Annotated in this window: 92 protein-coding genes, 1 tRNA gene and 4 pseudogenes (1 of these 97 only partly in view); 43 read left to right on the forward strand and 54 right to left on the reverse strand. The window is 73.2% G+C overall.

The features are described from left to right. Positions 1-378: 378 nt before the first annotated feature. Both ACEZDE_RS19520 and ptsP read left to right on the forward strand, forming a co-directional pair. Entirely contained in the window at positions 379-828 is a 450-nt protein-coding gene (locus ACEZDE_RS19520) for a PTS sugar transporter subunit IIA (protein ID WP_380537601.1), read from the forward strand. Between the two features lie 95 nt (positions 829-923). Beyond that, complete coding sequence (ptsP, locus tag ACEZDE_RS19525; protein WP_380537602.1) at positions 924-2,594, forward strand: phosphoenolpyruvate--protein phosphotransferase; 1,671 nt, start codon at positions 924-926, stop codon at positions 2,592-2,594. 109 nt (positions 2,595-2,703) lie between these two features. On the opposite strand, the gene ACEZDE_RS19530 is transcribed toward ptsP, so the two are convergent. The 5 genes from ACEZDE_RS19530 to ACEZDE_RS19550 form a co-directional block, all read right to left on the reverse strand. Next, positions 2,704-4,689: an acetoacetate--CoA ligase gene (locus tag ACEZDE_RS19530; RefSeq protein ID WP_380537603.1), complete on the reverse strand. Its 1,986-nt coding sequence runs from the start codon at positions 4,687-4,689 to the stop codon at positions 2,704-2,706. A gap of 72 nt (positions 4,690-4,761) precedes the next feature. After that, on the reverse strand, positions 4,762-6,105 hold the full coding sequence (locus ACEZDE_RS19535) for an adenylosuccinate synthetase (protein WP_380537604.1): 1,344 nt from the start codon (positions 6,103-6,105) through the stop codon (positions 4,762-4,764). Next, positions 6,102-7,118, reverse strand: coding sequence for a hypothetical protein (locus ACEZDE_RS19540; protein WP_380537605.1), 1,017 nt, complete (start codon positions 7,116-7,118; stop codon positions 6,102-6,104). The genes ACEZDE_RS19535 and ACEZDE_RS19540 overlap by 4 nt, the downstream gene beginning before the upstream one ends. Before the next feature lie 27 nt (positions 7,119-7,145). Beyond that, complete coding sequence (locus ACEZDE_RS19545; protein ID WP_380537606.1) at positions 7,146-8,270, reverse strand: molecular chaperone DnaJ; 1,125 nt, start codon at positions 8,268-8,270, stop codon at positions 7,146-7,148. Further along, positions 8,267-9,121: an NUDIX hydrolase gene (locus tag ACEZDE_RS19550; protein WP_380537607.1), complete on the reverse strand. Its 855-nt coding sequence runs from the start codon at positions 9,119-9,121 to the stop codon at positions 8,267-8,269. The genes ACEZDE_RS19545 and ACEZDE_RS19550 overlap by 4 nt, the downstream gene beginning before the upstream one ends. A 180-nt stretch (positions 9,122-9,301) precedes the next feature. Between ACEZDE_RS19550 and mmuM the strand changes: the two genes are divergently transcribed. Both mmuM and ACEZDE_RS19560 read left to right on the forward strand, forming a co-directional pair. Continuing rightward, entirely contained in the window at positions 9,302-10,240 is a 939-nt protein-coding gene (gene mmuM / locus ACEZDE_RS19555) for a homocysteine S-methyltransferase (RefSeq protein WP_380537608.1), read from the forward strand. Positions 10,241-10,355: 115 nt separating this feature from the next. Further along, entirely contained in the window at positions 10,356-10,589 is a 234-nt protein-coding gene (locus tag ACEZDE_RS19560; protein ID WP_380537609.1) for a hypothetical protein, read from the forward strand. Here ACEZDE_RS19560 and ACEZDE_RS19565 read toward each other — a convergent pair. The 5 genes from ACEZDE_RS19565 to ACEZDE_RS19585 all read right to left on the reverse strand — a co-directional run bounded on the left by ACEZDE_RS19565 (position 10,586) and on the right by ACEZDE_RS19585 (position 19,201). Then, on the reverse strand, positions 10,586-11,278 hold the full coding sequence (locus ACEZDE_RS19565) for a class F sortase (RefSeq protein WP_380537610.1): 693 nt from the start codon (positions 11,276-11,278) through the stop codon (positions 10,586-10,588). The genes ACEZDE_RS19560 and ACEZDE_RS19565 overlap by 4 nt on opposite strands. A 108-nt stretch (positions 11,279-11,386) precedes the next feature. Next, a complete protein-coding gene (locus tag ACEZDE_RS19570) occupies positions 11,387-11,824 on the reverse strand; it encodes a hypothetical protein (protein WP_380537611.1) in 438 nt (145 codons plus the stop codon). A 242-nt stretch (positions 11,825-12,066) separates the two neighbouring features. Next, complete coding sequence (locus tag ACEZDE_RS19575) at positions 12,067-16,785, reverse strand: hypothetical protein (protein WP_380537612.1); 4,719 nt, start codon at positions 16,783-16,785, stop codon at positions 12,067-12,069. Between the two features lie 6 nt (positions 16,786-16,791). Further along, the gene (locus ACEZDE_RS19580) at positions 16,792-17,661 is read right to left on the reverse strand and encodes a hypothetical protein (protein WP_380537613.1); all 870 of its coding nucleotides are present in this window, start codon (positions 17,659-17,661) and stop codon (positions 16,792-16,794) included. A 43-nt stretch (positions 17,662-17,704) separates the two neighbouring features. Next, the gene (locus tag ACEZDE_RS19585) at positions 17,705-19,201 is read right to left on the reverse strand and encodes a hypothetical protein (protein WP_380537614.1); all 1,497 of its coding nucleotides are present in this window, start codon (positions 19,199-19,201) and stop codon (positions 17,705-17,707) included. Positions 19,202-19,304: 103 nt separating this feature from the next. On the opposite strand from ACEZDE_RS19585, the gene ACEZDE_RS19590 reads away from it, so the two are divergent. The 4 genes and pseudogenes from ACEZDE_RS19590 to ACEZDE_RS19605 all read left to right on the forward strand — a co-directional run bounded on the left by ACEZDE_RS19590 (position 19,305) and on the right by ACEZDE_RS19605 (position 23,035). Then, positions 19,305-20,075 (forward strand): LamB/YcsF family protein, encoded by a 771-nt coding sequence (locus ACEZDE_RS19590; protein WP_380537615.1) that lies wholly within the window; start codon positions 19,305-19,307, stop codon positions 20,073-20,075. Beyond that, positions 20,072-20,698, forward strand: a pseudogene (locus tag ACEZDE_RS19595) (5-oxoprolinase subunit B family protein); the annotation flags it as partial. The gene ACEZDE_RS19590 and the pseudogene ACEZDE_RS19595, both read left to right, overlap by 4 nt. A gap of 279 nt (positions 20,699-20,977) precedes the next feature. Then, a complete protein-coding gene (locus ACEZDE_RS19600; RefSeq protein WP_380537745.1) occupies positions 20,978-21,859 on the forward strand; it encodes a 5-oxoprolinase subunit C family protein in 882 nt (293 codons plus the stop codon). A gap of 87 nt (positions 21,860-21,946) precedes the next feature. Next, the gene (locus ACEZDE_RS19605; RefSeq protein ID WP_380537616.1) at positions 21,947-23,035 is read left to right on the forward strand and encodes a WD40/YVTN/BNR-like repeat-containing protein; all 1,089 of its coding nucleotides are present in this window, start codon (positions 21,947-21,949) and stop codon (positions 23,033-23,035) included. A 7-nt stretch (positions 23,036-23,042) separates the two neighbouring features. On the opposite strand, the gene ACEZDE_RS19610 is transcribed toward ACEZDE_RS19605, so the two are convergent. The 5 genes from ACEZDE_RS19610 to ACEZDE_RS19630 form a co-directional block, all read right to left on the reverse strand. Then, entirely contained in the window at positions 23,043-23,903 is an 861-nt protein-coding gene (locus ACEZDE_RS19610) for an SGNH/GDSL hydrolase family protein (protein ID WP_380537617.1), read from the reverse strand. Continuing rightward, positions 23,900-25,153 carry a glycosyltransferase gene (locus ACEZDE_RS19615; RefSeq protein WP_380537618.1) on the reverse strand — a complete coding sequence of 418 codons (1,254 nt, stop codon included), beginning with the start codon at positions 25,151-25,153 and terminating at the stop codon, positions 23,900-23,902. The genes ACEZDE_RS19610 and ACEZDE_RS19615 overlap by 4 nt, the downstream gene beginning before the upstream one ends. Continuing rightward, the gene (locus ACEZDE_RS19620; RefSeq protein ID WP_380537619.1) at positions 25,150-26,319 is read right to left on the reverse strand and encodes a glycosyltransferase family 4 protein; all 1,170 of its coding nucleotides are present in this window, start codon (positions 26,317-26,319) and stop codon (positions 25,150-25,152) included. The genes ACEZDE_RS19615 and ACEZDE_RS19620 overlap by 4 nt, the downstream gene beginning before the upstream one ends. 136 nt (positions 26,320-26,455) lie before the next feature. Next, complete coding sequence (locus ACEZDE_RS19625; RefSeq protein WP_380537620.1) at positions 26,456-27,862, reverse strand: HEAT repeat domain-containing protein; 1,407 nt, start codon at positions 27,860-27,862, stop codon at positions 26,456-26,458. Between the two features lie 198 nt (positions 27,863-28,060). Continuing rightward, positions 28,061-29,551: a DNA-binding protein NsdB gene (locus tag ACEZDE_RS19630; protein WP_380537621.1), complete on the reverse strand. Its 1,491-nt coding sequence runs from the start codon at positions 29,549-29,551 to the stop codon at positions 28,061-28,063. A gap of 439 nt (positions 29,552-29,990) precedes the next feature. Between ACEZDE_RS19630 and ACEZDE_RS19635 the strand changes: the two genes are divergently transcribed. Beyond that, the gene (locus ACEZDE_RS19635; RefSeq protein ID WP_380537622.1) at positions 29,991-31,124 is read left to right on the forward strand and encodes an aminoglycoside phosphotransferase family protein; all 1,134 of its coding nucleotides are present in this window, start codon (positions 29,991-29,993) and stop codon (positions 31,122-31,124) included. A 45-nt stretch (positions 31,125-31,169) separates the two neighbouring features. On the opposite strand, the gene ACEZDE_RS19640 is transcribed toward ACEZDE_RS19635, so the two are convergent. From ACEZDE_RS19640 to ACEZDE_RS19670, 7 genes and pseudogenes are all read right to left on the reverse strand, one after another. Continuing rightward, positions 31,170-32,330 (reverse strand): acyl-CoA dehydrogenase family protein, encoded by a 1,161-nt coding sequence (locus ACEZDE_RS19640; RefSeq protein WP_380537623.1) that lies wholly within the window; start codon positions 32,328-32,330, stop codon positions 31,170-31,172. A 79-nt stretch (positions 32,331-32,409) separates the two neighbouring features. Further along, entirely contained in the window at positions 32,410-32,904 is a 495-nt protein-coding gene (locus tag ACEZDE_RS19645; protein ID WP_380537624.1) for a hypothetical protein, read from the reverse strand. 555 nt (positions 32,905-33,459) lie between these two features. Beyond that, a complete protein-coding gene (locus ACEZDE_RS19650; protein WP_380537747.1) occupies positions 33,460-33,684 on the reverse strand; it encodes a DUF397 domain-containing protein in 225 nt (74 codons plus the stop codon). 163 nt (positions 33,685-33,847) lie between these two features. After that, positions 33,848-35,026 (reverse strand): thiolase domain-containing protein, encoded by a 1,179-nt coding sequence (locus tag ACEZDE_RS19655; protein WP_380537625.1) that lies wholly within the window; start codon positions 35,024-35,026, stop codon positions 33,848-33,850. Beyond that, positions 35,023-36,093 (reverse strand): thiolase domain-containing protein, encoded by a 1,071-nt coding sequence (locus ACEZDE_RS19660; RefSeq protein WP_380537626.1) that lies wholly within the window; start codon positions 36,091-36,093, stop codon positions 35,023-35,025. The genes ACEZDE_RS19655 and ACEZDE_RS19660 overlap by 4 nt, the downstream gene beginning before the upstream one ends. A gap of 2 nt (positions 36,094-36,095) precedes the next feature. Then, a pseudogene (locus tag ACEZDE_RS19665) lies at positions 36,096-37,105 on the reverse strand (Zn-ribbon domain-containing OB-fold protein). Between the two features lie 31 nt (positions 37,106-37,136). After that, positions 37,137-38,003 carry a crotonase/enoyl-CoA hydratase family protein gene (locus ACEZDE_RS19670; protein WP_380537627.1) on the reverse strand — a complete coding sequence of 289 codons (867 nt, stop codon included), beginning with the start codon at positions 38,001-38,003 and terminating at the stop codon, positions 37,137-37,139. A 128-nt stretch (positions 38,004-38,131) separates the two neighbouring features. Between ACEZDE_RS19670 and ACEZDE_RS19675 the strand changes: the two genes are divergently transcribed. Then, positions 38,132-39,763 carry an acyl-CoA synthetase gene (locus ACEZDE_RS19675; RefSeq protein ID WP_380537628.1) on the forward strand — a complete coding sequence of 544 codons (1,632 nt, stop codon included), beginning with the start codon at positions 38,132-38,134 and terminating at the stop codon, positions 39,761-39,763. Positions 39,764-39,969: 206 nt separating this feature from the next. Here ACEZDE_RS19675 and ACEZDE_RS19680 read toward each other — a convergent pair whose 3' ends face one another. The 5 genes from ACEZDE_RS19680 to ACEZDE_RS19700 all read right to left on the reverse strand — a co-directional run bounded on the left by ACEZDE_RS19680 (position 39,970) and on the right by ACEZDE_RS19700 (position 45,564). Continuing rightward, positions 39,970-41,097: a DUF2332 domain-containing protein gene (locus ACEZDE_RS19680; protein ID WP_380537629.1), complete on the reverse strand. Its 1,128-nt coding sequence runs from the start codon at positions 41,095-41,097 to the stop codon at positions 39,970-39,972. Positions 41,098-41,184: 87 nt separating this feature from the next. Beyond that, positions 41,185-41,691 carry a DUF3592 domain-containing protein gene (locus ACEZDE_RS19685; RefSeq protein WP_380537630.1) on the reverse strand — a complete coding sequence of 169 codons (507 nt, stop codon included), beginning with the start codon at positions 41,689-41,691 and terminating at the stop codon, positions 41,185-41,187. 94 nt (positions 41,692-41,785) lie between these two features. Next, complete coding sequence (locus ACEZDE_RS19690) at positions 41,786-43,372, reverse strand: acyl-CoA synthetase (protein WP_380537631.1); 1,587 nt, start codon at positions 43,370-43,372, stop codon at positions 41,786-41,788. Further along, complete coding sequence (locus ACEZDE_RS19695) at positions 43,369-44,481, reverse strand: NAD(P)H-dependent flavin oxidoreductase (protein WP_380537632.1); 1,113 nt, start codon at positions 44,479-44,481, stop codon at positions 43,369-43,371. Before ACEZDE_RS19695 ends, ACEZDE_RS19690 begins: the two co-directional genes overlap by 4 nt. Positions 44,482-44,535: 54 nt before the next feature. Continuing rightward, positions 44,536-45,564 (reverse strand): serine/threonine-protein kinase, encoded by a 1,029-nt coding sequence (locus ACEZDE_RS19700; protein WP_380537633.1) that lies wholly within the window; start codon positions 45,562-45,564, stop codon positions 44,536-44,538. Between the two features lie 207 nt (positions 45,565-45,771). Here ACEZDE_RS19700 and ACEZDE_RS19705 point away from each other — a divergent pair, with 207 nt between their 5' ends. Beyond that, positions 45,772-47,133: an acyltransferase family protein gene (locus tag ACEZDE_RS19705; protein ID WP_380537634.1), complete on the forward strand. Its 1,362-nt coding sequence runs from the start codon at positions 45,772-45,774 to the stop codon at positions 47,131-47,133. An 18-nt stretch (positions 47,134-47,151) separates the two neighbouring features. Here the strand turns inward: ACEZDE_RS19705 and ACEZDE_RS19710 are convergent. The 3 genes and pseudogenes from ACEZDE_RS19710 to ACEZDE_RS19720 all read right to left on the reverse strand — a co-directional run. Next, positions 47,152-47,511 (reverse strand): annotated as a pseudogene (locus ACEZDE_RS19710) (polysaccharide deacetylase family protein); the annotation flags it as partial. Positions 47,512-47,619: 108 nt separating this feature from the next. After that, entirely contained in the window at positions 47,620-49,029 is a 1,410-nt protein-coding gene (locus ACEZDE_RS19715) for an endo-1,4-beta-xylanase (protein ID WP_380537749.1), read from the reverse strand. 215 nt (positions 49,030-49,244) lie between these two features. Beyond that, a complete protein-coding gene (locus ACEZDE_RS19720; protein WP_380537751.1) occupies positions 49,245-50,297 on the reverse strand; it encodes a LacI family DNA-binding transcriptional regulator in 1,053 nt (350 codons plus the stop codon). Between the two features lie 305 nt (positions 50,298-50,602). On the opposite strand from ACEZDE_RS19720, the gene ACEZDE_RS19725 reads away from it, so the two are divergent. The 8 genes from ACEZDE_RS19725 to ACEZDE_RS19760 all read left to right on the forward strand — a co-directional run bounded on the left by ACEZDE_RS19725 (position 50,603) and on the right by ACEZDE_RS19760 (position 60,905). Further along, positions 50,603-51,853, forward strand: coding sequence for an ABC transporter substrate-binding protein (locus tag ACEZDE_RS19725; protein ID WP_380537635.1), 1,251 nt, complete (start codon positions 50,603-50,605; stop codon positions 51,851-51,853). Between the two features lie 14 nt (positions 51,854-51,867). Continuing rightward, a complete protein-coding gene (locus tag ACEZDE_RS19730) occupies positions 51,868-52,806 on the forward strand; it encodes a carbohydrate ABC transporter permease (RefSeq protein ID WP_380537636.1) in 939 nt (312 codons plus the stop codon). Next, complete coding sequence (locus ACEZDE_RS19735; RefSeq protein WP_380537637.1) at positions 52,806-53,624, forward strand: carbohydrate ABC transporter permease; 819 nt, start codon at positions 52,806-52,808, stop codon at positions 53,622-53,624. The genes ACEZDE_RS19730 and ACEZDE_RS19735 overlap by 1 nt, the downstream gene beginning before the upstream one ends. 8 nt (positions 53,625-53,632) lie before the next feature. Further along, complete coding sequence (locus ACEZDE_RS19740) at positions 53,633-56,104, forward strand: beta-xylosidase/alpha-l-arabinosidase (protein WP_380537638.1); 2,472 nt, start codon at positions 53,633-53,635, stop codon at positions 56,102-56,104. Between the two features lie 76 nt (positions 56,105-56,180). After that, the gene (locus tag ACEZDE_RS19745; protein WP_380537639.1) at positions 56,181-56,945 is read left to right on the forward strand and encodes an IclR family transcriptional regulator; all 765 of its coding nucleotides are present in this window, start codon (positions 56,181-56,183) and stop codon (positions 56,943-56,945) included. 129 nt (positions 56,946-57,074) lie between these two features. Beyond that, positions 57,075-58,598, forward strand: a complete 1,524-nt coding sequence (gene glpK, locus ACEZDE_RS19750) for a glycerol kinase GlpK (RefSeq protein ID WP_380537640.1) — start codon at positions 57,075-57,077, stop codon at positions 58,596-58,598. A gap of 89 nt (positions 58,599-58,687) precedes the next feature. Further along, positions 58,688-60,271, forward strand: a complete 1,584-nt coding sequence (locus ACEZDE_RS19755) for a glycerol-3-phosphate dehydrogenase/oxidase (protein WP_380537641.1) — start codon at positions 58,688-58,690, stop codon at positions 60,269-60,271. A gap of 160 nt (positions 60,272-60,431) precedes the next feature. Beyond that, complete coding sequence (locus ACEZDE_RS19760; RefSeq protein WP_380537642.1) at positions 60,432-60,905, forward strand: hypothetical protein; 474 nt, start codon at positions 60,432-60,434, stop codon at positions 60,903-60,905. 21 nt (positions 60,906-60,926) lie between these two features. Here ACEZDE_RS19760 and ACEZDE_RS19765 read toward each other — a convergent pair whose 3' ends face one another. Further along, positions 60,927-62,105 (reverse strand): acyl-CoA dehydrogenase family protein, encoded by a 1,179-nt coding sequence (locus ACEZDE_RS19765; RefSeq protein WP_380537643.1) that lies wholly within the window; start codon positions 62,103-62,105, stop codon positions 60,927-60,929. 233 nt (positions 62,106-62,338) lie between these two features. Between ACEZDE_RS19765 and ACEZDE_RS19770 the strand changes: the two genes are divergently transcribed. Next, positions 62,339-62,857 carry a PTS-dependent dihydroxyacetone kinase phosphotransferase subunit DhaM gene (locus ACEZDE_RS19770; protein WP_380537644.1) on the forward strand — a complete coding sequence of 173 codons (519 nt, stop codon included), beginning with the start codon at positions 62,339-62,341 and terminating at the stop codon, positions 62,855-62,857. Positions 62,858-62,897: 40 nt separating this feature from the next. On the opposite strand, the gene ACEZDE_RS19775 is transcribed toward ACEZDE_RS19770, so the two are convergent. Beyond that, entirely contained in the window at positions 62,898-63,494 is a 597-nt protein-coding gene (locus ACEZDE_RS19775; RefSeq protein ID WP_380537645.1) for an NUDIX hydrolase, read from the reverse strand. Positions 63,495-63,853: 359 nt separating this feature from the next. Between ACEZDE_RS19775 and ACEZDE_RS19780 the strand changes: the two genes are divergently transcribed. Further along, positions 63,854-65,218: an O-antigen ligase family protein gene (locus ACEZDE_RS19780; protein ID WP_380537646.1), complete on the forward strand. Its 1,365-nt coding sequence runs from the start codon at positions 63,854-63,856 to the stop codon at positions 65,216-65,218. A 77-nt stretch (positions 65,219-65,295) separates the two neighbouring features. Here ACEZDE_RS19780 and ACEZDE_RS19785 read toward each other — a convergent pair whose 3' ends face one another. Beyond that, on the reverse strand, positions 65,296-65,889 hold the full coding sequence (locus ACEZDE_RS19785) for a nucleosidase (RefSeq protein ID WP_380537647.1): 594 nt from the start codon (positions 65,887-65,889) through the stop codon (positions 65,296-65,298). A 137-nt stretch (positions 65,890-66,026) separates the two neighbouring features. Between ACEZDE_RS19785 and ACEZDE_RS19790 the strand changes: the two genes are divergently transcribed. Beyond that, positions 66,027-66,701 (forward strand): O-methyltransferase, encoded by a 675-nt coding sequence (locus tag ACEZDE_RS19790; RefSeq protein WP_380537648.1) that lies wholly within the window; start codon positions 66,027-66,029, stop codon positions 66,699-66,701. A 77-nt stretch (positions 66,702-66,778) separates the two neighbouring features. Here ACEZDE_RS19790 and ACEZDE_RS19795 read toward each other — a convergent pair whose 3' ends face one another. Then, positions 66,779-67,690 carry a spermidine synthase gene (locus ACEZDE_RS19795; protein WP_380537649.1) on the reverse strand — a complete coding sequence of 304 codons (912 nt, stop codon included), beginning with the start codon at positions 67,688-67,690 and terminating at the stop codon, positions 66,779-66,781. 164 nt (positions 67,691-67,854) lie between these two features. Here ACEZDE_RS19795 and ACEZDE_RS19800 point away from each other — a divergent pair, with 164 nt between their 5' ends. Continuing rightward, a complete protein-coding gene (locus tag ACEZDE_RS19800) occupies positions 67,855-68,802 on the forward strand; it encodes a polysaccharide deacetylase family protein (RefSeq protein WP_380537650.1) in 948 nt (315 codons plus the stop codon). 33 nt (positions 68,803-68,835) lie between these two features. Here the strand turns inward: ACEZDE_RS19800 and ACEZDE_RS19805 are convergent, their stop codons facing one another. Next, the gene (locus ACEZDE_RS19805) at positions 68,836-69,615 is read right to left on the reverse strand and encodes a glutamate racemase (protein ID WP_380537651.1); all 780 of its coding nucleotides are present in this window, start codon (positions 69,613-69,615) and stop codon (positions 68,836-68,838) included. Between the two features lie 67 nt (positions 69,616-69,682). Between ACEZDE_RS19805 and ACEZDE_RS19810 the strand changes: the two genes are divergently transcribed. Continuing rightward, positions 69,683-70,870 (forward strand): glycosyltransferase, encoded by a 1,188-nt coding sequence (locus ACEZDE_RS19810; RefSeq protein WP_380537652.1) that lies wholly within the window; start codon positions 69,683-69,685, stop codon positions 70,868-70,870. Between the two features lie 16 nt (positions 70,871-70,886). Here ACEZDE_RS19810 and mshC read toward each other — a convergent pair whose 3' ends face one another. The 6 genes from mshC to ACEZDE_RS19840 form a co-directional block, all read right to left on the reverse strand. Then, the gene (gene mshC, locus ACEZDE_RS19815; protein ID WP_380537653.1) at positions 70,887-72,113 is read right to left on the reverse strand and encodes a cysteine--1-D-myo-inosityl 2-amino-2-deoxy-alpha-D-glucopyranoside ligase; all 1,227 of its coding nucleotides are present in this window, start codon (positions 72,111-72,113) and stop codon (positions 70,887-70,889) included. Positions 72,114-72,192: 79 nt separating this feature from the next. After that, positions 72,193-72,966, reverse strand: a complete 774-nt coding sequence (locus ACEZDE_RS19820; protein WP_380537654.1) for a hypothetical protein — start codon at positions 72,964-72,966, stop codon at positions 72,193-72,195. Positions 72,967-73,129: 163 nt separating this feature from the next. Then, positions 73,130-73,969 carry an SCO1664 family protein gene (locus ACEZDE_RS19825; RefSeq protein ID WP_380537753.1) on the reverse strand — a complete coding sequence of 280 codons (840 nt, stop codon included), beginning with the start codon at positions 73,967-73,969 and terminating at the stop codon, positions 73,130-73,132. A 104-nt stretch (positions 73,970-74,073) separates the two neighbouring features. Then, entirely contained in the window at positions 74,074-74,646 is a 573-nt protein-coding gene (locus tag ACEZDE_RS19830; protein ID WP_380537655.1) for a DUF3090 domain-containing protein, read from the reverse strand. A gap of 51 nt (positions 74,647-74,697) precedes the next feature. Beyond that, complete coding sequence (locus tag ACEZDE_RS19835) at positions 74,698-75,420, reverse strand: histidine phosphatase family protein (RefSeq protein ID WP_380537656.1); 723 nt, start codon at positions 75,418-75,420, stop codon at positions 74,698-74,700. 87 nt (positions 75,421-75,507) lie between these two features. Then, on the reverse strand, positions 75,508-76,476 hold the full coding sequence (locus tag ACEZDE_RS19840) for a GlxA family transcriptional regulator (RefSeq protein WP_449341709.1): 969 nt from the start codon (positions 76,474-76,476) through the stop codon (positions 75,508-75,510). 111 nt (positions 76,477-76,587) lie between these two features. On the opposite strand from ACEZDE_RS19840, the gene ACEZDE_RS19845 reads away from it, so the two are divergent. Both ACEZDE_RS19845 and ACEZDE_RS19850 read left to right on the forward strand, forming a co-directional pair. Beyond that, positions 76,588-77,274 (forward strand): DJ-1/PfpI family protein, encoded by a 687-nt coding sequence (locus tag ACEZDE_RS19845; protein WP_380537658.1) that lies wholly within the window; start codon positions 76,588-76,590, stop codon positions 77,272-77,274. Between the two features lie 654 nt (positions 77,275-77,928). Next, the gene (locus ACEZDE_RS19850; protein ID WP_380537659.1) at positions 77,929-79,137 is read left to right on the forward strand and encodes a helix-turn-helix domain-containing protein; all 1,209 of its coding nucleotides are present in this window, start codon (positions 77,929-77,931) and stop codon (positions 79,135-79,137) included. A gap of 175 nt (positions 79,138-79,312) precedes the next feature. Here ACEZDE_RS19850 and ACEZDE_RS19855 read toward each other — a convergent pair whose 3' ends face one another. Continuing rightward, the gene (locus ACEZDE_RS19855; protein WP_380537660.1) at positions 79,313-80,380 is read right to left on the reverse strand and encodes an LLM class F420-dependent oxidoreductase; all 1,068 of its coding nucleotides are present in this window, start codon (positions 80,378-80,380) and stop codon (positions 79,313-79,315) included. Positions 80,381-80,505: 125 nt separating this feature from the next. Between ACEZDE_RS19855 and ACEZDE_RS19860 the strand changes: the two genes are divergently transcribed. Both ACEZDE_RS19860 and ACEZDE_RS19865 read left to right on the forward strand, forming a co-directional pair. Next, on the forward strand, positions 80,506-81,486 hold the full coding sequence (locus ACEZDE_RS19860; protein ID WP_380537661.1) for an aldo/keto reductase: 981 nt from the start codon (positions 80,506-80,508) through the stop codon (positions 81,484-81,486). Between the two features lie 116 nt (positions 81,487-81,602). After that, positions 81,603-83,843 (forward strand): helix-hairpin-helix domain-containing protein, encoded by a 2,241-nt coding sequence (locus ACEZDE_RS19865; RefSeq protein ID WP_380537662.1) that lies wholly within the window; start codon positions 81,603-81,605, stop codon positions 83,841-83,843. A gap of 19 nt (positions 83,844-83,862) precedes the next feature. On the opposite strand, the gene ACEZDE_RS19870 is transcribed toward ACEZDE_RS19865, so the two are convergent. Beyond that, on the reverse strand, positions 83,863-84,483 hold the full coding sequence (locus ACEZDE_RS19870; protein ID WP_380537663.1) for a hypothetical protein: 621 nt from the start codon (positions 84,481-84,483) through the stop codon (positions 83,863-83,865). Between the two features lie 254 nt (positions 84,484-84,737). Here ACEZDE_RS19870 and ACEZDE_RS19875 point away from each other — a divergent pair, with 254 nt between their 5' ends. Beyond that, positions 84,738-84,947, forward strand: a complete 210-nt coding sequence (locus tag ACEZDE_RS19875; RefSeq protein ID WP_380537755.1) for a DUF5703 family protein — start codon at positions 84,738-84,740, stop codon at positions 84,945-84,947. Between the two features lie 87 nt (positions 84,948-85,034). Here the strand turns inward: ACEZDE_RS19875 and ACEZDE_RS19880 are convergent, their stop codons facing one another. The 3 genes from ACEZDE_RS19880 to ACEZDE_RS19890 all read right to left on the reverse strand — a co-directional run bounded on the left by ACEZDE_RS19880 (position 85,035) and on the right by ACEZDE_RS19890 (position 87,951). Then, positions 85,035-85,772 carry a chaplin gene (locus ACEZDE_RS19880; protein ID WP_380537664.1) on the reverse strand — a complete coding sequence of 246 codons (738 nt, stop codon included), beginning with the start codon at positions 85,770-85,772 and terminating at the stop codon, positions 85,035-85,037. A gap of 283 nt (positions 85,773-86,055) precedes the next feature. After that, positions 86,056-86,295: a chaplin gene (locus ACEZDE_RS19885; RefSeq protein ID WP_380537665.1), complete on the reverse strand. Its 240-nt coding sequence runs from the start codon at positions 86,293-86,295 to the stop codon at positions 86,056-86,058. A gap of 303 nt (positions 86,296-86,598) precedes the next feature. Then, positions 86,599-87,951, reverse strand: coding sequence for a M20/M25/M40 family metallo-hydrolase (locus tag ACEZDE_RS19890; RefSeq protein WP_380537666.1), 1,353 nt, complete (start codon positions 87,949-87,951; stop codon positions 86,599-86,601). A gap of 217 nt (positions 87,952-88,168) precedes the next feature. Here ACEZDE_RS19890 and ACEZDE_RS19895 point away from each other — a divergent pair. Continuing rightward, positions 88,169-88,254: transfer RNA gene (locus tag ACEZDE_RS19895), tRNA-Leu, on the forward strand. An 80-nt stretch (positions 88,255-88,334) separates the two neighbouring features. Here the strand turns inward: ACEZDE_RS19895 and ACEZDE_RS19900 are convergent. The 6 genes from ACEZDE_RS19900 to ACEZDE_RS19925 all read right to left on the reverse strand — a co-directional run bounded on the left by ACEZDE_RS19900 (position 88,335) and on the right by ACEZDE_RS19925 (position 94,539). Then, complete coding sequence (locus ACEZDE_RS19900) at positions 88,335-88,841, reverse strand: YbaK/EbsC family protein (RefSeq protein WP_380537667.1); 507 nt, start codon at positions 88,839-88,841, stop codon at positions 88,335-88,337. Positions 88,842-88,852: 11 nt separating this feature from the next. After that, entirely contained in the window at positions 88,853-89,662 is an 810-nt protein-coding gene (locus ACEZDE_RS19905) for a 2OG-Fe(II)-dependent halogenase WelO5 family protein (RefSeq protein ID WP_380537668.1), read from the reverse strand. After that, positions 89,649-90,431, reverse strand: coding sequence for a hypothetical protein (locus ACEZDE_RS19910; RefSeq protein ID WP_380537669.1), 783 nt, complete (start codon positions 90,429-90,431; stop codon positions 89,649-89,651). Before ACEZDE_RS19910 ends, ACEZDE_RS19905 begins: the two co-directional genes overlap by 14 nt. 6 nt (positions 90,432-90,437) lie before the next feature. Further along, positions 90,438-91,706, reverse strand: a complete 1,269-nt coding sequence (locus ACEZDE_RS19915) for an ATP-grasp domain-containing protein (protein ID WP_380537670.1) — start codon at positions 91,704-91,706, stop codon at positions 90,438-90,440. Positions 91,707-91,720: 14 nt separating this feature from the next. Further along, positions 91,721-93,244 carry a PqqD family protein gene (locus tag ACEZDE_RS19920; protein WP_380537671.1) on the reverse strand — a complete coding sequence of 508 codons (1,524 nt, stop codon included), beginning with the start codon at positions 93,242-93,244 and terminating at the stop codon, positions 91,721-91,723. A 356-nt stretch (positions 93,245-93,600) separates the two neighbouring features. After that, the gene (locus ACEZDE_RS19925) at positions 93,601-94,539 is read right to left on the reverse strand and encodes a LysR family transcriptional regulator (RefSeq protein ID WP_380537672.1); all 939 of its coding nucleotides are present in this window, start codon (positions 94,537-94,539) and stop codon (positions 93,601-93,603) included. Positions 94,540-94,643: 104 nt separating this feature from the next. Here ACEZDE_RS19925 and ACEZDE_RS19930 point away from each other — a divergent pair, with 104 nt between their 5' ends. The 10 genes from ACEZDE_RS19930 to ACEZDE_RS19975 all read left to right on the forward strand — a co-directional run bounded on the left by ACEZDE_RS19930 (position 94,644) and on the right by ACEZDE_RS19975 (position 106,434). Further along, positions 94,644-95,579 carry an EamA family transporter gene (locus ACEZDE_RS19930; protein WP_380537673.1) on the forward strand — a complete coding sequence of 312 codons (936 nt, stop codon included), beginning with the start codon at positions 94,644-94,646 and terminating at the stop codon, positions 95,577-95,579. Between the two features lie 325 nt (positions 95,580-95,904). Beyond that, positions 95,905-96,456 carry a LysE family transporter gene (locus tag ACEZDE_RS19935; protein ID WP_380537674.1) on the forward strand — a complete coding sequence of 184 codons (552 nt, stop codon included), beginning with the start codon at positions 95,905-95,907 and terminating at the stop codon, positions 96,454-96,456. 1 nt (position 96,457) lies between these two features. Continuing rightward, entirely contained in the window at positions 96,458-98,347 is a 1,890-nt protein-coding gene (locus ACEZDE_RS19940) for a non-ribosomal peptide synthetase (RefSeq protein ID WP_380537675.1), read from the forward strand. Then, positions 98,334-101,336, forward strand: a complete 3,003-nt coding sequence (locus ACEZDE_RS19945) for a beta-ketoacyl synthase N-terminal-like domain-containing protein (protein ID WP_380537676.1) — start codon at positions 98,334-98,336, stop codon at positions 101,334-101,336. Before ACEZDE_RS19940 ends, ACEZDE_RS19945 begins: the two co-directional genes overlap by 14 nt. Further along, positions 101,329-102,483: a MupA/Atu3671 family FMN-dependent luciferase-like monooxygenase gene (locus ACEZDE_RS19950; RefSeq protein ID WP_380537677.1), complete on the forward strand. Its 1,155-nt coding sequence runs from the start codon at positions 101,329-101,331 to the stop codon at positions 102,481-102,483. The genes ACEZDE_RS19945 and ACEZDE_RS19950 overlap by 8 nt, the downstream gene beginning before the upstream one ends. After that, positions 102,480-103,043: a gamma carbonic anhydrase family protein gene (locus ACEZDE_RS19955; protein WP_380537678.1), complete on the forward strand. Its 564-nt coding sequence runs from the start codon at positions 102,480-102,482 to the stop codon at positions 103,041-103,043. Before ACEZDE_RS19950 ends, ACEZDE_RS19955 begins: the two co-directional genes overlap by 4 nt. Continuing rightward, positions 103,043-103,831 (forward strand): thioesterase II family protein, encoded by a 789-nt coding sequence (locus ACEZDE_RS19960; protein WP_380537679.1) that lies wholly within the window; start codon positions 103,043-103,045, stop codon positions 103,829-103,831. The genes ACEZDE_RS19955 and ACEZDE_RS19960 overlap by 1 nt, the downstream gene beginning before the upstream one ends. After that, positions 103,812-104,606, forward strand: coding sequence for a substrate-binding periplasmic protein (locus tag ACEZDE_RS19965; RefSeq protein ID WP_380537680.1), 795 nt, complete (start codon positions 103,812-103,814; stop codon positions 104,604-104,606). The genes ACEZDE_RS19960 and ACEZDE_RS19965 overlap by 20 nt, the downstream gene beginning before the upstream one ends. A gap of 29 nt (positions 104,607-104,635) precedes the next feature. Further along, on the forward strand, positions 104,636-105,112 hold the full coding sequence (locus ACEZDE_RS19970; protein ID WP_380537681.1) for a flavin reductase family protein: 477 nt from the start codon (positions 104,636-104,638) through the stop codon (positions 105,110-105,112). A 29-nt stretch (positions 105,113-105,141) separates the two neighbouring features. Then, complete coding sequence (locus tag ACEZDE_RS19975; protein WP_380537682.1) at positions 105,142-106,434, forward strand: homoserine dehydrogenase; 1,293 nt, start codon at positions 105,142-105,144, stop codon at positions 106,432-106,434. 257 nt (positions 106,435-106,691) lie between these two features. Here ACEZDE_RS19975 and ACEZDE_RS19980 read toward each other — a convergent pair. Beyond that, positions 106,692-106,775: pseudogene (locus tag ACEZDE_RS19980) on the reverse strand (inositol monophosphatase family protein); the annotation flags it as partial. A gap of 122 nt (positions 106,776-106,897) precedes the next feature. Here ACEZDE_RS19980 and ACEZDE_RS19985 point away from each other — a divergent pair. After that, on the forward strand, positions 106,898-108,511 hold the full coding sequence (locus tag ACEZDE_RS19985; RefSeq protein WP_380537683.1) for a purple acid phosphatase family protein: 1,614 nt from the start codon (positions 106,898-106,900) through the stop codon (positions 108,509-108,511). An 84-nt stretch (positions 108,512-108,595) separates the two neighbouring features. Here the strand turns inward: ACEZDE_RS19985 and ACEZDE_RS19990 are convergent, their stop codons facing one another. Beyond that, positions 108,596-108,976, reverse strand: coding sequence for a DUF7878 domain-containing protein (locus ACEZDE_RS19990; RefSeq protein WP_380537684.1), 381 nt, complete (start codon positions 108,974-108,976; stop codon positions 108,596-108,598). Positions 108,977-109,920: 944 nt separating this feature from the next. Between ACEZDE_RS19990 and ACEZDE_RS19995 the strand changes: the two genes are divergently transcribed. Beyond that, positions 109,921-113,568, forward strand: coding sequence for a CDP-glycerol glycerophosphotransferase family protein (locus ACEZDE_RS19995; protein ID WP_380537685.1), 3,648 nt, complete (start codon positions 109,921-109,923; stop codon positions 113,566-113,568). Beyond that, positions 113,565-114,030: the beginning of a DUF2079 domain-containing protein gene (locus tag ACEZDE_RS20000; RefSeq protein WP_380537686.1), read on the forward strand. It continues 1,142 nt past the right edge of the window; only the first 466 of its 1,608 coding nucleotides appear in the window; its start codon is at positions 113,565-113,567; its stop codon lies off the right edge, out of view. The genes ACEZDE_RS19995 and ACEZDE_RS20000 overlap by 4 nt, the downstream gene beginning before the upstream one ends.

The raw sequence follows: 114,030 nt of genomic DNA on the forward strand, positions 1-114,030 counted from the left end.
GCTATGTAAAACAGTTACTGCCAAATGAAACATTTGGCGTTGACTTTTGGCACGCTGTTGAGTTCTCAAGGAACGGACGCTTCCTTCAGGACCGTTACCGGCTACCCTCCGGGCGCTTCGTTCATCTGCCGTTTCGCGGGCAGAACCAAACCGTAGCGCAATTTTTTTGCGATTCCGAATTGGGTTCCCGCCGACGTCCCGAGGCCGTGTTCGTCCCCGTGGGCAGATCGCCAACGTTACATGGACGTGCTTGACGGGGCAAATCGCCCCTGTCGGGTGCGCCGTAGAGTGTCCCTGCTTGGGTAGATTTAGGCTGATCCTGCACCCTGACCTGCCCGCACCTCGGCAGCGCTGCCGCACGCAACGGAGGCTTTGAGTATGACGACAGTGACATCCCCCCTCGCCGGACGCGCCGTCGGACTCTCCGGGGTGCCGGACCCGGTGTTCGCCGGTGCGATGGTCGGGCCCGGGACGGCGATCGACCCGGTGCGCGAGCCAGGGAACGCGGTGGCGCCCGTCGACGGGGTCGTCGTCTCCATGCACCCGCACGCCTTCGTCGTCATCGACGACGAAGGGCACGGAGTACTGACCCACCTCGGCATTGACACGGTTCAGCTCAACGGCGAGGGGTTCGAGCTGCTGGTGAACAAGGGCGACACGGTGAAGCGCGGACAGCCGGTCATCCACTGGGACCCGGCGGCGGTGGAGGCAGCCGGCAAGTCGCCGATCTCCCCGGTCGTGGCGCTGGAGGCGACGCCCGAGCAGCTCAGGGCAGTGGCCGAGTCCGGCACCCTCGCGGCCGGGGACGAGCTGTTCGTCTGGGAGTAGCCCACCGGCACCGATCAGGCAGACAGGCACAGCACGGGAATCGACGCGGCTCGGCACGGCTCGGCGCGGCACGGGAATGAGCGGAGAACGGTGAGATGACAGAGACGCTGCACGGCGTGGGTGTGAGCCACGGGGTCGCGATCGGCCAGGTCCGGCACATGGGCACGGCGGTGCTGGAGCCCCCGGCCCAGCAGGCGCCGACCACCGAGGCCCCGCGCGAGCAGGCGCGGGCCCGGCAGGCGGTCGAGGCGGTGGCCGCGGACCTGCAAGCGCGCGGCAATCTGGCCGGCGGCGAGGCCCAGGCCGTGCTGGAGGCGCAGTCGCTGATGGCGCTCGACCCGGAGCTGATGGCGGACGTCGAACGCCGCATCGCCGTCGGCAGCCGGGCCGAGCGCGCCGTCTACGACGCCTTCGCCTCCTACCGGGCGCTGCTCGCCAACGCGGGCGACTACCTGGCCGGACGGGTCGCGGACCTGGACGACGTGCGGAACCGGATCGTGGCACGGCTGATGGGCGTGCCGATGCCCGGGGTTCCGGACAGCGACGAGCCGTACGTCCTGTTCGCGCGGGATCTGGCGCCCGCCGACACCGCGCTGCTGGACCCGACGCTGGTGCTGGGCTTCGTCACCGAGGAGGGCGGGCCGACCAGCCACAGCGCGATCCTGGCGCGGGCGCTGGGGGTGCCCGCCGTGGTGGCGCTGCCGGGCGCCACCGAGATGGCGGAGGGGGTCGTGGTCGCGGTGGACGGGAGCACCGGGGTGATCCTGGTCGACCCGTCCGCCGAGAAGCAGGACGAGCTGCGCCGGGTCGCGGCCGAGCGGAAGGCGGCGCTGGCGGCGTCGACCGGCCCCGGGCAGACCTCGGACGGGCATCGGGTGCCGCTGCTGGCCAATGTCGGCGGTCCTGCGGACGTGCCGGCGGCGGTGGAGGCAGGCGCCGAGGGGGTGGGGCTGTTCCGGACCGAGTTCCTCTTCCTGGACGACTCGACCAAGGCGCCCTCCGAGGAGGCGCAGGTCACCGCGTACCGGAAGGTGCTGGAGGCGTTCCCGGAGGGGCGGGTGGTGGTCCGGGTGCTGGACGCCGGCGCGGACAAGCCGCTGGACTTCCTGACGCCGGGTGACGAGCCCAACCCGGCCCTGGGCGTCCGCGGACTGCGCAGTCTGCTGGAGCACCCCGACGTGCTGCAGACCCAACTGCGGTCGCTGGCGAAGGCGGCGGAGGGGCTGCCGGTCCATCTTGAGGTGATGGCGCCGATGGTGGCGGACCGGGTGGACGCCAAGGCGTTCGCCGACGCCTGCCGGGAGGCCGGGCTGAACGCCAAGTTCGGGGCGATGGTGGAGATTCCGTCGGCCGCGCTGCGGGCGCGGTCGATCCTGCAGGAGGTCGAGTTCCTCTCGCTGGGCACCAACGACCTGTCCCAGTACGCCTTTGCGGCCGACCGCCAGGTGGGTTCGCTGGCCCGGTTGCAGGACGGGTGGCAGCCTGCCCTGCTCGACCTGATCGCGATGGCGGCGGAGGCCGCGCAGACGGCGGGCCGCAGTTGCGGCGTCTGCGGGGAGGCGGCGGCCGACCCGGTGCTGGCCTGTGTGCTGACCGGGCTCGGGGTGACCAGTCTCTCCATGGGCGCCAGCGCGATCCCTTACGTCCGGGCGACGTTGGCCACGTACACGCTGGCGCAGTGTCGGCGCGCGGCGGCGGCGGCGCGGGCGGCGGACACCGCGGAGGAGGCGCGGGCCGCCGCGCACCAGGTGCTGTCCGGGGAGTAGCCGGGACGTCGCGGACGCGGGACGGGACGCCCGCCGTTGCCGACTGGCCGCCGCGGGCGGGGCCTCCCGCTGTTGCGGCAGGCGGCCCGCCCGCGGGGCTGCGGTTTCCTCAGTCGCGGGCTCGGGTGCGGGCGAGGGCGAGGAAGGGCTCCAGTGCGGACGGGTCGTCCAGGGAGCCGGGGTTGACTGCCTTGTCCGGCGGGGTGCCGGAGAGGATGCGCTTGATCGGGACCTCAAGTCGCTTGCCGGTCAGGGTGTGCGGCAGCGACGGGACGGTGATGACCTCGTCCGGGACGTGCCGCGGCGAGAGCTGCTCGCGCAGCGCCGTCCGGATCGCGGTGCGCAGGTCGTCGTCCAGCGCCGCGCCCTCGGCGAGAACCACGAAGAGTGGCATCCAGTAGCCGCCGTCGGGCAGTTCGAGGCCGATCACCAGCGATTCGCGGATCTGCGGCAGCCGTTCGACCACCTCGTAGATGTCGGCCGAGCCCATCCGGACGCCCTGGCGGTTCAGTGTGGAGTCGGAGCGGCCGTGGATGACCACGGTGCCGCGTGGGGTGACCGTGATCCAGTCGCCGTGCCGCCAGACGCCGGGGTAGGTGTCGAAGTAGCTGGCGTGCAGCCGGGCGCCGTCCGGGTCGTTCCAGAAATACAGCGGCATGGACGGGATCGGCCCGGTGCAGACGAGTTCGCCGACCTCGCCGGTCAGCGGCTTGCCGTCGACGTCCCAGGACTCGACGGCCGCGCCGAGGCTGGGGGCCTGGATCTCGCCCAGGTAGACCGGCAGGGTCGGCACGCCGCCGACGAAGCAGCTGCACAGGTCGGTGCCGCCGCTGACGCTGGCCAGCCAGATGTCCGGGCTGACCTGGTCGTAGACCCAGCGGAAGCCGTCCGGCGGGAGCGGCGAGCCGGTGGTGCCGATGGCGCGCAGCCGGGAGAGGTCCAGGTCGCGGGCGGGGTGGACGTCGGCTTTGGCGCAGGCGGTGATGTAGGCGGCGGAGGTGCCGTAGACGGTGACCTCGGCGCGTTCGGCGATGCGCCACTGGGCGGCAGTGTCTGGGTAGCCGGGGCTGCCGTCGTAGGTGACGATGCTCGCGCCGACCAGCAGCCCGGCCAGCAGGAAGTTCCACATCATCCAGCCGGTGGAGGTGTACCAGAAGAAGCGGTCCTCCGGGCCCAGGTCGAGGTGCAGGCCGGCCTGCTTCAGGTGCTCGACGACGATGCCGCCGTGGCCCTGGACGATGGCCTTGGGCAGGCCGGTGGTGCCGGAGGAGTAGAGCACCCAGAGCGGGTGGTCGAACGGCAGCTGGTCGAAGACTGGTTGCTGAGGGTGTGTCAGCAACGTTTCCCAGGGCGTGGTTCCGGCTGGGGCCGGGGTGCCGAGCAGGGGGATGTGCACGACGTGGCGCAGCGAGGGGAGTTCGCGGCGCAGCTCGGCGACGACCTCGCCGCGGTCGTGCACCTTGCCGCCGTAGCGGTAGCCGTCGACGGCGAACAGGACGACGGGTTCCAGCTGTTGGAAGCGGTCGAGCACGCTGCGGGCGCCGAAGTCGGGGGCGCAGGAAGTCCACACCGCGCCGACGGCGGCGGTGGCCAGCAGGGCGACGGCGGCCTGCGGGATGTTGGGGACGTAGGCGCCGACCCGGTCCCCCGGGCGGACTCCGAGGCGGCGCAGTTCGGCGGCCAACGAGCCGACCTGCTCCCGGAGTTGCGACCAGGTGAGGACGGCCGGCGCGGGGTCGGTCTCGTCCAGGTGCAGGATCGCCGGGGTGTCGGCGCGGGCCGGGTCCTCGCCGTGCCGGAGCGCGTGCTCGGCGTAGTTGAGCCTGGCGCCGGGGAACCAGACCGCGCCGGGCATCGAGGCGTCGGCGAGGGCCGCGGTCGGAGCAGAGGAGAAGCGGACGTCGAACCACTGGGTGACGGCGGTCCAGAAGCGGTCCAGGTCGTCGACCGACCAGCGGTGCAGTGCGGCGTAGTCGCCGGTGGGCGCGCCGTGGTGCTCGGCGGCCCAGGCCTGGAAGCGGGCGAGGCCGCTGGCGGACGCGCGGGCCGGGTCGGGCTCCCACAGCGGGGTGGCGGACGGGTCTGCGCTGCTCATGGGGGCCTCCGGCGGTGCGGCTTCGTTGCCAGAGAGGAATCTTTCATGTGAACGGTCGTTAAGCAACGGTGGTCAGGCCGACACCGCCGGGGCTCGGGCGAGCAGGTGTTTGTCGGTGGAGCGGGGTCCGTGGGAGGTCAGCAGGACCGGGGTGTCGAGGGCTTGCTCGACCGCCTCGGTCCAGGCCTGCCCGCTGTGGCCGGGGGTGCGGGTGCGGCCGGGGCGGGCCCGGAGCAGCCTGGCGGTGAGCGCGGCCTGCCGGGCCAGGTCGCCGGGCCGGGCGGGCGGGAGAGTGGCGGTCTCGTCCCCGTCGAGGTCGTAGGTCTCGCAGAGCGAGAGGTACCGGAAGCGGGCCGGGGCGTCCAGGTGGGTGAGGGCGAGGGCGTCGGCCCCGCCACAGGCGGCGAGGGCGTAGCGGTGCGCGACGGCGTCGAAGTGGCCGAGCCGGAACGGGCCCTGCCAGCGGCCCCGGGCGTTGTGCGGCTCGGGGAAGGTCGAGGCAAGGGTCGGGTCCTCGGTGACCAGCGGGCCGGGGCCGTGGCGGACGGTGTAGCTGCGGAGCACGCCGAGGCGCAGCGCCGGGGCGTCCGGTGTCCCGGAGCCGACGGCATCGGCTTCGGCATCGGCTTCGGCGAGCAGGGTCTCGGCGTTGGCGAAGGTGGTGGTGGACCAGGTGGTGTAGGGGTGGAAGCCGTGCCATTCGTCCAGCAGGACGCCCTGGGCGCCCTCGAAGACGGCGGAGCCGGTGCGCAGCAGCCGGGGCAGGTGGCTGTCGTCGGTGCGGGTGACGCAGTCGGCGAAGGCCAGGAAGGCGGCGGCGCAGTCGGCCGGGGGCGGTCCCAGCGGCGCGGGCAGGCCCAGGTCGGCGCTGAGCCGGTCGCGCAGCAGGGTGAGTTTGGCCCGCAGCCGGGTCGGGCTGTCGCAGTCGCCCGCGGTGGGGGCGTCATCGGGGTGGGCCAGCGCGTATGCCGCCGTCTCGCCCACGCCGATGCCGCAGGAGCCGTGCCGGGCCCGGCCCCTGGCGGCCTCGCGGAGCCGGTTGGCGGCGGCGTGGTACGGGGTGGTGAGCGCAGCCCGGCGGTCGACGGTGAGCCGGGCGAAGGGGTCGGCGACGCCGAGGGCGCGCAGGTGCGCGGCCTCGGTGGCCAGGGCGAGCGGGTCGACCAGCATGAACCGGGAGAGGTGGGTGCGGACGCCGGGCACCAGGCTGCCCGAGCCGAACTGGGCGAAGGTGTGGTGCCTGCCGTCCGGGGCGACCACGTTGTGCGCGGCCTGCGCGCCGCCGTTGAAGCGGACCACGGTGCGTGCGTCGGTGCTGCGGCAGAGGTGGTCGACGATGCCGCCCTTGCCGGCGTCGCCGAAGCCGAGGTCGACCACGATGGTGTGGCGGCGGGTGGGAGCGGCGGTCCTGGTCACAGCCGGGTCGTCCCGGTTCCGGGGGCTCTGGTTCCGGGGGCTCCGGCGGAGGGTGCCTCGCCGAGCAGGGAGCTGCCGGCCGCGGCGACCGGGGTGTGTCGGCGGGCGACGGCGGCCAGCGCCTTGCCGACCGTTCCGACCGAGTCGGAGCCGATGTCGGCGAGGTCGTCCAGTCCTTCCTGGAGGTCGATGGCCTCCTCGCCGAGGCCGACGGTGAGGGCGATGGTCTCGCAGACCGCGTCCAGGTCGTCCAGCTCCAGCACGTTCTGGCCGAGCAGCTTGCGCCAGGGGTCGAGCACTTTGGTGTTGCCGGAGTAGGCGGTGCCCGCCGGGAGGAGGTAGTAGACGTCGAACTTCTGCTGGAGTTCCGGCAGCAGCCGGGTCAGCGGGATGTCCTCGGTCAGCGGGTCGCCGATGACGTTGCGCACCTCGCGGGCCTTGACCTTGCCGTACGGGAGTTCGTCGCCGATCAGGAAGAGGTAGCCGCGGCGACCGCGCTTCTCGTGGCAGTCCAGCGAGGTGTGCCGGGCCATGGCGTACATGGCCAGCTCGTAGGACTCGGTCATCTGACCGCCTCCGCCGCCCTCCAGGAAGATGTTGCCGAGGTCGTCGTCCATCCGGTTGTCGGACTCGAACTGGCCTATCTGGAGCGGCACCCGGTCGCAGGTGGCGTCGCCGACCGCGCCGAAGAGGATCTGCGGGTCGCGGGTGTAGCCCTTGCGCAGCAGCAGCCCGAACAGCTCCGGCAGCTTGGTCTGCAGGGTGCGCGGCACGGACTGCATGGAGCCGGTGACGTCGAACAGGACGGCGATGGCCAGCGAGTCCGGGTGCTCGTCCGAGTCGCGGCTCTCACGGACCGTCAGATCCTTGGGGTCGAGCGAGGGGTGGGCCTTCCAGTCGCTCCTGGCGCCGCGGCGGGCGCGGGCGCTGTAGTCGAAGGGGTCGGCGCCGGTGGCCGCGCGGTAGCTCGCGGCGGCGGCGTAGACGTTGGTGGACCAGGAACCGCTGCCCATGGAGGGCCTCCTCGTGCGTCGGGTGGTTCAGTTCGGGGGGATCGCTCGGTTCGGGAGGTGGAGTGGGCGGAAGGTGCGGGGGCCGTAGCGGCGGTCGAGCAGGTCGTCGAGCTCGGCCAGCAGCTTCCAGGCGTCGTGCGGGCGGCGGCGCTGGTCCGGCAGGGTGCTGCCGACGACGAAGGCACGGAGCGCCAAAGGCGCCTGATTGCCCATCAGTTCGGCCATGCAGAGGCTGGCCAGGTGGATATCGGTGGCCTCGGTGGCGGGTTCGCGGGCGAGGACCTCGGGCGGGTAGCGGTCACGGTGGCGCTCGACCAGGGCCGGGAGCGGGGCGTACGCCCCGGTGACCGAGTAGCACCAGTCGACCAGGACCACCCCGTGCAGTTCCGGGTGGATCATCACGTGCTCGGGCAGCACCGCGCCGTGCCGGACGCCGGCCCGGTGGGCGTAGCCGAGGGCGACCAGCAGTCGGCGCCAGATCCAGGCGGCGTCGCGGGCGTCCACCCCCTCGGGCCGGGCCGCGGCCAGGTCGGTGAGCGGGCGGAAACCGTCGAGCCGCTGGACCGCGTTGACCTGGCGCACCGCGTGCGGCGCCGGGTCGGCCGGGTCGGTGTAGCGGAAGGTCTCGACCAGGGTCGGGGCGTAGGCGTGGAAGCGCGGGTCGCCGTGCCGGGCGAGCCGGTTCAGCGCGGTCGCCTCACGGGCGATCAGGTCGTTGTCGGCGGGCGACCGCGGGACCTTGAGCAGCACGTCCAGCTCGGTGTACGGGTCGCGGTGGGGCGCGGCGCGGGCCCGGCGGAGGAGCGCGAGGTCGCCGGTCGCGTGCAGGTCGGCGGTGGTGTAGCGGTGGTGCGGGGTGGTCACCGTGTTCGCGGGCGGGGCGGTGCTTCCGGCGCGGGCGGCGTTCAGGGCGTTGAGCGCGGCGCTGGCGGCGGTGGCTTCGGCGGCGCGTCCGGGCGGGGCGGTGTCCGGGTGCAGTAACCGGATCAGGCGCCGGTAGCGGCGGGCGGCGGCGAGCGGGTCCGTGCCGAGCAGGTCGGCCGCGGTGGCGGCGGACCCGACGGCGGCGAGCGCCTCGTCGAAGGTGCGCGGGCGGGGCGGGGCGGCGGACCGGGGCGGATCGGACTGCTCCGGGGTTCGGGTGCGCGTCAACGTATCTCCTCCTCGCGATCGGGACGCAGCAGCGCCGGGTGCAGCAGGCGGGCGTCGCCGCGGTGGTAGAGGCGGGCGCGGGGGCCGCCACGGGAGCCGCCGTGCGCGGTGGTGCGGCCGGTGCCCTCCACGAAGCCGGGCACCGAGAGCACTTTGCGGTGGAAGTTGCCGGGGTGCAGCTTCTCGCCCCAGATCTCCTCGTACACGGCGCGGAGGTCGGAGATGGTGAACTCGCCACCGAGGAACGCGGTGGCGAGCGGGGTGTACTCGATCTTGGCGCGGGCCCGGTCGAGGGCGGCGGCGAGGATCGCGGCGTGGTCGAAGGCGAGGCCGCCGGGCCGAACCGGGTGGTGGGTGTGGCCGCCGGGCCCTCCCCTGTGGGGTCCGACGGCCAGGTCGAGTGAGGACACCGGGACCCACGCGGCGGCTGCCGCGTCGGTGCCGGGCCTGGGGGCGGGCAGGTCCGGGGCGAAGGCCAGGTAGGCGACCGAGATCACGTGCATCCGCGGGTCGCGCTGCGGGGAGCCGTAGGAGCCGAGCTGCTCCAGGTGGACCCGCCGCAGCGCGGCGGTGTCCACCCCGGTCTCCTCGGCCAGCTCGCGGGCCGCGGCCTGGTCCAGGTCCTCCTGCCCGGCCCGGACGAAGCCGCCGGGCAGCGCCCAGCAACCCCGGTACGGCGGCGCGGCCCGTTCCACCAGCAGGACGTGCAGCTCGTCCTGACGCAGGGTGAGCGCGACCACGTCCACGGTGACGGCGACCGGGGCGAAGGCCCGGGGGTCGTAGGCGGCGAGCCACGCCTGCTCGTCCAGCTGCTCCTGGTTCGACTCCGGGCGGGGGCTCTGCGTCGGCATCGGGGGCTCCGGGCGGTCGGTTGTGCAGTCGAGGAAGTTGTTCTCAGATAGAGTGTTTCTCTATCTGAGAACAACGTAGCGCAGGCCGGTCCCGGCCGCCAGGGAGTTTCCGGATCGGGCCCAGGTCGGACGTAGGGTTGCCGGATGCACGCCCGTACGTCCGCACCGGAGGCACCACTCATGACCAGCGCCGTCCCCGCCCCGTCGTCCGCCGCCGTCCCGCTGGCCGAGGCGCTCGCCGCGGGCGTGCTGGTGCTGGACGGCGGGATGTCGAACCAGCTGGAGGCCGCCGGGCACGACCTCTCCGACGCGCTGTGGTCGGCCCGGCTGCTCGCCGACGCGCCCGAGGCGGTGGCCGCGGTGCACCGGGCGTACTACGCGGCCGGCGCGCAGGTCGCGATCACCGCGAGCTACCAGGCCAGCTTCGAGGGCTACGCGAAGGTCGGCATCGGACCGCAGGAGGCGGAGCAACTGCTGCGGCGCAGCGTGGAACTGGCCCGGACGGCGGCGCGGGAGACCGCCGGGGGCAGCGCGCGGCGGTGGGTGGCGGCGTCGGTCGGCCCGTATGGCGCGGTGCTCGCCGACGGGTCGGAGTACCGCGGCCGGTACGGGCTGAGCGTGGCCGAGTTGGAGCGGTTCCACCGCCCGCGGCTGGAGGCGCTGGCCTCGGCCGGACCCGACGTGCTGGCACTGGAGACGGTCCCGGACACGGACGAGGCCGAGGCCCTGCTGCGCGCGGTGGACGGGCTCGGGGTGCCGGTCTGGCTGTCGTACAGCGTCGCGGGTGGGCGCACCAGGGCCGGGCAGTCGCTGGAGCAGGCGTTCGGGTTGGTCGCGGGGCTCGACCAGGTGCTGGCGGTCGGCGTGAACTGCTGCGCGCCGGAAGAGGCCGCCGAGGCGGTGGAACTGACGGCCGCGGTGACCGGGAAGCCGGTGGTGGTCTACCCCAACAGCGGCGAGGGCTGGGACCCGGAGGCCCGGAGCTGGGCCGGCCCGGCGACCTTCGCCCCGGAGCGGGTCGGCGAGTGGACCCGGGCCGGGGCCCGCCTGGTCGGCGGCTGCTGCCGGGTCGGCGCGGAACAGATCGCCGAACTGGCGCTGACCCTCGGGGCCCGCTGACCCGATCGACGCCGCGGAGGCGTGACCGGGACCGGAACGGGCAGGTTCTCATCGGCAGGGTTCTCCGGGAGCGGGGAACGCGGCGGACGGGCCGGGGGCGATGGTGGCGGGTCGGGTGTCGGACAGGTCGCGCAGGGCGCGGGCGCGCTGCCTGGTGGGGTTCGGACTGACCGTCAACGCGCTGGTGTTCACGATCGTGGGGTCGGCGGCGCACGCCGGCTTCACTCCGCTGGCCCTCGCCGTCACCGGGGTCGGGATCTTCACCACCACCTGGTTCCTGCTGGACGCGGCCATCGCCCACCAGCAGGACGTGCAGCGGCGGCGGACCACGCAGCGGCCCTGGTCCTAGAGCTTGCGGGCCGCCGTCAGGTGGGCGTAGACGACGACGTTGCCCAGGTACTCGTGGCGCGCCTTGTCGAAGCCGGCGCCGCAGGTGATCAGGCGCAACTCGGGCTGGGTGGTGCCGCCGTAGACCTTGCGGCTGGGGAACTCGCTGGCGCTGTAGGCCACGACCTCGTCGATGCTGAAGACGGCGGTGGTGTGGTCGGCGCGGTCGACGTCCACGGTCATGCCCTTCTTGAGGGCGCCGAGGTTGTAGAAGACCGCCGGGCCGGCCTGGGTGTCGACGTGGCCCGCGATGACCGCGGTGCCGGCCGCGCCGGGCGCGGTGCCGTTCCGGTACCAGCCGGCCAGGTTGCGGTTGCTCTCGGTCGGCGCGGCGAGGTGGCCGTTGGACTGCAGGGCCAGGGCCGTCAGCGGGGCGTTGACACCGATGGCGGTGATCCGGACCCGGGTGGGGGTCGCCGGGGCCATGGCGGGCACCTTCGGGGGCGCGCTGGTCGCCGCCACTTCGCCGACCGCGGGTGCGGCCTCGACCGAGGTGAAGCCCTCGGCGGCGCTGGGTTGGGGCGGCGGCGTCGGCGCGTCCATGCCGTGCTGGATGAGCAGCCCGCCGGTGCACAGGCCCAGGCAGGCCAGGGCCCAGGGCAGCCTTTTCCGCAGCGACTTGACCGGCTGGGGGTCGGCGCAGTGTGTCATGGTGCACTTTCCTGTTCGGGCGGGGTCCGGCGGTGACGGTGTGCGGCGGTTGCCGCCCGTGATCGGTCTCGGGCGGCCACCGCCGTCAGGGGGTGTGCAACAGGCCGGTCAGGCCTGGTTCGCACCGTTGCGGCGACGCAGCGCGAACGCGCCGACGCCGACCGCGGCGATCAGCGCGGCACCCAGGGTGATGTCCTGGGCGCCGTTGCCCGTGCTGGTGCTGCCCGAACCGGTGGACATGGTGCCGACCGGGGAGCCGGTGGCCCGGCAGACCCGGACCGAGTCGGAGGTGGCCAGGTTCGCCGCGTTCTGCAGGTTGGAGAGGTTGGTCTGCTCCGCCGTGCCCGGGTGGCCGCCGGCCTTGATCTGCTTGTTGTAGTCCGCCAGCGCCGCGTCGTAGGCCGCCTCGGCCTTGTTGGCAGCCGCGACCGACGCGGAGCAGGCCGCGCTGGTGGTGGTGGGCGTGGCGGCGTGGGCGGCGGGCACGGTCAGCGCGAGGGTCGCACCCAGAACGGCGGTGCCCAGAGCGGTGGTGATCGGACGCATCGAGTCTTCCTCCAGCCGGCCCGGGAGGGGTGCCTGTTGCACCGCCAGGAGCTCCGGGCTCGTGTGCCCCAGACAAGCCCGGCTCGTACCGTCCCGCACGTCGAGCGCGCCGGTCCGGACCCGCCGCAACCCCCTTCCCGCATCTGCCAGGCAGCGCAAAGCAGCAGGTCAGCGAGCTGACACCGGCTCAAGCAATGCGGTGTCAGGTACCGACCCCAATGGAGTGACGGACCGTCCGGAGGTCAGCCCATAGCCTCGGCCGGGCGGCGGAACATCCGGGTCGCGGTCACCGCGCCCTGGATGTCGGCGTCGTCCGGGTCGGGCACCGGCAGGCCGGGGCGCAGGTGCTCCTCGACCGAGATGTACTTGAGCCCGGCCCGCAGGTCGGCGTCGTTCCGCAGCCGGATGATCAGCGGGAACTCGGCCAGCGCGTTGGCGTCCAGCAGGCCGGTGGTGTAGATCAGTTGGACCCCGAGCGCGGAGGCGACGGCGCGCTGCAGCTCGATCAGGTACGTGGCGTTGGCGCGGCCGATCGGGTTGTCCAGGAACAGCGTGCCCGCGTGCGCCAACCGGGCCTGGCCACGGTCGTTGGCGCGCAGCGCGGCCATGGTGCAGTACAGCGCGATGGCGGCGGTCAGCAGTTGGCCGCCGGAGAAGACGTCGGACATCTGGCTGACCGACACCCGTTCGGCGCGCAGCACCGCGTCCGGTTTGAGGATCTCCACCGAGACCCCCTTGGGCTCCACCGCCGCGTGCACCCCGCGCAGCAGCAGCGACATGCCGTCGCGGCGGCCCCAGTCGCTGGCACCGGCCGCGGCGCCGGGGCGGCGGACGGCGGCGCGGGTGGCCTCGTCGATGACCGTGCCGAGGCGCTCGGTGAGCACCGAGTGGTCCGGGTCCTCGAAGCGGATCCGGAGGAACTCCTGCCCGGACCACTCCCCCAGGCCCTCGGGCAGCCGGGAGAGGCGCTGGGCCGCGCGCAGCGTCGCCAGCGAGCTCTCGACCAGGCCGCGGAGCCGGTCCACGATGCTGTCGCGGTTGCGTTCCAGCTGCTCCAACTCGTCGCTGAGGACCCGCAGTCGGGGGGCGAAGGCGACCGCCCAGGCCGCCGCGTGGTCCGGCAGCGCGGACGCGGGCAGCTCGCGGATCTGCTGCCGGGCCGGGGTGCGGACGGCCTCGTAGCGGGTGGAGTTGGCGTGCCGGACCAGGGCGTCCGAGGTGTCCCGGACGGCGAGGTCGGCGGCGCCGAGGTCGGCGCCCGCTGCGCGCAGGGTGCGCCGGGTCTCGGCCGCGGCCTGACGGGCCTCCGCCAGGCTGCCGGGGTAGGGGGCCGGGGCCTCCTCCTCGCCCTCGGCGACCGCGCCCGGCTCGCGCAGGCCGTCGCGGAGCTGGGCCGCCGTCTCGTCGAACTCGGCGGCGGCGTGCTGGGTGCCCTCCAGGGAGCGTTGCAGCTCGCCGTGGACGGACCGGCTGGCGGCCAGCAGGTCGGTGTGCCGGGCGAGTTCGGCGGTGGCGGCGCGCAGCAGGGACTGGGCCTGCCCGGTGTCGGCCGGGACCAGCTCCGCGGGCAGCTCGGTGTGGGCGTCACCGGTGGCCGGGGCGCTGCGCTCGGCCTCGCCGCGGAGCCGGCCCAGGTGCTCGCTGGCCGTCGAGGCGCGGCCCTCGATGGTCTGCACCAGATCCTCGGCGCGCGCGGCGGCGGCCTGGCGGGCCGGGCCGTCCGAGCCGTCGGGGCTGGTCAGCAGCTCCTCGGCGCGGGTGCGGACCTTGTTGGTGAGCCGGTCGAGCTCGGTCCTGGCGGCGGACTCGTCGCCCTCGGCGCGGGCCTGCTCGGCGCGCAGGTCGGCGCCGACCCCGACCTGTTCGTAGAGCTGGGAGGCGGCCCGGTGCGCCTCGCGCAGCGCGGCGAGCGAGGCCGGGCGGCCGTCCTGGCCCGTGCCGGGACCGGCCGGATCGCCCGGCCCGGCGAGGTCGTCCGGATCGTCCGGGTCGCCCTCGGAGCCGGGCAGTTCGGCCCGCTCGGCGCGCAGCGCCCGGACCGTGCGGCGGGCGTCGTCGGCGGCGCGCTGGGCCGCCCGGCGGTCCTGCTCGGCGGCGAGGGCCCGTTCGGTGCACTGCTGCTGGCCCTGCTCGGCCTCGGCGGTCTCCTCGGTCAGCTCGCGGAGCCGTCCGGTCCAGGTGGCGCGCTCACGCAGCCGGAAGGCGAGACCGGCCAGGGCGTCCGCGCGGCGGCGGGCCTGCTGGGCGGCCTCGCCGCGCTCGTCCCGCAGCCGGGAGGCGTCGCTGTGCTCGGCTTCGGCCTCCAGCTGCTCCGCGCGGGCGGCGGCCAGCTCGGTGGTGGCCAGCTCCAGCGCCGTCCCGGCGGCCTCGGCCTCGGCCGCGAGCGCGGCCAGCATGCCTTCCGGGCAGCGGGTCCGCCAGGACGCCAGCCGCCCGGCGGCCAGCCGGTCCGCGCCGAGCCGGGCGGCCAGGGCGCGGATCTGCTCGTCCCTGGCGGTGGCCCGGTCGCGGAGCTGCCGGCGCTCCTCGTCGGCGGCGTTCTCGTCGTGCATGGCCGGGTTCGGCGGCACCAGGAACAGGTCCTGCGAGGTCTGCGGGCCCGACGGCATCGGGCCGAGCAGCGCGGCGGCCGTCCCGACCGCGACCGCGGAGCGGGGCAGCAGCGCGGCGGCGGCGAGGACCTCGCGGGCCCGCTGGAGCGCGGCCGGGTCGGTGACGATGACGCCGTCGACCAGCTGCGGGCGGGCGTCCAGGATCCGCTCGTGGTCGACCGGGTCGACCGACTGCGCCAGGTAGCGCCAGCCGGGCAGCGCCGGGACGCCGTGCTCGCCCAGGTACTCGACCGTGGCCAGCACGTCCGGGCCCGGCGGCAGCAGGCCGCCGTCGCCGAGGGCGGCCAGCACCCGGGCGTCGGCGGCGGCGGCGGTGCGCAGCTCGAACAGGGTGCGTTCGGCGGCGGCGACCGAGTCGTCCAGCAGTTCGCGCAGCGCGTCGGCGGCGCGGTCCAGTGCCTCCGGGCCCAGCTCGCCGGGCTGGACGCCGAGCAGTTCGGCGACCCGGGGCTCGGCCGCGAGCCGGGCCGCGCCGTCCTGTTCGCCGGTCAGGTGGGTCTCGGCGGCGGCGAGCGCGTCGCTGGCGCGGGCGGCGGCCAGCTCGGCACGGTTGGCCCGGACGGCGGCCTCGCGGGCACGGGCCGCGGTGCGCTCGGCGGCGGTGCGGGCCTGCTCGAAGCCGGCCGTGGCGTCCTTCTCGGCGTCGGCGGCGTCCAGCGCGGCGCGGGCCGGGTCGACCGCGTCGCCCTGATCGGTCACCGCGGTCGGGGCGGCGCTGCCGGAGTCGATCCAGCCGGAGCGGACCGCGGCCTGGGTCTCCTGCTCGACCTCGGCGAGGCGCTGGCGCAGGTGCTCGGTCTCGCTGCGGGCCTTCTGCGCGGCGGTGGTGGCCCCGGTCGCGTCGCGGCGGGCGGCCTCGCCCTCGGCCTGCAGCGCGTAGGCGCGCTGCTCCTCTCGGTCGGCCTGCGCCTCGGCGGCGTCGGCGGCCGTGTCCAGCGCGCCGACCAGCGCACGGGCGGCGCGGGTCCGGGCCGCCAGGGCGGGCGCGGCGTCCCGCTCGGCCTCGCGGATCGCCGCGGAGACCCGGGCCGCCCGGTCGGCCGCGGAGCGGTGACGCAGCACCAGTTCGCTTGCCTGCCAGGCGGAGTGGAGCGTGCGGGCGTCCAGCAGCTCCTTGCGCAGGGCAGCGGCGGCGCCGGTGGCGGCGGCCAGTGCCAGGCTGGCGTGACGGTACGTCAACTCGGCGGTGATCAGCGACTGCCGGGTCCTGGCGTCCTCGGCCTCGGCGACGGCGGCTCCTGCCTCGGCGACCTGGGCGGCCAGTTCCCGGGAGCGGTCGCGCTCCTCGGCAGCGCGGGCGGTCAGGGTGCGGGCCAGGCGGCGGGTGCGGCGCTCGGCGGAGCGGTGCGTCTCCCGGACCGACTCGCGGGCGGCGGCGGCCTCGGCGATCCGCCGGAGCAGATCCAGCGAACCGGCGGTGAAGTCGCGTTCGGCGGTCAGCTCGGCGCGGCGGCCGAGCTTGTTGGCGAAGCCGTGGACCAGGTCGGCCAGCCCGTCGGTGTCCCGGGTGTCGGTGACCGCGCGCAGCAGCAGATCGGTGAAGTCGGCGTCGTTGCGGACCGCGAAGAGGCCCGCGGCCTCGCCCTCGTCGGCGTTCATCTCGCGCTGGTAGCGGAAGAGTTCGGGGTCCAGGCCGAGGCTGCCGAGATGCTCGATCCAGCGGTCGTGGCCCTCCTCCCAGGTGAGGTCGAGGGCCGGTTCGATCTTCCCGGCCTCGGTGAGGGCGTCGCGGAAGCCCTTCATGGTGCGGCGGCGGCCACGGGCGTAAGGGGTGCGGCGCGCAGCGTCTCCGGCGAGGGTGGCGGCGGGCGACGGGTCGGCCGGCGCCTCGGTGCCGGGGGCCGGGAGCAGGGCGGTGCGCTCGGCGACCGGGAGGCCGTCCAGGCTGAGGCCGGGGCCCGGTCGGAAGGAGTACCAGGCCTCGGCGAACTTGCGCGGGTCGGTGGACACCTGGCGCCCGCGCCACTCGCTGACCTTGCCGACCACCACGGTCTCGCCGGTGAGGGTGTGCTGCCATTCCAGCGCGACGTGCCCGCAGTCGTCGGCGAGCAGGAACTTGCGCAGCACGCCGGAGCTGGCGCCGCCGAGGGTGTTCCGGTGGCCCGGCAGCATCACCGAGAAGATCAGCTTGAGCAGCACCGACTTGCCGCCGCCGTTCTCCAGGAACAGCACGCCCGCCGGGGCCGGACGGCGCGGCGGGCCGGTCTGCTCCTCGTCGAAGAAGCCGGGCTGGGTCGGCGCGGGCTCGGGGACCGGGTCGCCGACGCCGCTCAGGTCGAGCACGGTGTCGGCGTACCGGGCACCGGCAGGGCCGATGGAGTACAGGCGGACCCGGTTCAGCTCGTACATGGGGCGTCAGATCTCCGTGCTCGATGTGCTCGAAAAGAAGGGCAGGCCGGCGTCCGCGACCAGTTCCTCGGTGGGGTCCGGCGGGAGCAGGGTGGCGCTGCCGTCGCTGACCGGGACCACGCCGAGCGCGAGCAGCTCGCCCATCGCGGCGCTGCCGGCCAGGTCGCGGACCTGGAGCTGGTAGCGGGCGGTGGTGCGGAAGGTGCCGCCGGAGTCGTCCGAGGTCTTCTGCAGGAAGCCGGAGTCGACCAGGAAGGCGGTGGCCTTGCCGACGATCCCGATGGTCGAGCCGGCCAGCCGGCGGGCGTCCTTGGTGGCCCCGGTGGCGCTGCGGCGCGCGTACACCCGCCAGGCGGCCTCCAGGCCGGGGGCGTCGCTGACCGGGTCGGTGTTGGCGCCCTCGGCGTCGGCCTGCTCCTCCAGCCGGCGGCAGACCTGGCGGACGAAGGTGTCCACGCCGTTGACGGTGATCCGGCCGAGGTAGCCGTCGTCGGCGAGGTCCTCCGGGCGGGGGAAGGCGAGCGCGGCGACGGCGAGGTGGGCCAGGCCGTGCAGGAAGCGGTCGGTGGACTCGGACGCGGCGCGGCGGGAGTAGTCGCCGAGGCGGACCGCGAAGACCGAGTCCTCGGCGGCGGCGACGGCCATCCCGGCCCGGGGCGAGACCTCCAGCACGATCAGGCCGAGGCCGGTGGCGACGGCGTCGGCGAGCCGGGAGAAGGCCGGGTCGTCGCGGTAGCGGCGGACCAGCTCGCCGTACTCGGCGTCACGGGCCGGGAGCAGCTTCGGCTGCAGGCCGAAGGAGACCAGCCGGGACGCGTCGGCGACGTCCGCCGGGGTGACGGCGGCGGGGGCGGGCGTCTCGTCGTAGGTGGTCACGGGCGGTGCTCCTGGTAGTACTCGGCGGTACGGCGGGCCGGGGTCATGCGACCTCCGCCCGGTCGGCGGCCATCGCGGCGGCGTCGAGCAGGGCGCTGCCGACGACCAGGTCGGCGCCGCCGAACTCGGGGTCGTCGAGGCGGGTGCCGTCGTCGATGGCGAACAGCAGCCGCTCCTCGCCCTGCCGGTAGGCGGTGCCGACCGAGGGGCTGGCCGCGTGCACGGCCAGCAGCGCGACCAGGTACGGCAGTTCGGGATCGCGGCGGCGGGCCTCGGCGAGCAGCCCGGAGAGCCGGCGCGGGGCGTCCGGCGGGAGGTCCAGCAGGTCGTGGGCGGCGTCGAGCTGGGCCTCGGAGAAGCGGCTGTCGTCCGGGGTGTCCATCAGGTCCGGCTCGGGCAGTTCCGCGCCCAGGTGCTCGCGCTCGACCGGCGGCGTGAACAGCACCTCGACCAGGTCGGCGACCCGGACCGAGACCGGGGTGCGCAGCCCTGTGGCGGAGCCGAAGAAGGCGTCGGTGGCCCGGGTGGCCTGCTCCAGCGGCAGCCGCAGCAGCGGCGCGAGCAGCTGCCCGTACAGGTCGAGGCCGCTGCGGGCGGTCGGCGCGGCGAAGGCCTGCCGGTCCTGCTCGGCGCGGAACAGCGGGCCCGCCTCCAGCAGCCGGGTCTGCAACTGGGTGTGGCGGCGGATGCAGTCCTTGACGATGTCGACCAGCTCGGCGGCCCGGCGCTTGTGCTCAGGGTCCTCCGATTCGTCGCGGGCCCGGCGGATGTTGGTGAGGATGGCGTTCTCGTGCCGGTACCGGTCGGCGATGTGGTCCAGCGCCTCGGCGATCAGATCCGGGACGGTCTCCATCCAGTCCACCGCGCGGACGTTGCGGCGGGTCGCCTCCAGCGCGCGGCGCAGCGTCTCGGCGAACTGGACCGTGCGGTAGCGGGCCTGCTCGGCGGCGAGTTGGGCGTCGGCCAGGCGGCCCCGGTTGATCAGCACCTCCAGTTTGACCTCGGCCGCGATCTGGGCGCTGGTGACGTCCGTGTCCAGCGCGCCGACCAGGACGTTCACCGCTTCGTCGGTGGTGCGCAGGTAGACGCCGCCGTCCGACCCCGGCACCTCCTCGATCAGCTTGAAGTCGTAGTCGCGGCGGACGTAGGAGCCGTCCGTGGCGAAGGTGCCGTAGACGGCGCGGAAGCCGCGGTCCGCGCTGCCGACGTTGATCAGCGACTCCAGCACCCAGCGGGCGACCCGCTCGTGCTCGGTCCACGGCCGCTGCGGAGCCTGCGCGGCGACCCTCGGCTGGAGCCGGGCCAGCACCTGGTCCCGGTCGGCGCCGGTGTCGAAGTCCATCTGCAGGGTGACCAGGTCGATCGCGGACAGCGCGACCTCCGCCATGCCGTAGACGGCGTACTCGCCCGCGAGGTTGGCCTTGCGGCTGTCCAGGTCGTGCAGCGGCGCGGTGCAGGCGAGCGCGCGCAGCCGCCGGGCCAGCCCCTCGTCGGCGGCGGGCCCCGGCGCCGGGCGACTGGTGTCGGCGGTCGTGGTCATGGACCAAAGATTAGGGGGTGGCACTGACAAGCTCCCAAACGCCACAGAATGCGGCTAATTGTGTGACCTTGCACACCCGAGGACCCCTCTGGGATCTTGGAGTATGGCGACGATCGATCTCAACGCGGACCTCGGCGAGGGCTTCGGACGCTGGACACTCACCGACGACGAGGCCCTGCTCGGGGTGGTGACCAGCGCGAACGTCGCCTGCGGCTTTCACGCCGGGGACCCTTCGACGATGCGGCGGGTGTGCGAACTCGCCGCCGCCCGCGGGGTGCGGATCGGCGCCCAGGTTTCCTACCGGGACCTGGCCGGGTTCGGCCGCCGCTCGATGGAGGTTCCGCGGTCCGAACTGGCGGACGAGATCGCTTACCAGCTCGGCGCGTTGGACGGATTCGCCCGCGCCGCGGGGGCGGCGGTCGGCTATCTGAAGCCGCACGGCGCGCTCTACAACCGGGTGGTGCGGGACGAGCAGCAGGCCGCCGCGGTGGTGGACGCGGTGCTGGCGTACCAGCGGGGGTCCGGGCGGGCGTTGCCGGTGCTGGGCCTGCCGGGGTCGGCGCTGCTCGCGGCGGCGGAGGCGGCCGGACTGCCGGTGGTGACCGAGGCGTTCGCGGACCGGGCGTACACGGCGGTGGGGACGCTGCTGCCGCGGACCGAGCCGGGGGCGGTGCTGCACGACCCGGAGCTGGTGGTCGAGCGGGCCGTGCGGATCGCCAGGGACGGCGAGGTGGTCGCGGTGGACGGCTCGGTGGTGCCGGTCCGGGCGCAGTCGCTGTGCCTGCACGGCGACACCCCGGGCGCGGCGGCGCTGGCCCTGCGGGTGCGGGCGGCGCTGGTCGCGGCGGGGGTCGGCGTACGGGCCTTCGGATGAGCGGGGGGCCGTGGGGCGGGGCGGAGCCGGGGGCGTCGCGCGGCGGGGTGGAGCCAGGGGTGCGGGTGCGTCCGGCGGGGCTCGGGGCGCTGCTTCTTGAGGTGGACGGGGACGCGGAAGTCGCCTGGCTGCACTCGGAGTTGATCAAGTGTCAGGGCGACGGTCAGCTCGACCCTGAGGTGGAGCTGGTCCCGGCGGCGCGGACCGTGCTGCTGGACCGGCTGGAGCGGCCGGACCGGGTGGCGGCGATGGTCCGGGGCTGGCGGCCGGAGGCCCTGCCGACGGCGGACGGGCCGCTGGTCGAGGTGCCGACCGTGTACGACGGGGCGGACCTGGCGAAGGTCGCGCGGCGGTGGGAGGTCTCCGTCGAGGCGGCGGTGCGGATTCACACGGGGTGCGAGTACCGGGTCGCGTTCTGCGGCTTCGCGCCGGGCTTCGCCTATCTGACCGGCCTGCCCGAGCGCTACGCGGTCCCGCGCCGGGACACGCCGCGGACCAGGGTCCCGGCCGGGTCGGTGGCCCTGGCCGGCAGCTACACCGGCGTGTACCCGGGACCGTCGCCGGGTGGCTGGCAGTTGCTCGGCCGCAGTGAGCTGCCGCTCTGGGAGCCAGCACGGGACCCCGCGGCGCTGCTCGTCCCGGGCACCCGGGTCCGTTTCACCCGAACGGAGGAGTCGGCGGGCCCGGTCGCCCTGCGCGGGAGCGGTCACCCGACGGACGACCCGGCCGCCGACGCCGAGACCGGCGGCGGGCGGGTACCGGGGGCCGAGGTGGAGCCGGGGGCCGGGACGGTGCGGGCGGGCGGGACGGTGCGGACCGAGGTGGTGCCGGAGGCCGAGGTGCGGGGAACCGAGATGCCGGAAGCCGAGGTGGCACCGCGAACCGAGGCGCAGGTGACCGGGATGCCCGGGGCCGGGACCCCGCGGGCGGTCGAGGTGGTGCGGGCCGGGCCGTTGACGACGGTGCAGGACGGGGGGCGGGTCGGGGTGGCCGCGCTGGGGGTGCCGCGCGGCGGGGCGTTGGACCCGGTGGCGCTTCGACTGGCGAATTTGCTGGTCGGCAATGACCCGGGCGCGGCCGTGCTGGAGACCACGCTCGGCGGCGTCGCGCTGCGGGCGCTGACGCCGCTGGTCGCGGCGGTGCTGGGAGCGCCCGCGCCGGTACGGGTGGACGGCCGGGCCGCCGCCTGGGGCGCCCCGGTGCGGGTCCCGGCCGGGGCGGTGCTTGAGGTCGGCGCGGTGACCGCCGGGGTCCGCTGCTATCTGGCGCTCAGCGGCGGGGTGGACCTGCCCCGGGTGCTCGGCAGCCGCTCCGCGGACCTGCTGTCGGGGCTCGGCCCCGCCCCGCTGACGGCGGGTCAGCGGCTGCCGCTGGGGGCGGCCGCAGGGCCGCCCCGCGGCCTGGACCTGCTGCCGCTGCCGGCCCCGCCGCGGGAGCTGGTGCTGCGGCTGGACCCGGGGCCGCGCGAGGACTGGTTCGGCCCCGACGCGCTGCTGCGGCTGGCGACGGCCCGGTACACGGTCGCCCCGGCGAGCAACCGGGTCGGGCTGCGGCTGCACGGCCCCGCGCTCGAACGGCTGCCCGACCGCGGGGAGTTGCCGAGCGAGGGGATGGTGCTGGGCGCGGTCCAGATCCCGCCGGACGGGCTGCCGGTGGTGTTCCTGGCCGACCACCCCACCACCGGGGGATACCCGGTGGTGGGGGTCGTCCGGGTGGACGACCTGCGGGCTGCCGCGCAGGCGCCGCCGGGAACGTCCGTTCGATTTGTTCGCTCATACAGGTGAACATATGCACGAGTGCAGGACAACGGGTCACCCGGCGAGCAGACTGCTGACCGTCATCGGGTTCCGGCGAGGAGGGAGCGTCCCGCGATGGGTGAGGTAATGCTGGCCGTCGGCACGGCCAAGGGTCTGTTCCTCGGGCGCAGCGAGGACCGCCGCTCCTGGAGCTGGACCGGCCCGCACTTCGTGATGCAGGGCGTCTACTCGGTGGCGATCGACCGCCGCGGCGGCCTGCCGCGGATCCTGGTGGGCGCGGACAGCAGCCACTGGGGTCCCTCGGTGTTCCACTCCGACGACCTGGGCGCCAGCTGGCAGGAGCCCAAGCAGCCCGCCGTGCGCTTCCCCGAGTCCACCGGCGCCTCGCTCGAACGGGTGTGGCAGCTGCAGCCCGCGGGCCCGCAGGAGCCCGCCGTGGTCTACGCGGGCACCGAGCCCGCCGCGCTGTTCCGGTCGACCGACGGCGGCGAGTCCTTCGCCCTGCTGGAAAGCCTGTGGGAGCACCCGCAGCGCAAGGACTGGGGCGCCGGGTTCGGCGGCCAGGGGATGCACACCATCCTGGTCGACCCGGCCGATCCCGCGCTGCTCACGGTGGCCGTCTCCACCGGCGGCGTCTACCGCTCCGCCGACGCGGGCGCGAGCTGGTCGGCGTCGAACACCGGGGTGGAGGCGCGGTTCCAGCCGGACCGCTACCCGGAGTTCGGGCAGTGCGTGCACAAGATCGCGGCGGACGCCGGTGATCCGTCCCGGCTCTACCTGCAGAACCACGGCGGCGTCTACCGCAGCGACGACGCCGGGGCGAGCTGGTCGCCGATCGACGCGGGGCTGCCCGCCGACTTCGGGTTCGCGGTCGCGGCGCACCCGCGCCGTCCCGGTACCGCCTATGTCTTCCCGCTGGTCGCCGACTACGAGCGGCTGCCCCCGGAGCACCGCTGCCGGGTCTACCGCACCGAGGACGCGGGCGAGACCTGGCAGCCGCTTGCCACCGGGCTGCCGCAGCAGGCGCATTACGGCGTGGTCCTGCGGGACGCGCTGAGCCTGGACGACGCCGACCCGGCCGGGGTCTACTTCGGCAACCGCAACGGCGAGGTCTACGGCAGCGCGGACGAGGGCGAGACCTGGCAGTTGCTCAAGGAGCACCTGCCCGATGTGCTCTGCGTACGCGCGGCCCTGATCAGCTGACAGATCGTCAGCTGACAGCTCGGAGGGCGCCGTGCTCCGGCACGGCGGTGAGGGCGCGGAGCGCCGCCTCGGTGCGGGCCGCGGCCTCCCGGTCGAGCAGCTCGGAGTTGCGGCGGCGGGCCTCGGCGGCGGCCAGCCGCAGCAGGTCCGGCAGCAGGTCGGTGCAGCGCTCCACCACCCAGCCGGTGCCCTTGGTGGCCATCCACCAGGCCTGGGCGGTCCGGCTCGGGGCGGCGCCGGTCGGCGCGGGGTCGGGGGCCAGTCCGGACGCGACTCCCCGGGCGGCCAGCTGGGCGTGGAACTCCCGGGCCAGCGCCCGATGGCCGCGCTCGCTCGGGTGCAGCCGGTCCACGCTCCACATCCGCGGGTCGTCCACCCAGTCGCAGTCGGCCACGTGCACATGGACGCCGGGATAGCGCTCACCGAGGACGTGCACCACCTCGTTCACGCCGCGCATCCGGCGGGCCAGCGGACGGGCCAGCGGCCGGGGCAGCCCCAGCATCCGGCCCGGGTCCGGCAGGCAGGCGGTGAGCAGCAGGGCGCCGTCCGCCGCGAGCGCGCCCATGGTCGCGTCCAGGTTCCCGGCCACGGCGGCGATGTCGTAGCTGGCCCGCAGGGTGTCGTTGACGCCGACCAGCAGCGAGGCCAGTTGCGGCCGGTGCTCCAGTGCCTGCGGCAGCTGACGGTGCAGCACATCGGCGGTGCGGGCGCCGCTGACCGCCAGATTGCGTAGGTCGACGGCCTCCGCGAGCGGCGCCAGGCTGTCGGCGAGCAGCGCCGCCCAGCCGCGCCAGCCGCCGTCCGCGGCCGGGTCGCCCAGCCCCTCGGTGAGCGAGTCCCCCAGCGCGACCACCCGCAACGGCGTCATGACCCGACCCCGTCCGACATCCCGGCGGAGGACACCGCGCCAGCCGTCACCCCGGCGGCCGTCAGCGCGCCCCCGGCCGGCAGGCCTGAGGGTAGCGGCGGGTCCGCTGGCCCGGCCTCGGCGACGGTGCCAGGCACCCGGTGGGCGGCGAGGAAGCGGGTGACCGCGTGCTCCCAGCTGTAGCGTTCGGCCCGGCTCCGGGCCGCCGCGCGGCGTTCGGCCTCCGGGCGAGCCAGCAGCCGCTGCACGCCGTCGGCGAAGGCGGGGCCGTGGTCCGCGGCGGCCTCACCGGCCGGGCCGACCAGCCGCGGCAGCGCGCTGGAGGCGCTGACCACCACCGGGGTGCCGCTGGCCAACGCCTCCAGCGCGGCCAGGCCGAAGGTCTCGATCGGCCCCGGCGCGAGCACCACATCGGCGGCGGCCAGCAGTTCGGACAGCGCGGCCGGGGAGGCCAGATGCCCCACCAGCCGCACCGGCAGCCCTTCGACGCCCGCCCGCGCGGCCAGCCTGCTCCGCAGCGGCCCCTCCCCCGCGACCACCAGCACCGCGGGAACGCCCCGGCGGCGCAGTTCGGCCAGCGCGTCCAGGGCCCGTTCCGGCCGCTTCTCCGGCGACAGCCGTGAGCACATCACCAGCAGCACCTCGCCGGGCCCGGCGTAGTGGGCCCGGGTCGCCGCGTTCTGCCGGTGCGGGTGGAACCGGGCCAGGTCCACCCCCAGCGGCGCGTGCACCACATTGCGCGCGCCGACCCGGTGGAACTCGGCCGCGGCCCAGTCGGTGGTGCAGATCACCGCCTGGTAGTCCCGGGCGGTGGCCGCGTTCAGCCGGTCCGAGGCGCGTCGGGCCAGGGTCTCCGGCAGCCCCCAGGCACGCAGCAGGCCGTCCAGGCTCTCGTGCGAGACCATCGCGGCCGGGACGCCCCGCCGACGGGCCCAGTCGCCGGTCCAGCGCAGCGTGCTGCGGTCGGAGACCTCCAGCCGGTCCGGGTGGACCCGGGCCAGCACGTCGGCGACCCGCTGCCGGTCGAGCAGCACCCGGTAGCCGCCGGTGCCCGGCAGCAGCCGTCCGGGCAGGGTGATCACCCGGCCCTGCTCGGTCTCCCGGTCGTCGGCGGCGGGCCCCGGCACGATCAGCACCGGGTGGTGCCCGGCGTCCAGGTAGCCGGCGCCCAGGTGCCGCAGCGCGGTCCGCAGCCCGCCGGAGACCGGGGTGACGAAGTTCGCCACCCGTACGATCCGGAGCCTGTTCACGCGGCGGCACCCCCCGCGGCGGTTGCCGCGGCCGGTGCCGCGGCGCGGAGGAAGCGGTGCTCGGCCAGCACCTCGTGGTAGTGGTCGATCAGCTGGTCGCCGACCGACTCCCAGGTCCGTCCGGCCACGTCGGCGCGGGCGGCCTCGCCGTAGCGGGCCCGCGCCGCCGGATCGGCGGCCAGCGCGGACACCGCCTCGGTGACCGCGCGCACGCTCTTGGGCTGGACCAGCAGCCCGGTGCGGCGGTGCGCGACCAGGTCGAGCGGGCCGCCGACGGCCGGGCCGACCACGGCGACGCCGCTGGCCATGGCCTCCTGGATGGTCTGACAGAAGGTCTCCAGCGGCCCTGTGTGCACGAAGATGTCCAGCGAGGCGTACAGCGCCGCCAGCTCGTCCCCGGTCATCCGGCCCAGGAAGGCTGCGCCGGGCAGGGTCTGACGCAGCATCGGCTCGCTGGGGCCCTCGCCGACCAGCACCAGCCGCACCCCCGGCAGCGCGGCGACGCCGGCCAGCAGGTCCACCCGCTTCTCCGGGGCCAGCCGGCCGACGTAGCCGACCAGCACCTCGCCGCCGGGGGCCAACCGGCGGCGCAGTTCCTCGTCGCGGTGCGCGGGGTCGAACCGGACCGAGTCCACCCCGCGCCGCCACAGCCGCACCCGCGGCACGCCGTGGGCAGTGAGGTCCTGCGCGGCCGGGGTGGACGGGGCGAGCGTGCGCACCGCGGCGCAGTGCACGGTGCGGAGCCGGCGCCAGGCGGCGACCTCGCCCAGGCTGCTGCCGGCCCGGTAGGCGCGGGCGTAGCCGGCCAGGTCGGTCTGGTAGACGGCGACGGCCGGGATGCCGAGCCGGTCGGCGGCGGCCATGCCGCGCGCGCCGAGGACGAAGGGGCTGGCCAGGTGGACCACGTCCGGGCGGTGCCCGGCGATGACCTGCTCCAGCCTGCGGGTCGGCAGGGCCAGCCGGACCTGCGGGTACCCGGGCAGCGGCAGGGACGGCAGCCGGACCACCGGGCAGGGGTCGGGGACGGTCGGAGGGGCGGCCGATGCCGGTGCGACCACGAGCGGCTCATGGCCGCGTCGCACCAGGTGCTCAGCCGTGCGGAGGACGGAGTGGGCGACGCCGTTGATGTCCGGCGGGAAGGATTCGGTGACGATGGCGACACGCATGTCTGCGTTATGTCCCGCCCCGGAGTGCGTCCGACCACGGGGATCTTTCGCACGGACGAACGACTTCCGAACCCTGGTCTCCGGGCCTCGGAAGCGGTCGGCCCCGGCGGTCGGCCCCGGCGGTCGGCCCCGGCGGTCAGCCCGAGCTGAGCCGGCCCCGGACCGCGGCGTGCACCTCGGCCTCCTCGCCCGGATCCGCGGCCAGCCTGCGCAGCCGGTCCAGCACCTTGCCGTCGCCCTTGGTGAGCACATGCCGCGCGGCGAGCTCCCGGGTGGCCTCCTCGCAGTCCCAGAGGCATTCCACCGCCGCCCCGGTCGGGAAGCAGGGATCGGTCGCGGCCAGGCTCCTGGCGGCGCTGCCGCGCAGCTGCGAGCAGCTGGTCTCGGCGTAGATGTGCCGCAGCGCGGTCACCCCGGCGGCGGCCTCCAGCCGCCCGACGCCCTCGACCAGCACGGTCAGCCCGTCGCCCTCGGCACCGCGCTGGTAGACCCAGCGGTGTAGCGCGGCGACCACCAGCGGTGCGTCCTCGGCCGTGCCGACGCAGGCCAGCAGCCCGGCCGCGGCGTCCGCGAGGGCCCCGCCGCCGGTGTCGGCGGCCCAGCCCCTGGCCCTGGCCACGAAACGGAGGCTGCGCATCCGGGCCAGCGTCGCCAGGCCGAAGTCGGCGACCTGCCGGGAGAGGTCCTCGGCGGCGCGGCCGACCAGCTCGGGAGCCTGCTCGTGGTCGTGGTCGGCCAGGTGCCGCAGCGCGGCGCAGCGGGCGCCGTCCGGCCCCTCCGCGGCGGCGGCCAGCAGCAGCGGCAGGTCCTCGGGCCCGGCCACGGCGTCCAGGCAGCGGGCGGCGGCGACCGCTCTGCGCTCCACCGCCTCGGGCCCGCCGGCCGCGTCCGCCCAGGCCAGCACGGCTGCCGTGCTCCAGGCGGGGGCGTTGCTCGGCCGGTCGAGCTGGCGCTGCCAGAGGTCGAAGGGGGCCTGCTCGGTGGCGGCGGCGACCCGTGGGTGGGACTGCGCCCAGAGGTGCCAGGGCCGGGGCTCGTAGGCGTTGCGGACGGCCGCGCGCAGGGCGGCGTCGCCCTCGGGGCCGTCGGCGAAGCGGGCGAGCACCGGCTCGGCCAGCGCTTCCAGGCCGGCGTCGTCCTCGCGGACGGCCAGCTCGTCCAGGGCCCAGGCCCAGTTGCTGCCGGTGGCGGTGTAGCGGCGCAGCAGCAGCAGGGCGTCCCGCCGCCCGTAGCCGACCAGCCGGCCGAGCACGGCCAGGGTCAGGCCGGTGCGCGACTCCTCCTCGTCGAGCAGGTCCTCGACGTGGAAGAGGTGGTCCTCCAGGCCCTGGAGCGGAGCCTCCAGCTCCATGTAGAGGCGGGCGTAGTACAGGGACCGGTTCTCGACCTGCCAGTCGCGGCGTGGGTCGCTGGTGACGCACTCCTCGAGAGCGGCGAGAGCGTCGGAACGCTCGGCCGCCAGAGCGTGCAGGGTGCCGTCCCCCCGGCCCCGCTGAAGCAGGCCGAGAAGGGAGGCGCTGGGCGCTATCGCGGGCTCGAACATGAGGTCAGCATCCGTTGCGGCGGTCCTGGTGGCAAAGGGATTTCCGTGCTGGATTCCCACGAGGCTGGCGGTAATGCCGCCTCCGGGCGGATTCCGACCACCAGGAGGCACGGAATCGTACCGTTCACCTGGTGGTCAGCGCACCTCTGTCGTGCGCACCCGGCCGGACCACTCCCTACCCGCTGGTACCGCCGCCATTCAGATGATCTGCGGACGGGGCTGCTGCGGCATCGCCTTGCGGATCTCCGACCGCAGCTCACCGACCTCGGACAGCTGCTCGTAGCGCCCGCTGAGCCGGTACATCTCGCGCAGCCGGTCCCAGGTGCGGTGCGAGGACATCTCGCTGGTGGAGGTCAGCGCCAGCCTGGCGTACTTGCTCGCCTCCTCGGGCTTGTTCGCGATGTAGCAGGCGGAGGCCATCGACAGCCGGTCGAACAGCATCGAGCGCTCATGGCCGCCGGAGCGCAGGTCGAGCGCCTGCCGGGCGTGGAACTGGGCCAGCGGGGCGGCCGAGGGGTCGTGCTCGGCCAGGGTGCGGTAGGCCAGCGCCTCCATGCCGTGCAGGTCGGCCCGGTCGAAGAACTGGAGCCAGCCGGGGCCCGGGTCGCCGTTGTCCTGGGCGAAGAGGTCCTCGGCCTCGCCGAGGGTGCGCCGGGTGGCCTGCGACCGGCCCATCGAGGCCTGCGCCCAGGCCTCGACCGTGCGCAGCATCGCCCTGGTCCTGGGCAGGGTGTCCTCGCCGCTGCCGCTCTCGGCGCCGCGGAGCAGGTCGAGGGCGTCGGCCGGACGCCCGAGGTGGACCATCTGCCGGGCGGCGCGGGACAGCGCCTCGCCCGCCCTGGGCCGGTCGTCGGCCTCGCGGGCGGCGTGCGCGGCCATCACGAAGTACTTCTGCGCGGTCGGCTCCAGGCCCACGTCGTGGGACATCCAGCCGGCCAGCACCGAGAGGTTCGCGGCGACCGTCCAGAGCCGCCGGGCCAGCGCCGGGGAGTGCGGGTAGCCGAGCATCCCGCCCACCTCGTTCAGCTGGCCGACCACGGCCTTGCGCTGCAGGCCGCCGCCCCGGGAGGCGTCCCAGGCCCGGAACACGTCCACCGAGTTCTCCAGCGCCTCGACCTCCTCCAGGCCGACCGGGCCCGGCTGGTAGGCGTCGGCGGCGGGCAGCGCGGCTGCGCCGGGGGCGCGCACGAACGCGCCGGAGGAGGTGCCGGGGCGGGCGGCCGAGACCGTCTCCCGGCTGGTCATCCAGTCGTGGAGCGGGCCGGCGATGGCCGCGCCCGCGACGAGGGCGGTGCTCGCGCCCATCAGTCCGCGTCGGTTGAGCATGAGGTCCATTCCCGTGAACTCGGTGAGGACCTCCGCGGTGCGCTCCGGTTCCCGGGACGGATCGTCGAGCGCACCCTTCGCGCCGCTGCCCGAGCCTGTGTGCCGGTGTCGCTGGAACCCGAGGTCCTCAGTGGTGACAACACGGCCGAGCCGCTCGGTGAACAGGGCGGCCAGCACCCTCGGCACGGGATCGCGCGGAACCTCTCCGCGCTCGATCCAGCGCCTCACCCGCGAGGTGTCGGTGGACAGCTGCTGCTGTCCCACCGCCGCGCCCCGCCGGTTGACCAGCCGCGCGAGCTCGCCCTTGGACCATCCGGTCAGGGCGAACAGGTCGGCGAATCGGGTGTTGGGTCCTCTGCTCACGTCAAGCCCCCAGGTTCCTCGGCGGTTTCGAGGCTAACCGCGCGTCATGTGCCAGGCGAGCATTCGCCAGGGTTCGCCAGGGTGCGCCAACTGATGCGCCATGAGCCATCGGGTGTCATGTAGGAAAGCGCCACCCCAACCTCGCTCTGATCTCGGGCTTGTTGCCTGAGGTCGGGCGGTCGGAAGGAGTGGCGCAAGGGGGTGGCGCGGGCTTCGGCGCAGGCCACGGACCACCCCGCACGACGCACTCCCCAGGGCGTGTCGTGCGGGAGTGAGCCAGTGGCGTGCGATCCGCGGTCCGCGCCCCCGGACCCGACAGCGGCGACGCGACGACGGCGACGCGACAGCAGGACGTGACAGCAGGAACGCGACACAGCACACGCGGTGGGCCACCCGGTCCGCCGGCGGCAGCCCGCCAGGAAGGGACCCGGATCCACCTATGTACTCTCCCTCGCTCTCCCCCGCCCCAGCAACGGCCTCCCGGGTCACCGCACCGCCGCGCCATCGCCCCGCCCTCGGCGCCGACCCGAGGACCCGCGAGCGCGACCCCTACGGCCAGCAGGCCCGCCCGCAGCAGCGCCCGGCCGTCCCAGCGGTCACCCGCCGGACCGCGCTGCCCCGCCCGGTCCCCGGCACCGCCGTGCCGCGGCTGGACAACCCGGCCGAGCAGTCGCCGGTGCTGCGCGCCGCGCTGGCCGGGATAGCGCGGATCTGTCCGGCGTTCGTCCCCCGGCAGCTGCTCCGCGAGGACGGCCGGCACGTCCTGGTGGCCGGCACCGCGGGCCGCACCCCGGTCGTGGCCAAGTGCCTGACCCCGACCCCGGCCGGACGCGAGGCCACCAGGGCCGGGCGGGACGCGGCCGAGCTGATGCGCCACGAGGTGGCGGCCTACCGGACCTTCGTCCGGCACCGCCCCCCGGCCCGGCTGCCCAAGCTGGTCGCCGCCGACAGCGACCGCTGCGTGCTGCTGATGGAACGGGTCCCCGGCCGCCCGGCCTCGCGTGAGCGGCACCCGGTCAACACCCCCTCGCCGGGCGAGGTCAGGGCGATCCTGGGCGCGGTGCGGTCGCTCAACCTGTGGCGTCCGCCCGCCGGTTCGTTCGCCGCACCGCTGGACTACCCGCGCGAGATCGCCCGCTACCACGCGCTGGGGCTGCTCACCGACCGGGACGCCAGCGACCTGCAGCACCTGCTGCACGGCCTGGCCCACAGCACCCCGCAGTTCTGCCACGGAGACGCGCTGCTCACCAATGTGCTGCTGGCCCCCTCCGGGCCGGTGCTGGTCGACTGGGAGCAGGCCGGCTGGTACCTCCCCGGCTACGACCTGGCGGTGCTGTGGACGGTGCTGTCCGGGGACACCGCGGCGCGGCGGCAGATCAGCCAGGTGGCGCAGTCCTCCGGCACGCTGCCACGGGACGCCTTCCTGGTGAACCTGATCCTGGTGCTGATGCGGGAGATCCGGCTGCACGACGTCCCCGGTGCGGGCGAGGAGCAGCGAATCCTGATCCGGCGGCTGCACGAGGACGCCTCCATGGCCCGCCGCGCGGTCCGCGCCGCGGTGGGCACCCGCTGACGGCCCGGGGCCCGGTCCCGGCGGTGGCCCGGCCCTGACGGTGGCTCAGCCTCCGGGCACGGGCGGCGGCGTCGGTCCGCCGCCGTGCCGCAGGGCGCGGCGGCCGGCCTCGGCGAGGAGGTCGTGTTCGCGCGGACCGTGGCCCCGGGCATGCAGGACGTCGCGGACGTGGCGCTCCAGCGGGTGCGCCCGGCTCAGCCCGGCGCTGCCGCTGAGCGCGACGGCCTGTTCCACCACGCCGACGGCCGCGCGGGTGGCGACGATCCGCGCGGCGCCGGTCCGCTCCGGAGCGCCCGGGTCGCCCCGGTCGATCCGTTCGGCCAGCGCCCGCAGCAGTTCCTCGGCGGTGAGCAGTTCCACCTCGATCCGGCCCAGCGCCGCGTGCAGTTGGCCCTCGGTCGGCGTCCGCCGCAGCGCGGCGACCGCCCAGTCCCTGGCCGCGCGGGCGACGCCGAGGTGCACCGCGGGCAGCGCCAGGTCGAGCCAGCCCGGGTCGAGCACCGGCGAGGGGACCGCCACCGCGTCGGAGCCGACCGGGACGCCGTCGAACAGCACGTCCTGGCTGGCGGTGGCGCGCAGACCGAGCTGCTCCCAGCCGGGCTCGACCTGCACCCCGGGGGCGTCGCCCTGGACCAGGAACAGGGCCGTGCCGGTGTCCCCGGCGCCCGCCGTCCCGGCGTCGTCGCCGACGAGCCGGGCGGTGACCACCATCCAGGCCAGCGCCTCCGCCCCGGCCACGGCCGGGGCGCGGCCGGTCAGCCGCCAGTCCGCGCCGTCCCGGCGGGCGGTGGCGCCCGGCTCCGCCGCGGGCCCGCCGTCCGCCTCCGGGCCGAGCACGCCGACCAGGGCAGGGCCGCGGACCGAGTCGGCCAGCAGGTCCGCGTACACCGGTTCCGGCCAGTAGGGGGCGCGGGCCTGCTGGGCGTGGGTGAGCAGGGTGAGCGCCCCGAGCTGGGCCACCGAGGGGTCGCCGCGGCCCAGCTCGCCGAGCACCCGGACGGTGTCGGCCAGGCCGCAGCCCGCGCCGCCGTACCGCTCGGCCACGGTCAGGGTGAGCAGCCCGGCCTCGTGCACCGCCTCGATGCCCTGGTACGGGAAGCAGGCGTCGCGGTCATGCTCCTCCGCACGGGCGGCGAGCAGGTCCACCACCCTGGGCAGCCGGGCGAAGGCGTCGGCCAGCAGGGGGTGTCGGGCGGCGGTGGTCATCGGGTCGGACGCACGGGGTGCACGGGGTGGGGCATGGACGGAATCTACGAAGCCGACGGCGCGGCCGTCAACAAAACGTCTACGCCCGGAACATCTCGGCGGGCAGAGGCTTCAGCAGCTTGTAGAGGTCGTCGGTGATCGGACGGTCCCAGGTGGCGACGGTCACCTGGATGCCGTCGCTGCGGCCGAACTGGACGCAGGACACCCGGCTCTCGGAGAGCTTGACCTTCTTCACGATCAGCAGGTCGTCGCCGAGCATCACCGGGAAGTCCTCGACGTCCACCACGCCGACCGGCTCGTCGTTGCCGATGGCCGCGAGCAGCTGCCGGACCTCGAACGGCACGCCGTCCTCCGGCTCCCGGGCCGGGGAGCCCTCGCAGAGGTTGCCGATCAGCATCGAGGGCCCGCGGCCCGCGAGCAGGTCGTAGCGCAGGAAGATCCCCTGGCAGCTGCCGTCCTCGGGGTCGGCGAGCAGGGCGGCTCCGAATTCGCCGGGCCAGTCGCCCGGGTCCATCGCGAGAACGTCGAAGTCCGGACCTGCCGGTGTGCCGGAACGGCGGCGGAGGAAAGCCATGGGGACATCGTACGTGGCGTGCGGGTGGCGGCGGACCGGGCCGGTCCGCACGCGATCGAGGCCGCCGCGGCGGTGCATTTCACGCCGCATGCCGCCGTTGGTTGACGGATTGACAGTTGACTCACCCATCACGTTCCGATTACGGTCGGCGACATGGGGAGATCAGTACAGCTTGTTCGCCACGGTCATGTCGACTTTCAGCGCGTGGGTTGCACCCGCCGTCCATGACGCTCACCGGTCGAGGTCAATTCCGCTGAGGCACACCGCTGAGTGCCCTGACGTTCATTGTCGGGCGATTTCCTATTCACCGAGCACGCCCATGGATCCACGGCACCGGCCGGACCGGCCCGTGCCGCTCCGTGGGCGGGTCCGTCCGTCTCGCCGCGTGGGGGTGTGCGAGACACGGACCGCGGGATGCGCCGCGTCGGCCCCGTGGGGGTGGTCGGCGCGGTGCATCCCTTCCCTCATCGCCGCCCGGAGCCGGGTCGGCGTGAAACAGTCGGCCGAGGACGGCTGCTGAGCAGCCGTCAGCCGAAGTCGAGGCAGGTCGGCGGGCTAGGTGAGGTCGAACTCGCCGTCGCGGGCGCCGAGCACGAAGGCCCGCCACTCCGCCGGGGTGAAGATCAACGCGGGGCCCTCCGGACTGCGGCCGTCCCGCATCGCGATGTATCCCTCGACAAAGGCGATCTGGACATCGCCCACGCCGTTGCTGCTGGACAGCCACTCCGCCCCGGCCAGGTCGAGTTGCGGCTTCTTTCCGTTCGCTGCCTCATCGAGCAGACTGCGCTGGGTGAGGACGCCGGCCCCCGCACTGTCACCAAAGAATGCGTCGCTTGCCACGTCGTGATCCTCCCGTCATCGTCCTGCCACTGTAACTTCCGGTGGCGGCGCGAGAGGAGGGCTTTGACGCGATCCACCCGCACGGATTCGCTTTCGCGTAGTCTCATTGGTTCGGGGGTTCACTGCCGACGAGCCACATCGCGAAGAACTGCGCGCCGCCCCCGTACGCGTGGCCGAGCGCCAATCGGGCTCCGTCGATCTGGTGTTCGCCCGCGAGCCCGCGCACCTGCAACGCGGCCTCGGCGAAGCGGATCATGCCGGAGGCCCCGATCGGGTTGCTGGACAGCACCCCGCCGGACGGGTTGACCGGCAGGTCGCCGTCCATCCCGGTGACCCCGGCCTCCACCAGTTTCCAGCCCTCGCCCTCGGCTGCGAAGCCCAGGTTCTCCAGCCACATCGGCTCGTACCAGGAGAACGGGACGTACATCTCGACCACGTCCAACTGCCGTCGCGGGTCCGCCACTCCGGCCTGCCGGTAGACGTCGGCGGCGCAGTCCCGGCCGGCCTGCGGGCTGACGTAGTCCTTGCCCGCGAAGATGGTGGGCTCGCTGCGCATGGCGCCGCCGTGCACCCAGGCCGGGCGGCGCGGGGCGCGGGCGGCCCCGCGGGCGTCGGTGAGCACCATGGCGCAGGCGCCGTCGGAGGAGGGGCAGGTCTCGGAGTAGCGGATCGGGTCCCAGAGCATCGGCGCGGCACGCACCCTCTCCAGGGTCAGCTCCCGTTCGTGCAGGTGGGCGTAGGGGTTCTTCAGGGCGTTGGTCCGGTCCTTGAAGGCGACCAGCGAGCCGATGTGGTCCGGCGCTCCGGTACGGCGCATGTAGGCGCGCACATGGGGCGCGAAGAAGCCGCCCGCGCCCGCGGTCAGCGGCGCCTGGAACGGGACCGGCAGCGAGAGGCCCCACATCGCGTTGGACTCCGACTGCTTCTCGAAGGCCACGGTCAGCACCGTGCCGTGCTCCCTGGCGGCGACCAGGTTGGCCGCCACCAGCGAGGTGGAGCCGCCGACCGAACCGGCGGTGTGCACCCGCAGCATCGGCTTGCCGACCGCGCCCAGCGCCTCGGCCAGGTACAGCTCCGGCATCATCACGCCCTCGAAGAAGTCCGGGGCCTTGCCGATCACCACCGCGTCGATGTCGGCCCAGCCCAGCTCGGCGTCCTCCAGCGCGCGAACGGCCGCCTCGCGGACCAGCCCGGCGATGGAGACGTCCTGACGGGCCGCCACATGGTGGGTCTGCCCGACGCCGACGACCGCGACCGGCTCCGCACCTCGGTTGCTGCTCACTCGGATCCCTCCAGAACGGCCACCAGGTTCTGCTGCAGGCAGGGCCCCGAGGTGGCGTGGGCCAGGGCCCGGTGCGACTCGCCGCGGTGGATCCGGGCGGCGGCCTCGCCGATCCGGATCAGTCCCGCGGCCATCACCGGGTTCGCGGCCAACGGGCCGCCGGACGGATTGACGTCGACCCCGTCGCCGAGGCCGAGCTCCCGACGCAGGATCAGTTCCTGCCCGGTGAACGGTGCGTGAAGTTCTGCCGTGTCCACGGGGGCGTCCAGGAGTCCGGCCCGTTCGGCGGCGGTCCTGGTCGACGGGGAGCGGGTGAGATCCCTCACACCGGGCTGGTGCGCCTCGATCCGGTGGTCGATGCCGCGGATCCAGGCCGGACGGGCGTGCAGCGCGCGGGCGGTGTCGCCGACCGCGAGGATCACCGCCGCCGCCCCGTCGCTGACCGGCGGGCAGTCGTGCCGCCGCAGCGGCCGCACCTCGTAGGGCGCCCGCAGCAGTTCCTCCGCGTCGGCGCTGCCGCGCAGCTGCGCGTGCGGGTTGGCCTCGGCCGCGCGCCGGGAGCGGACCGCGGTGTCGGCGAGCGCCCGTTCGTCGGTGAGCCCGGCGTCGATCAGCGCCTGGGTCTGCAGCGCGGCCAGCGCGACGGCGTCGGGCCAGAGCGGGGCCAGGGTGTAGGGGTCGAGCTGACGGGTCAGCACGTCCCGGACGCTGCCGGGGGAGGACTTCCCGTAGGAGTAGACCAGGGCGGTGTCGGCCTGCCCGGTGCGCAGCTTGACCCAGGCCTCGTAGAGCGCCCAGGCCCCGTCCATCTCCACATGGGACTCGGAGATCGGCGGCCAGGCGCCGACGCCGTCCAGGGTCATGGTGAAGGAGAAGGCGCGGCCGGCCAGGTAGTCGCTGCTGCCGGAGCAGGTGAAGCCGATCCGGTCGGTGGTCAGACCCGTCTGCTTGAGCACGTCGTGGAGCACCGGCAGCACCAGTTCCACTTCGGAGAGCCGGTCGGTGCTGCGGCGGTGGTTGGTCTGGGAGAAGGCGACGACGGCGACGTCGCGTGCGTCCTGGGGCATGGCTACATCCACCTCCGGTAGCTCTCGGGGTCGGCGTCGGGGTCGCCGGTGGGTCGGAAGTGGCTGATCGCGGCGAGGCTGGGGCGCACGTCCGCACCGGTCTGCTCGCGCCAGACGGGTTCGACCCGCTGGCCGACGTGGACCTGGTCGTGCGGGGTGTCGCCGATCCGGGCGTGCAGCCCGACGTGCGCGCCGTCCAGCAGCACGTAGGCGTAGCAGTAGGGGACTTCGACGTCGAGGCCGCGGGCCGCGATGTTGACGATGCAGAAGGTGGTGACCGTGCCGATGTGCGGCAGGTCGAGTCGTTCGGTGGTGGCGATGCCGCAGGTGGGGCAGACCCCGCGGGCCGGGACGTAGACCCGGGTGCAGGAGGGGCAGCGTTCGGCGAGCAGCCGGCGCTCGGTGAGCGCGCGCAGGAAGCGGGACTGCGAGCCGCCGGGGGTGTAGGTGTAGTCCAGCCGGGCCGGGAGGGTGACCCGGGTGACCGGTTCCGCCCCGGCCAGCTCCGGGATCGCGGCGAGCAGGTCGGTGACGGTGGCGGTCATCGGGCTGCCTCCGTCTCGTCGAGGGGTTCGAAGCAGGCGATGTCGGTGATCGCGCCGCTGCGCTCCTCGGCCCAGCGGACCCGGACCCGGAGCCCGGTGCGGACGGCGCTCGGGTCGCCGCTGTCCGGGTCGGGCGCGTCCAGCGCGTGCAGCAGGGCGGTGTCCGCGCCGTCCATCCGGACCAGTGCCCAGGCGAACGGCGTGGCCAGCGGCTGGTACGGGCGGGGGTTCGGGTTCCAGGCCCAGGTGGTGACCGTGCCGCTGTCGGGCAGCCGCACCAGTGTGGTCAACTCGGCCGCGGTGACCGGGTCGTACTCGGCAGGCGGGCAGATCACCCGGCCGTCGTCGCCGCGGATGCCGAGGACGACGCGCTCGCGCAGTCCGGTGAGGAAGGCCCCGAGGACCGGTCCGGTGGACCGGGTGAACGGGAACTCCACGATCATGGGGGCGCTGAGCACCTCGGGCAGGGCGTCGGGATCGGGCATGGGACGGGTCTCCTCAGTGGCGGCGGTAAACGGGTGGGCGGCGTTCGGCGAAGGCGCGGGGGCCCTCCTTGGCGTCCTCGGTGGCGAAGATCGGCCAGCCGATCTCCAGTTCCCTGGCCAGCCCCTCCTCCTCGCTGAGCGCCGCGGTCCGGTAGACCGACTGCTTCACCGCCTCGACCGCCAGCGGCGCGGCCTCGTTGACGGCCTCGGCCAGCTCCAGCGCGCGCTTGAGCGCGGTGCCGTCCGGGACCACGCTGCCGACCAGGCCGATGTCCCTGGCCTCGGCGGCGCTGTAGCGGCGTCCGGTGAGCAGCATCTCCAGGGCGTGGGTGTGCGCGATCTGCCGGGGCAGCCGGACGGTGGAGCCGCCGACCGGGAACAGCCCGCGGCGCACCTCGAACAGTCCGAAGGAGGCCGACTCGGCCGCCACCCGGATGTCGGTGCCCTGCAGGATCTCGGTGCCCCCGGCGACGCAGACGCCCTCGACCGCGGCGATCACCGGCTTGCGCGGGCGGTGCTGCCGCAGCATCGCCTTCCAGTGCAGCTCGGGGTCGGCGGCGAGGCGGGCCCGGTACGGGTCCTCCCGCCGCCCGCCACCACCCTCGTCCGAGTCGCTGTGCGACGCACCCTCGTCTCCGGCGAAGCCGCCGCCGGTGCCGCCGCGGGCCAGGGCCTTGAGGTCCATGCCCGCGCAGAACGCGCCGCCGGCGCCGGTCAGCACGATCGAGCGGACGTCGTCGTCGGCGTCCGCCTCGGCCCAGGCGTCGTGCAGCCCGACCAGCATCGGGATCGAGAACGCGTTCTTGGCCTCGGGCCGGTTCAGGGTCAGCACCAGCGTCGGTCCGTGCCGTTCGGTCAGCAGGTGTTCGGTGCCGCTCATGGCAGTGCCCCTTGGTTCGGCAGTTTTTGACGCAGCGTCAGATCTAGAACAGGTTGCAGTCTTCCTCCGTGGTTTTCAAGGGCGTCACCGCTCTGGAGTTCTCGACCCCCCGCTCCTACTCTCCCGGCATGGAATTCAACCTGGCCGATCTGTTCGAGCAAGCGGTTGACCACTTCCCCGACCGCGAGGCGGTCGCCTGCGCCCGCGTGGACGAGCCCGCGGTGCAGCGGCGGACCTTCGCCGAGTTGGACCAGCGCGCCAACCGGCTGGCGCACCACCTCCAGGACGCCGGAGTCGGCCCCGGCGACCGGGTCGGCGTGTACGCCCTGAACCGGGCCGAGTGGGTGGAGTCGCTGCTCGCGGTCTGCAAGCTGCGGGCGGTCTGCGTCAACGTCAACTACCGTTATGTGGCTGATGAGTTGACCTACCTGTTGGGCATGGCTGAGCCCACCGCGCTGATCTACCAAGAGCGTTGGGCACCCGAAGTCGCCGCGGTGCTGCCGGGGCTGCCGGGGCTGCGGCACCTGCTGGTGATCGAGGACGGCACCGGCCCCGGCGTCGCGACGCCGCTCCCGGCCGTCCCGTACGAGAAGGCGCTCGCCTCCGGCGGGCCGCTGCGGGACTTTCCGCCGCGCTCGCCGGACGACCACTACCTGCTGTTCACCGGCGGGACGACCGGGCTGCCCAAGGGCGTGGTCTGGCGCCAGGAGGACGTCTTCTTCGCCCTCGGCGGCGGGATCGACGTCACCAACGGCCACCGGATGGCCACGCCCGAGGAGATCGTCGGCACCGCCTACGACAACCCGCTGACCTTCTTCCCGATCGCCCCGCTGATGCACGGGGCGACCCAGTGGGGGCTGATGCAGCAGCTGTTCCGGGGGAACCGGGCGGTGCTGCTGGACCGCTTCGACGCCCGGCGGGTCTGGGAGCTGACCGAGTCCGAGCAGGTCAACCTGGTCATGATCACCGGGGACGCGATGGGCCGCCCGCTGATCGAGGAACTGGACGCGGCAGACAGCCCCGGCTACCGGCTCGACGCCTTCTTCGGCCTGGTCAGCAGTGCCGCGCTGTTCTCCGGCTCGGTGAAGCAGCGGTTCCTCGACCGCTTCCCGACGCTCTACCTCAGCGACGCGATCGGCTCCTCCGAGGGCGGCGCGGGCGGCATCAGCCAGTACAGCGGGGCCGCCGCGGCGGGCACGCCGACCGGCGGGGTCACCACCACCGCGATCGGCGACTCCGAGGTGGTGGACGACGACCTCAATCCGCTCCCGGCCGGGGTGGTCGGGCGGCTCGCCCGCCGGGGCAACGTCCCGCTGCGCTACCTGGGCGACCCGGTCAAGAGCGCCGAGGTGTTCCGCACCGGCCCGGACGGCACCCGCTACGCCGTCCCCGGCGACTTCGCCCGGCGCGAGGAGGACGGCAGGATCACCCTGCTGGGGCGGGGCTCGTCCTGCATCAACTCCGGCGGCGAGAAGATCTTCCCGGAGGAGGTCGAGTCGGTGATCAAGTCCCATCCGGCGGTGTACGACACGGTGGTGGTCGGCGCGGCGGACGAGCGCTGGGGCGAGACCGTGGTGGCCCTGGTCCAGGCCAGGGCCGGGACGGAGGAGTTGACGCTGCAGCAGCTCCAGGAGCACTGCCGGGCGCACCTGGCCCGCTACAAGGTCCCGCGCAGGCTGCACCTGGTCCCCCAGGTCCAGCGCACCCCGACCGGCAAGCCGGACATGCGCTGGGCCCAGGGCCTGGTCGCCACGGCGTAACCGCCGGTCCGGACCGGGGCGGACGAGCGGGCCGACCGGAGCGGCCCGGGTGCTGGGGCGGCCGGGCGGCGCGTCGGCCGGAGCAGCCCAGGCGGCGGGCGGCCGGAGCGACCCGGGTGGCCGGGGCGGTGGCGGTCGGTCGGGTCGCGGTGGGCCCAGGTGTGACGATCGAGCCACGCCACCCACGCCTCGGAGCTGACGGCAGGTCAGACCGCCGCCGTGGCCGGGAGGCCGTGCGGGTGGGCCTCCGCCAGGAGCACCGGATCGGCCTGCCCCTCCCGGACGGTGAGCCGGAACGGGAAGCGCCCACCCACCCGCTCCGGCTCGAACGAGACGTACGCGAAGGGCGCCTCCGGCCTGCTCGCCGCCGCCAGCCGGGCCAGCTCCGACTCCACCCGGGTCCACTCCTCGGCCGGGACGTACTGGCGCATCACCGAGTGCCACACCACCGTCAGCGTGCCCGGCGCGGGCGCGACCCCGGCCAGGAAGTCGGCCGCGCCGACCGGCTCCACCGTCGCGGGCAGCTCCGCGGCCAGCCGCAGCGCGCCTGCCAGCCGGGCGTGCCGGGCTGCCTGGTCCGGCCAGACGTAGGCGCGCAGGGCGAGCGCGCCCGCCGCGGCGAGCGGATCGATCGGCGTCAGGTCGCAGCCGCGGCGCTCGACCACACGGATCCGCGGCTGCGCGGCGGCGGCCCCGGCCAGCCAGGACGGCGGCGCGCCGTCCCAGGCGTCCGCGAGCAGCACTGGCGAGTCCTCCGGCCCCCAGGCGAAGCCGTCCGCCCGGTAGCGGAAGGCCTCCGGCCGCAGGTTCAGTCCGGAGCTGGCGCCGAGCTCGAACAGCCGCACCGGCAGCGGCGAGGTCCGGCCCGCGTGCAGCAGTCCGGTGAGCAGCAGGTTGGCCCGGCCGACCTCGTTGGTCTGCGGCGGACGGGTCATCCAGTCCCGCACCCACGGCAGTTCGGCGGCGACGGCGGCCCGGAACGCCTGCCAGCAGGCCTCGGCGGCATCGGGCGCGTCCGGCGCGTCACCGGGCACCGTTCCGCCGGCCGTGGGGTAGTACCGGGCCAGGTCGGGCGCCCGGCCGGTCAGCACCAGCGCGTGGACGCCCCCGGCGAGGCGCAGCGCCACCGCGTCCGGGCCGGGCGCGTCCTCGTACCCGGCCACCGCGTCGGCGCAGGGGCCGTCGGCCAGGATGTCCTCCGCCGCGTGCGCCAGCAGCGCCTGGTACAGGGTCGAGCCGAGGGAGCCGCAGGCCCGTGCCTGCCAGCGGAACATCGCCGCGATGCGTTCGCGCGGTGCGGTGGCGGTCTCGCTGCTGGGCTCGGTCCTGGACATGGGGTGGCTCCTCGGTGCGGTGAGGAAGATCCTTCCCGGCCGTGCGCCCGGAGCACACCCGTCCGCCGAGTGATCTGCCTCACCGGGTCAGGGCGAGGGCGCCCAGGGCGTGGAGCCCGGGTCCGGTGCGCCGCCCGAAGCGAGGTCGAACAGCCCGAACCCGGCCGCCGCGAAGAACAGGCCGACGCCGATGAACATCACGGCGACGATCAGCCCGACCACGGCCCCGCAGCCGTTCGCCACCGCGCCGGAGCCGTTACCGACCATGACCGCCCGCTGCGGACGGGCCGGGTCGTAGCGGACCGTGACGAAGTCGCCGGGGACCACCGGACCGGTGATCACCGGCTGGATCCGGACCTCCCGGCCGTCGGCGGTGACGAAGCTCAGGATCGCGTGCCGTGACCCGGTGCCCTCCGAGCTGCTGCGGGTGTACGTGTCCAGGCAGCGCGCCTCGGCGGCGAGCCCCGAGTCGAGCAGCCGCCTGCGGTCGGCCGTCTTCACCACCAAGGTGATCACAATCGCCGCGCCGACCACCGCGAACAGCAGCCCGACCAGCCCGAACAGCACTCCGATACCGCCGGATACCTCCAGCATGCGATCCCCCGTTGTCGATGACGTGCTCCTGTCGCGAAGGATGCGCCACGGCCCCCGCCGGTTGCACGGCGGGGGCCGGAAAGTCTGCCGTGCCTCAGACCTGGCGGGTCCGTCCCTCCCAGTAGGGGTCGCGGAGGCGGCGCTTGTAGAGCTTGCCGTTGGGGTCGCGGGGCAGTTCGGTGACGAAGTCGACCGAGCGCGGGCACTTGTACTTCGCCAGCTGCCGTTCGCAGTGGGCCAGGATGTCCGCCGCCAGCGCCTCGCCGGGCTCGTGCCCGGCGGCGGGCTCGATCACGGCCTTGACCTGCTCGCCCCAGTCGTCGTGCGGGATGCCGAAGGCGGCGGCGTCGGCAACGGCGGGGTGGGCCAGCAGGGCCGACTCGATCTCGGCCGGGTAGATGTTGACCCCGCCCGAGATGATCATGTCGATCTTGCGGTCGCGCAGGTAGAGGTAGCCGTCCGCGTCCAGCAGCCCGAGGTCGCCGACGGTGAAGAAGTCGCCGATCCGGTTCTGCCGGGTCTTGCCCTCGTCCTTGTGGTAGCTGAAGCCGCCGGTGTTCATCTTCAGGTAGACGGTGCCCAGTTCGCCGGTCGGAACCGGCTTCCCCTCGTCGTCCAGCACCGCGACCTCGCTGATCGGCCAGGGACGGCCGACCGTCCCCGGGCGCTGCAGCCACTCCCCCGCCGTGGCGAAGGTGCCGCCGCCCTCGCTGGCGGCGTAGTACTCCTCGACGCACTCGCCCCACCAGGCGATCATGGCCCGCTTGACGTGGTCGGGGCAGGGGGCCGCGCCGTGGATGGCGTGCCGCATCGACGACACGTCGTAGCGGGCCCGGGTCTGCTCCGGGAGCGCCAGCAGCCGGTGGAACTGGGTGGGCACCATGTGGGTGTGGGTGACCCGGTGACGGTCGATCAGCCGCAGCATCTCCTCCGGCGTCCACCGGTCCATCAGCACCACCAGGTGCCCGAGGTGCAGTGAGGCGGCGGCGAACTGCAGCACTGCGGTGTGGTAGAGCGGGGAGCAGACCAGGTGGACGTTGCCGTCGCCCGCCCTGATCCCGAAGATGCCGAGGAACCCGCCCAGCGGGGTCTGCTCCGGCGGCCGTCCCGGCAGCGGGCGGCGGATGCCGCGCGGGCGTCCGGTCGTGCCCGAGGTGTAGTTCATCACCCAGCCGGTGGTCCGGTCGGCGGGCGCCGCGGCGGACTGCCCGGCCAGCAGGTCGGCGTAGGGACGGAAGCCGGGCAGCTCGCCGACCGCGTAGCGGCGCTCCTTGGGCAGCTCGGCCTCGTCCGCGGCGGCGGTCGAGGCCTCGGCGAAGCGCTCGTGCGCGATCAGCACTTTGGCGCCGCTGTCGGAGACGATCCAGGCGATCTCCGGGCCGACCAGGTGGTGGTTCACCGGTACCAGGTAGAAGCCGGCCTGGGTGGCGGCGAGGTAGGCGGTGAACAGCTCGATCCCGTTGGGCAGCACGGCGGCGAAGGCGTCGCCGGTCTGCATCCCGGCCGCGCGCAGGCCGTGGACCAGCTGGTTGGCGGCGGCGTGCAGCCGCCCGGCGGTCCACGGGACGCCGTCCGGGGCGATCATCGCGACCCGGTCGTACGCGGCCCCGGCCTGGGCCCAGAAGCCGGTGGGGGCGGGGGCCGCGGCGCCGGGGGTGCCTGCCGTGTTCGGGGTGCTCATGAATCCTCCCTGGTGGCGGCTACGCGGTCGAGCCGGGCCACTGCCTCGGCGAAGCCGCGGGTCAGTTCGTCCATCACAGCGGCGACCGGGCGCTCCTCGGTCATCTGGCCGACGATCTGGCCGACCGGGGTGCCGATCAGCTCGGCCGTCTGATAGCTCTGGATCCTGCTCACCGCGTCGGCGACCAGCAGGCCCTGCAGCGGCATCGGCAGCGTGGCCGGGCTGTCCGGCTGCTCCCAGGCGTCGGTCCACTCGGTCCGCAGCTGGCGGGCCGGTTTGCCGGTCAGCGCCCGGGAGCGGACGGTGTCGCCGGAGCCGGCCGCGAGCAGCTTGGCCCGCAGCACCGGCGAGCTGAGGTCGGCCTCGGTGACGGTGAGCCAGACCGAGCCGAGCCAGACCCCCTGCGCGCCCAGCGCGATCCCGGCGGCGGCCTGGGCGCCGGTGCCGATGCCCCCGGCCGCCAGCACCGGGATCGGCGCGACGGCCGAGACGATCTCCGGGACCAGCACCATGGTGCCGATCTCGCCGGTGTGGCCGCCGGCCTCGTGCCCCTGCGCGACCACCACGTCGATCCCCGCCTCGGCGTGGTGCCGGGCGTGCCGGGCGCTGCCGGCCAGCGCGGCGACCAGGACCCCGGCCGCGTGCGCGCGGTCGACCACGTCCGGTGGCGGATGGCCCAGCGCGCTGGCCAGCAGCGCGATCGGGTGCTCCAGCGCCACGTCCACGTGGGAGCGGGCGACGTCCTCCATCCAGCCGGTGATCCGCCAGCCGCCCTGCTCGCCCTCCGGCAGCTCGGGGACGCCGTAGCGGGCCAGCGTCTCCCGGACGAAGTCCCGGTGTCCGGCCGGGATCATCGCCTCGACGTCGGCGACGGTCACGTTCTCGACCTTCTTGGCCGGCATCACCACGTCGACGCCGTAGGGCAGGCCGCCGACGTGCGCGTCCATCCAGTCGAGTTCCTTGGCCAGTTCGTCCGCGGTGCCGTAGCGGACGGCGCCGAGGACGCCGAGGCCGCCGGCCCGGGTGATCGCCGCGGCGACGGCGGGGAAGGGTGTGAAGCCGAAGATGGCGTGCTCGATGCCGAGCCGTTCGCTGAGTTCCGTCCTCATGGAGGGCAGCATGGCGCAGCGGCCCGAAGACCGGAAGAGATTTCTGACGGTCTATCAGATTGCGGTCTCGGGCTGCTCGACCCAGCTGCGGGTCAGCTCGGCCACCGAGGCGGTCTCCCGCGCCACCCGCACCAGCGACACCGGGATCGGCCCCATCCCCCTGGCCCAGTCCGGCACCGGCACCCCGTACGAGCCGGTCCCGGCCGTGGTGCGCCCGGCGGTCCAGTCGTCCGGCGGGCGCAGCTCCTCCAGTCGGCGCAGCACCTCGCGGGCGTCGGCCGGACGGTCGTCCGGGTCCTTGGCCAGCAGGTCGAGGACGATGCCCTCCAGCAGCCGGGGGATCTCCGGGCGCAGCTCGCGCGGCGGCCGGGGCGGGGTGTCCCGGTGGTCCAGCAGGATCACCAGCGGGTCGCCGACCGCGAACGGCGGCGTGCCGACCAGCAGCTCGTAGAGCACGCAGCCGAAGGAGTAGAGGTCGCTGCGGTAGTCGACGTCGCTGCCGTCGATCTGCTCGGGGGACATGTAGTACGGCGTGCCGATCGCGAACGAGCCGCCGCCGAGGCGGGAGGTAAGACCGGGGTCGCCGCCGAGCCGGGCGATGCCGAAGTCGCAGATCTTGACCGTGCCCTCGACCGTGCGGATCAGGTTGCCCGGCTTGAGATCGCGGTGGATCACGTCCCTGGCGTGGGTGTAGGCCAGCGCGGAGGCGATCTGCCGGGCCGTGGACAGCGCCTGGTCCAGCGGCAGCCTGCGGTCCGGGGCCGCGTCCAGCACCGCGCCCAGGTCGCTGCCGTCCAGCAGTTCCATCACCAGGTAAGGGGCGCCCTCGGCCTGGCCGAAGTCGTGCACCACGGTGATGCCGGAGTGCTGTAGTCCGGCCGCGAGCCTGGCCTCGCGGCGGAAGCGCTCCTGGGTCAGCTCGGCCTGGCGCGGATTGCGGTGCGGGGCCTCGGCGCGCAGGCACTTCACCGCGACCGGGCGGCCCAGCGCCTCGTCCTCGGCCCGCCAGACCTCCCCCATCCCGCCCCGGCCCAGCAGGCTGAGCAGCCGGTAGCGGCCCTGGATCAGGGTTCCCTCGTCCACCGCCCGCCGCCCCCGTCCGCTCCGCCGCCCAGTGTCACCACAGTAGTGCCGCAGGCAGTATCGCGGGCCTGGCCCCGGCAGCCGCGGCCGGGTCCGGCGGCGACGCCTCGGAGCATTCTCAGAGGTTTTTCACAAGGCCGGGTAAGTGGATCGCCACGGAAAGGTAAGAGGAAGATATGACCTGCACTCGGAATGATCGGCTCAGCAATGTCCCTCAGTCCCACAGCCCGGCCCGGCCAAGGAACCGTCCGCGTCGGCGGGCGCGTCGACTCCCTGACCGGGCTCCGCTGGTTCGCCGCCCTGGGCGTCTTCTGCTTCCACATCGCGCCGACCCTGGCCCCGCTGGCGGTCCTGGTGCCGCTGATGCGCACCGGCTACGAGGGGGTCCCCTTCTTCTTCGTGCTGTCCGGCTTCGTACTGACCTGGTCCGCGCGGCCGGGCGACAGCATCCGGAGCTTCTACGTCCGCCGGTTCGCCCGGGTGTGGCCGCTGCTGGCCGTGACGCTGCTGCCGGCCCTGGCCATCGTCCACTTCTGGGACCGCGCTCCCTTCTCCCCCAGCGGAACGCTCACCACGCTCACCCTGACCCAGGCCTGGACCACCGACGACTTCTACACGGCGAACATCGTCACCTGGACCCTGTCCTGTGAGGCGTTCTTCTACCTGCTGCATCCGTTCCTGCTGCGCGCGCTGGCCCGGCTGCGACCGCCGGGGCTGCTCGCCGTCGCCGCGGTGATGACCCTGCTCACCCTGCTGACCCGGATCTGGCCCGGGTCCGACGGCCTCTCCTTCGAGGTGGACCGGCTCACCTACGCCTCGCCGCTCGCGCTGACCCCGATGTTCGTGGTCGGCATGTGCACCGCGCTGGCGGTCCGGCAGGGCTGGCGGCCCCGGCTCGGGGTCCCTCCGGTGCTCGGCCTGCTGGCCCTGGTGGTCGCGCTGCGCTGGCGCTCGTCCTTCCAACCCGGGCTGATCCCCGGGCTCCCGCCGACCTCCGGGGACTTCGACGCCGTGGTCGTGCCGCTGTTCGCGCTGCTGATCGCCGCCGCCGCGCTGGGCGACCTGGAGCGTGGCGGCAGGCTGCTGGCCAGTCCGTTCCTGGTCCGGCTCGGGGAGTGGTCCTTCGCCTTCTACCTGGTCCACTTCACCGTGCTGACCGCGTTCGAGCACTACGGGGTGCCCGACCGGGCCGGGGACAGCCCGGCCGGGCAACTCCTGGTGACGCTGCTGATGCTCGCCGCCGCCGTCCTGGTCGCGGCCGGGTGCCACCTGGCGGTCGAGAAGCCCGCGGACCGCCGCATCCGGACCGCGCTGCGCGCCTCCCGGACCGCGGCCGACTCCGGGCCAGCCTCCGCGTCCGGCTCCGGGTCGGCGGCCGGCTCCGGGTCAGAGCTCCGGCAGCAGTCCCCGGACGGTCAGCGAGCGCAGGATCCGCGGGACGGCCTCGACCGTGCTCCGGTAGCCGCCGTCGTGCAGCAGCACGATGTCCCCGGGCAGCGCGCTCTCGGCGGCCCGGACGACGGCGTCGGCACCGGCCCCGGCCCAGTCGCGGACGTCGACCTCCCATAGCGTCTCGGTCAGCCCGGCGGCCTCGGCCGCCGCGCGGACCACCGGGTCGGTCTCGCCGTACGGGGGCCGGAACAGGTTCGGCAGCACGCCGGTCAGTTCCAGCACCGTCCGCTGGGTCCGGTCGATCTCCTCGGCGACCGCCCACGGCGCGAGCATCGGCAGGTGGGCGTGGGTGAAGCCGTGGTTGCCGATGGCCATCCCGGCCGCGTGGACCGCCCGCAGCAGCTCCGGATACCGGACCGCGTGCTCGCCCCAGACGAAGAAGGTGGCCCGTCGGCCCTCGGCCAGCAGGGCGTCCAGCAGCGCGGGGGTCGACTCGGGGTGCGGCCCGTCGTCGAAGGTGAGGTGGACGTGGCGGGGGTCCCAGGGCTCGGTCACGGCTTCCGATCATTCGGCGGAACGGGGCGGGGAAAGGGGACGGGGGGCAAGGGAAGGGGGACGGCGGCCCCGGGGGTGCGGGGCCGCCGTCCGGTATCTGACGTGCGCTCAGCCGATGCTGCAGGCCACGCCGTTGAGGGTGTAGGCGGTCGGTGCGGAGGCATTGCCGGTGTGGGTGGCCTGGAAGCCGATGGCGGTGGAGCCGCCGGGCGCCAGGGTGCCGTTGTAGCTGAGGTTGGTGGCGGTCACCGCGCCGGTGGACGGGGTGTAGGCGGCGTTCCAGCCGGAGGTGATGGTCTGTCCGGCGGCCAGGGTGAAGCCGAGGGACCAGCCGTTGACGGTGCTGCTGCCGGTGTTGGTGAGGGTGATGTTCTCGGTCAGCCCGTTGTTCCAGGCGTTGACCGCGTTGGCGACCTTGCAGGAGCCGGCCGCGCCGGTGGTCGGCGGAGCCGTGGTGGGCGGGGTGGTGGTGGGCGGCGTGGTCGTCGGCGGGGCGGTGGTCGGCGGGGCGGTGCTGCCGCTGCCGAGGGCGGTGGCCGTGGCCGTGTAGGCGGGCTTGGGCTGGTAGTTGTTGTCGTACATGGTCGCCGCGCCGTAGCCGGAGAAGGCCGACGGGATCCAGGAGTCCGCGTCGCCGACGCCCCACTGGCTGACGCCGACGCAACCGCTGACCGCCAGGCAGTCCTTGACCACGGTGGCGTAGTCGGTCGCCTGCTGGGCCAGGTTGGCGCTGCTGGCCGGGAGTTGGATCCGGTCGTCCAGCTCGGTCACCGCCACGTTGACCCCCAGCGCGGCGAAGCGCTGCATGTTGGCCTGCATGGTCGAGGGGACCTGGCCCAGGATGAAGTGGCTCTCGAAGCCGACCCCGTCGATCGGCACGCCCTGCGCCTTCAGCGACTGCACCAGGCTGTACATGGCGTTGCTCTTCGCGCCGGTGCCCTCGATGTTGTAGTCGTTCAGGTAGAGCTTGGCGTTCGGGTCGGCGGCGTGCGCGGTGCGCAGCGCGTCGGCGATGTAGCCGGAGCCCATGGCGTTGTAGAAGACGTCCTGGCGCAGGCTGCCGTCGTCGTTGAACGGCTCGTTGACCACGTCCCAGGCGTAGACCTGGCCCTTGTAGTGGGTGGCCTCGGTGGTGATGTGCGCCTCCATCGCGCCCTGGACCTGGCTGGTCGGCAGACTGGTGACCCAGGACGGCAGTTGGCTGTGCCAGACCAGGTTGTGCCCGCGCACCCGCATCCCGTGCGCGGTGGCGAACGCGACGATCTGGTCCCCGGGGCCGAAGTTGTACGTCCCGTTGGACGGCTCGGTGGTGTCCCACTTCATCTCGTTGCCCGGGGTGACCATGTCGAACTGGGTCCCCGCGACCGCGGTCAGCGTGGAGTTGCTGAGGTTGCCCTGGGTGAGCGCCGTGCCGAAGTAGATCCCCTTCGCCTCGGCCAGCGACCGCAGCGTGGGGCTCGCCGCCCCGGCCTGGCCGACCGTGCTCACCAGCAGTGCTGCCGCCGCGGCGGCGGCCATCGCCACGCCGAGCAGGCCGTGCCTGGTCCTTCGCCGGGTTAACCGCTGAGCGTTCTCGTGGACTGACACCGTGGTTGTCCTTTCCTTGGGGTGGACGCGGAAAGCGGACGTGCGGTGGTACGGCCCGCGCGGCGGATGAAACTTACGAAAGTTTCGACACCAGCGCCGAATGCCAGCGGTGAACTTAGAGGCGTTGTCGACAGGCCGTCAACAGTTCACGCAGGATTGCCCCCGCCGGACCGGCTCAGCCCGCCGCCACCCCGGGCCGCTCCCCCGGACCCCGCCGTCCTCGGCGGCGCGGTGCTGCTGCGCACCACCAGGCTGGTGGCCAGGTCCACCCGCGGGGTGGCCGGCTTGTTGCCCCGGGCCAGGTCGATCACCAGCCGCGCGGCCACCTCGGCCATCTCGGTCAGCGGCTGGCGCACCGTGGTCAGCGGCGGGCCGACCCAGCGGGCCAGCGGCAGGTCGTCGAAGCCGACCACGCTCAGGTCCTCCGGAATCCGCAGCCCCAGCTCCCGGGCCGCCTCGTACAGGCCCAGCGCCTGCAGGTCGTTGCCGGTGAACACGGCGGTGGGGCGGTCCGGCACCCGGAGCAGGTCGAGCCCCTCGGTGTAGCCGGTCTCGTGGTGGAAGTCCCCGTCCCGCACCAGGCCGGGGTCGAAGCCGAGGCCTGCCTCCTCCAGCGCCGCCCGGTAGCCGTCGATCCTGGCCCGGCTGCACATCATCCGGCGCGGCCCGGCGACCACCCCGATCCGGCGGTGGCCCAGCTCCAGCAGGTGCCGGGTGGCGGCGAGCCCGCCCTGCCAGTTGGTGGCGCCGACGGCCGGCACGTCGGTGCCCGGGTCGCCGGCCGGATCCATCACCACGAACGGGATGTCCCGGCTGGTCAGTTGGGTCTGCTGGGCCCGGTCCAGGCTGGACAGCACCAGCACCACGCCGATCGGACGGCGTGCCAGCACCCCGTCCACCCAGGACTGGCCGAGGCTCAGCCGTCCGGACGACTCGGAGAGCACCACGCTCAGCCCCTCCTCCCTGGCCACGTTCTCGACGCCGCGGATCACCTCCATCGCCCAGGCGCTCTCCAGCTCGTGGAAGACCAGCTCCAGCAGCGCCGCGGACTGGGTGGCGCCGCGGCGGCGCCGGTAGCCGTGGGTGCGCAGCAGGTCCTCGACCCGCTCCCGGGTGGCCGGTGCCACATCCGCCCTGCCGTTCAGGACTTTCGAAACAGTCGGAGCCGAAACCCCGGCCTCACGTGCGATCTCGGCCAGGGTCGCCCCCCGCGCCGCGGGCTCCTCCGCTGCCGTCCGGTCCTCTGCGTTCCCTGCTGCCGAAGTGTTCACGGCACGGATGATAGCCCCTGCCCCGGACGGCCGCGCGGGGCCGTCGCAGCGGACGTCCGACGGTCCGACCTCTTGACGCCCCTGGTCGCCCGGCCTAAATTTCCCCACAACATTCGGCAGAATCGCCGAAACACTCGATGGATTGGCAGCCCATGAACCCCGTTCTGTCCGCTGTTCGCAACGGAGCGCCCCGGAACAGATTCGCCGCGATCGCCGCCGCTTCCGCCCTCGTCATGGGAATGACCGCTGCCTGCGGGTCCGGCAGCGGCAGCACCGCGAGCGCGGACTCCGGCACGATCCATGTGCTGGTCTACGGCGACGCGACCAACAAGGTCGAGAAGCAGATCGTCGACACCTTCAACAAGACCTCCAAGGTCAAGGCCGTGCTGGACACCATCCCCGGCGCCGACTACCAGACCAAGCTGCAGACCGTCATCACCACCAAGCAGGCCCCGGACGTCTTCTTCAACTGGGGCGGCGGCAGCATCGCCCCGTTCGTCAAGGCCGGGCTGCTGCTGCCGCTGGACGACATGATCGCCAAGGACCCGGCGCTGAAGTCCGACTTCCTGCCCTCGGTCTTCAACACCGCCGTGATCGGCGGCAAGTCCTACGGCATCCCGATGCGCGGCACCCAGCCGGTGCTGCTGTTCGACAACAAGAAGACCCTCTCCGACGCCGGGATCACCCCGCCCGCCAGTTGGGACGACCTGCTCGCGGACGTGGCCAAGCTGAAGGCCAAGGGGGTCACCCCGATCGCGCTCGGCGGCGGCGACCAGTGGCCCACCCTGATGTGGTTCGAGTACGTCTTCGACCGGGTGGCCGGGCCCGACCTGTTCCAGAAGGCGCTGGACGGCGACAAGACCGCCTGGGCCGGCGACGACAGCAGGAAGGCGCTCGGCATGCTCAAGCAGCTGATCGACGCGGGCGCCTTCGGCAGCAACTTCGACTCGGTGAAGTTCACCGACGGCGGCTCACCGGCCCTGCTGGCCAAGGGCAAGGCGGCCTTCGAACTGATGGGCTCCTGGGAGTACTCCACCGAGCAGGACGCCAACCCGGACTTCACCAGCACCAACCTCGGCTACAGCGCCTTCCCGACGGTCAGCGACGGCAAGGGCGACCCGGCCGACGTGGTCGGCAACACCAACAACTTCTACTCGGTGCTGAAGACCACCAAGCACCCGGAGGCCGTGGCCCAGTTCCTCAAGCTCATGTACTCGGACGAGTTCGTGAAGGCGCAGCTGGCCATCGGCAACCTGCCGACCACCACCAACACCGAGAACTTCCTCAGCACCTCGGCCAACCCGGCGTACTCCACCTTCCAGTACAACCTGGTCAAGCAGGCCCCGTCGTTCCAGCTCTCCTGGGACCAGGCCTACCCGCCGTCGGCGACCACCGCGATCCACACCGCCGTCCAGGAGTTCTTCGACGGCAAGCTCGACACCGACGGCTTCATCAAGGCCATGCAGGCCCTGCCCAACTCGTGACTGCGGACCCCTCCATGACCAGCATCCCCGCTGAAGCACCCGCCGCCGCGGCGGGTCGCCGGAAAGCGGCCCGGAGCGTGACCGGGGCCACCCGCCCCGGCCTGCTCTGGGCCGCTCCCGCGGCACTCTTCTTCGGCCTCTTCGCCCTCGTCCCGCTTGTCCTGGTCGCCGTGCTGTCCTTCATGGACTGGGACGGCGTCAGTAATCCGAGCTTCGCCGGACTGTCCAACTGGACCGCGCTGCTGCACGACCCGGTCATGCTCAACAGCCTCTGGCTGAGCCTGCTGCTGACCGCCCTGGGCGTGCTGATCCAGACCCCGATCAGCCTGCTGCTGGGCGTCTGGGCGGCCGGGAAGCAGCGCAACCGGGCCATTCTGTCCGCGATCTACTTCGTCCCGCTGCTGCTGTCCGCCACCGCGGTGTCGGTGCTGTGGCGGGCGCTGCTCGACCCCAACTTCGGCATCCCGTCCGAGGCCGGCTGGCTGTTCGGCGACGGCAACCTGCTGGGCACGCAGAGCGGCGCGATCGGCGTACTCGCCTTCGTCGGCGCCTGGCAGTTCACCCCGCTGCACACGCTGATCTACCAGGGCGGCGCCCGAGCGATCCCGCCGGTGCTCTACCAGGCCGCGTCGATCGACGGCGCGGGCACCGTCCGGCAGTTCTTCCACATCACCCTGCCGCAGCTGCGCAACACCATGATCACCTCGATGGTGCTGATGGTGGTCGGCGGGCTGACCACCTTCGACACCGTGCTGATCCTGACCCAGGGCGGCCCGGGGACGGACACCACCATCAGCGCCTACTACATGTACCAACAGGCCTTCAAGAGCTTCGACTTCGGCGGCGCCTCGGCCATCGCCCTGGTCCTGGTGGTGGTCGCGACGCTGATCTCGCTGGTCGTGGTCCGGCTCTCCGGCTACGACCGGATGAACAGCTCGGCGGAGGGACTGTGATGCGGCAGCGCCCCAACTACCTGGCCGGGCTCGGCTCGCTGGTCTGGCTGTTCCTGGTCGGACTGCCGCTGTACGTGCTGCTGCTGACCACGCTGCGGACCCGTTCGGACTACTCCACCGGCGGCCCGCTGTCCTTCCCGTCCCACTTCACCCTGCAGAACTACCTGGACGACTTCTCCAACGGCTTCGGCCGGGACTTCCTGAACACCCTGGTGGTCACCGCGTCCGTGGTCGGCATCGTGCTGCTGGTGGTGCCGCCGCTGGCCTACGCCATCGTCAGGAGCCGCAACCGGCAGATGACGGCGGTGTTCCGGATGTTCCTGCTCGGGCTCGCCATCCCGGCGCAGGCGGTGATCGTGCCGATGTTCTACGTGATCAGCAAGGCCGGCCTGTACGACCACCTGATCGGGGTGATCCTGCCCACCGCCGCCTTCTGCCTGCCGGTGTGCGCGCTGGTCCTCACCGGCGCGATGCGCGACATCACCTCGGAGCTCTACGAGGCGATGGCGGTGGACGGCGCGCCGCCGTGGCGGGTGTTCCTGCAACTGGTGCTGCCGCTGTCCAAGGGGGGCCTGTCGACCATCGTGGTCTTCGCCTCGCTGCAGGCCTGGAACGGCTTCCTGTTCCCGCTGGTGCTGACCCAGTCCGACTCCACCAAGGTGATCACCCTGGGCCTCTACAACTTCCAGACCGAGCACGGCGTGGACGTCCCCGGCCTGCTCAGCGCCGTGATGCTGTCCATGCTGCCCATCCTCATCGTCTACCTGTTCGCCCGCCGTGCCCTGGTCCAGGGACTCATGGGGGTCGGCGGAAAGTGACCCCTCCCATGAACCCGGCCGCCCGAACCTCCGCGACCAGCAACGCCGTTACCACTACCGCCGTGCCCGACACCGCCGCGACCACCGCCGCCGTGCCCGCCTGGCAGGACACCTCGCTGGACCCCGGCGCCCGCGCCGACGCGCTGATCCAGCAGATGACGCTCCGTGAGAAGACCGCCCAGCTGGTCGGGGTGTGGGTCGGCGCCGCCGCCGACGGCGGCGAAGTCGCCCCGTACCAGCACGACATGGAGGAGGCAGTCGACCTCGACGCCCTGCTCCCTTACGGACTGGGCCAGTTGACCCGTCCGTTCGGCACCGTCCCGGTCGATCCGGCGCTGGGCGCGCTCTCGCTGCAGCGCACCCAGCGCCGGATCGCGGACGCCAACCGCTTCGGCATCCCGGCACTGGCCCATGAGGAGTGCCTGGCCGGCTTCGCCGCCTGGGGCGCCACCGCCTACCCGGTCCCGCTGTCCTGGGGCGCCACCTTCGACCCGGAGCTGGTGCGGGAGATGGCCGGGGCGATCGGCCGGGACCTGCGCTCGGTCGGCGTGCACCAGGGCCTGGCCCCGGTCCTGGACGTGGTCAGGGACGCCCGCTGGGGCCGGGTCGAGGAGACCATCGGCGAGGACCCGTACCTGGTCGGCACCGTGGCCACCGCCTATGTGCGGGGCCTGGAGTCGGCCGGGGTCATCGCCACGCTCAAGCACTTCGCCGGCTACTCGGCCTCCCGGGCCGGACGCAACCTGGCCCCGGTCGGCATGGGCCTGCGCGAGCGCGCCGACGTGATCCTGCCGCCGTTCGAGATGGCGGTGCGGGAGGGCCGGCCCCGCTCGGTGATGCACGCCTACACCGACACCGACGGCATCCCCTCCGCCGCCGACGAGGCCCTGCTCACCGGGCTGCTCCGGGACACCTGGGGCTTCGCCGGGACGGTCGTCGCGGACTACTTCGGCATCGCCTTCCTGAGGACCCTGCACGGGGTGGCCGGGGACTGGTCCGAAGCCGCGGGCACCGCGCTCGGCAGCGGGGTGGACGTGGAGCTGCCCACCGTGAAGACCTTCGGGCAGCCGCTGCTGGACGCCGTCGCCGCCGGGGCCGTCCCGGAGGCGGTGGTCGACCGCGCGCTGCGCCGGGTGCTGCTGCAGAAGATCCAACTCGGGCTGCTGGACCCGGACTGGGACCCGGCGCCGACCGCGCTCGCCCCGGCCGCCCGCTCCGCCTCCCCGGACGACCACCCCGCCTCCCCGGCCGCCCGCTCCGCCGCTCCGGACCAGCTGCGCGGCAGCGTCGACCTGGACGGCCCCGGCAACCGGGAACTGGCCCGGCGGGTGGCCGAGCAGGCCGTGGTGCTGCTGCGCAACGACGGCACGCTGCCGCTGGACCGCCCGCGCCGGATCGCTCTGATCGGCCCCAACGCCGACACCGCGGAGGCGCTGCTCGGCTGCTACTCCTTCCCCGTGCACGTCGGCAGCCGCCACCCGGAGCTTCCACTCGGCATCGAACTCCCGACGCTGCTCATGGAGTTGACCGCGGAGTTCGCGGACAGCGAGCTGGTGTCCGCGCCGGGCGCGACCGTGGACGGCCCGGGGACGGAGGGCTTCGCCGAGGCCGTCGCCCTGGCCCGGAGTTCGGACGTCGTGGTGCTCGCCCTGGGCGACCGGGCCGGGCTGTTCGGCCGCGGCACCAGCGGCGAGGGCTGCGACGTCGAGTCGCTGCGACTGCCGGGCGTGCAACAGCAACTGCTCGACGCGGTGCTGGACACCGGACGGCCGGTGGTGGTCGTGCTGCTGGCCGGACGGCCCTACGCGCTGGGCCGCGCGGTCACCGAGGCGGCCGGGATCGTCCAGTCCTTCTTCCCCGGCGAGGCCGGGGCGCGGGCAGTGGCGGGCGTGCTGAGCGGACGGGTCGACCCGTCCGGGCGGCTGCCGGTCAGCGTCCCCGGGCGGCCCGGGGTGCACCCGTCGACCTATCTGGCGGCGCGGCTGGCCCAGGCCAGCGACGTCTCCAGCACCGACCCCACCGCGGCCTACGGCTTCGGCCACGGGCTCGGCTACACCGAGATCACCTGGTCGGACCTGGCGGTGCCGACCGGCGCCTGCGGCACCGACGGCGAGTTCCGGGTGGCCTTCACCCTGCGCAACACCGGCTCCCGCCCCGGCAGCGAGGTGGTGCAGCTCTACCTGCACGACCCGGTCGCCTCGGTGGTCCAGCCGGTGCAGCGGCTGGTCGGCTACCGGCGGATCGCACTGGAACCCGGCGAGCAGGCCAGGATCGAGGTGGTCCTCCCCGCCGACCTGGCCTCCTTCACCGGCCGGGACGGACGCCGGGCGGTCGAGCCGGGCGCGCTGGAACTGCGGATCGCCGCCTCCAGCACCGACCCCCGGCTGACCGCCGCGCTCACCCTCACCGGCCCGGTCCGCCCGCTGGACCACACCCGGCGACTGCACCCGTCCTTCACGGTCACCCGTTCGCAGCGCTGAATCCGGAGGAAAGCTGGCAGAATCACGGATCACCAGGGTCGACAGTGTCGACCGCCATTCATACGGAGGTGGTGCCATGCCCGGCCCGATCCAGTCGCTGGAGCGCGCGGCGGCCATCCTGCGGCTGCTGGCCGGCGGCGAGCGCCGCCTCGGGCTGTCCGACGTGGCGGCCTCATTGGGACTGGCCAAGGCGACGGCGCACGGCATCCTCCGGACGCTGCAGCAGGAGGGCTTCGTCGAGCAGGACCCGGACAGCGGCAAGTACCAGCTGGGCGCGGAACTGCTGCGGCTCGGCCAGAGCTACCTGGACGTGCACGAGCTGCGCGCCCGCGCGCTGATCTGGGCCGACGACCTGGCCCGCGCCACCGGCGAGTCGGTGTACCTCGGCGTGCTGCACCAGCGCGGCGTGCTGATCGTGCACCATGTGTTCCGGCCCGACGACGCGCGCCAGGTGCTGGACGTCGGCGGCATGCAGCCGCTGCACAGCACCGCGCTGGGGAAGGTGCTGGTGGCCCACGACCCGGTCGCCCGCGCCGAGTTGCAGGCGAGCGAGCGGGAGGCGTTCACCCCGCGCACGCTGACCGACCTGGACGCCATCGACGCGGAGAGCGCGCTGACCCGCGAGCGGGGCTGGGGCGCCGCCGTCGAGGAGACCTGGACCGGGCTGGCCTCGGTCGCCGCGCTGATCCAGGACCGGCGGCAGAACCCGGTAGGAGCGGTGGCCGTGCACGGACCGGTCGAGCGGATCTGCGAGGCCGGCGCGATCCGGCCGGAACTGGCGATCGCCGTACGCCAGGCCGCCCGCTCGATCTCCCGCGACCTGGGCGCGCCGCGGTTCTGATCGGCGCGGATGGCCGGCCTGGACAGATGTGCTTGACGGACCCGCGACCGGCGGAATAGCTTTCGCATGATGGTCGACATTGTCGAACGATGGTCGATCTCATCCGCCCCTGATGCCAACGAGGACCCCATGACCAGTACCGGCCAGTACATCGTCGCGATCGACCAGGGCACCACGTCCAGCCGCTGCATCGTCTTCGACGCGGACGGCCGGATCGTGGCGGTCGAGCAGCAGGAGCACCGGCAGATCTTCCCGCAGCCGGGCTGGGTCGAGCACGACGCGACGGAAATCTGGACCCGGGTGCGGTCGGTGGTCACCGAGGCGCTGGGCCGGGCCGAGCTGACCCGGGACGACATCCATGCGATCGGGATCACCAACCAGCGTGAGACCACCGTGCTGTGGGACCGGCACACCGGCCTGCCGGTGCACCACGCGATCGTCTGGCAGGACACCCGCACCGAGGCGCTGTGCCGCGAACTGGGCCGCAACGTCGGCAAGGACCGCTTCCGCCGGGAGACCGGGCTCCCGCTGGCCAGCTACTTCGCCGCGCCCAAGATCCGCTGGCTGCTGGACCGCGTCGAGGGGCTGCGGGAGCGGGCCGAGGCCGGGGACATCCTGTTCGGCACCATGGACACCTGGGTGATCTGGAACCTCACCGGCGGGGTGGACGGCGGGGTGCACGTCACGGACGTCACCAACGCCTCGCGCACCCTGCTGATGAACCTCCACACCCTGGAGTGGGACGCGAGGATCCTGGAGTCGCTGGACATCCCGGCCGCGATCCTGCCGGAGATCCGCTCCTCCGCCGAGGTCTACGGACACGCCGTGGGCGAGCTGGCCGGGGTGCCGGTGGCCGCCGCGCTGGGCGACCAGCAGGCCGCGCTGTTCGGACAGACCTGCTTCGACGCGGGCGAGGCCAAGAGCACCTACGGCACCGGGACCTTCCTGCTGCTCAACACCGGTGAGAAGGCCGTCAACTCGTACCACGGCATGCTCACCACCGTCGGCTACCGGATCGGCGAGCAGAAGCCGGTCTACGCCCTGGAGGGCTCGATCGCCGTCACCGGGTCGCTGGTGCAGTGGCTGCGCGACCAGCTCGGCGTCATCTCCACCGCCGCCGAGATCGAGACCCTGGCCGAGACCGTGCAGGACAACGGCGGCGCGTACATCGTCCCCGCGTTCTCCGGGCTGTTCGCGCCTTACTGGCGCGACGACGCCCGCGGCGTGATCACCGGCCTGACCCGCTACGTGACCAAGGGCCACCTGGCCCGAGCCGTGCTGGAAGCCACCGCCTGGCAGACCCGCGAGGTCGTCGACGCGATGGCCAGGGACTCCGCGGTCACCCTCACCTCGCTCAGGGTCGACGGCGGCATGACCAGCAACAACCTGCTGATGCAGACCATTGCCGACGTCCTGGACGTCCCGGTCGAACGCCCCCTCGTCGCCGAGACCACCGCGCTCGGCGCCGCCTACGCCGCCGGACTCGCCACCGGATTCTGGCCCGACCTGGACACCCTCCGCGGCAACTGGCACCGCGCCGCGGAGTGGAGCCCGCGGATGGACCGGGAGACCAGGGAGCGCGAACACCGCAACTGGCTCAAGGCCGTCGAACGCACCCTGGGCTGGGTCGACCAGGACGGGCCGGAGGCCTGACCCCCGCTCATTCCTGACACGTGTTCCTGACACGTGTTCCTGACACGTGCTTGCCGCACCTCTTTTTTGACGCACCCCGAGGAAGCCTGATGAAGTCCGTCCCGACCCTGGGCGCCAACCACAGCGCCAGCCGTTCGCAGACCCGGCAGCTGCTCACCGACGCCAGCTACGACCTGCTGGTGATCGGCGGTGGGATCCTCGGCACCGCCACCGCCTGGACCGCGGCCCAATCCGGGCTGCGGGTCGCCATGGTGGACGCCGGCGACTTCGCCGGCGCGACCTCCAGCGCCTCGTCCAAGCTGGTCCACGGCGGGCTGCGCTACCTGCAGACCGGGGCGGTCAAACTGGTCGCGGAGAACCACAAGGAGCGTCGCGCGCTGGCGACCGACGTCGCCCCGCACCTGGTCAACCCGCTGACCTTCTTCGTGCCCGTCTACAAGGGCGGTCCGCACGGGGCCGCCAAGCTCGGGGCCGGGGTCTTCCTCTACTCGGCGCTGTCCGCGTTCCGCGACGGCATGGGCCGGGTGTCCACCCCCGCACACGCGTTGCAGCAGGTGCCCGCGCTGCGGTCGGAGGGGCTGCGGTCGGTCGCGGTCTACGGCGACCACCAGATGAACGACTCCCGGGTCGCGGTGATGACGGTGCGCGCGGCCGTGGACTCCGGCGCGGTGGTGCTGAACCACGCCGAGGTGACCGGGCTGCGCTTCACCGGCCACCGGGTGACCGGCGCGGAGCTGCGGGACCGGCTCGACGGAACCGAGTTCGGCGTCAGCGCCCGGCTGGTGCTCAACGCCACCGGGCCGTGGGTGGACCACCTGCGCGCCATGGAGGACCCGGGGGCGGCCCCCAGCATCCGGCTGTCCAAGGGCGCCCACGTCGTGCTGCGGCGCAAGGCGCCGTGGCGGGCCGCGCTGACCATACCGATCGACAAGTACCGGGTGTCCTTCGCCATCCCGTGGGAGGACCACGTCCTGCTGGGGACCACCGACGAGGAGTACACCGGCGACCCGGACGACGTGCGGGCCACCGACGCGGACGTCGACCAGATCCTCGACGAGGCCGGACACGCCGTCAGCGACCAGCACCTGGACCGCGACCTGGTCACCTACTCCTTCGCCGGGCTGCGGGTGCTGCCCGGCGGCCCCGGGCAGACCGCCGAGGCGAAGCGCGAGACGGTGGTCACCGAGGGCCGCGGCGGGATGCTGTCCGTCGCGGGCGGCAAGTGGACCACCTACCGGCACATCGGACGGATCGTCCTGGAGAAGCTCGCCAAGGTCGGCGGGACGGGCCTGTCCGAGGACATCTCGGTGATCCCGAGGACCGTCCCGCTCCCCGGCGTCGCCAGCCCCGACGCGGTCGCCCACCGGCTGCTGGTGGACCGCGAGCCGGGCAGCAGGATGGACCCGCTGGTCGCCCGCAACCTGGCCACCCACTACGGCACGCTGTCCTTCGAGATCGCCCGGCTGATCGACGAGGACCCCGACCTCGGCCGCCCGCTGCACCAGGACGGCCCCGACGTCTGGGCCCAGGTCGCCTACGCGGCGGACCGGGAGTGGGCCCACACCGCCGACGACGTCCTGCGCCGCCGCACCACGACGGTCGTCCGCGGCCTCGACACCCCGCAGCTCCGCGCCGAGGTCGAGGCCTTCCTGGCGGGGAGGGTCCGGGACTGACGTTCCGACGACCGCTGTTCCTGACGCGCTACCGTCAGCGGGCTGCTTCGGAATCCGGTCACGTCCGTCCCGTCACGTCCCTTGCCAAGCCCCGCTAGCCACGCCAGCTTTGGATGTGTACCCGTCAGAAGCGGGCGCCGCAACCAGGAGAGGGCCGCAGATGCCGCACAGGACTTCACGTGTACTGGCCACCGGGGCGGCCTGCCTCACCCTGCTCCTGAGCGGCGCGGGCGTCGCATCGGCGGGCGTCCCGAGCGCGGGCACGGGGGCAGGCACTGCGTGTTCGGGCACGGTCCGGATCACCGCCTTCGCGTTCCAGCCGCCCGAGGCGGCCCCCGGCGGGTCCTCCACCGCGACGCTGACCGCCAAGAACTGCACCGCGACCAGCCAGACCGTCTCCGAGACCTGGTACGGACGCTTCTCCGGCCCGACCACCGGCATCCCGACCGGCTGCCCGGTCCTGGACCCCTTCCTCCGCCCGGTCACCCTGGCCCCGCACGCCAAGGCGACCACGTCCACCGGCTACAACGTCCCCACCGGCTGCACCGCCACCCAACTCGCCGTCACCGTCAGCATCACCAACGCAACCGGCACCGTACTGGCCCAGCAGACAGCCGACCTCCTCATCGACTGACGGCCCGCCCGGTTCCCCCGGTCAGCGGCGGACGCGGGGCATGCCGAGGCCGATCCAGGAGATGATCTCGCGTTGGATCTCGTTGTTGCCGCCGCCGAAGGTGAAGATGACGGAGCTGCGGTAGCCGCGTTCAAGGTTGCCCTGGAGCACTGAGCCGGACGAGCCCTCCTTCAGCGGGCCCGCCGCGCCGACCACCTCCATCAGCCAGGAGTACGCGTCGCGGCGGGCCTCGCTGCCGTAGACCTTGACCGCGGAGGCGTCCTGCGGGGTCAGCACGTCGCGCTGGACCGCGTCCACCATCTGCCAGTTGAGCAGTTTCATGGCGTCCAGCCGGGTGTGCGTGCGGGCCAGCCGCTGCCGCACCCAGGGCAGGTCGATCACCCGCTTGCCGCCGCTCAACTCGGTCTCGCGGGCCCACTGCTGGACCTCGGCCAAGGCGCGGTTGGCCATCGTGGTGTGCGCGGCCAGGGTGACCCGCTCGTGGTTGAGCTGGTTGGTGATCAGCCGCCAGCCGTGGTTCTCGGCGCCGACCAGGCGGCTGACCGGGACCCGGATGTCCTGGTAGTAGCTGGCGGTGGTGTCGTGCCCTGCCAGGGTCCGGATGATGGTGGTGGAGTAGCCGGGGTCGGTGGTGTCGACCAGCAGCATGCTGATGCCCTTGTGCGCGGGGGCGTCCGGATCGGTGCGGACGGCGAGCCAGACCCAGTCGGCGGTGTCGCCGTTGGTGGTCCAGATCTTCTGGCCGTTGACCACGTACGCGTCGCCGTCGCGGACCGCCCGGGTCTTCAGCGCGGCGAGGTCGGTGCCCGCGTCCGGCTCGGAGTAGCCGATGGCGATGTCCAGTTCCCCGGCCAGGATCCGGGGCAGGAAGTACTCCTTCTGCTCGTCGGTGCCGAACTTCATGATCGAGGGGCCGACCGTGTTCAGCGCCATGATCGGCAGCGGGACCCCGGCCTGGGCGGCCTCGTCGAAGAAGACGAACTGGTCCACCGGGCTCATCCCCCGGCCGCCGTACTCGACCGGCCAGCCGACGCCGAGCCAGCGGTCCGCGCCCAGGCGGCGGTTGACCTCGCGGTAGAAGGTCTTCTGCCGCTTCGGGTCGTTCAGCCGCCCGTGCGCCTCCGGCGGCATCAGTTCGGCGAAGTAGGCGCGGAGTTCGGCGCGGAGCCGCTGCTGCTCGGGGGTGTAGTCGAGGTGCATCGCGGTCTCCTCGGGTCGGCACGGGTCGGCACGGTCTGCGGACCGGCCGCCACGGTAGAACACGTTCTAGAAGAAGGGAAGGCACACGCCGGGGCAAGGCCGCGTCCGCGCGGCGCGGCGGGCGCGGCGGCCCCGCGGTCCTAGGTTGGTGGAATGCGGGGCACACCGTACGCGCACGGTGCGGCGGGCACCGTACGCACACGGTCGGGTACGGAGGGCAGGGAGCGGCGGGTATGAGTGGCGAGGCACGGGTGATGGCGTTGCGGCCGGAGTCGGAGGAGCCCGGGGAGGACGTGGCGGTGGTGCCTGCCGCACGGTCCCTGCGGGTGCTGCCGCTGGCCGGTCTCGACCGGGTCGGCGTGGTGCTGGTGTCGCACAGCGCGCGGGTCGCCCAGGCTGTCGCGGAACTGGCCGTGGAACTGCTGGGGACCGGCGACCCGGCCCCGCTGGCCACCGCGGGCGGCGACGGCGACGGCGGGGTCGGCACCAGCATCGCGCTGGTACTGGCCGCGGCGAAGCAGGCCGACCAGGGGATGGGCGTCGCGGTGGTCGCCGACCTGGGCAGCGCGGTGACCGCGGTGCAGGTGGTGCTGGCGTCGGCCGAGGCCAACGGACTGCCCTTCCCGGTACGGCTCGCTGACGCACCGTTCCTGGAGGGCGCGGTCGCCGCCGTGGCCACGGCTTCGGCGGGCGGCGACCTGGCCGCGGTGATCGAGGCGGCGGAGGACGGGTACGTGGTCCGCAAGCTCTGAGCGAGCGGGCTGAGGGGGGTAGTGCGGGCTCGGCGAGGGCTCAGCGGGGAGCGGCAGGCCTGGCGGGGGCGGCGGGCCTGGCGGGGGCCGTGGGCTCGGCGGGGGCCGTGGGCTCGGCGGGCGTTGTGGGCTCGGCGGGCGTTGTGGGCTCGGCCGGGGGCTGGGTCAGGTGGAAGTGGGCTTCCGGGTTGCCGCTGAGTGCGTGGTGGAGTCGGTGCAGCATGGACGGGCCCAGGCCTTCCGGCAGCGCGTCCAGGGGGAACCAGCCGACCTCGACCGACTCGTCGTCGTTGACCCGGGCCTCGCCGCCGACCGCGCGGCAGAGGAAGGTCAGCTCCAGGTACTGCGCCTGATCGCCGTTGACGTGCACGACCGGCGCGGAGACCGACACCCCGGTCAGCCGCTCCGGGACCACCCGGACCCCGGTCTCCTCCTCGCACTCCCGGACCGCGGCGTCGGCGGGCTGCTCGCCCGGGTCGATGATCCCGGTGATCAGGGTCCACCGGCCGTTGTCGGCACGGCGACCGAGCAGCACCCTGCCGTCGCCGTCCAGGACGACGGCGGTGATGCCGGACATCCACAGCGGGCCTTGGCCGATGGCGATGCGCAGCTCGCGCACGAACTCAGGAATGGGCATGGCCCGAGACTAACCACGCCCGGCGCTGACTGACGGTCATGAACGGGGCGGCGGCGCCGGGCGGCGGGGGCCGAGTGGCGGCAGGTGGTGGGGTGGCGGGTGGCGGCGCCGGGTGGCGAGGCGGCGGGACGCCGGGGCGGCAGCGGTAGGGCGGCGGGCGCTGGGGTGGCGGGCACCGGGCGGCTGGGTGGCGGTGGCGAGGGCCCCCAGGGCAGGTGTCATGGACAGCGAATCTTTGTGCGGGGCGGAGCCAAGTCGCCGTTGGCGGTCTACCGTTGGGCTCGCCCGCGCAGGGACGGCCCACTCGCCGCCGTACGGCCGGGGGCGCTGCGTTGGGGGGTGCCATGAGGGCCGTCGGCATGTCGTCGTCCGCTCCGGTCCAGCTCGCCGTTCCGGAGCCGGGCACCGAGAGCGCCGCCGCGGACGTGATCGGAGCCCTGCTGCTGGCAGGCTGCGCCGGTTGGACCCTGTTCACCGCCGCCGGACGCGACACCCACCCGGAGGGCGTCCTGCTGGGACTCCTCGCGGTCGCCGCCGGTTACGCGGGCGGACGCGTCGCCGGAGCCGTCCGCCCGGTCGGCGCGCCCGCCGCGGCGGCGCTGACCGTCGGCGCGCTGGCGCTGCTGCTCCCGCGCGGCCTCTCCGGCGACCCGTCCGCTCCCCCGCTGCACGCCATGGACGCGGACGGCGCACTGCTGGCCCTCGCCGTCGGCATGGCCTGCTGCGCCGCACACGCAGCACGCGGACGCCTGCGGCTGCTGCTCGCGGCCCTCGCCTTCGGGATCAGCGCCGAGGCACTGGCGACGGGCTCGGTGGCGGACGTGCTCGCCTGCGGCGGCGCCCTGGTGGTGGCGGGGGCCGCCGCACGCGCCCGGCGGCGGCTGCCGATCCTGCTGCTGCTGGCGCTGTGCGCGGGGTTGGCGGCCGGGGCGCCGCTGCTGCTGGCCCGTGCCGACACCCGCGCCGACGCCGACACCGGCGCGAGTGCCGACGGTCCGGTGAACGCGCTGAGCGGAGCGACCCCGCTCGCCGACCAGCGCGCGGCGCTGTGGCACGACGCCGTCCACGAGGCAGTCGGGGCACCACTGCGCGGGGTCGGACCCGGCCGGTTCGCCGAACTGAGCCCGGCCGCACAGGAGTCGGCGACGCCCGGTGGGGCCTCCTCGGCGGCGCTGCAGGCCGCGGCGGAGGAGGGGGTGCCGGGGGTGTGCCTGCTGGCCGCGTCGTTCGGCTGGATGCTGTGGACGCTGCGGCGTTCGCCGTCGTCCACCGCGGTGGTGCTCACCGCGGCGGGCGCGCTCACCGCGCTCGCCGCGGAGGCGGCGGTGAGCCCGGTGCTGAGCTGTCCGGGGATCACGGCGGGGGCCGGACTGCTGGTGGGGACGGCCGCGGCCCGGCCGGTGGCCCGGACCCGGGTGACGTCGTACACGGAACCACCCGGGCCCGGCGCCCAGCAGCGGAGCGACGACTGCGGAGGCGGAGGCGGGGAACGAAGCGAGTACCGGAGTACGGCCCGGAGCCGGGACGGTGACGGAGAGTCGGACCAGGACGAGGGTTGCGGCCGGGACGGGAGCCACGGCCAGGACGAGGGTTGTGGCCGGGACGGGAGTCGGGACCGCGGGAGGAGCAGGACCGGGGTGGACAGCGCTGGACGAGGTGGCCGAGCTGAACGAGGTGGCCGAACAGTCCAAAGCCGACCCCGTCGACGCGAAGCCGCCGGATAGCCGGGCCCCGCCCCCCGGCCCCGAACGCCCCTACCGCACCGCACCCGCACCCGAACCCGCGCCCATTCCCATTCCCGTTAGACCCCCAGGTCCTCGCGCACCCAGTCGGCGAGGATCTTGGCGCAGGCGTCCACCGAGTCCCGCCAGGTCGCCGCCGCGCCCTGGGTCGCCTCGTCGCTGACGTGCTTGACCAGCCGTACCGGCACCCCCGCCGCGCGCGCCGCGCTGGCCACCGCGTAGCCCTCCATGTCGACCAGGTGCGCCCGTTCGGCCAGCCGGGCCTTTGCTGACTCCTCCGCGACGAACAGGTCACCGGTCGCCAGCACCAGCCCCTCCCCCGCGCCGTCCGGCAGCTCCAGCGGCAGCGGTGCGCCGAAGACCTCCCCGGTGAGGGTCCGCAGCAGGTCGGTGTCCAGGTCGTGCTGCAGCACCGTGCCGATCCGGTGCGTGGTCCCGGTCAGGCCGGGGCGCAGCGCCCCGGCCGTCCCCAGGTTGACCACCTCGGACGGGTGCGGGCCGCGGGCCAGTACGGCGGCGAGCGCGGTGCTCGCGTTGACCTTGCCCATGCCGGTGAGCAGGACCGGGAGCTCCGGGCCGAGGTACGCCGCCTCCTCGGCGACGGCCACGACGAGCAGCGGACGGGCGGGGGTGATCTCTCCGATGAGGCGCATACGGCCATCGTAGGGGCGGGTCGGCAGCGGGCCGGAACGCGGCGGCGGACGGCCCGCGGGATCCGTCGGGGCGTCAGCGGCACGGGGTAGGTTGGCAGGTGAACGACTTGCCGGCACCACGTCGAGGAGACTCCCGGATGAGCACGCACGAGCAGCAGTGGAACGACGTCGACAGCTACTTCAGCGACACCCTCGGTCTGGCCGACCCGGCCCTGGAGGCCGCGCTCAAGGCCAGTGACGCCGCCGGGCTGCCGCAGATCGCCGTGTCCGCGACACAGGGCCGGCTGCTGCAACTCCTGGCCGGGATCCACGGCGCCCGCCGGATCCTGGAGATCGGCACGCTGGGCGGCTACTCCACCATCTGCCTCGCCCGCGCGCTGCCCGAGGACGGACGGCTGGTGTCGCTGGAGTACGACCCGAAGCACGCCGAGGTCGCCCGGGGCAACATCGCCGCGGCCGGTCTTGCGGACAAGGTCGAGGTCCGGGTCGGCCCGGCGCTGGACAGCCTGCCGCTGCTGCAGAGCGAGGGCGTCGGCCCGTTCGACCTGGCCTTCATCGACGCGGACAAGGTCAACAACCCGCACTACGTCCGCTGGGCGCTGGAGCTGTCCCGGCCCGGCACGGTGATCATCGTCGACAACGTGGTCCGCGACGGCAAGGTGGCGGACGCCGCGAGCCAGGAGCCGTCGGTGCTCGGAACCCGCGCCGCGCTGGAGTACATCGCCGCCGAACCCCGGCTGACCGGCACCGCGATCCAGACCGTCGGTGCCAAGGGCTACGACGGCTTCGCCCTGGCCGTGGTGACCTCGTAGCGTCAGCACACCTCGTAGCGTCAGCACACCTCGTAGCGCCAGGACACCTCGTAGCGCCAGGGAACACCGGACACACGTCAGCCGCCGATGCTGAACGCGCCGTCGGGCGGGGCCGGGGACGGCGCCGCGGTGGCGTCGGTGACCGGGCGGGCCCGGCCGACCAGCAGGTCGAGCCGGTCGCCGTGGACCACCCTGGCCGGGAAGGCGTCGGCCGCAGTGCGGCGGGCCAGCTCGGCGACCGGGAACGGGCTCCGTCCGGCCAGCAGCACCAGGTTGCCGTAGCGGCGACCGCGCAGCACCGACGGCTCGGCGACCGCGCAGACCTCGGGGAACACCGCGCGCAGACCGGCCAGTTGCGAGCGGGCGAAGTCCAGCGGCGCCGCGTCGGCCAGGTTCGCCGCGTAGAGGCCGTCCGGGCGCAGCACCCGGGCGGCCTCGCGGACGAACTCCACCGAGGTCAGCTGGGCCGGGATCCGCGAGCCGCCGAAGACGTCGGCGACGATCAGGTCGGCGTCCGCGTCCGGGGTGGCCGCGAGCGCGGCGCGGGCGTCCGCGGCCTCGACCCGGATGCCGTGGGCGGGCGGCGTCCAGGGCAGGTGTTCGCGGACCAGGGTGGTCAGCGCGGCGTCGAGTTCGACCACCCGCTGGCGCGAGCCCGGACGGGTGGCGGCGAGGTAGCGGGGCAGGGTCAGCGCGCCACCGCCGAGGTGCAGTGCGTCCAGCGGCTGCCCGGAGAGGCCGACCAGGTCGACGGCGTGGGCGAGTCGCTGCACGTACTCGAACTCGAGGAACAGCGGGTCGTCCAGGTCGACGTAGGACTGCGGCGCGCCGTCCAGGGTGAGCAGCCAGCCCCGGGGACGGTCCAGGTCGGGCAGCAGCCGGGCGGTGCCGAGGTCGACCCGCCGCTCGACCGGCCGCGGATCGGCGGCCCCGGCGGCCACGGCCGCCTGTTCAGCGGCTGGAGGGTCGGTGCGGCCTGGCTCGGTCATGTGGTCATTCTGACGGGAACCGGAAGCGCGCGGAAACGCCTCCGAAACTTGCCCGTGAAACCCGTACAACCTTCTCCCCCGGGCGCGGGTCTTCCTTACGTCTTGAGTGACAAGCGCGCCGGTACTCCCTCGACCGGCCGCTCGGCGCGACGGAAGGGAAGTCCGTGCGACAGCCGAACCTCGCCACCATGCCCAGGCCGGTCGAGCGCCTCGGAACGGAGCGGCCGCGGGGCCGCGCCGCGAGGCGGCTCGCCGTGCTCACCTTCCCCGGCGCCGGGGATCCGTCGGTGTTCCGGGCCCAGGTGGACCGGCTGGTCCGCACCGCGAGCCCGGTCTCGCTGCCCCAGGTCCAGGAGGCGCTGCAGACCGGCGCGCCGCTGCCGCCGCACGCGGTGCTGGTCAGCTTCGAGCACGGGCACCGCAGCGCGGTGACCACGGCGCTGCCGGTGCTGGCCGCGCGCGGCGTCCCCGGGGTCGCCTTCGTGGTGGCCGGTCTGGTGGACACCGAGCGGCCGTACTGGTGGCAGGAGGCCGAGTTCCTGGTCCAGCAGGGCGGACGGGCCCGCAACCTGTCCGTGCGGGCCCCTGAGGGGGTCGCCGCGGCGCTGGCGGCGCTGCCGGACCCGGACCGCCGGAGCTGCCTGGAGGAGCTGCGGGTGACCGCGCGGAAGGCCGCCCCGGGACGGCCGCAGCTGACCGCGGAGGACCTGCGGGCGCTGCGCGACGGCGGGGTGGAGATCGGCAACCACACCTACGGCGACGCCCGGCTGCCGCACTGCGACGACTACGTCGTCCGCGAGGAGGTCGTCGGCGCGCACGAGCGGCTGTCCCGGCTGTCCGGGGCGGAGCCCGACGCGTTCGCCCACCCGGGCGGGGTGGCCGACCCGCGGGCCGAGGCGCTGTTGCGCGGCCTCGGCTACCGCAGCGCCTTCCTCGGCGACGGACACACCTTCGACCTGCGGCCGACCGCGGCGTCCCGGCCCAACCCGCTGCGGATCAGCCGGCTGTCGGTGAACGGACGCACCTCACGCGGCCTCTTCGACGCCGTCCTCTCCGGCTGGAGCCCGACCGTGCGGAGGCTGCGCAGCGCGGTCACCTGCCGCGAGGCCTGACCCCCAACGCGCAGCCGACGGGGACCGCGGGCTTCAGACCCGGGCCGCGGCGGTGAGCAGCGTGCGCCCCTCGGGGTAGTGCAGGACGACCGGGTCCAACGGTTCGGTTCGGCCGCTGCGCAGCACCAGCAGCGATCCGGTACCGGTCGTGGCGACGGCGGACGGGTCCGCCCGGCGCAGGGCCTGTCCGGCCACGGCGTGGGCCGACCCGTGCAGGGCCGGCTCCTCGGGGCCCCGGCCGAGCGCGGCCCTGATCCGGTCGTGCAGCAGTTCGTAGTGGGTGCAGCCGAGCACCAGCGCCCTGATGCCGCCGGGCGTCAGCGCCGCCGCCGCGGCCACCGCCGCGTCGACGGCCGCCTCGTCCGCGCGCTCGACCGCGTCGGCCAGGCCGGGGCAGGGGATCTCGGCGACCTCCACCCCGTCCGCGAAGTCGCGGATCAGCCCGCGCTGGTAGGCGCTGCCGGTGGTGGCCGGGGTCGCCCAGATGGCGACCGGGCCGCCGCCCGCCGCCGCGGGCTTGATCGCCGGGACGGTGCCGATCACCGGGATGCCCGGCTCCAGCTCGGCCCGGATCGCGTCCAGCGCGTGCACCGAGGCGGTGTTGCAGGCGACGATCAGCGCGGCCGGACGGTGCGCGGCGGCGGCGCGGGCGCAGGCGAGCGCGTGCTCGGCGACGTCGTCGGGGGTGCGCGGACCCCACGGCATCCCGTCCGGGTCGGTGGACAGCACCAGGTCCGCGTCCGGACGCAGGGCGCGCAGCGCGGCGGTGGCGGCGAGCAGCCCGATCCCGGAGTCGATGAGTGCGATCTTCACAACCACCGACCCTATCCGAAGCCCGTCCGGACCCGCCGCCGGAACCCGGTGCGGCATACTCGCGCAGGTGACCGTACTGATGTGGGTGGCTCTGGCGTCCCTGCTGGCCTGGCTGTGGCTGACGTTCCTTCAGGGCGGCTTCTGGCGGACCGACCTCCGGCTGCCGCCGCGCCCGGAGACGGCCCGGCGGCCCACCGTGGCGATCATCGTCCCGGCCCGGGACGAGGCCGAGGTGCTGCCGCTGAGCCTGCCGTCGCTGCTGGCGCAGGAGTACCCGGGGCAGGCCCGGGTGATCCTGGTCGACGACAACAGCAGCGACGGGACCGGCGAGCTGGCCCGCGAGCTGGGCCTGGCCCCGGGCTCGCTGCCGCTCACGGTCAGCACGCCCGGCGAGCCGCCGGAGGGCTGGACCGGCAAGCTCTGGGCGCTGCGGCACGGCGTCGAGCTGGCCGGGGACGCCGAGTACCTGCTGCTCACCGACGCGGACATCGCGCACGCCCGGTCCTCGCTGGACAGCCTGGTCGCCGCCGCGGTCGGCACCCCCGAACGCTGCTACGACCTGGTCTCGCAGATGGCCCGGCTGCGCACGGAGACCCGCTGGGAGCGGCTGATCGTCCCGGCCTTCGTCTACTTCTTCGCCCAGCTCTACCCGTTCCGCTGGAGCAACAGGCCGGGCTCGCGGACCGCCGCCGCGGCCGGCGGCTGCACCCTGGTCCGGCGCGAGGCGCTGGAGCGGGCGGGCGGGATCGCGGCGATCCGCGGCGCGGTGATCGACGACGTCAACCTGGCGCGGGCGGTGAAGCGCGGCGGCGGCCGGACCTGGCTGGGCCTGGCCGACCAGGTGGACAGCGTCCGCCCGTACCCGGAGCTGTCGCAGCTGTGGCGGATGGTCTCGCGCAGCGCCTACGCGCAGCTCAAGCACTCGGTGCTGCTGCTGGTCGGCACGGTGCTGGGGCTGGCCCTGGTCTACCTGGTGCCGCCGGTGCTGCTGCTGGTCGGCCTGGTCGCCGGGGACGGAAGGCTGGCGGGCACCGCGGGGGCCGCCTGGGCGCTGATGGCGGCCACCTACGTGCCGATGCTGCGCTACTACCGGCAGCCCCCGGCCGCCGCGCTGCTGCTGCCGTTCACGGCCGGGCTGTACCTGCTGATGACGGTCGACTCGGCGGTCCAGCACTGGCGCGGACGCGGCGCGGCCTGGAAGGGCCGCACCTACCCCGCGCCGCCGACTCCGTCGAAGGTCGGCAGCCCGAGGTAGCCGCTGCGGGGTCAGTTCAGAGCGCCACGCCGAGCAGCGCGTCCACGGTCCGGGAGATGACGCCGGGGGCGCCGGTGTCGTCGCCGCCCTGCGCGTCCTGCTTCGCGGCCCAGGCGTCGATGACGGCGAGGGCGCGCGGCGCGTCCAGGTCGTCGGCGAGGGCGGCGCGGACCTCGGCCAGCGCCTCCGCCGCGTCGGGGCCGTCCGGACGGGAGACCGCGGCCCGCCAGCGCTCCAGCCGGTGCTGGGCGCGGAGCAGGTCGGCGTCGGTCCACTCCCAGTCGGAGCGGTAGTGGTGGCCGAGCAGCGCCAGCCGGATCACCGCCGGCTCCACGCCCTGCTGCCGCAGCTTGGAGACGAACACCAGGTTGCCGCGCGACTTGGACATCTTCTCGCCGTTCAGCCCGACCATCCCGGCGTGGACGTAGGCGCGGGCGAACGGGTGGACCTTGGTCAGCACCTGGGCGTGCGAGGCGCCCATCTCGTGGTGCGGGAAGGCCAGGTCGCTGCCGCCGCCCTGGACGTCGAACTCCATGCCCAGGTGCTCCAGCGCGATGGCCACGCACTCGATGTGCCAGCCGGGACGGCCGCGGCCGATCTCGGCGTCCCAGGCGGGCTCGTCCGGACGGGCGGCGAGCCACAGCAGCGGGTCCAGCCGGTGCTTCTTGCCGGGGCGGTCCGGGTCGCCGCCGCGCTCGGCGAAGAAGCGCAGCATCTGCTCGGTGTCGAGCCGGGAGACCTCGCCGAAGTGCGGGTCGGACTCGACCGAGAAGTAGACGTCGCCGTCCAGCTCGTAGGCCGCACCGGACGCCAGCAGTTCCTTGATCAGCGGAATGATGGAGGGTATGGCCTCGACCGCGCCGACGTAGTGCGCGGGCGGCAGCATCCGCAGCGCCGTCATGTCCTCGCGGAACAGCGCGGTCTCACGCTCGGCCAGCTCGGTCCAGTCCTGGCCGGTGGCGGTGGCCCGCTCCAGCAGCGGGTCGTCCACGTCGGTGACGTTCTGGACGTAGACCACGTCGTGGCCGGCGTCCCGCCAGACCCGCTGGATCAGGTCGAAGGCGTTGTAGGTGGCCGCGTGCCCGAGGTGGGTGGCGTCGTAGGGGGTGATCCCGCACACGTAGAGCCGGGCGGTGGGGCCCGGCTCCGTGGTCCGCACACAGCCTCTGGAGGTGTCGAAGATACGCAGGGGACTCCCCTGGCCGGGGAGTGCGGGGACGTCGGTGGCGGGCCAGGCATACATACGGATGACTCTAACCGGACATGGTTGATCTTCGCACCAGTGCCTCCCGCGGCAGCGCCTCCCGGAGCAGCCGGGCCGCTCAGGCCGGGCGGGCGATGCTGGGACCCTGCCAGGGGTCGGGCTGCCCCGCGGCGGCGGCCAGCGCCTCCGGGGGCAGCAGCGCGGCGAACCAGGCCAGCTGGTCCACCAGTTCGAGCATGGCCGCCGGGGGGCGGTGCTCCGGGGCGAACGCGATCACCGTCCGCCCGTCCATCCGCCAGTCGAGGCCCAGCGCCCGGGTCCGGCCGAGCACCTCGGGGGTGAACACCGCAGCGGCGGCCCCCGGGTCCGACGAGTAGCCGCGCAGCCCGGTCCACAGCGGTCCGCAGCCGGCCCGGTCGTAGCTGCGGCCGGGGCCCGGCGGCCACCCGGGCGGCAGCGCGTCGTGGCCCGGCTGCAGCAGCAGGTGCGGCAACGGCCGCGGGAACACCACCGCGGCGGCCGTCCAGCGCGTCACCACCGGGGGCGGGGGCGGGGCCTGGACCGGGCCCTGGGGCGGACCCTGCGGCGGGTACCGGAAGGTGCTGGTGAAGTGGAACACCTCGGCCTGCGCCCCGCCCGGCAGCGGGCCGTACATCAGGTCCTGGAAGGACGGTCCCGGATCGCTGAACGGGCTCTGGTAGCGGTAGCGCCGGGCCAGGTCGGCTCCCGAGGGCGCCGGGACCCCCTGCCAGCCGGGCCGCGAGGCCGCCGCGGCGGTCAGCGCCCGCTGCGGAGCGCGCTGCCTGCCCCGCGCCACCAGCGCGATCACGACCGCGGCCAGCACCAGCAGGACGAACAGCAGCACCGGCAGGGCCATCGCCGGGGTCAGCACCCGAACACCCCTGCAGCGCACCACTTCTGACGCGTCATCCGTCCACCCCTTTGCCTGCCGTCTGCGTCCCCGCCGTCCGCGTCCTGCCGCTCGGCGTTGCGCGATGATGCCATATCCCGCCCCCACCACGGCACCTGTCCGACCGTCAGTATCTGTCCGACCGTCAGATCGGCGGCCAGGGAACGGCGGGCCACTCCCCGGAGGGGACCGGGTGGGTGCCTGCCTTGAGCAGCCCGTCCACCCGGAGCCGCAGCGCGTCGATCTCGGCCGGAGTCAGCAGCGGCGCCAGCTCGCCCGCGAGCGCCCCGCCGTCCCGCCCCAGTCCGGCCGCGAGCCGCTCCAGGACGTCCGCCGCCTCGCCGGTCAGCGGTTCGCCGGCCCAGCCCCAGAGCAGGGTGCGCAGCTTCCCGGGGACGGCGAAGGTGACCCCGTGGTCGATCCCGTAGAGCCGGCCGTCCACCGCGGGCAACAGGTGGCCGCCCTTGCGGTCGCCGTTGTTGATCACGGCGTCCAGCACTGACAGCCGACGCAGCCGCAGGTCATCGGCGTGGACCAGCAGCGCGGTCCCGCCCCCGCCCGCCCGTCGCCCGCCGCCGCCCCGGTCGGAGTCGCTGCGCTCCGCGCCGCCCAGCTCCACCCGGGCGACGGGCCGCCAGCCCGGCTCGGCCTCCTCGACCTCCTGCAGCGCCAGCAGCTGCGCGTCCGGGTCGGCCTCGACCCAGATCTGGCACATGCCCTCGCCGAACGGCCCCTCGCGCAGCGCCGTCGGCGGCACCAGGCCCCAGCCGGTCGCGGCCGAGACCAGGTAGGACGCCACCTCGCGGCCCGCCAGCGTGCCGTCGGGGAAGTCCCAGAGCGGGCGCTCGCCGCGGACCGGCTTGTAGACGCAGACCGCCTCGTCCCGGCCGTCGCTGACGGTGCAGTAGAAGACGCCGTTGGACGCCTCGGTGAGCTGCCCGTGGATCCGCAGCTCGCCGTCACGGAGCAGGGCCAGGGCGCGCACCGGGTCGGCGGCGAGGGCCGCCGAGGCGACCGGGTCGGCCTCCGGCGGCTCCGAAGGCTCCGGCAGGTCGCGCTGCTGCTCCGACTGCCCTTCCGAGGTGCTGCTCAGCGCCGGTATCCGTTCTGACGCGGGCACACATGGCCCTGGGGGTCGAGCGGGAGGCTGCAGAACGGGCACGGGGGCCGTCCGGCCGAGACCAGTTCCAGCGCCCGCTTGGCGAAGACCCGGGCCATCGCGCCGCTGAGGCGGACCCGCAGCATCGGCGGGCCGTTCTCGTCGTCCTCGAACAGCTCCTGCTCGTCGGGGTCGCCGTCCGGGTCCACCTCGATCAGCGCCTGGGCCTCGACGATCAGCCGGTCGATGGACTCGTCCCAGGCCAGGGCCATGGTGCCGACCCGGAACTCCTCCTCCACCGGCTGGTCGAGCGGCGCGCTGTCGATCAGCTCGGCCGGTGCCACGGCGGGGACGGCGGTGCTGCCGCCGCTGCGCCGGACCACCTCGTCGAGCAGTTCCTCGACGCGTTCGGCCAGTGCGGCGACCTGGGTTTTCTCCAGGAGCACGCTGGTCACTCGGCCGCGCGCGCTGGCCTGCAGGTAGAAGGCACGGGAACCGGGCTCGCCGACCGTACCGGCCACGAATCGCTCGGGCGGGTCATAGAAGAACACCTGGCGGGGCACGGGGCTGCTCCAGATCTGGACGTCGCTGTTCGAGTCAACCCTACCTACGCCTCAGCGGACACCGGTGTCTCCCCCGATCACCGCGTCCCCCGGATCACCGTCGGCCGCCCCGTCCGCGGCCTTCTCCCCGGCCGGGCGCGGCGCGAAACCGGACAGGTCGCCGGTGTCGCCGAGGCGCAGCAGGAACGGCCGGGTCGGGGTGTAGCGGATGGCGGTGACCGAGCAGGGCTCGACCGAGATCCGCTGGAAGTGGTCCAGGTGCAGGCCGAGCGCGTCCGCGACGACCGCCTTGATCACGTCGCCGTGGCTGCAGGCCAGCCAGACCGCGTCGGCGCCGTGCTCGCGCTCGATCTCGGCGTCCCACTCGCGGATGCTCGTCACCGCGCGGTGGCTCATCTCCTGCATGGACTCGCCCTCGGGACCGGGGAAGACCACGGCGGAGGGGTGCGCCTGCACCGTCTTCCACAGCGGCTCGGCGGCCAGCTCGGCCAGCGGACGCCCGGTCCAGTCGCCGTAGCGGCACTCGCCGAGCCGCTCGTCGAGCCGCTTGACCAGCTCCGGACGCGCCTCCAGCAGCGGGGCGACGGTCTGCCGGCAGCGGTCCAGCGGACTGCTGACCAGGCCCGCCAGCGGCACCCCGGCCAGCCGTTCGGCCAGCGCCTTGGCCTGCTGCTCCCCGTGCGGGTCCAGGTCCACCCCGGGACTCCAGCCGGCGAGGATCCCGGAGGAGTTTGCGGTGGAACGGCCGTGTCGGACGAGCAGCAGGGTCGGCATGGCACCAGCCTACGACGCCGCCCCGCGACCCCGTCCCACAGCCCCGTCCAGCCCCGTCGTCCTCCAGCCCGCCGTCCTACAGCCCCGTCAGGCCGCAGGTCCGCCGTGCGCTGCCCGGTAGCGCGACGGGGGTGTCCCGTAGCGGCCGACGAAGGCCTGGCGGAGCGTCTCGGCGGTGCCGAAGCCGCACTGTGCGGCCACGCTCGCCACGGTCAGCGAGGTGGACGTCAGGAGGTGGGCGGCGGCCTCGGTGCGCGCGTCGCGGACGAACCGGCCCGGCGGCTTGCCGAGGTCCTCGATGAACAGGCGGGTGAGTTGGCGTTCACTCACCCCCGCGCGGTCGGCCAGCGCGGTCGCGGTCAGATCACCGTCCAGGTGCCCGGCGATGTGCTCGACCGCCCGCCCGACCAGTCCGTTCCTGGGCGCCGGGGTGGCTGTGAACATGCTCATCTGCGCCTGGTTGCCCGGCCGTTGCAGATAGGTGACCAGGCCGCGGGCCACCGCGCGGGCCAGCTCCGCGCCGTGGTCCTCCTCGATGAAGGCCAGGGTCAGGTCCAGGGCACTGGTGACGCCCGCCGCGGTGGACACGTTGCCGTCGCGGATGTAGATCGGCCCGGGATCCACGGTGACCTCCGGGTAGCCGGAGGCCAGCCGCCCGGCGTAGCGCCAGTGCGTCGTGGCGCGTCTGCCGTCGAGCAGACCGGCGGCGGCCAGGACGGTCGCCCCCGTGCACACCGAGGCCACTCTGCGGCTCTCCCTGGCCAGGCGCCGGACATGGCCGACGATGCGCGGGTTCGCCGCCGCGGCCTCGTGGCCGAACCCTCCCGAGACGACCAGCGTGTCCAGCGGCCCCCCGGTCCGTTCCAGGGACCGCTGGCCCTGCAGCGCCAGCCCCGAGTCGCAGCCGATGGCGCGGCCTCCCGGGGTGGCCACGGCCACGGTGTAGGCGGGGCTCGCGCCGAGCCGGTTGGCGGTGGCCAGGCTCGTCGTCACGCAGGCGATGTCCAGCAGCTCCGCCCCGTCGTATCCGACGAGCACCACCACGCGTTCTTCCACACGTTCCTCCACGACCACGACCCTATGTCGGAATGACGTGTATCCCAAGAATTCCGACCTGCTCGCCGTCCACCCTTGGCACTCTCCCGGCCCGCGGCCGAAGGTGACAGCATGACCAAGACGCTCGCCTTCGTGCTCTATCCCGGCATCACCCCGCTCGACCTGGTCGGACCGCTCCAGGTGCTGTCGGCACTGGCCCGGATCGACCCCTCGTTCGAGGTGGTCGTCGTCGGCCGGGACCTCACCCCCCTGGACACCGACACCCCGCTGAAACTGACCCCAAGTCATACCTTCGACCAGGTCGCCGAGCCCTTCGCGCTGATCGTGCCCGGCGGGACCGAGCCGACCCTGGCCGCGCTGGCCGACGAACCCCTGCTGAGCTGGATCCGCAGCGCCGCGCGGACCGCCGAGGTCGTCGGCTCGGTGTGCACCGGCTCCCTGCTCCTGGGCGCCGCCGGCCTGCTCGAAGGCCGCCCGGCCACCACGCACTGGGGGTTCCGCGACCTGCTGGGCAGGTTCGGCGCGACGCCGGTCGCCGAACGCTGGGTCGAAGCTGGCCCGGTGCTCACCGCAGCCGGCGTGTCGGCCGGCCTCGACATGGCCCTCCACCTGGTCGAACGCCTCGCGGGTGAGCAGGCCGCCCGCACCGTCCAGCTCCTCGTCGAGTACGACCCGCAGCCACCGCTGGGCGGCATCGACTGGGGGTCCACCGATCTCGACTTCTTCAGGCCCCACGCCCGGGCCATGCTGGAATCGGCGCTGGCGGACCACCCCGCGCTCCTGGCCCGGCTGAGCTGAGCCCCGGCCCCTCACCTAGGCCAGCCCGGCCTGCTCCAGTGCCTCGGTGGCGGTGCGCAGCGCCTGGATCCGCTCGTCCAGGGTGAAGCCGCCCGGGGCCAGATTCAGCTATCCCCGCGAGTGGACGTGAGGGGGTCCGTAGGATTCCTACGCAGGTCAGCCCGCAGGCCAGACCACCGGCCCGGGGAACGCGGGCCACGGTTCCGGACACTCCCCGGGGGCGGCCGAGTGGGCGTCGGACACCTCGCCCAGCCGCCGCAGATCGGGGACGCTGCCAGAGCGCTCCGCCGTCTCACGCTGACGTGCCAGCAGCGCACAGCGGAAGCACTGAGGAGGAGGGGGCAGCGTCACGCCGCCACCCCCCCGGCGGGGGTAGGTCAGCGGAGCCATGGGAGGGAGGCCGAGGTGTTGCCGACGCTTCACCCGGGCGTCAGCGGCGTCTGACCGGTTCTGCTGCTGGTACGCGTCGTACTGCATCGCTTCGAGCCGGTCACACTCGGCGCACTCCGGCTCTGTGTGCTCCGGTACCGCGTTCCGCCTGGCCACCCGCCATCACCTCACATCCGGTCACTGGCTTTCGGGATCATGCTCCCCTTGGCGTGAACCTTTCGGGGTAGCCCCCGTGTCTGCCTCTGTGTCTGCCACGCTGGCAAGGTGAGCGGGGAGAGCATCGGGGACGTGGTTCGGCGGCTACGGCGGGCCAAGGGATGGAGTCAGCAGCGGCTCGCCGAGGTCGTCAACACGCTGACCCCGTGGGAGGCCCACCTAGCCCGCAACGACGTGTCCAGGTGGGAGACGGGGCGGCGTGTCCCGCGCGAGTACCTGCCGCACATCGCAACGGCGCTGGACGTCCCCCGGGAACTTCTCGAAGAGGCCCGCGCCGTGCCCGTGCTGGCCCCGGAGCCTCCCGCCCCGACCGTGGCTGACTTCCTCCCCGAGGGTGACCCCCTGGCAGCGCTGGCGACCCGAGACGGGAAGCAGGTGGGGGCCGGACAGGTCACCGACCTAGCCGGGAGGGTGCACGGCCTACGGCTGGCCGATGACGTGGTCTATGGGAGAGACCTGATCATCCCCGCCGTCCGGGAGCTGAAAGCAGCGGTGAAGCTGTACCAGGAGGGGACGCACACCGAGGCGGTGGGCCGGGAACTCCTCCGGGCCATCGGCGAGTTGGCGCAGATCGCCGGGTGGATCGCCTCGGACGCCGGGCAGCACGCCGAGGCGGAACGGATCTACAGGTTGGGAATCAGCGCAGCCCACGCGGCGGGGGACGGCGTCCTAGCCGGGAACGTCGCCGGATCACTGGCCTATCAGTGGAGCAACACGGGGCAGACGGCGGACGCGGTGAGCCTCGCCAGGGCAGCGCTGGACAGCGCGGGGGCGGACGCACCGCCGAAGGCCCGCGCGCTCTACCTGGACCGCGTCGCGTGGGCGCACACCCGCGCCGGACAGGCTCGCCCAGCCATGGACGCACTCAGCCAAGCATCCGAGGCGCTGGCCGCCGAGGACCACGGGGAGCCTGCCCCGGGGTACCTGTACTGGGTGGACGGCGGGGAGCTGCAAGTCATGGAGGCCCGGGTGTTCACGGAGCTGCACAAGCCCCTGCGGGCGGTCCCCCTGCTCTCCGATGTCCTCGGCCGGTACGACGCCAGCCACGCGCGGGAACTGGCCCTGTACCTCTCCTGGCTGGCCGTGGCCTACGCCGACGCCAACGAGCCCGAGGCGGCGGCGGGGACGGCGGGGCGGATGCTCTCCCTCGGGGAGGGTGGCAGCGAGAGGACGGCGGAGCGGGCGGGCGTCGTGCTGGACCGCCTCCGGGGGTTCGGGGACGTGCCCGAGGTGGCGGAGCTACTGGCCTCCCTGTGACAGACAGTCAGGCCGGGCTGCCACGGTCCGTAAACGCAGAAAGGCCCCACCCTCCCGGAGGAAGGTGGGGCTCCGTGTGTTCAGCGGGCGATCTGGCCGGGGTGCGCGCGACGCTGACCGATGGTCGTCCGGGCAGCACGGGCACGCTTGCGACCGGCGGCCATGGCCAGTCAGGTCACGCCAGCCCGGCGTGCTCCAGAGCCTCCACGGCGGTCCGGAGGGCCAGCACCCGCTCTTCGAGAGTGTTGCCGAATCCCCCCGGGGAGAGGTTCAGGGTGGTGACCCCGGCGGCGGCGAAGGCCTGGAGCCGGTCGGCGAGCCGGTCGCGGGTGCCGATCAGCGTGGTGGAGTCGATCAGCTGCTGCGGGACCGCCGCCGCCGCGCCCGCGTAGTCCTTGGCCAGGTACTTCTCCTGGATCTCGTCGGCGGCCTGCTCGTAGCCCATCCGCCGGGCGATCCGGTTGTAGAAGTTCTGCTCCTTGCTGCCCATGCCGCCGACGTAGAGGGCGGTGTACTGGCGGAACAGGTTGCCGGCCGCCTCCAGGTCCTCGGGCTTGTTGCTGCTGCTGACCGCGATGGGGACGTTGGGGGCAATGTCGAAGCCGTCCAGGGTCTTCCCGGCCTTGGCGCGTCCGGCGGTGAGGTGCTCCAGGGAGAGCTCGGCCTGCTCGGGGGCGAAGAAGATGCCGAGCCAGCCGTCGGCGATCTCGCCGGTCAGCTCCAGGTTCTTCGGGCCGATCGCGGCGATGTAGAGCGGGATGTGCTCGCGCACCGGATGCACCGTCAGCTTCAGCGGCTTGCCCGGTCCGCCGGGCAGCGGCAGGGTCCAGTTGGCGCCGTCGTGGACCACCCGCTCGCGGGCCATCGCCTTGCGGATGATCTCCACGTACTCGCGGGTCCTGGCCAGCGGCTTGTCGAACTTGACGCCGTACCAGCCCTCGGAGACCTGCGGCCCGGACACCCCGAGGCCGAGCCGGAACCGGCCGCCGGAGAGGGTGTCCAGGGTGGCCGCGGTCATCGCGGTCATGGTGGGCGTGCGGGCCGGGATCTGGAAGATCGCCGAGCCGACGTCGATCCGCTCGGTCTTGGCGGCGACGTAGGCCAGGACGGTCGCGGCGTCCGAACCGTATGCCTCGGCGGCCCAGCAGACCGCGAAGCCGAGCCGGTCCGCCTCCTGGGCGACGGCGATGTTGTCGGCGTCGTTGCCGAGGCCCCAGTAGCCGAGATTGATGCCGAGTCGCACGGTGCTGCCTCCGATGGTGTGGGCGTCACGGTGACTGTAGCCCGGCGCGACCCATCAAGCTACTGACGAGTACGCTCCTGTGGCCTGCGTCGCATCCGACCCCTCGGCCACTACGCTCACCGGTCATGGAACTGCGACATCTGGGTCGGACCGGGCTGCGCGTCTCCCGGCTCGGTCTCGGCACCATGACCTGGGGCCAGGACATGGACGAACTCGACGCGGCCGAACAGCTCAAGACCTTCGTCGAGGCCGGCGGCAACCTGGTCGACACCGCCGACGTCTACGCGGACGGGGGCGCGGAGTACCTGCTCTCGCGCCTGATCGAGGAGTTCGTGCCCCGGGCCGACCTGGTGATCGCCACCAAGGCGGGCAGCGTCCCGGACGCGGACCGCCGCTTCGACGGCTCGCGCGGGCACCTGCTCTCGGCGCTGGACGCCTCGCTGCGGCGGCTGGGGACGGACTACGTGGACCTGTGGCAGGTGCACGCGTTCGACCCCGGCACGCCCACCGACGAGACCCTGCACGCGCTGGACCTGGCCGTCTCCTCCGGCCGGGCCCGCTACGTCGGGGTGTCCAACTTCTGCGGCTGGCAGCTGGCGAAGGCCGCCACCTGGCAGCGCGCGGTGCCCGGTCGGATGCCCCTGGCCAGCACCCAGATGGAGTACTCGCTGCTGCAGCGGGGAATAGAGCGCGAGGTCCTGCCGGCCGCGGTGGACAGCGACATGGGGCTGCTCGCGGCCTCCCCGCTGGGACGCGGCGTGCTGACCGGCAAGTACCGGCACGGGACTCCGGCGGAGTCGCGCGGCGCGTCCCCGTACCTCGCCGCGTTCGTCCAGCCCTACCTGGACCAGCGGGGCCGGCGGATCGTCGACGCGGTCGCCACCGCGGCGGACGGGCTCGGCGCGACTCCGCTGCAGGTCGCCCTGGCCTGGGTGCGGGACCGGCCCGGCGTGGTCGCCCCGATCGTCGGCGCCCGGAACGCGGCGCAGCTCGCGGCGGCGCTGTCAGTGGAGTCGCTTACGCTCCCCGAGGAGATCTGCCGAGCGCTGGACGAGATCTCCGCGCCGATCCACTTCTATCCCGACCACGACTGGAGCGCGCTGTGAGCGTCGAGCCGACGACGACACCGACGACCCCCACGGACGCGGGGGCGGGGTCCGGGGCGGGGCCCGAGGCGGGGCCCGAGACGGGCGGGGGCGGGGCACCTGCGGCGCGGCCGTCCATGGAGCAACTGGCCAAGGCGATGCGGGCGATCGACGGAGGGACGGGCATCCTGCCCCCGGTCCCCCCGAAGCCACGCCCGGCCGCCGAGGACGACACGGACGGTGTGGACGACGCCGAGGGCGCGGAGGTCACCGACGCCGCGGGCGGTACGGAGGGCACCGACGCCGTCCGGCCGTCGACGGAGCAACTCGCGGAAGCGATCCGCGCGGTAGGCACGCCGCCGGCCGGTGCAGGTGCCGGGGTCGGGGCCGACGGTGGCCGGACCCGGTCCGGCCAGGACCCCTCCGCCGGAGGCGGACCCACCCACGCCAACGCGCCCACCGGCCCCGGCGGCAGCGACGACCCCCGGAGCGCTGCCGGCAACACCCCCCGAAGCACGGTCGGAACGGACCCAACCCGCACCCCCGCCGCAGCTCACCCCGCTGCGCCGCAGGCCCCCGCGCCGCAGGCGTCCACGCTGCGGGCCGTTGCCGAGGTGCTCGCCGCCGGTGGCGCCCCCGCGGAGTTGGTGACCGCGACCGTGGCCGCCCTCGGCGAAAGCGCCGCCACGCTGCTGCGGGAGAACCCCTGGGCCGTCCTCGGCGTCCCCGGCGTCCGTCCCGAGCACGCGGACGGCTTCGCGCGCGGGCTGCTCGGCGGTGCCTGCGGGCCGGACGACCCGCGCCGGGCGCAGGCCCTCACGGTCTGGCTGCTGGAACGCGCGGCCCTGCGCGGGCACACCGCCGTGGAACTGACCGACGTCAACACCGGCCTGGAGAAGCAGGGTGTGCCCGACGCGGGCACCGCCCTGGCGGCGATCCTCGGCGAGGGCGGCGACGGCTCGGTGATGCCGTTCCAGGAAGAGGTGCCGGAGCCCGGCGGCCACCGCCCCACCGCCAACGCCCAGGCGGACGAGGACGAGGACGACAACCCCCCGACCCGGGTCCTGCTCGCCCTGGACCGGCTGGCGCTGGCCGAGGACAGCCTCGCCGACGGCCTGGCCCGCCTGCACTCCACCTTCGAGGGCGACCCCACCCCTTCCCCGACCGACAACCCCGACGAGAGCGGCACCGCCGAGGAGACCGACCCCGCCCCCCTCGACTGGTCCGCCGCGGCCACCGCCGCGCCCTCCCCCTCCGCCGCCGCGCTCCTCCGTGCCGTCGCCGAAGCCGGGCTGGTCCTGCACACCGGCGGCACCGCCGCCCGCGCCGAGCCGGTCGCGCTGGTCCGCGCCGCCCGCGCGCTCGGGCTGCGGGCCTGGATCGCCGCCGCGACCGCCGACGGCCGGAACCGTCTCGCCGACGAGCACGCGGTGACGCTGACCGGGCTGCTCTCCGACGCCGAGGGCCCCGGCCGCTCCCCCGACGGCACCCTGGACCTGGACCTGCTGGTCGTCTGCGACGCCCCCGCGCTGGACGTGGAGTCCGCCGCCACCCTGGTCGAGTCGGTCGCCGACGGCTGCCGCCTGGTCCTCAGTGGCGACCCCGCCGAACTGTGGTCGGCCGGTCCCGGCCGGGTCTTCGCCGACCTGCTGGCTGCCAAGACCTTCCCGGTCGTGGTCTCCCGCACGCCCGACTTCGGGCCGATCGGCGAGCTGGCGTCCGGTGTCGGCGTCGGCGAGCTGCTGCCGGTCGAGGCGCCGGACAAGGAGGTCGTGATCGTCACGGCCAAGGACGGCACCGAGGCGGTGCACCGCGCGCTGCAGCTGGTGGGCGACTCCATCCCGCGCGCCCTCGGCATCCCGGCCGAGCAGGTAAGGGTGCTGACGCCGGGTCACGGCGGCCCCGCCGGGACCCGTGCCCTGAACGCGGCGCTCAAGCAGCGCTTCAACCCCGGCCCCGGTGCCTTCGGCGGCTTCGACCCGGGCGACCTCGTGGTCCACTCCCCCGCACCGGGCACCGCCCGTCCCGGCACGGTGCGGGCGGGCGGCCCGCAGGGGCTGCTGCTGGAGTGCGAGGGCGAGGAGGTCCGGGTGGGCCGGGAGCAGGTCGGCTCGGTCCGGCACGGGTGGGCGCTGACCGCGCACCAGGCGGTCGGACGGCGCTGGCCCGGCGTAGTGGTGCTGCTCGCGCCCGACGCCGCGAGCGAGCTGACCCGGCAGTGGGTCTACACCGCGTTCAGCCGGGCCGAGCAGCACCTCTCCGTGGTCCACGCGGTCGGGCCCGCCCTGGCCCAGGCGGTGGCGTCGGTCCCGGCCCAGGCCAGGACCACCCGGCTGCGCGGCATCCTGGCCGAGCAGGCCGCCGAGCTGGACGACTAGGGCTCGCCCCGCGAGGGGGTCAGTGCTCGGGGTCGAGCGACTCCAGCTCGTCGTCGTAGACCTCGCTGACGTCGAAGCGGCAGATCAACAGGTCGGGGTCGGCCTCGTCGAAGGGCTCGGCCAGCCAGTCCCCCGGCTCGGCCGGGTCCGCCGCGGTGACCCAGAGCGTGGAGTCGCCCTCCTCCAGGCCGAACTCCTCGGCCCGGGAGGCGATCTCGTCCGGCTCGTACTCGCCGAACAGCGCGCCGAGGGCGCTCGACACGCTGGCCGAGACCGGGCCCGGGTCGGCGGCCGTGGTGCCGTCGATCCGCAGCGCGGCGGCCCGCAGCCGCAGCGGGTCGGAGATCAGGTAGTCCCGGCGGATCAGCACGCTGATCGCCTCCGGGTCGTCCGGGTCGGCGTACTGGGAGAGATCGCTGTCGTGCGGCACCTCGAACGGGGTGACCTCGTCGTAGGTGTCGTAGAGGACCTCGTCATAGGCGTCGGCGGCCTCCGCCAGCGCCGCGTAGGCGGTGGCGACGCCGGGGTCGTTCTCCCCGGTACGGGCCTCGACAGCGGCCAGATGGCGGTCGATGGCGGCCTTCACCGCCTCGGCGGCGCTACGTACCTCGGCGATGGTGGGCTGCGCGACATCAGGCATGGTGCTGACGCTATCCGCTGTTGGGCCCGCAGTGCACTGAAGTTGCCCGCGCGCGCCCGATTCAAGCCGAACTGCACCGCTTTTCCATGGGCCCGCACGAGTAATCGAGTGGTCCCGACGCCATGAACCGGCCTCGGACTGGGCATCACCCGTGCACGGGGGCGGTGGAAAAAGCCCGTACCGGCCCCGTGCCCGAGCGACGTAGGCTGACCCGGGAGCGTTCTGCAGGAGGAAGAGACTTGGCCGCACCGAAGATCGTCCAACAGCCCGAATACGAGTTCCGCTCGCTGCTGCTCGCCAGGGACGTCTCCCGCAACGAGGCCCGGCGGCTGCTGACCGAAGAGGCGGAGTACGGCCACTGGGAGCTCGACCGGCTGCGGCTGTTCCCGGACGGGCGGCGCAAGGTGGTGCTGCGACGCAAGATCATCCGCCAGGTCCGCACCTGGTCCCCGCTGATGGACTGAGGTCCTCGCGGACGAGGGCGGCGCGCACCGGAACCGTCCGGTGCGCGCCGCCCTCGTCCGCGGTAGGCACCGCGCCGTGCGGACGGCTCAGCGCCGGGCCACCCGCGAGCGGCGGTAGAGCAGCAGCCCGCCGAGCGCCATCACCGCGCCGGCCGGGGCCAGCAGCAGGGTGTTGGCGTCCGCGCCGGTGGAGGCCAGCACGGTCTGCGGCGGCGGGGGCGCCTCCGTGGTGGTCACCTTCTTCGGCGGCACGGTGGCCGGCGGCGGGGGCGGGTTGTGGTGGACGCTCGGCGGGGTGGAGCAGCCGCAGTGCTTCGGCGGGGTGGAGTGGCCCGGACCGCTGTGCGAAGCGCACTGGTTGCCGAAGGCGGGGTTGACCAGGCCGATGACGCTGACCGAGTCGCCGCAGAGGTTCACCGGCAGGGTGACCGGGGTCTGCACGGTGTTGCCCGAGCCCACGCCGGGCGAGCCGTGGCTGCCCCCCTGGGCCCCGGCGCCGGACCCGCCGCCCGCGCTGCCGCTCCGGTCGGAGCCGCCGCCGGTGCCGCTCTGGTGGCCGCCGCTCCCGTGACCGGAGCCGCCGCTGCCGGAGCCGCCGCTGCCGCCCTGGTGGCCGCTGCCGCCGTTGCCGCAGTTGTTGCCGTAGGCCGGGTTGAGCAGCCCGACCACGTTGATCGTGTTGCCGCAGACGTTCACCGGGACGTCGATCGGGACCTGCACGTTGTTGCCGGATCCGACGCCCGGCGAGTCGGCGGCCGCACCCGCGGCTCCGGCGTCCGCGTAGGCGTAACCCGCGGTGGATGCGAGGACGCTCCCGGTCGCCATGACCGTGAGTAGTCCGCGCCTGGCAGCTTGTCGCATTGGCTTGCCTGCCCTCAGTTCGTCTTGTCTCTGTGTTTCCGTACGAGCACCTATGACCTGCACTCACGTGACGTCTCACGTAACGAGAGCGCGCGGTCGCGGTTCATGGCGTCCCACGCCTTTCATTCGTCCGAGTGACCCGAGACCGATGGGGACTACTCCTGGCGAACGACGCGGTCCCGGGGGGCGCGGAAAACGCCCTCCCGGGACTGCGTTGACTAGAGGCCCGGATTCATCCGGGAAACGCTCAGAAGTTCTGGCAGCTGTTGCCGAAGGCCGGGTTGAGCAGCCCGATCACGCTGATGGTGTTGCCGCAGACGTTCACCGGAATGTGGATCGGCACCTGGATGGTGTTGCCGGAGAGGACCCCCGGGGAACCCCAGGCAGCGCCCTCGGCGGACGATCCGTGAGCAGACGCGGCACCCGCGCCGGCGAGAACCAGACCACCGGTGACCGCGGCAACCGCGGCGATCTTCTTGACCTGCATAATGTCCTCCTGGTCGACGTGGCAGCCCGTTCGGCGGGCTGCATATGAGTGAACGAGACTGCGGCAAACGGGGTACTAGTAGGTTCAGTCATTCACTCGCAGCGGTGATCGATTCGGACAGCAGAGCGACCTGGAATCGAATTTCGGCGTTCTGGTGAATCGCTCGTCCCATCTGTCCCACCCGTTCGGGCACAGGACATGCGAAAGGCCCGCCGCTCCCCCATCCGGAGGAAGCGGCGGGCCCTGCCCCGTACTCGGCCCGGCGCCCCGCGCCGTGCTCGTCCGGCCCGGCCGGACCAGGTCTCAGCAGGCGTCGATGAACCGGTCCAGCACCCGGACCCCGAACTCCAGACCGTCCACCGGCACCCGCTCGTCCACCCCGTGGAACATCCCGGCGAAGTCCAGCTCCGGCGGCAGCCGCAGCGGCGCGAAGCCGAAGCAGCGGATGCCCAGCTCGCTGAACGACTTGGCGTCCGTCCCGCCGGAGAGGCAGTAGGGGACGGCTCTGGCGATCGGGTCCTCCGCCTTCAGCGCCAGCTGCATCGCCTCGACCAGCGCGCCGTCGAAGTCGGTCTCCACCGCCCGGTCCGCGTGCACCGTCTCGCGGCGGATCCGCGGGCCGAGGACCCGGTCCAGCTCGGCCTCGAACTCGTCCTTGAGGCCCGGCAGGTAGCGCCCGTCGACGTGCGCGGTGGCCTGGCCGGGGACCACGTTCACCTTGTAGCCGGCGCCGAGCATGGTCGGCTGCGCGGTGTTCCGCAGCGTCGCGCCGATCAGCTTGGCGATGCCGCCGAGCCGCTCCAGCACCGAGTCCATGTCCTCCGGGTCCAGCTCGATCCCGAGCGCGTCGGACAGCTCGTCCAGGAAGTGCCGGACGCTCTTGGTCACCCGCACCGGGAACCTGTGCCGTCCGAGCCGGGCCACCGCCTCGCACAGCTCGGTGATGGCGTTGTCGTTGTTGGTCATCGAGCCGTGCCCGGCGGTGCCGTCCACGGTGAGGCGCATCCAGTGCATCCCCTTCTCCGCGGTCTCCACCAGGTAGAGGCGCAGGTTCTCGTTGACGGTGAAGGAGAAGCCGCCGACCTCGCCGATCGCCTCGGTGACGCCCTCGAACAGGCCCGGGTGCTTGTCGACCAGGTGGTGCGCCCCGTAGACACCGCCGGCCTCCTCGTCCGCGAGGAAGGCCAGCACGATGTCGCGCGGGGGCTTGCGCCCGGTCCGCAGCCGGTCGCGGACCACGGCGAGGGTCATCGCGTCCATGTCCTTCATGTCGACCGCGCCGCGGCCCCAGACGCAGCCGTCGGCGATCTCCCCGGCGAACGGGTGGTGGGTCCAGTCGTCGGCGTTCGCCGGGACCACGTCGGTGTGCCCGTGGATCAGCAGCGCCGGACGGGACGGGTCCTCGCCCGCGATCCGGGCCACGGTGCTGGCCCGGCCCTTCGCCGACTCGAAGATCTGCGGCTCCAGGCCGAACTCGGCGAGCTTCCCCGCCACGTACTCGGCGGCGGCGCGCTCACCGGGCCCCGACCCGTCGCCGTAGTTGCTGGTGTCGATCCGGATGAGCTCCCGACACAGGTCGGCGACCTCGCTCTCGCCGGTGACCTGACCGCCCTGACCGACCTGACCGCCCGACCGGCTCGGATTCGTCTCGCTCACGCTGTGCCACCTCTCGTCCTCGTCGCCGCCCGCCCCCGCTCCACGCCCGGAGCACGCACCGGCATGATCCCGGCCATCCTCTCTCCTGCCGCCCGGAACCCCAACCCCCACCCCGCATCACCGCAGGTCGCGCGACCAGGAACCCGTTCGGAACCACGGCTGATCTTTGCTATGGTTATCCACGTCAGCGCGACGGCAACGCCGCGATGACCACCCGGTCCGGGTGGCGGAATGGCAGACGCGCTAGCTTGAGGTGCTAGTGCCCTTCGGGGCGTGGGGGTTCAAGTCCCCCCTCGGACACCAGCAGTACGAACAGCCCCCCACCAGGGGCTTTCGTCATTTCTGGGCGATGGCGGCTCGTGCGAGAGCATCGACGAGTCGCGTCACCCCTGCGGCCCGTCCACCGGTTCGGCGATGCGCTCCAGCGTGGGGCGGGCGATCCGTAGGTAGTCCTGGGTGTCCAGGGCCAGGGAGCGGTCGAGTGTCGCCGCGTTGAAGTAGATCTCGGAGTGGCCCAGCAGGTCCGGGTCGACCAGCAGTTCCAGCGCCGGATCGAAGGAGAACGGAACGATGGACCCGCTGACGCTCCGGGTCAGCCGTTCCGCCGTCTCCGGGTCGGCGAAGGAGGCGCTGCGCGCCTCGCAGAGCTCGCGGATCCGGTCCAGGTCCACCCGCCGGTCGCCGGGGACCACCGCCAGCACGTACCGGCTGGTCTTCTTGGTGACCTTGGTGCGGACGACGATGCACTTCGCCGCCTGCCCCACGGGGTGGCCGCGCATTTCGCTGACCACGTCGGTCCGGCCCTCGGGCGCGTGCTCGATCACCCGGTAGCGGGCACCGCCTTCGTCGAGCTGTGTCTGGAGCCGGACCGCCGCGGACGTCTCGCTCACCGGGGCGCCGCTCATCCCCACACCACCGCCGAGTCGAGCCGGTCGCTGGCGAAGCCGAGGAAGAAACCCATGGTCAGGCGGTCCGAGCCGGACACCCGCTCGATCTCGTGAAAGCGGGTCGGGTTGATCAGGTAGACGTCGCCCGCCCTGGGCTTGAACGCGTGGCAGGCGGCGCCGGAGACGGCCTCCTGCCGGTAGCCGAGGTGGCCGGGGACCTTGTGCTGCTCGTCCTCCGGCTCCCAGGACTTGCGGTAGATCTTCAGTTCGCCGCCCTCGTCGCACTCCTGCAGGCAGACCACGCAGCTGAGCTGGTGGGCCAGCTCGGCCAGGACGATCCCGGTGCCCGCCGCGTCCCGCATGATGTTGTCGTTGTGGAGCGGGTTGCGTACCCCGTCGGCGTGGATGCGCACCACCGAGGGCGCGTACTCCCTCCCGTCCGGTTCCCGGGCCGGTTCGAGGGCGGTGAGGCCGAAGCCTTCGCGCAGCGCCGTGCGGACCTGCTCGGCCAGGTCGAAGGAGACGTCGCCCAGCCGGGCGTCGGCCTCCTTGGCCGCGGTGAAGTAGTCGTCCAGCCGGTCGAGGTACTTGGCGAGGTAGGGGCCCACGGTAGTGAGGCTGCCATTGGCGTACGCGGTGGTGGAGGCGCTGTCGAAGAGCGTCCCCAGACGGGCGAGGTTGTCGCTGAACACCTGTGCGGGCAGCAGGTTGCGCAGCACGACGACGGCGACGTCACCGTGCACGAGGTCGCGCAGCAGGTGGAAGTCCGGGCGGGTGGCACCGGCGTCGATGACGACGCGGTCCCAGCTGTCAGAGGACTGCATGGTGCTCGTCTCCTTGGCGGTTCTGCGGCTGGCTCTGTGGGTGGTTCTGCCGGCGGTGGCCGGGTGGCAGCGGGATCTCCAGGACGCTGCCGGGCTTCAGCGGGGTCCAGCTCCCGGCCGGGGCGAGTTCCGGGACGACCTCCGAGGCGACCACGGTGAAGTCCGGGGTCTGCAGCAGCGACATCGCGAAGTAGCGGGGTGCTGCGACGTCCGGAGGGCTCCAGTGGATGACGTAGGCGGCGCGGGGGTTGACCACGATGGCGTTCCCGGAGCTACCGCCGGGTTCGATGGCGGCCAGGCGCTCCAGGGTCTGCGTCTCGTCGAGCCGGTCGGCCCCGTGGGGGACCACCCAGTCGAAGTACTCCCGGGAGTCGAACCGCGAGGCGGGCAGGCCCAGATTGCGGTGGACGGTGGGCAGGAAGCCGTTGTGCATGAACCACCAGGGCGCCGGACCGGGCCGTTCCAGCGGGTGAGTGCACGTCAGACCGCTGTTCCTGGCCAGGGTGGCGTGCCTGGCGTGCACGGCGAGGAAGCCGGTGGTGATGCCCGGTAGCGGTGAGTCGTCCAGGCTCTCGGCCAGCGGGCGGACGTCCCGGTGGACGCCGAACCCGTGCGGGGCGTCGGCGGCGCTCCAGACCGCGCCCCATCCGTTCGGATGGACCTGCGTCGGGCCGTCGTGGTCGGCGGTTCGGCCAGTGCTCATGGCGACGGCGGCGTCCAGGACGGCGGGCACGGAGAAGGCGCCGTGGGCGAGGATCAGACGGCACACGGGCGGTCAGCCTGCCTTCCGGGTCAGCACGAGCGACTCGAGACGGCGGTGGATCTCGTCGGGCCGGCCGCCGACCAGGACGACCCGGCCGATGCTGCCGGTGTGCCGCATCAGGTCGGAACCCAGCACGTCGAGGTCGGCGGCGGACAGGCCGTCGGTGGGCGGTGCGGCACTGGGCTGGACCTGTACGGAGATGCCCGGACCGGCCAGGGCCGCCGCGGCGTCCAGTTCCGCGGCCGAGACCACGGCGACCTGGCCCGCTGCGCCGCTCCCGGGCCGGGACTGGCCCAACCTCGGTGCGGTGCCGTCGAGATGGACCCGGAAGACCTCCGCCGCCCAGTCCGTGCCGGTCGCCTGCTCGACCAGGGAGACCAGACCTCCGCCGGAGAGCCGGAAGCCCATCTCTACGAAGACGGGGCCGGCTCCGCCGAGGATGGCGTCCACGTGGAAGGGCCCCTGCCGGTATCCCGTGGCGGCCAGGCAGAGCCGCGCCAGCTCCCGCAGGTCCGCGGTGGCGGTGGTGCCCGGTCGGGCCACGTGTCCGACCTCGCGGAAGCCCCGCAGGTCGGGGTCGTCCGCGACCTCTTCCAGAGCGGTGATCTTCTCGCAGACGCTCAGCAGCACGGGCTCGCCCTGGTAGGCGATGCCCTGCAGCGAGACCTCGGGGCCCTTGACGAACTCTTCGGCCATGACGGCCGTGAACGCGCCTCCCCCGTAGTTGCTCAGCGCGGCGATGCGGGCCAGGGCGCGGGCCGCCGCCGAAGGGCTGTCGGCGAGGAGCACGCCGAGTCCGCCGCCGCCGTCGACCGGCTTGAGCACCTGCGGGTAGCCCAGGTCCTCGACCGGTCGACCGGCCGCCACCAGGGCGAAGCGGGGCTGGGGCAGCCCGGCGCAGGACGCGGCCAGGGCCTCGCGCTGCCGCTGCTTGTCCAGCGGGCGGAACTCCGCTCCGCACTGCGGCCATGGAGCGGCTTCCAGGCTGCGGGCCAGCTCGAATCCGGCCTGGGCGTAGCGCTCGAACCCGGTGAGCAGCAGGCTGGGCCGCACCCGGGCGGCGGCCAGTGCCGCCCGCACCCGGGCGGCGTCCTGCGGCTGTTCGACCGGGACCTCCAGGTCGAACGGCTGGCGGCCCAGGGCCCGGCGCCACCGCAGGTAGGCCGGAGTCTCCACCAGCACCGCGGGCAGCCCGCGCCGACGGGCGCAGGACAGGTAGGGGTCCAGGCCGTCCCGGGTGGCGCCGAGTTGGACGAAGGCTCCGGCCAACGGTCCGCTCACCTGGCTCACCTGACTCACCGGCCCGACAGCAGTTCGGAGACCAGCTCTCCGGCCGCCTCGTGCCGGGTGAGGATGACCTTCTTGTGCGGATCGCCCTCCAGGATCGCGTCGATGAGCTCGCCGGGGGCGGGTGTCACCGACGCGGGCCGCAGCGAGCTGCCGTACAGGGTGCGCAACTGCTTCAGGGACAGGCCGCTGGCGCGCTCCAGCCGGGCGGTCAGGTCGCGGCCGGCGTCGTCGGCGTCCTCTCCGGAGAGCAGCGCGTGGATCTCCTGGACCCGGTCGACCAGGTCGGCCTGCTCACGCAGCAGGTAGCGGTCCAGGCCCGCGCCCTTCTCGGTGAACGGGGCGTGGACGACGGCGACCAGCTGCTCCTCGGTCAGCCCGTAGGCCTCCAGCGCGTAGGCGTCCATGGCGGTCCGCATGCGCTCGGAGGCGTCCTCGCCCGCGTACCGCTTGCGCATGATGTCGACCAGGACCGGGGGGAACTCCTTCTGGTGCATCAGCGAGACGGCGAAGTCGACGTACTCCTCCAGTCCCTCGGCGTAGGTCCGGCCGAAGCACCGCTCGGTCTTCAGCGCCCGCAGGTGTGCCATGAGCGCGGGGTTGCCGCAGTCCGACTCGGTGAAGCTGAAGGCGATGTCGTCGAAGGAGAAGCCGAGGGTGCCGGTCAGCAGCTCCCAGTGGTCCCCCGAGGCGTAGGCGGTGTCGTCGTAGATGGAGAAGAACTGCAGTCCGGGGCGGACGTCGGTGGTGACGGCGTGTTCGGCCACGGTCTCGGGGGCGTCGGCGCCGTGGATGTCGGTGAAGTACGCCTGCGAGATCCGGTTCAGGGAGCCCAGGAAGCCCTTGAAGCCGGTGCGCTCGGCGGCCGGGGGCCGGAGGCCGAACCGGCGGGCCAGCCGGGTGACCCAGAGGTAGTAGTCGCGCTGCTCGCGCTGGGAGTCACCGGTGATGATCAGATCGACGCCCTCGCCGTACCCGGCGGCCAGGCCGAAGGAGTTGACCATGCTGAGGTTGCAGGCGTTGCAGAAGGTCGGGCGGGCGTCGCCGGAGGTGCGGTGACCGGTCATCAGGATGTCGACGCGGTTGCGCTCCACGACGTCGGGGCTCTGCGGGAGGTCCACGTCGAAGGGCCGGACCTGCGTGCCGTCTATCAGCAGCAGTTCGCAGTCGGGGTCCTCGTGCAGGCCCAGCGCCCGGTAGGCGCGGTCGATGTTCTCCATCGTCGCGCGCGGCATGCCGGCGTGCCGGTTGGTGGCGACCCGCAACCGGAAGGTGGAGCCGTAGATCCGGTGCAGGACCAGTTGCACGCTGCGGACGAACGCAACCGTGTACGAGCTGTCCTTGCCGCCGCCGTAGGCGACCATGACGATGTTGCGGTCGAGGTTCTCGCGGTCCGGCAGGGCCTCCTGCAGACGCACCGCACAGCGGCTGACGTCCGCCAGGTGCGGCTTGCGGAGCACTGGGCGGAGCCGCTCCAGCACGGCGCCCCGGGAGGTGTCGAGAGAGCGGAAGGTGGACGTGTCGGCTGCCATTCGGCAGACGCTCCTTTCGGCTTTGGAGAGTCAGTCGGATTGCGCGGCAAAGCCCCTGGAATTCCCAGAAACGGGCATGACGACGCCACCGGTTCACTGACAGAAGACTGCCGGATGGACCCGGAATGTGAGATGAAATATGCGGCTGCCAAATACGGAACGGCGTCTCGCAATTAATGGGCGCGAATGCGCCGGCTGCTTCCCCCCTGATTTCGCCATCACTGTCATGCATCGACCTACGGGCATCAAGGGGCGGTCTCAGTATACGAAATGATGAGCTATCGGCTGCGGCCGGAACGGGCTGCTCCCTGTACGGGGTTGTCGCAGGCCACTCGCCGGTTCCGGAGCTGCTTTCTTCAGGAAACGAGCCGGCCCGTTCCGCCGGACGGCTCGGCCGAACCCTGCGCCGCCCACTGGTCCGTGAGGGCGGCGAGCGCCGCGCGTACCGCCGGGCGATCGGACATGGGGGTGCGCCACACCGCCCAGATCCGCCGCCACGGCCGGGGGTGCAGCGCGGCCACCTGGACGCCCTCGGGCACCAGGCCCCGTCCCAGCCTGGGGACCAGTGCCACGCCGAGTCCGGCGGCGAGCAGCGCCATCTGGGACTGGTACTCCCCCACCGAGTAGCCGATCCGCGGCTCGACGCCCTCCTCGGCGAAGGTGCGCTGGAGCCAGTCGTGGCACATCGAACCGGGCTGCTGGCTGATCCAGCGCTCGTCGGCCAGGTCCGCCGGGGACAGCACGACGAGTGCCGACAGCCGGTGGCCCGCGGGAAGCAGCACGTCGGCGACGTCCACCCCGATCCGGGCCCGGCTCAGCGACGCCGGCAGCACCAGGGGCGTGTTGTGCCAGTCGTGGACGACGCCCAAGTCCGCCTCGCCTGCTACGACCAGCTCCAGGACGTGGTGCGGGTCCGCCTCCACCAGTCGGCTGTCCAGCTCCCGGTGCTCGGCCAGCGCCGCCAGGACGGCGGGCAGCAGTCCGTGGCAGGCCGTGGGGAAACCCGCCATCAGCAGGCGGCCGGCGGGGGTGGCCCGCTGCTCCTCCAGTCGTGCCTCCGCCTGCTCCAGCGTGAACAGCACGTCCCGGGCGGCCCCGACCAGCACATGCGCCGCCGGGGTGAGGAAGATCCGCCCACCCTGCCGTTCCAGCAGCTCGGTGCGGGTCTCCCGCTCCAGTTTGGCGATCTGCTGGGACACCGCGGAGGGCGTGTACCCCAGGGCGGCCGACGCACCGGTGATGGAGCCGTGGGTCGCGACGGCCTGGAGCGCTTGAAGGCGGCTGAGGTTCAGCATGTAGCCATGCTAAAGGGGGGGTTGAAGCAGATTTCGCTGGTGGTGCGGGGAACCGGGCTGATCTCATGACTCCCTGTGAACCGCACCCCGGACGGACGTCCCGCATGAAGCCTCTCCATGCCGCCCTGGCTCTGGTGGTCGCCGCGATCTGGGGGGCCAACTTCGTCGTCATCGACGTCGGCCTGAAGGACTTCCCGCCGCTGCTCTTCTCCGCCTTGCGCTTTCTGCTGGCGGCGCTGCCCGCCGTCTTCCTGGTGGGCCGCCCCCGGGTGGCCTGGCGGTGGGTGCTGACCGTGGGACTGGTCCTGGGCGTGATGAAGTTCAGCCTGCTGTTCATCGGCATGAAGGCGGGCATGCCGGCCGGTCTGTCCTCGCTGGTCCTCCAGGTGCAGGCGGTCCTCACGGTCGCCTTCGCCGCGGTGCTCCTGCGCGAACGGCCGCGGCGGGCCCAGCTGGTGGGACTGGGGATCGCGGCCTGCGGGATCGTCATGGTGGGGGCGTCCAGCAGCGGTTCGGTGCCGCTGAAGGCGTTCCTGCTGATCATCGCGGCGGGCGTGTGCTGGGGCCTGGCGAACGTGGCCACCCGCAAGGCCGGCCCACCGGACATGTTCCGCTTCATGGTGTGGGTGAGCGCGGTACCGCCGATCCCCCTGCTGCTCCTGTCCGGCACCTTCGAGGGCGTTCACCAGGACCTCGACGCGCTGCGCGGCATCACGTTCACCGGAATCGCCTCGACGGTCTACGTGGCCTGGGCCGCGACCCTGTTCGGCTACGCGGCCTGGGGCTACCTGATCCGGGCGTACGGCACCGGAGCGGTGGCCCCGTACGCCCTGGCCATCCCGATCTTCGGCATGGCCACCGCCTGGGCGGCCCAGGGCGAGCGGATGACGCCGAGCACCGGTTTAGCCGCTCTCCTGGTCATCGCGGGGATCGCGGTCAGCAGCCTGTGGCCCTCGGGCGGGACGGTGCCGCTCCGGCGTGCGCCGGAACAGGCCTCCGACTCCGCGGCCCCGGCCGAGACGGCGGACAGCACGTCCTGAGCCGCCGCGACCACGCATGCCTTTTGCGCTTTTATGTAATTGACATGCGCACGATATTAAGCGGGAAATACATATTTGGAACCCCGTCAAGTTGAATCCGTGACTAAATCCGGAAGAACTGGCGCCGGATCCACATGGTGAAACACCTTTCGAATCGACGGCATCGTCTGTATAGGCTGTGGCCCGATCACCGGGGGACCTTCGGAGATCTCACACGACCTTTCTCGGATGAGGGATCAAAGCCATGCCCATCGATGTATGGATAACCTGCTTCGCCGCCTCCTGGATATTCTCCCTGTCGCCGGGCGCAGGTTCGGTCTTCTCCATGTCCAACGGCCTGAGTTATGGTTTCCGCCGCGGCTATCTGGGAGTGGTCGGCCTGGTGCTCGGGCTGTGGGCCGTCTTCCTGGTCATTGTCGTCGGGCTCGGCGTGGTGATCCAGGCGTCACCGATCGCCTTCAACGTGCTCAAATGGGCCGGCGTTGCCTACCTGTTCTACCTCGGCGTCTCCCAGTGGCTGTCCAAGGCGTCGCCCATCACCATCGGCCAGCAGGAACGGCCGCGCATCGGCGTCTTCGAGATCATCAGCAAGGGCGTCTCGCTGAACCTGATCAACCCCAAGATCTACGTCTTCATGCTGGCGGTGATCCCCCAGTTCATCACCTCGGGGACGGCGCTCGCACCCCAGTACCTGGCCATCTCCCTGACCATGGCCTTCACCGACCTCGTGGTGATGGCGGGATACACCGCGCTCGCATCCCGAGTCGCGGTCCGCCTGAAGACCGAGAACCAGGTCAAGACCCTGAACAAGGTCTTCGGCACACTGTTCATGGTCGCCGCGGTCGTGCTGGCGACCTTCCAGCAGGTCCACAAGTAGCATGGAGAGAACGGCTGTTCCGGCGGTCGGCACCCTGCTGCGGCGGGCGTGCGAGAGGAACGCCCTCTCGACCGCGATCATCTCGCCCTCCGAATCGATCACCTACTCCGACCTCCTGGCACGCGCCCGGCGCACGGCGGGTGAACTGGAGGAACAGGGCATCGGCAGAGGCGACGTCGTCGGCGTCGTCGGCCGGCGCAGCGCGGCGGTGGTCATGGCCGTCTTCGCCGTGTGGATGGCAGGCGCGATCGTCATGCTCATCGACGAGTCCCTGCCGGAGCTGCGGCGCAAGGCCATGGTGGAGTCCGGCGCGGTCAGGGCGACCGTCTCCTGCTCGGACCAGCAGCGGATCTCCGTGCTGTCCGGACCGCGGGCCCACCCGGCCACCGACGACGAGGACCACGCCTACGTCGCGTTCACCTCCGGATCGACGGGGAGCCCCAAGGCCATCATCGGCAGCCACACCGGCCTCTCCCTGTTCCTGCAGTGGCAGTCCGAGGAGTTCTCCGTCGGACCGGACGACCGCTTCGCCCACCTCACCAACCTGTCGTTCGACGTGTGGTTCCGGGACGCGCTGACACCGCTGGTATCGGGTGCCGCCCTGTGCGTTCCGGGTGACCTGCACCTCGACGCCGCCGGCGTGGTGGAATTCCTGCGGTCCCAGCAGGTCACCGCCCTGCACCTGGTGCCCTCGCTGGCCAAGCTGTGGACGGCCGGAGCCGCGGGCATCGAGCCGGTGCCGTCCGTCCGCCATGCCTTCTTCGCCGGCGAGCCCCTGGACGGCGCGCTCGTGAGCAGCTGGCGGGACCTCTTTCCGCGCTGCCAGGTGGTGAACCTCTACGGTCCGACCGAGACGACACTTGCCCAGCACTTCTACCGGGTGCCGCGGAACACCGCCTCCGGCATCCAGCCGGTGGGTCGGAACCTCCCGCACTCCAGGAGCTACGTCCTGGACGACGACAAGCAGCCGTGCCCGGACGACGCGGTCGGCCAGATCTTCATCGCGGCGGACCATCCCTCGCACGGCTACCTGGTCGACGGCCGGATCGTCTCGCCCTTCGTGGAGATCCAGGTCGGCGGGGCGCGCGTCGTCGCCTATCCCACGGGCGACCTCGGCCGTCGGACCCGCCAGGGGGAACTGGAGGTCCTCGGCCGGGCGGACGAGCAGATCAAGATCGCGGGTGTCCGGATCGAGCTGCAGGAGGTGCGCTCGGCGGTCCAGTCGCACCCGAGCGTCCGCGATGTCTTCGTGTGCGCCCAGGAGGACCGCTTCTCCAAGGTCATCGTCGCGATCGTGGAGGGCGACGCCACGGCTGAGCCGGACCTCCGCGGGTACCTCGGCGGGCGCCTGCTGAGCGTCATGGTCCCGTCGGTGTTCCTGTTCCGCTCCGACCTGCCGAAGCTCCCCAACGGGAAGCTCGACCGCAGGACGCTCACCGAGGCCGCCCGGGAGCACGTCCAGAACCGGGCCCGACGCGCCGACAGTGCCGCGCGGGAGCCACGGCAGGGGGACCAGCCGGTGGCCGGCCGGCTGGAACGCCTCTGGCTGTCCGTGGCCGGCCAGGACGCCACGCGCCTGGCCGACCGCGAGTCCACCTTCTTCAGCCTGGGAGGGACCTCCCTGACGATCGTGGCCCTGCACGCCCGGATCCAGGACGAGTTCGGCCTCCGCTTTCCGCTGGTCCGACTTTTCGAACACGCCTCCTTCAACGCGCAGCGGGCCTTCCTCGAAGCCGTGACGCGGGAGCCCGGCGGCACTGCGCCGACCACCGCGGCGGCCACCACCGGCGCCGCCGCGCGGCGCCGGGTGCTGTCGGCCAGACGCTCCCGCTCCCTCCAGCAAGCCGCCAAGCGCCCCAGCACTCGATCGGACATGGATGAACACGCATAGCGGTGACGACGACCTGGACGACGACCTGATCGCCATCGTGGCGATGGAATGCCGGCTCCCCCAAGCGGAGGACGTCGACGAGTTCTGGAAGAGACTGACCGACGCCGAAAGCGTCATCACGGACCTGACGGACGCGGACCTGGCGGCGGCCGGAGTGCCGGACAGCCAGAGCTCCCGGCCGGACTACGTCAGACGGGCCGGAGTGCTGGACGGCGTCTCGGACTTCGACTCCGGCTACTTCGGGTACTCCTCGCGTGAGGCGGACGTACTCGACGTCCAGCAGCGCCTCATGCTGGAGAAGTCCGTCTCCCTGCTGGAGCGGGCCAACATCGATCCACGCCGCACCGAGCACCGGATCGGGGTCTTCGCGGGGTCGGGGATGAGCACCTACCTCTTCCGGGTGCTGAACCGTCCGGACCTGGTCGAGGCGCTCGGCGAGACGGTCGTGCGCCACGGCAACGACAAGGACTTCCTGTCCACCCGGATCTCGTACAAGCTGAACCTGCGCGGCCCCAGCGTGAACGTGCAGACCGCGTGCTCGACCGGCCTGGTCGCGGTCCACTCCGCCGTCCAGAGCCTGCTGCTGGACGAGTGCGACGCGGCGATCGCGGGCGCCGTGTACGTGCGCCTCCCCCAGGACGCCGGCTACCGGTACCAGGTCGGCGGCGTGCTCTCACCGGACGGCGTCTGCCGGCCGTTCGACGCGCAGGCCAACGGCACGCTCTTCACCAACGGCCTCGGCCTGGTCCTGCTGAAGCGGCTGCGCGACGCGGTGGCCGACGGCGACGACATCCACGCGGTGATCGCCGGATCCGCGGTCAACAACGACGGGGCCCGGAAGGCGAGTTTCACCGCTCCCAGCGTGTCCGGCCAGGTCCGTGTGCTGAGCGACGCACTGGCGCTCTCGGGGGCCAAGCAGACGGACGTCACCTACATCGAGGCGCACGGCACCGGCACGGCGCTGGGCGACCCCATCGAGATCGAGGCGATCAAGCAGGCGTACGGCCTCGACGGCGAGGCATGCGGAATCGGCTCGCTCAAGGGCAACTTCGGGCACCTGAACATCGCCGCCGGGATCCTGGGCCTGATCAAGGCGGCGCTGGTGCTCAAGCACAGGTACGTGCCGCCGACGGTGAACGTGCGCGAGGTCAGTCCCGCGCTCGAACTGGACGGCTCCCGCTACTTCGTGACCACGCAGGGGCGGCACCTCGACGGGGACGGCCCCGCCTGGGCCGCGGTGAGCGCCTTCGGCATGGGCGGGACCAACGGCCACGTCGTGCTCAGGAGCTTCGACCGGGTGCCGACGGTCCCCGGTCCGCCCGCCGGCCCCGTCAGCGGTCCGAGCATCCTCACCTTCTCGGCGCGGTCCGAAGCCGCGCTGCGGCGGCAGGCGGCCCGACTGGCCGGGCGCCTCGCGGCGGACGCCGACGGCCGGCCGGCCGAGTACGCGCACACCCTGAGCGCGGGCAGGACCCTCCACCCCTACCGCGCGTCGCTGGCCGTGGTGGACCGCACCGAAGCGGTCGCGCGGCTGAAGGCCGAGCAGTACCACGTCGGGTCCGAGACGGACCCGAACGAGGTCACGTTCGTCTTCGCCGGGCAGGGGACCCAGCGCCAGGCCATGGGCTCCGTGCTCGCCGCGAACAACCCGGCCTTCGCCCGACGGCTCGACGAGGCGGTCACCGCGGTGAACCGGCACACCGACGCCGACCTGGGGAGCTTCCTGCGCCCCGAAGGACCGGCCGACGTCACGGACACCGCAGTGGCGCAACCGCTCCTGTTCGCCGTCGAGTACGCCCTGGCGACGACACTGATCGACGCCGGCGTCAGGCCCCGGTACCTCTTCGGGCACAGCCTCGGAGAGGTCGTCGCCGCGACCGTGGCCGACGTGTTCGACCTCCGGACGGCGGCGGAACTGGTGGCGGCGCGGGCGCGGGCCATGGCGCGCTGCGCCCCCGGGGCGATGCTCTCGGTCGGGCGGCTCGATCCGTTCGCCGAACTGATCGACGCCGACGCCCTGGTGGTCGCGGCAACCAACTCCCCTCGGCAGTTCGTCCTGTCCGGAACCCGCGGGGGCATCGAGCGGGCCGTCGCGAGGGCGGTGGAGGCAGGCGTCCACCACCAGCGGCTCGCGACCTCGCACGCCTTCCACTCGCCGCTGATGCAGGACGCCGCGGACGAGTTCCTCGGGTTCCTGAAGCAGATCGACCTCCGAGCACCCCGGATCCCGCTGGTGTCCAACATCACCGGGCGGCTCCTCACCGGGTACGAGGCCCGGAACCCGCACTACTGGGCGGACCACCTGGTCCGGAGCGTCGACTTCGCCGGGTCGGTGGACACCCTGCTCAAGCTCGGCGCCCGACGGTTCGTCGAGATCGGCTCCGGACGGTCGATGAGCAATCTGATCCGCGCCAACGCCGGATCGGCGGCGGACCCGGCGCACGCACTCGCGCTCGCCCAGACCCTCGGCGAACCCGAGCACGAGGACGAGTCGTTCGCGGACGCGGTGGCCCTCGGATGGGCGTCCGACCCCGCCGTGGACATCGAGGCCTTCACCGCGGCGGGACGGATGGTGCCGCTGCCGACCTACCCCTTCGAGAAGCGGCTCCACTGGGTCGACGAGCCGGCGGGCCGTCCGGAGGCGGTGGCGCCGAGCGCCGTCCCGGCCCCGGGGCCTGAGCCGGAGGCGCCGGCCGCGGAGACCCCGTCGGCGGCGGCGGACCAGCACGGTCCCGACGCGGCGACGGAGGAGATCCGGCTGATCGTCGGCCAGATCTTCGCCAGCTTCCTCGGCGAGTCGGAGGCCGACGACGACCTCGGCTTCTTCGAGCTCGGCGGGAACTCGCTGATGGCGATCCAGCTGATCAACAAGCTGCGGGAGACCTTCGAACTGGACCTCTCCGTACGGGATTTCTACGAGAACAGCTCCATCTCCGCGACCACCAGGGTGATGCGGTCCATGCTGCTAGAGGAGCCGGTGAATGCCTGACAGCACGTTCCTGGACGCCGGTCGGCTGGCACGACTGAAGGCGCAGCTCCAGTCCGGTGCCGCGGCCGAGCCGGACGCACACCGGCCGTCCGCCCCGATACCCGACCTGGGCGTCATCTTCTTCTCCGGCCTGACCGGGGACGACGACCCCTACGACCTGCTCCTGGACGTCTCGCGCTTCGTCGACGGCGCCGGGTTCACCGCGATCTGGACCCCTGAACGGCACTTCACCGAGGTCGGTGGCGCCTACCCCAACCCGGCCGTACTGGGCTCGGCGCTGGCGATGGTCACCGAGAACGTGCGCATCCGCTCGGGAAGCGTGAACCTCCCCCTCCACGACGTACTGCGGGTGGCGGAGGAGTGGGCGCTCGTCGACAACCTGTCGGGCGGCCGGGTCGACCTCGCGTTGGCACCCGGCTGGCACGTACGGGACTTCGTCCTGAACCCGGACGGCTACCAGGAGCGGGCGCGGGTGCTCAACCGCTCACGGGAGCAGTTGCAGGACCTGTGGCGCGGGGCCCCGGTCAAGCGGACCGACGCGCTGGGAGAGGTCCACGACATCCTCACCTTCCCCCGGCCCGTGCAACCGGAACTGCCCGTCTGGCTGACCTCGTCGAAGAGCACGGACGCCTGGCGGTTCGCCGGCGAGAACGGTCTGAACGTCCTGTCGGCACTGATCAACTTCAGTCCGGCGGAACTCGGGAAGAGGATCACCGTCTACCGTGAGGCCCGCGAGCGGGTGGGGCTCGACCCCGGGCTCGGCGTGGTCTCCCTGATGCTGCACACCTACGTCGGCACCGACACCCAGGAGGCCGTGGACCGGGTTCGGCCCGTGCTGACGCAGTACCTCAGTTCCTTCGTCTCCCAGCACGCCACCTCCGGGCAGGGCGAGTCGCAGGACAAGTCGCAGACACTGCGGGACCTCGGCGACGACCACGACGAGTTCCTGGAGATGGTCTTCCAGCGGTACGCCTCGACGAGTTCGCTCATCGGCGACGTGGACCGGGCCCGGACCGTACTGGAGGGCTTCGCCGCGATGGGCGTGGACGAGATCGCCTGCCTGGTCGATTTCGGACTCTCCAAGGACGACGTCATGAAGAGCCTCGCCCGGCTCTCGTCGCTCCTCCGGAAGGAGGCCGGCCGATGAGGGCCTACAGCTTCCAGGGCGTCCAGCCGCGGATCCATCCGAGCGTCTACGCGTTCGACGACGTGGTGGTCATCGGATCCGTGGAGATCGAGGCGGGCGTCAGCCTCTGGCCCGGTGTGACGATCCGCGGGGACAAGGGAGCCGTGCGCATCGGCCGGGGGACGAACATCCAGGACCACTCCATGCTGCACGCGGACCCCGGCTACCCGCTGGACATCGGCCGCGACGTGACGATCGCCCACGGCGCCCTGCTGCACGGCTGCACGGTCGGCGACGGATCCGTGGTCGGCATCGGCGCGATCCTGCTCAACGGCGTCTCGGTCGGGGCCAGTTCGCGGGTCTCGGCGGGGGTGGTGCTGAGTGCCGGACCGCTGCTCCCTCCCCGGAGCCTGATCGCGGGCAGTCCCGCCTCCGTCCTGATGAAGCTGAGCGACAGCGATGTGGCGGTGCTGGACGAGACGGCTGCCGAGTACCGGGAGCTCGCCGCGCAGTACCGCGCCGGGCTGCGCCCGGTGACCGTGCCGGGCCAGGAGCCGGCGCACCCGCGGACGGCCGGCTGATGGCGCCGCGCCTCCGGACCACCGGCCCGGGACTGCTGCGGGGGTACTCCCACGGACACCGGCGCGTGGTCGTCTGCTTCCACCACGCCGGCGGGGGGATGTCTGCGTACCGGGGCTGGGCGCAGGCGCTCGCACCGGTGACGGATGTGGTCCTGGTGCAGCTCAAGGGGCGTGAGGACCGGATAGCGGAACCCCTCACCGATCACCTGGACGATCTCGCCCTGGACATCGCCCGCGGTGTCTGTGCGATGCCGTACGACGACGTCGTCCTCCTCGGGCACAGCATGGGCGCGACCCTCGCGTGGGCGGTCGCCGACGCGGTCTGGTCGGTCTACCGGCGCCGCGTCCAGGTCGTGGTGTCCGCGCAGGCACCGCCTCCGTACGACCCCGCGGCGGTCGGAGCGCTGTTCGCCCCGGGGGACGGCTGCGCGGGTGCCATGGACGTGTTCGAGGGGGTCGGCGGAACAGCGGCCGGTGCGGTCGGCACGGTCTACGCGGACACCCTGGACGCGGATCTGGCGTGGATGTCCCGCGAGTTCCCCGCCCTCCCCGTCCGCGCACTGCCCGTCGACCTGTACTGCGTGGCGGCTGAGCAGGACCGGCTGCTGGCTCCCTCGGCCATGGCCGGCTGGGCGTCGCTGACGACGAGGCGCTTCACCCGGTCCACCGTTCCCGGCGGACACATGTACCTGCTGGCCGACCCCTCGCCCCTGGTCCGGCTCGTGAAGGAACTCGCGCTGCGGGACTCCGCAGAAAGGACGGCCGTCGATGGTCACCCGCTCAGCTGATCACCCGCCTGTCCGGGTCGGTCTGCAACGCAACACCCCGCCGTTCTCCTACTCGCCGACCGAGGAGTTCCGGCCCGTCGGCTACTCCGTCGATCTGGCGCGACTGGTGCTCGCCAGGGTCCTCGGCGGTGCGCACCCGGCCCCGCCGCTGGAGGCCGTGGAGGTGACCTCCTCCACCAGGGAGGGGGAACTCCTCGCGGGCCGCATCGACATCGAGTGCGGCTCGACGACGATCACCCCGGACCGGCTGACCCGCCACGGCTTCAGCCTGCCGATCTTCCGCACCTCGCACCGCATCGTGGTGAAGGCCGGAGCGGAACCGTCTCCGTCGAGGGTGCTCCGCGTCGTCGGCATCCAGGGTTCGACCAGCCAGGCCGCGCTGGAGCACCAGGAGGGACTCGGGTTCGGGTTCGCCTTCACCGGCGCGCCGTCCATCGGTGCCGCCTGGGACGCGTTCCTGGCCGATCCGCACCTCGATGCCATGGTGGCGGACGAGGTAATTCTCCGGACCCTCCTGGGCGGCCGGCGCTCGCCCGGGGAATTCGGACTGCTGGACGTACGCCTGGGCACGGAGTGCTACGGATTCATGGTGCGGCACGGGGACCAGGAGTTCGCACGCGCCGTCGACGCGTCCCTCAGGGAGGTCTTCGACTCCCCTGAATACCGCGAGATCCTCACCCGCTGGTTCTCCGAGGAAATACCGGGCCTTGGATTCAGCCTTGAAATGAGTCCGACGGACGAGGCATTCGTACCGCAGAGGAGTTCTTCGGAGTGAAAGCAGTTCGGGACGCATTCAGGGAGGTCATGTCCTGTGTCGCCACACCGGTGTCGATCGTGACGGCCATGACGGACGGCGGCCTGCCTTTCGGGGCGACCGTCAGCGCGTTCTCCTCGCTCTCGATGGAGCCCGCGATGGTTCTGATCTCGCTCGACAGCAGGTCGAAGACCCTTGCCGCGATCCGCGAGTCCGGCCGCTTCGGCCTCAACGTGCTCGGCGCCGACCAGGAGGACCTGGCGACGGCGTTCGCGGGCAGAAGCCGGGCCGACAAGTTCCACGGCACGGATTGGCGCACGGACTGCGGCCTCCCCCGCATTTCCCAGTCACCGGCCTGGGTGGCCTCGACGGTGGCCGGCCTGGTCGAAGGGGGAGACCACGTCGTCATTCTCGGCCGGGTCGACGCCGCCGAATCGATCGTGGACAGGGCACCGCTGGTCTACCACCGGCGCAACTTCGGGACCCATCTTCCACACTCTGAGAAACCGCTGGAATTCCTGTCCTGACCGCAGTCCGGTCCAGTACGATCCGCAGCATGGTAGATCATATAAGAATCGGGCTGCTCGGATGCGGAACCGTCGGGGAGGCATTCGCCGAATTGCTCGTCGAACGACGTGCTGCGATCGAGGACGCGGCTGGTATATCCCTCGACCTCGTGCGTATCGCGGTGCGCGATCCGGATAAACCGCGTTCACCGAGGCTGGACCCGGAACTCTTCACCGGGGACGCCCTTGAGGTCGTCAAGGCGCAGGACGTCGACATCGTGGTCGAGCTGATCGGTGGAACCACACCGGCCGGTGAGCTGATCACCACGGCGCTGAACGCGGGCAAGCCGGTGGTGACCGCCAACAAGCAGCTCATCGGGAGTGCCGGCCCCGAACTGTTCGCCGTGGCCGACCGGGCGGGGGTCGACCTCTTCTTCGAGGCCGCGGCCGTGGCGGCGGTGCCGATCCTGCGCCCGATCCGGGAGTCGCTGCTGGGCGAGGACGTGACGCGCGTGGCCGGCATCGTCAACGGCACCACCAACTACATGCTCACCCGCATGATGAGCGACGGCCTGAGCTTCGACGAGGCGCTGGCGAACGCTCAGGAACTCGGGCTGGCCGAGCCCGACGCGACCGCCGACGTCCAGGGCGACGACGCGGCGTCCAAGCTCGCCATCCTCGCGTCGCTGGCCTTCAACCAGTCCGTCGTCGCGGACGACGTCACCCGCGAGGGCATCGTCGGCCTCGACACCGAGGACTTCCGGCTGGCCGCGCAGTTCGGGTTCGACATCAAGCTCCTGGCCGTGGCCGAGCGTTTCACCGACGATGCCGGGGGCGGGGAGATCGGGGTCCAGGTGTTCCCCGCCCTGATCGAACGCGACCACCCGCTGGCGAGCGTCCGCGACAGCTTCAACGCGGTGTTCATCACCACCTCGGCCGCCGGTGAGCTGATGTTCTACGGCCGCGGCGCGGGCCCCCGCCCGTCGGCGTCCTCCATCCTGGGCGACGTCCTCGCCGCGGCGGACCATCTGCGCCGCGGTACGCACCGTCGCGTCCCGGTCGGCCCCCGCGCGGTCCTGCGGTCCACGCAGGAGCTCACCCACTCCTACTACGTCCGCACCGAGGTGGACGAGGCCCCGGGTGTGCTCTCCCAGGTGACGGGGGTCTTCGGACGCCACGGCGTCTCGATCCGCAAGGCCGACCAGCAGGGCTCGGAGTCCCAGGCGCGCGTCGTCTTCATCACCTTCCCGGCGACCGAGCGCGCGCTGGGCGACGCGCTCGGCGAACTAAAGGGACTGGGGCACGTCCGCCACGTCAGCCGGGTGCTACGGATCTACTCCTAGCATCGGGGGACGTCAGACAACGAGACCGGTTTCCGGTCGCTCGACGGCACGTCCCCGGTCGGCACGTTCGAGGCCGCACCGTCCCCCACCGGGGGCGGTGCCGGTCCACGGGTCGGGGGGTGACCCGGGAGGGAGAGCGGGTTCTTCCCCCGGCTCGCCACCGGGCCGGCCCTGGCCGGGGTCTCCGGTCTCCGGTCGAACCCGCGGCGTGGTCGCCTGCAGCCGGACGGCGCACGGGAGTCGGACCGGTGCACGACCCCGTCCCGCCGCACCCGGGCGCTCTTCCCGCCGGTGAAGAAGACCTCACCGCTGAACGGGTCGGCCACCGCGGCGGCCCCGTCGATCATGCGCAGAGGACGCCCGAGCGAAGCCGACGGTTGGCGGCAAGGCCGTATTCACCGGGTGGCCATCGGCGGGCAGGAGGGTGGGGGCCGTCTGTCGCGCCTGCCGGGAGGATCACACCATGGACGCACCGCTCGTAACCCCCGAGGAGCCCGGAGGGCTCTCCCGTCGCCACGCTCTCGGGCTGCTGGGCACGGCCGGCGCGGGGGCCGTGGCCGTGCCGCTGCTCAGCGCCGCCCCCGCGGAGGCGGCGGCGCCGTTCGGGGCGCCCGCCTTCAACCCGACGCCCGACACGGCCGGCGCCCCGCCGATCCAGGGCCTGCACCTGACCTTCGGCGCGGACCCGAGCACCCAGATGGTGGTCTCCTGGATCACCGACGGCGTCGTCGACAAGCCCCGGGTGATGTACGGGACGCTCAAGCACGGCTTCGGCTCCAGCGCGGACGCGAAGACCCGCAGCTATGTGGACGGCAAGTCCGGCCGCACCGTCTACGTGCACCACGCCGCACTGAACCGGCTCTCGCCCGGGACCGACTACCTCTACCTGGTGTCGCACCGCGGCACCACCCCGGACAGCGGCAACTTCCGCACCGCGCCCCGCGGTCGGGCCCCGCTGACCTTCACCAGCTTCGGCGACCAGTCGGCCCCGCAGGTCAGTTGGGCCGCGGACGGCAGCACGGTCGGCCTGGACGCCAACTCCACCCCGGCGACCAAGGACATCGTCTCCGGCATCGAGCAGGTCGCCCCGCTGTTCCACCTGCTCAACGGCGACCTCTGCTACGCCAACCTGGACGTGGACCGGGTCCGCACCTGGAACAACTTCTTCACCAACAACACCCGTTCGGCCCGCTTCCGCCCGTGGATGCCGGCGGCCGGCAACCACGAGATCGAGGCCGCCAACGGCCCGATCGGCCTGGGCGCCTACCAGACCTACTTCTCCCTCCCCTCCACCGAGACCGACGCCGAACTGGCGGGCCTCTACTACGCGTTCACGGCCGGGTCGGTCCGGGTGATCGTGCTGCAGAACGACGACAACTGCCTCCAGGACGGCGGCGACGTCTACATCAGCGGCTACTCCGGCGGCCGTCAACTGACGTTCCTGGAGCGGGAGTTGAAGGCGGCGCGGTCCTCCCGCGAGATCGACTGGGTGGTCGTGGCGATGCACCAGGTGATGATCAGCTCCACCGACGCCAACGGCTCCGACCTGGGCCTGCGTCAGAAGTACGGCCCGCTGTTCGACAAGTACGGGGTCGACCTGGTGGTCTGCGGCCACGAGCACAACTACGAGCGCTCGCTGGCCGTCCGCGGCGTGGTCTCCGGCAGTGAGACGCTCACACCCAACCCGGTGTCCACCGCCGCCGACGACATCGACACCTCCCTCGGCACGGTGCACATGGTGCTGGGCGGCGGCGGCGTGTCGGGCACCACCAACCAGTCGTTCTTCAAGGACGGCACCGGCAAGGTGATCACCGCCGTCTCCGCGACCGCGGGCGCCAACGGCAAGCGCACCGCCACCTACGTCAAGGAGCAGGCGATCTGGACCGGTGTCCGCGACACCGACCACCCCTACGGCTTCGCCTCGTTCACCGTCGACCCCGGCCGCCACCCGGGCGACACCACCCGACTGCAGGTCACCTATTACAACATCAACAAGCCGCGCGGCGACATGTCGGTCTTCGAGCAGTTCACCCTGCACCGCAAGCGCTCGGACGGCGGCGGCAGCAGCCACCGCTGAACCGCCCGAACAGGATCACCGGCCGACGTGGACCGGCGCCGCAGGCCCGAAGCGGGCGGCGGCGCGGTCCACGCTCGGCTCCGGTCAGAGGCCCGGGACGAAGCCGGGCTTGATCCCGAGCGCGATCACCTCGTCGCTCACCGCCTCAATGAACACAGCGAGGTCCGCTGCGAGACTCGCCCAGGTCGCGGGAGCACTCCGGGTGTCCGGGGTGAAGACAGAGCCGACCCGCCAGCCTTCATCGGTCGCCGTGATCTGGACCGCACCGGGTTCGGCGTAGCTCATCGAGTCGAACGCGAAGTCGCCCCGCTCCCCGTCCGGGAGGCGGAGCCACAGTGAGAAGGCGCAGGTCAGTTCGGCCACCGGGAACCCGTCCTCGCTCCACACCACGAGACCGCTGTCGTCGCTGATGGTCAAGTCTGCCTCGATGTCCACGAGCAGCAGCGCCACGGGAGCGGAGTCCACGGTGACTCCCCGGCGAGCCAGATCCGGCGCACCGAAGTTCCGCCAGGCGAGCTTCACCACTTGATCACCTCACACATGGTCGGGCGGTCCGGTGGTCCGGGCCCATATTACTGGATTGAAAGCGATTGCCGCCTCGCACCCTTTGCGGATGGCTGCTCGAATTCCGCGCGGGTGCGGCGGCACCCGCGAAATCACCGGCGAACACAGCGGTGACATTCTGATTTCACCTCGCGTTCATCCGGGTGGAATTTGCGCTTTCTGCTTACTGCGCTCTTTCAGTCGCCGTCCCCGGGGCGCCGAAGGGCGGACGTGCGGTCGATTCCGGCCAGGTCAGCGCGGTGCCCGCGTCAGGAGGGCACGTTCGCCCAGAGCCACAGGGCCATGGCCAGGGCGATGAAGCCCAGGGCCTCGCCGCCCCGCTCGGACCGCAACCAGGACCACGCCTGCCGGACGCGTCGCATACGCCGCCTCCTGAATCCGCTATCCGGCGTTTGTCTACAACTGTGTAGACAAAGCTACCCCCAAGTCGCGCAATCGGGTAATCCCGCTGGTCGGCCCGGCACGGATACCGGGTCGCAGTGCGGTGCGGCGCCGAGCGGTCCACAGCGGGGGCGGCGAACGGGAGGGGTTCGCGCGCGCCGAGGGAGGCGGTGCGGACGACGCGAGCGGCGGCCCGGCCGGCGGCAGCACGGCGGAGGATCCAGGCGTCCGAGCAGGACACGCCCGCTCGAATTCAATCCTTACGATTCACCCGACCCTTACCCTCCGCTTGCTTACGCGAATTGTGCGTCAAATTCTTACGGCCCGTATGACTCGTCGTGCTAGACCCTTGGGAGCCGCGATTCCGGCCTGCGGCTCGGTTTGTCCAGCGGCGCACTCCGTATTTCCGGTCCCGAGCACCGGAAATGCAGTGCGCCAGCCCCCAGAAAGGCCCCCAGCTCCCCATGGCCCCACGTCTCTCCGTGGTCGTTCCGATCTACAACGTCCAGCGCTATCTCGACGAGTGCCTGAGCTCCATCGCCGCGCAGACCCTCACCGACCTCGAAGTGGTGATGGTCGACGACGGGTCGACCGACGACAGCGCCGCCATCGCCGAACGCTTCGCCGCGGAGGACGAGCGGTTCCGGCTGGTACGGCAGGAGAACCAGGGCCTCGGCCCGGCCCGCAACGCGGGCGTGCGCCAGGTGCACCCGGACGCCGGGTTCCTGGCGTTCGCCGACAGCGACGACACCCTGCCGCCGACGGCCTACCAGCTGATGGTGCAGACCCTGGACGCCACCGGGTCCGACTTCGCGGCCGGCAATGTGCTGCGCTTCCGCTCGGTGGGCTTCACGCAGTCCCCGGTGCACCGCAGGCCGTTCGCCGAGACCGCGCTGCGCACGCACATCTCCAAGCGCCCGAACCTGGTGACCGACCGCACCGCCTGGAACAAGGTCTACCGCCGCACCTTCTGGGACCGGCACGACATGCGGTACCCGGGCATCCTCTACGAGGACGCCCCGGTGAGTGTGCCGCTGCACTTCCTGGCCACGAGCGTGGACATCCTCAGCGAGCCGATCTACCACTGGCGCGAACGCGAGGCGGGCGCCCGCTCGATCACCCAGAACCGGACCGACCCCAAGGGCCTGGTCGACCGGATCACCTCCATGGGCCAGGTGCGGACCTTCCTGAAGGAGCAGGCCGCCGCCGACCCCGCCTTCGCCCGGCACCTGCGCTTCTACGACGAGAACTCCCTGGTCGAGGAGATCCCGTTGTTCTTTCGGGCGCTCCTGGAAGGCGGCGCCGACTTCCAGGAGGCCTTCCTGGACCAGGTCGGACGGATGACCGCCCGGATCGGCTCCGGCGTCCTGGACACCCTGCCCGAGCCGCTGCGGGTCAAGTACTGGCTCACCGCCCAGCGCCGACTGACCGACCTTCAGGACCTGCTCCGCTTCGAGCGCGAGTACCCCAGGACCATCCCGCTCAAGGGCACCGTGCGGCACTACGCGGACTACCCCTCGCTCAGGGACAGCGCCCCCGTCCCGAAGTCCGTCCTGCGCCTGGACAGCGAACTGATCGTGCGCGCCGGACTGCACACCGCCGACTGGCACCAGGGGCGGTTGCACCTCAGCGGCTTCGCCTACCCCAAGCACCTCGGCGCCGAGCACCGCAGCGACGCCGTCAAGGCACTGATCCTGCGTAAGAAAGGCAGCCGCGGGCTTCTGGCGATCCCGGCGAAGACGGTCTTCTCCCCCGAGGTCACCGCGTCGACCAACGACCAGCCGCTGCGCCACTGCGACTGGGCCGGTTTCAAGGCCTCCCTCGACCCCGCCCGGCTCAAGCACCGCGGGCAGTGGGTGGACGGGGACTGGCAGGTCACCGTCGGCGTCTTCGGCCGCGGCCGACCCCGGCAGAGCCGACTCAAAGCCGGTCAGAGCGGCGCCGCCCAGTTCCCCTCGCCGCTGTGGGTCGCCGAGAACGTCCGGGTGATCCCGCACATGCGCGACGCGCACCTCTACATCAAGGTGGAAACGGTCAAGGCCCGAGTCGACCGGGTGGAACGGGCCACCGGGCAGGACCGCACCGACCAGGTCGCCCTGCACGGGCAGCTCGCCGCCGAGTACGCCGCCGAGGGCATCCGACTGCGCCTGCGGCACGAGGAGGCCGGGTCGACTGCCGTGCTGGACTTCCCGGTGACGCTGCACCCGACCGACGGCACCGACGGCGGCACCAGCGACAGCACCGCCGGCGACACCGCCTTCACCGCGCTGATCGACCCGGCCGCGGTCAGCGCCGTCCGCGAGGCCGAGGGCACGCTGCGCCCCAGCTACCTGCAGCAGGAGACGGACCGTTGGAGCTGCGTCCTGGTCCTGCCCGACGGCAAGACGCTTGACCTGGCCATGGACGACCGGCGGACCCCCGCCTGGCCGCAGGTCCCCACGCCGGGGACCGCGGACGCGCCGCCACGGATGCTCTGCTTCAAGCCCTCCCCCGACGGCCTGTTCCAGGTCGCGGAGGAGTTGCTGCAGCCGCTGGTGGAGCGGGTCGCGGTCAGCCACGCCGACTCCGGGTTCGTCCTCGAAGGCAGTTTCCCGCTGCCGGGGAACCACTCCTTCGCGTGGGTGCTGCGGCACAGCTACCACGCCAAGACCCACATCCACCCGGCCGAGGCCGCCGACGGGCGCTTCCGCACCGTGCTGCCCGCCCTGCCCAACCCGGGCTACGCCGGGGAGTTGCCGCTGTTCGGCGGCGTCTGGGAGGTCGGCGTGCGGATCCAGCTCCCGGGCGCCCCCGACTCCCCCGACACCCCCGGCGGCGTCGTGGAGACCGTCGCCCATCTCGCCCCCGGCGCGTTCGACGCGCTGCCGCTCGCCACGGTGGCCAGGGACAAAGAGGTCGTGCTCCAGCGCCGCCGCTACGACCGGCTGTGCATCGAGGCCGCCCGGGACCTGGCGGACGACGCCCGTGGCCGGTACCACCAGCGCCGCCTGCTCACCGTCCAGTACCCGGCCGCCCTGCGCCGACCGCTGCGGCAGGCCGTGCTCTACGACGTGTTCGAGGGTAAGTCGTATTCGGACTCGCCCCGGGCCGTCCATGAGGAGCTGCTGCAACGCGACGTCGACCTCGACCACCTGTGGGTGGTCCGGGACGACCGGATGGTGGTCCCGCCGACCGCCACCAGGGTCGTCTACAACAGCCCGGAGTGGTACGACGCGCTGGCCCGCTGCCGCTACATCGTCGGCAACACCCATCTGCCGCCGTGGATCCGGCGCCGCGAGGGCCAGGTGATCGTGCAGACCTGGCACGGCACCCCGCTGAAGCGGATCGGCTTCGACTTCGACAACCCCTGGTTCAGCGACACCGGCTACCTCAAGGACCTGGAGCGCGAGGCCAAGCAGTGGAGCCTGCTGATCTCGCCGAACAGCTTCAGTACGCCGATCCTGCGACGGGCCTTCGGCTACCAGGGGGAGGTCCTGGAGACCGGCTACCCCCGCAACGACGTCCTGCTCGCGAAGGACGCCGGCGAGCGCGCCGAGCAGGTCCGCCGCACGCTGGGGCTGCCCGAGGGCAAGAAGGTCGTGCTGTACGCGCCGACCTGGCGCGAGGACCGGGTCCGGCACCAGGGCGGCCACCAGCTCAACCTGCAACTCGACCTGGAGCAGGCCCGGCGGAGCCTCGGCGACGACCATGTGCTGCTGGTGCGCCCGCACGCGCACGTGGTGGAACCGGTGGAGGGCACCGGCGACGGCTTCGCCCTGGACGTCGGCAGCTACCCGGACATCCAGGACCTGTTCCTGATCACCGACGTCCTGGTCACCGACTACTCCTCGGTGATGTTCGACTTCGCGATCACCGGCCGCCCGATCCTCTTCTTCACCTACGACCTGGAGCACTACCGGGACCAACTCCGGGGCTTCTACTTCGACTTCGAGAAGCAGGCGCCCGGCCCGCTGCTGGGCACCTCCGAGCAGCTCATCGCCGCGCTGCGCGACCTCGACCCGATCACGCAGCGGTACGCCCCCGCGTACACCGCCTTCCGCGAGGCCTTCTGCGACCTGGACGAGGGCACCGCCTCGGCCCGGGTCGTGGACCGAATGCTGGGGATGCGATGACGCAGACACAGGCGCGACCCCCGCAGCCCCAGCGGCAGCCCGAGGCCGGAGGACGGGTGTCCGCGCGGATGCGGCCCCTGATCCGCCGGGCGCGACCCCTGGTCCGGCGGCTCCGTCCGCTGGTCCGGCGGATTCCGCCGCGGCTGCGCTTCCCGGTCACGGCGGCGGGGCTCTCGCTGTTCCTGTCGCTGATCTGGTGGGCGGCCTTCTACCCGGGGCTGATGAGCTACGACAGCTTCACCTACACCTGGGAGTCGACCACCGGCCACTGGATCAACGACCACTCCATCCCCTATCTCGGCTGCGTCTGGCTCACCCTCCAACTCACCGGCGACTACGCCCTGCTGACGTTCTGCCAGATCGTCGCGCTGGCGCTGGCCGTCGGCTACCTGGCGGCCGGGCTGCGCACGTTCGACATCCGGCGCCGGTGGATCCTCGCCGCGGTGGCCCTGTACGGGGTGC

Origin of the sequence: Streptacidiphilus cavernicola, from assembly GCF_042510955.1 — a bacterium.
Classification (GTDB): domain Bacteria; phylum Actinomycetota; class Actinomycetes; order Streptomycetales; family Streptomycetaceae; genus Streptacidiphilus; species Streptacidiphilus cavernicola.

Bases quoted from the DNA above. Each gene is read 5' to 3' on its own strand.
- ACEZDE_RS19520 (WP_380537601.1), top strand. From the start codon at position 379: ATGACGACAGTGACATCCCCCCTCGCCGGACGCGCCGTCGGACTCTCC.
- ptsP (WP_380537602.1), top strand. From the start codon at position 924: ATGACAGAGACGCTGCACGGCGTGGGTGTGAGCCACGGGGTCGCGATC.
- ACEZDE_RS19530 (WP_380537603.1), bottom strand. From the start codon at position 4,689: ATGAGCAGCGCAGACCCGTCCGCCACCCCGCTGTGGGAGCCCGACCCG.
- ACEZDE_RS19540 (WP_380537605.1), bottom strand. From the start codon at position 7,118: ATGGGCAGCGGTTCCTGGTCCACCAACGTCTACGCCGCCGCCGCGAGC.
- ACEZDE_RS19550 (WP_380537607.1), bottom strand. From the start codon at position 9,121: ATGCCGACGCAGAGCCCCCGCCCGGAGTCGAACCAGGAGCAGCTGGAC.
- mmuM (WP_380537608.1), top strand. From the start codon at position 9,302: ATGACCAGCGCCGTCCCCGCCCCGTCGTCCGCCGCCGTCCCGCTGGCC.
- ACEZDE_RS19565 (WP_380537610.1), bottom strand. From the start codon at position 11,278: ATGACACACTGCGCCGACCCCCAGCCGGTCAAGTCGCTGCGGAAAAGG.
- ACEZDE_RS19570 (WP_380537611.1), bottom strand. From the start codon at position 11,824: ATGCGTCCGATCACCACCGCTCTGGGCACCGCCGTTCTGGGTGCGACC.
- ACEZDE_RS19575 (WP_380537612.1), bottom strand. From the start codon at position 16,785: ATGTACGAGCTGAACCGGGTCCGCCTGTACTCCATCGGCCCTGCCGGT.
- ACEZDE_RS19585 (WP_380537614.1), bottom strand. From the start codon at position 19,201: ATGACCACGACCGCCGACACCAGTCGCCCGGCGCCGGGGCCCGCCGCC.
- ACEZDE_RS19590 (WP_380537615.1), top strand. From the start codon at position 19,305: ATGGCGACGATCGATCTCAACGCGGACCTCGGCGAGGGCTTCGGACGC.
- ACEZDE_RS19600 (WP_380537745.1), top strand. From the start codon at position 20,978: ATGCCCGGGGCCGGGACCCCGCGGGCGGTCGAGGTGGTGCGGGCCGGG.
- ACEZDE_RS19605 (WP_380537616.1), top strand. From the start codon at position 21,947: ATGGGTGAGGTAATGCTGGCCGTCGGCACGGCCAAGGGTCTGTTCCTC.
- ACEZDE_RS19610 (WP_380537617.1), bottom strand. From the start codon at position 23,903: ATGACGCCGTTGCGGGTGGTCGCGCTGGGGGACTCGCTCACCGAGGGG.
- ACEZDE_RS19620 (WP_380537619.1), bottom strand. From the start codon at position 26,319: ATGCGTGTCGCCATCGTCACCGAATCCTTCCCGCCGGACATCAACGGC.
- ACEZDE_RS19625 (WP_380537620.1), bottom strand. From the start codon at position 27,862: ATGTTCGAGCCCGCGATAGCGCCCAGCGCCTCCCTTCTCGGCCTGCTT.
- ACEZDE_RS19635 (WP_380537622.1), top strand. From the start codon at position 29,991: ATGTACTCTCCCTCGCTCTCCCCCGCCCCAGCAACGGCCTCCCGGGTC.
- ACEZDE_RS19640 (WP_380537623.1), bottom strand. From the start codon at position 32,330: ATGACCACCGCCGCCCGACACCCCCTGCTGGCCGACGCCTTCGCCCGG.
- ACEZDE_RS19645 (WP_380537624.1), bottom strand. From the start codon at position 32,904: ATGGCTTTCCTCCGCCGCCGTTCCGGCACACCGGCAGGTCCGGACTTC.
- ACEZDE_RS19660 (WP_380537626.1), bottom strand. From the start codon at position 36,093: ATGCCCCAGGACGCACGCGACGTCGCCGTCGTCGCCTTCTCCCAGACC.
- ACEZDE_RS19670 (WP_380537627.1), bottom strand. From the start codon at position 38,003: ATGAGCGGCACCGAACACCTGCTGACCGAACGGCACGGACCGACGCTG.
- ACEZDE_RS19675 (WP_380537628.1), top strand. From the start codon at position 38,132: ATGGAATTCAACCTGGCCGATCTGTTCGAGCAAGCGGTTGACCACTTC.
- ACEZDE_RS19680 (WP_380537629.1), bottom strand. From the start codon at position 41,097: ATGTCCAGGACCGAGCCCAGCAGCGAGACCGCCACCGCACCGCGCGAA.
- ACEZDE_RS19685 (WP_380537630.1), bottom strand. From the start codon at position 41,691: ATGCTGGAGGTATCCGGCGGTATCGGAGTGCTGTTCGGGCTGGTCGGG.
- ACEZDE_RS19690 (WP_380537631.1), bottom strand. From the start codon at position 43,372: ATGAGCACCCCGAACACGGCAGGCACCCCCGGCGCCGCGGCCCCCGCC.
- ACEZDE_RS19695 (WP_380537632.1), bottom strand. From the start codon at position 44,481: ATGAGGACGGAACTCAGCGAACGGCTCGGCATCGAGCACGCCATCTTC.
- ACEZDE_RS19705 (WP_380537634.1), top strand. From the start codon at position 45,772: ATGTCCCTCAGTCCCACAGCCCGGCCCGGCCAAGGAACCGTCCGCGTC.
- ACEZDE_RS19715 (WP_380537749.1), bottom strand. From the start codon at position 49,029: ATGGCCGCCGCCGCGGCGGCAGCACTGCTGGTGAGCACGGTCGGCCAG.
- ACEZDE_RS19725 (WP_380537635.1), top strand. From the start codon at position 50,603: ATGGGAATGACCGCTGCCTGCGGGTCCGGCAGCGGCAGCACCGCGAGC.
- ACEZDE_RS19730 (WP_380537636.1), top strand. From the start codon at position 51,868: ATGACCAGCATCCCCGCTGAAGCACCCGCCGCCGCGGCGGGTCGCCGG.
- ACEZDE_RS19735 (WP_380537637.1), top strand. From the start codon at position 52,806: ATGCGGCAGCGCCCCAACTACCTGGCCGGGCTCGGCTCGCTGGTCTGG.
- ACEZDE_RS19740 (WP_380537638.1), top strand. From the start codon at position 53,633: ATGAACCCGGCCGCCCGAACCTCCGCGACCAGCAACGCCGTTACCACT.
- ACEZDE_RS19745 (WP_380537639.1), top strand. From the start codon at position 56,181: ATGCCCGGCCCGATCCAGTCGCTGGAGCGCGCGGCGGCCATCCTGCGG.
- glpK (WP_380537640.1), top strand. From the start codon at position 57,075: ATGACCAGTACCGGCCAGTACATCGTCGCGATCGACCAGGGCACCACG.
- ACEZDE_RS19755 (WP_380537641.1), top strand. From the start codon at position 58,688: ATGAAGTCCGTCCCGACCCTGGGCGCCAACCACAGCGCCAGCCGTTCG.
- ACEZDE_RS19760 (WP_380537642.1), top strand. From the start codon at position 60,432: ATGCCGCACAGGACTTCACGTGTACTGGCCACCGGGGCGGCCTGCCTC.
- ACEZDE_RS19765 (WP_380537643.1), bottom strand. From the start codon at position 62,105: ATGCACCTCGACTACACCCCCGAGCAGCAGCGGCTCCGCGCCGAACTC.
- ACEZDE_RS19770 (WP_380537644.1), top strand. From the start codon at position 62,339: ATGAGTGGCGAGGCACGGGTGATGGCGTTGCGGCCGGAGTCGGAGGAG.
- ACEZDE_RS19775 (WP_380537645.1), bottom strand. From the start codon at position 63,494: ATGCCCATTCCTGAGTTCGTGCGCGAGCTGCGCATCGCCATCGGCCAA.
- ACEZDE_RS19780 (WP_380537646.1), top strand. From the start codon at position 63,854: ATGTCGTCGTCCGCTCCGGTCCAGCTCGCCGTTCCGGAGCCGGGCACC.
- ACEZDE_RS19785 (WP_380537647.1), bottom strand. From the start codon at position 65,889: ATGCGCCTCATCGGAGAGATCACCCCCGCCCGTCCGCTGCTCGTCGTG.
- ACEZDE_RS19790 (WP_380537648.1), top strand. From the start codon at position 66,027: ATGAGCACGCACGAGCAGCAGTGGAACGACGTCGACAGCTACTTCAGC.
- ACEZDE_RS19795 (WP_380537649.1), bottom strand. From the start codon at position 67,690: ATGACCGAGCCAGGCCGCACCGACCCTCCAGCCGCTGAACAGGCGGCC.
- mshC (WP_380537653.1), bottom strand. From the start codon at position 72,113: ATGTATGCCTGGCCCGCCACCGACGTCCCCGCACTCCCCGGCCAGGGG.
- ACEZDE_RS19835 (WP_380537656.1), bottom strand. From the start codon at position 75,420: ATGCCGACCCTGCTGCTCGTCCGACACGGCCGTTCCACCGCAAACTCC.
- ACEZDE_RS19845 (WP_380537658.1), top strand. From the start codon at position 76,588: ATGACCAAGACGCTCGCCTTCGTGCTCTATCCCGGCATCACCCCGCTC.
- ACEZDE_RS19860 (WP_380537661.1), top strand. From the start codon at position 80,506: ATGGAACTGCGACATCTGGGTCGGACCGGGCTGCGCGTCTCCCGGCTC.
- ACEZDE_RS19865 (WP_380537662.1), top strand. From the start codon at position 81,603: ATGGAGCAACTGGCCAAGGCGATGCGGGCGATCGACGGAGGGACGGGC.
- ACEZDE_RS19870 (WP_380537663.1), bottom strand. From the start codon at position 84,483: ATGCCTGATGTCGCGCAGCCCACCATCGCCGAGGTACGTAGCGCCGCC.
- ACEZDE_RS19880 (WP_380537664.1), bottom strand. From the start codon at position 85,772: ATGGCGACCGGGAGCGTCCTCGCATCCACCGCGGGTTACGCCTACGCG.
- ACEZDE_RS19885 (WP_380537665.1), bottom strand. From the start codon at position 86,295: ATGCAGGTCAAGAAGATCGCCGCGGTTGCCGCGGTCACCGGTGGTCTG.
- ACEZDE_RS19905 (WP_380537668.1), bottom strand. From the start codon at position 89,662: ATGCAGTCCTCTGACAGCTGGGACCGCGTCGTCATCGACGCCGGTGCC.
- ACEZDE_RS19920 (WP_380537671.1), bottom strand. From the start codon at position 93,244: ATGGCAGCCGACACGTCCACCTTCCGCTCTCTCGACACCTCCCGGGGC.
- ACEZDE_RS19925 (WP_380537672.1), bottom strand. From the start codon at position 94,539: ATGCTGAACCTCAGCCGCCTTCAAGCGCTCCAGGCCGTCGCGACCCAC.
- ACEZDE_RS19930 (WP_380537673.1), top strand. From the start codon at position 94,644: ATGAAGCCTCTCCATGCCGCCCTGGCTCTGGTGGTCGCCGCGATCTGG.
- ACEZDE_RS19935 (WP_380537674.1), top strand. From the start codon at position 95,905: ATGTCCAACGGCCTGAGTTATGGTTTCCGCCGCGGCTATCTGGGAGTG.
- ACEZDE_RS19940 (WP_380537675.1), top strand. From the start codon at position 96,458: ATGGAGAGAACGGCTGTTCCGGCGGTCGGCACCCTGCTGCGGCGGGCG.
- ACEZDE_RS19945 (WP_380537676.1), top strand. From the start codon at position 98,334: ATGAACACGCATAGCGGTGACGACGACCTGGACGACGACCTGATCGCC.
- ACEZDE_RS19950 (WP_380537677.1), top strand. From the start codon at position 101,329: ATGCCTGACAGCACGTTCCTGGACGCCGGTCGGCTGGCACGACTGAAG.
- ACEZDE_RS19955 (WP_380537678.1), top strand. From the start codon at position 102,480: ATGAGGGCCTACAGCTTCCAGGGCGTCCAGCCGCGGATCCATCCGAGC.
- ACEZDE_RS19960 (WP_380537679.1), top strand. From the start codon at position 103,043: ATGGCGCCGCGCCTCCGGACCACCGGCCCGGGACTGCTGCGGGGGTAC.
- ACEZDE_RS19965 (WP_380537680.1), top strand. From the start codon at position 103,812: ATGGTCACCCGCTCAGCTGATCACCCGCCTGTCCGGGTCGGTCTGCAA.
- ACEZDE_RS19970 (WP_380537681.1), top strand. From the start codon at position 104,636: ATGTCCTGTGTCGCCACACCGGTGTCGATCGTGACGGCCATGACGGAC.
- ACEZDE_RS19975 (WP_380537682.1), top strand. From the start codon at position 105,142: ATGGTAGATCATATAAGAATCGGGCTGCTCGGATGCGGAACCGTCGGG.
- ACEZDE_RS19985 (WP_380537683.1), top strand. From the start codon at position 106,898: ATGGACGCACCGCTCGTAACCCCCGAGGAGCCCGGAGGGCTCTCCCGT.
- ACEZDE_RS19995 (WP_380537685.1), top strand. From the start codon at position 109,921: ATGGCCCCACGTCTCTCCGTGGTCGTTCCGATCTACAACGTCCAGCGC.